The sequence below is a fragment of the Actinokineospora fastidiosa genome (assembly GCF_014648415.1).
GTDB classification, from domain to species: Bacteria; Actinomycetota; Actinomycetes; order Mycobacteriales; family Pseudonocardiaceae; genus Actinokineospora; species Actinokineospora fastidiosa.
On the sequence record NZ_BMRB01000007.1, the window covers coordinates 1 to 115,343 of the forward strand.

Consider the following 115,343-nt stretch of genomic DNA (forward strand, 5'->3'; position numbering starts at 1 on the left):
TCCTTGAGGTGGCGGGCGGAGGTGGCCGCCTGCTTCGGGTCGCCGGACCCGGACGCCAGCCGGGCGCCGAGCAGTTCGACCTCGGTGCGGATGTCGTCGAAGCGGCGGGCGAAGTGGGCCAGGCCCTCGGCGGGCTCGCCCGCCTGCCACGAGCCGACCACGCGCTCGCCCTCGGCGGTGCGCACGTAGACGGTGCCCTCGTCGTCGACCCGACCCCACTTGCCCGGGTCGTCGGACGCGACGGCCACGGGCGGGACAGGGACGGGTACGTCCTCGTGCTTGGTCACGTGCTCAACGAGTTCAGGCACCACAGTTGGGTCACGTTCGACTCCGTGGGAAGGGGCCGATCGGGCGTCGCGATGTTCCGCGGCGAACAGGTAGGCGTCGACGTCGGCCACCAGGAGGTCGGTTCCGGCGAACCCATTCGCCAGCAACGCGGCCAGGACTCGAACGTCGGTCGAGGCGATTTCCACTACCTGCGAGGCCTGCACTGTGGCGTGTACCCAGGTGTGCGTCCACTGCTCGAAGGCATCGACCGCGCCACCGACCGGTAGAACCAGCAGTTGACCGCGCCCGAAGGGGAGCACGTCTCGGCCTTCGGTGGCGGCTTGTGCCGCTGCGGGATTGTCACAACCGAGTACGAGCGCGTCCGGCAGGTGCGCCACGGCGATCCCCCGGCTGGGGTGACCATCAGCGGCATCCCGAACCACCACGACTTCGTACGCTGCGCGCCAACTCTCAGCGCACTCCTCCACGAAGTCCGCCATACCGCGGCTGTAGACGGACGCCCAACTGCTGGGGTTGTCAGACAGCAGTGCCCAGTCACCAGGAGGAACAGTGTCGACCACGTGTCCTCCACTGAAGCGTCTAGGCACGACTACGTCATGTGGTGCGAGCCTAGCAGCGAGCAGACCGGCTAAACCGGCATCTACCGATGCATCGGAAAACGGATTCCAGTCGATGTAGAGAACCGCGTAGCCCCATTGCGCAAGAAGTGCGGCCACCGTAGACGGTGTTACGTCGAACGGACCACCCGGGCTCTGACCCGTGAAAGTGACGATCATGGCTGATACGTCGGGAGTACGGCCGGGGTCCTGACCGCAGTGTCGGGTATCCTGCATTCTGGCCAGTTGTCCTGCCACGGCGGAACTTTCGCAAGCTGATCGGAGAGTTCGGCAGCGATCTCGCGAACGACGTCGAAGAGTTCAGCCTGGCGATGCGAACCCTGGAACGACGGATATGGGTTCGACACAGCGTGTACGCTGCGGCTCTGCCGATTCTTCGCCTCTTCGGGGAAGTTCACTCCATCCGCGTACGTGATCGGATACACTAGTTTCACCAGCCCATCGAATGCCCTTTCCCTGGCGACCATGGTGTGCCACTCGGCAAGACACCAAGGCGACTGGAAGTAGGGCGGCGACCAAACGGCAACAAGCATCTTACTGCGCGCAAGTGCCTGCTGAAGCAACCTGGGCCAGTGTGAGCCGGTCTCGACGTTCACGTCCACGAAAACGGCGGAATCGCCCACCTCGTCCGCCAGGCAGTCCTCCAGCATGCGATGAAAATGGTTCTGCACCCACTGCGCGGCATTACCGGGACCGGATCGGCGATAACTGAGAAACACTTCGTACTGATAACCGTCGACCAGCGGCAGAAGCCCCGGTAGTTTGTCATGGTCCGACACGTATCGAGCATCGTCGGGCAACGGTCGCTTGTTAACACTGCAGGGGTTTCCAGTACATCCGGCGGCCAGGCGGCACCGTGGCCGTCGGGAGTCAAGGCAGGGTTGGAGGTCGAATGGAAGCTATACTGTACGTTTCGGGAACACATGAGCAACCTTGATCGCGAATCTGAGTATTCCGTGCGATGCGAGCAACCCGTGCGCAGCAAGTCTCCGCACCACGTGAGCACGCGCCGCCCTGACTGTAGCGACCCGGGAGGCGTTACTCACAATGCTCGGGCGGTCGCGTCTTTGTCCATGCTTGACGGTCGCCCTGCAATCCCTGCGAGATCGAGTGCGCTGTGCTGCTGGAGGCGGGGTACCGGTGTCCGGTGTCGGGGTGCAGGCCGATCTCTCATCGGTGCCTGCCCCAACGATCACCCGCGTCGGCGCAACGCGGGTATCCGTCCTGCTTGAGAACCTGCCTTGACGATCACGCCGCCGCCGTGTTCACGCATCATCTGGAATGCCTCAGGGGTGCGCACAAGCACCCCGCGCTCGCGCCACTGAAGTGCTTGCGCGCGGATCGTGTGCGATACTGAAGTTACGTCCTGACCGGCCGAGGCCATGGACACCTGCTTCAGGAGGCTTGCCGATGGTCCCGGACTCGCCCGCCGATGCTCTCGGCTCTGCCGCCCTTGGTCTGCGCGACCTGCTCGTCAAGATCGTGCGGGCGCGACACAGTCTCGCGGCCGAGGCGCACTTGGTTTCAGAATCCAGATACGCGATGGGGTTCGGCAGCCAGTGGCGGGACCTGCTGGACGACACCAGTCAAACCCTGAAGGACCGGGGTTTCCGGTCCAAGAAGCTGGCCCCCAGCGGACGCGAGATCCCAGTCGTCAACGACAGCTTGGTGTACGTCTGGCGCCTGGGGAACAACCCGAACGCGGTGAGCGAGTTCGCGTCGAGCCCGACTCGGAAGAACGCTTTCGTGACCGCTCCCCTCGACCCGACGCTGTGGGAGCCCAGCCTGTCCGGCGAGCCTGAGCCCGTTCAGCACGCCACGGAGAGGGGCGAGCTTGGCTCCGTGCTTCGGGCATTCGGCGACACGATGCCGCTGGTGCTGGTCATGGTCAAGTCGACCCCGCGGCAGCTTCAGTCGATCGAGTGGGCCGTCGCCGTACTCGACGGCGACGGCAAGGTCAAGCTGCGTGGGCAGGAGTGCATCTGGGAACCGGAACTGGTCGCCGATGACGCCGCATCCGACGTCGAGTCGTTCGACAGCGGTGCTCCGGTTACGCCGGTCGTGGAGCTCCAGAAGCAGGACTGGAAACCGACCGATGGCTGAGAACGGCCCAGGCTTGTTCCAAGTCGCGGCAGGCGGGAAGGGTCGGTTCGAGCCGGCACGGCTGACCCAGGCGCGGGTTCGCCTCGGTCTAAGTAAGACCGATTTGGCAGCGCAGGTCGGTGTCTCTGCCGCAGCAATTGGTCAGTACGAGGCTGGCGTGAACTCGCCGCGGCCAGAGGTGCTCGACCGGCTGGCGACCTCGTTGAAAGTCCCGCCGGGGTTCTTTGGCGTTGGCCGCCCGCTCGCGCGCATCGACACCTTGAATGCACACTTCCGCAGCCTGAGGTCAGCGCGGGTAAGCGACCGTCAGAAAGCGCTGGCCACTGCGGCACTGGTGTGGGAGCTGACGTTCGCGCTGGAGCGGTACGTCAAGCTGCCAGACGCGGATCTCCCGGTCCTCGACGCCGGGGTGACGCCGTCGGAGGCTGCCGCGGCGCTCCGGGCGCACTGGTGTTTGCCGGACGGCCCGGTGAAGCACCTGGTCGCCACGGCCGAGTCCCGCGGTATCGTCGTCGCCGTACGGCCGCTGCGCGAGATCGATGCTGTCGACGCGTTCTCGGCTGTCATCGTCGGCAGGCCGGTTATCATCACCACGCCCCGCCGCAGCGAGAATGTCTTCCGGCACAGGTTCTCGATCGCGCACGAGATCGGCCATCTGCTGCTGCATGGCGACCTCGGCCACCACAGCGTTGCGGTTGAGAAGGAGGCCGACGAGTTCGCAGCCGCATTCCTGACACCGGCGGCTGCCATGGACGCAGCGCTGCCGCAGCGGCTGGACCTGGCGGCTCTGGACCGGCTCGGGCGGAAATGGGGCGTTTCGCCGAAGTCGCTCGTCCGCCGGATGGTCGAGCGCGGGCGCACCACGGAGTCGTCGGCGCGGCGGGCCTACCAGCGCCTGGCTATGAGCGACGACCCGCAGGCCGACCCGACGAGCGCGTACCCGGGGGAGAACCCTTCGCTCCTGAAGAAGGCTGCGGACCTGGCGAGCGAGCACGGGGTGGGGGTTCCTGTCCTCGCGGAGGTGTTGAAGCTCAGTGTCGCGCAAGTCCGTGACCTGCTCGGCAATGTCGACCAGCGCCCGGTTCTTCGCTTGGTCGGCGGCGGGGGCTGACCTTCATGGCATCGGTAAGGCATCAGGTGCAGAGCGCCGACCAGGTGATCTGCCAGAACATCGCCAGGCACCAGGACGATCGCGGTTTGCTGTCGCAGAATCTCCTCTCCCAGCTCCGGAACATGGTTGAAGGGCTCGTCGTCTGGGCACATATCGACGATCCTTCGGCAGAGTTCCACTACGACCAGGTCGGTCCTGCGCTGGCCGAGGTCAAGGCGAGGGCCAAATTCCGCTTGCTTAGCAGGTTCCACAGTCTGCTCCAGGCCAGTGTCTCGCACTACACGCTGGACAGTGACCCGTCCGAGCGGCTGATGCTCAAGTACTACGAGTACCTGCTTCGCACCCGCGACCTCGCGATGCAGCAGTTCGGTATCAGCATTCTCGGTAATCTCGAGCTGTTCCCCGCAGACCTCGACCCGTCGCTCCGGGAGTACCACGAGAAGATCGCGGAGCGTATCGAGGCGGCCCGTGCGACGCGGGCCGAGCGCCGTCGCGAGCGCTACTACATCCATGGTTCGCGGCCCTTCTTCTCCAGCGGGCGGATCTACTACGAGGTCACGTTCTCGATGGCCCACAACTGGACCAGCAAGTTCGACCGCACGATCGCGTTCACCGACATCGATATGACCGACAGGTACGCGGCCTACCTCGACCTGTCGAGGGAATCGATCACGGTGCTGGGACAGACCATGCCGATCTTGGTCATCCGTTCGTGGGAGGTCTCGATACGCCCCTGCGAGTTTGACAACTACGCACGATTCTTCGGACTGTCGGAGGGGGTTCGGTCGAGTCATGCCGAGTACCGCAACCTCATGCACTACCTGACAAAGACCCGATCCAGCCTGCTCGACCTTGTCGACATGACCGACGCGAGGTACAACCGGATCCGCAGTTGGGCCTGCGGCGACTCGGGACAGACCGCGCTGATCTTCCCTATGCTCGACGAGGCACGGACGCTCATCCGCTCGAACCGGCCGGGTTCCCGCGTGCTGCGGTACCTGATGCACCAGATGCGCAATCAGTGGATCAAGGCCCAGTACGACCCCACGCCGAACAGGTGGCTGTCGGGGCTCCGGCTCACGTCGCGGAGCAGCCCCTTTGACACGATGCCATTCTGCAGCGCTCCCAGTAGTCATGTCCCGCGGTTCGCGGATCTTGCAGAGAGCCTCGATGCAACCGGCCGCACGCACGAACTGCTGGCGCGCCGCGTGAGGAACAATGTTGAACAGCGCGGCGTGATCTACACACCGGCCGCCGAGTGCGAGGACCTCGGCGACGTCGATGCGCTGATCAAGATCTACAACCGACTGCTCCCGCCAACTGCCCGACATGCGCCGCGGAAGCTCGCTCACGCCAAGGGGCACGTCTTCATCGTCGGGTACGAGGACGACACGGTGGCCATCATCGAGAAGCTACAGGCGATCGCGGGCGAGGGCATTGAAGGGTACGCCGACGGCGTCCAGGACTGGCTGGATGCGAACCCCGACGAGGTCGATGACAACCTTAAGGCCCAGGCTCTGAGAGCGCTCTTTGAGCACTCGAAGGTCGCCCTGCTCTACGGTGCGGCCGGGACCGGAAAGTCCACCATGGTGGACCACATCGCCAACTACTTCTCGGGCAAGCAGAAGCTCTTCCTCGCGCACACCAACCCAGCCATCGATAACCTGAAGCGGCGAGTGCAGGCACCGAACTCTCACTTCAGCACGATCACCGGTCATATCAACAGAAGCGACACATCAGGCTATGACATTGTCGTGATCGACGAGTGCAGCACTGTGGACAACGCGAACCTGCTCAAGGTAATCGACAGTACGGAATTCGACTTGCTCGTGCTCGTTGGTGACGTTTACCAGATCGAATCAATTCAGTTCGGCAACTGGTTCGACCTTGCCCGCTCCTACGTCCCCAAAGGGTCCGTATTTGAACTGACCAAACCCTGGCGAACGAAAGATCAATCCCTGCTTACCTTGTGGGACCGGGTGCGAAACTTGGATGATCGGATCGAGGAGTCGCTCTCCAAGAACGGCTACTCGAAGCCACTGGGCGATGCGCTCTTCCTGCGCGAGAGCGACGACGAGATCGTGCTGTGCTTGAACTACGACGGGCTCTATGGAATCAACAACGTCAACCGATTCCTGCAAGCGAGCAACCCGAGTCCCTCCGTGACCTGGGGCGAGGCAACCTACAAGGTCGGCGACCCAGTGCTGTTCAACGCAACCGAGCGCTTCCGGCCGGTCATTTACAACAACATGAAAGGCAGAATCACTGGCATCGACCGCGTGTCCGGTCGCCTCACCTTCGACGTCGACCTCGGACACGAGATCACCGAGGGCGATCTGTTCGGCACCGACCTTCGATGGGTCGAGGGCTCGATAGTCCAGTTCGACGTATTCGAGCGCCCGAACTCGGACGACGATGATGACGACGTCAACACGCTGGTGCCCTTCCAGATCGCCTACGCCGTGTCGATCCACAAGGCGCAGGGCCTGGAGTACGACTCGGTCAAGGTGGTCATCACAGACGCCAACGAGGAATGGATCTCACACAGCATCTTCTATACGGCGATCACGCGGGCCAGGCGTCGGCTCGGTGTCTTCTGGACACCGGAAACACAGCAACGGATCCTGAGCCGCTTGGCGGTGCGCGAGTGCACGAAGGATGAGCACCTGCTCAAGGCGCGCCGGGGTGTCGTTCCTGTTGACTCCCGGCCGAGAAGGCAGAAGGAACGCCCCCTGCCGTAGTGGATGCGTCGGGACCAGAGGTTGATCTTACGCAGCCTGGATGTTTCTAGCTGTCTAACGGCCGGAAGTGTTTAAGTTCGAGCGGAAGCTACTTATACAATAGAAGCCGTCGGACGGGTCGCTCCGGCGTAGTCGTCGCCGGTGTAGCGGTGGTTGTCGATTTGGACCGGTTGGCCGAAGTCGGGGGCGTTGATCATCTTGCCGTCGCCGAGGTAGAGGCCGACGTGGTGGATCTTGTCGGGTGTGCCGTAGAAGACGAGGTCGCCCGGCAGCAGCGGCTGCCCGGCCGGGACGCGCGGGCCCGCGTTGAACTGGGTTTGTGCGGTGCGGGGAAGAGACACTCCAGCAGAGGCGTAGGCGGCTGTGGTGAGTCCGGAGCAGTCGAAGCCCGCGTGGCCGCCGTCGGGGCCGTTGCCGCCCCACACGTAGGGCAGTCCTCGTTGGCCGCACGCGTAGTTGATCGCGGCGAGGGTGGTGGCGTTGGGGGCTTGGATGGTGTCGCAGTCGCCGGTGCCGATGCTGGTCGCGGCGGCCTCGGCGTATTCGGCGGCTTGGTCGAGGACCTTGTCGACGTACCAGTCGGCGTGGTTGTAGGCGAAGATCGCCGCCCGCAGGTCGCCGCGCCGGACGCCCTCGTCGCACAGTAGGAAGGTCGCGGCGTGGATGGCGTCGTGTGGGTTGTACCGCGAGGGCGGGTTGGCGCCGCCGGACGGGATTCGGTGGGCGCTGATGACGGCGTTGAAGGTCGGGGCGAGGAACTGCATCGGCCCGCCTGCGCCAGCGTAGTTCTCGCCCTCGGTCACGCCTGGTGCTTTCAGGCGGCCGTGGTCGGTCTCGACCTTGCCGATCGCGGCGAGCACGGTCCAGTCCAGGCCGGGGCAGTGCGGGGCGGCGGTGAGGTAGAGCAGGCAGTACTCGGGCGGGATGTCCGCGATCGGTTTCGTGCAGTCGATGGTGGTGTTGGAGGAGCTGCCGAACAGCGCGTCCACCACGGCACCGCCGCTGTGGCCGATCATGACGGGGATGAGCAGCAGGATGGCCGCGGCTCCGATGGCGACCTTGGGGAGCACGTTCTCACCCCCTTGCCTGTCGGGTCGCGTCGCGTGACGCCGGTGGGCTGGTCGGGGTGGGCGGCATCGGCGGGGGTGGTGGTGACATCGGCGGCGGCGAGTCCGTGCCCGTCGGGTTCTCCTCGGTGGGTGTGACCGGCGGCGGCACGTGTGGCCAGGCGTCGGGCAGTCCTGACAGCGGTCGCCGGGACGCCCCGGCGGGGGAGGCCAGTGGGAGCCACACTGCGTCGGCAGGGCTGGGGTGGGCGGCCTCGGGATTGAGCAGCTCGGCCGCCGCCGTGGCGATCGGCACCGAGTGCCGGTCGTCGAGTTCACGCCACGCCTTGGCGAGCAGTCGACGGGCGGCGGCTTCGCGCCTCGAGGTCGGCAGCCAGACCAGCAGCGGCGTGGTGATGCCTGTGGCCTGCGCGAGGGCGGCGTAGCCGGACAGTTTCCCGGCGAGCTTGCTCAGCGGTTCGGTGCCGAAGTCGTACTCGAGGAACCACTCGACCTGCCGGTCACCGTGCTGATCGCTGGACCTCCAGCGGCCGTAGCCGTCGGGCTTGACCAGGTCGCCGAAGTGACGGGCGCACCGGGTCTCCGACCACCACGCCGCCAGCTCGACCTGTTCGCCCGAGTGGGGGTGGCGGGCGCGGTCGACCAGGGCGGTGAACCACTCGTTGACCCCGACGGTGTGGGCCAGGCGCAGGCTGTGCGCGATGCCGAAGACCCGGTCGTGCCGGTAGCCGAGCTCTTTGACGTCCAGGCCGTCCTCGGCGGCGAGCACGGCCGCACCGGCGGGCGCCAGCACGTAGTGCATCGGCGCGGTGCCGACGGTCACGAAGGGCTGGAAGCGGTCGACGACACCCCACAGGTACAGCTCGCGCATCCGCATCCGCCCAGAGCGGAAGCTGGGGAAGGCGAGCGCGGTGATCTGGTGGGCGGTGAGCACGCGGTGTTCCCAGAGCATCCGGGCGATCCACTTGTCGCGCGGGGTCAGCCGCCACGCCAGCACGGCCTGGTGCTCGGCGGTGTTCGCCACACGTGAGGTGGGTCGGGTGGGCTTGTGGCCGCGCAGAGCGCGCTGGCGGGTGGGTTTGGTGATCATGCGGGCGCCTCCGGGTGGGCAGAGCGGAACCGTCGCCGGCGCGAAGCGCGCCAGGACGTGTTGGCGGGTGGGAGTGCGGGAGGGTGGGTCAGCTGTTGCGGCGGGGGTCGGCGCTACGCGGGCGCGTGACGGGCTCGTTCCGGGCCGCGGGTCGGGACGAACCCGACGATCCGCGAGGCGGCCGGGTGCCTGTGGTCGCGGGCCTGCCGTTGGCGGCCTCGGCAGCGCGAGTGCGCGCGGTGCGGCGCGTCACTGCACGGATCTCTCGTGCCCTGCCGGGGATGGCGGGCGGGAGTGGCTGGGTGAGCATGGTGAACGGCTGGGCTTCCTCGCCGTTGAGCACCAGGCGCGCGGCGGCGTGGTAGGCGCCGAGGTGGGCGAGGTCGTGGTCGGACAGCCGTGGCGCTGTGTGGCGGGACAGTTCTCGGGCGTCTTCGGGGCTGGCGTTGAAAAAGATCTTGCTGCGGGCGTTGGTGGACATGCCTTCGCGGAGTTCGCGGGGGAGTTGGCCGAGGTGCTGGTGGGCCAGGGTCATGGCGACCCGGAAGCCGCGGGCCTCGGCGAGCATGTCCTCGATGGGGTAGGGCAGGTTGAGGAAGTTGTGGCATTCGTCGATCACCAGTGAGGCGTCGCGGCGTCGGCGTTGCGGGGTGCGGGCACGCCCGGTGGTGGCCTGCCAGGTCCGCGCGACGACCAGTGAGCCGACCAGTCGGGTGGTCTCCTCGCCCAGTGAGCCTTTCGGGATGCGCACGAGGCAGATGCCGCCGTCGAGCACCTGAGCCATGTCTACTGTGGAGTGGCCGCCTGCGATCGCGTCGCGGACGAACGGCCGCAGTAGGAACGCGCGGAGTTTGTTCATGAGCGGGCTGATGACCTGGGAGCGGGACGAGTCGGTGAGTTCGGAGTACCAGGACCAGAATCCGCGCAGCACGGGGTCGGTGATCCCGGCGGTGACCCGGTTGCGGAACGCCTCGTCGGCCAGCAGCTTGGGCAGGTCGGCGAGGGTGGCGACGCCTTCCTGGGCGCGGAGGGTGAGGCAGGCGGCGCGCATGACGTCGTCGGTGCGCGGTCCCCAGAACGCCGAGTACACCCGGCGGAACACCGACACGAGGTTGTCCACGGTCAGGTCGGTCTCGCCGCCGTCCAAGGGGTTGAGGCAGGGCGGTCGGGATTTGCTGTCGGCGTCGAAGATCACGACTCGATCGGCTGCCGAGCGGGGCAGGCGGGACAGGACGTCGGTGACGAGGTCGCCCTTGGGGTCGATGAGCACGATGCCTCGGCCTGCCTCGGCGTCGGCCAGGATCATGTTGCCCAGCAGCGTGCTCTTGCCGGAGCCGGTCGCGCCGATGACGTGCAGGTGGTGGCGTGCGTCCGGCACGCGAAGGGCGACGGAGCGCCGGTGGCCGGTGTCGGTGATCCCGATCGGTTTGGCTTCCGGTCCGGGGGTGGCGATGCCTGGTGGGGGTGCGATGGCGCGGGCGCCGGCGCGTTGGATGCCGGGGATGGCCTCGTCGGTGGGCAGGTGCGCGATCGCGGCCAGTTCGGGTACCGACAGCAGGTCTCCTCGCTTCAGTCGACGGGAGTCGATCACGTGGCCGGGGTGGCGGAGGCGGTGGCGGGTGTAGTGGTTGTGCTCGGTGTAGGAGGCGAAGCTCGCGGCGAGGGCGTGGGCGCGGCCGCGGGCGACATCGCGGGTCCGGTGGACCTCGGTCTGGTCGGTGTCGGCGGGCAGGAGGGTGGCCACGGCGTAGCGGACGACGGTCTCGAACTGGCTGCCGCGTTGCTTGCCGACGATGGCCCGGTTCTGGGCGGCGTATTCCAGCGAGGTCTGTGGGTCGCTGTGCAGGGCACCGGTCCGCGCTGTCGCCGCGCGCCGCGTCCGGCTGGTGGTGCCGGGGGTGATGGTGTCGGTGACGATGTCGAGCAGCCTGCCGATCAGGCGCGGTGAGGTGCCGGTATGGACTCGGCGGGCGGCGCGCCGTGCGCGTTGCACGCGGCGACCGGTGACAGGGCGGGCCAGCACCTGTACGCAGGCGTGCTCGTCGCGGCCGAGCCCGATCGGCGCGCCGATCAGGGCGCGGATGGGGTCGGCGTCGAAGTCGCTGCGGATCGGCAGCGCCTCCGGGCGCGCCAGCCGCAGCTCGCCGCCGACCACCAGGCGCCGCTGCCCCTCGCCCGGTGCGGGCAGGGGTGGCTCGGCTGGGCCGACGCGGGTGTGCGCGCCGGGCCACGCGGCCTCCACGGCGCGTTCGACCAGGCCGGGCGGGATGAGGCCGGGCACCCACAGCCGGATGGCGACCCCGGCTTCGGAGAACACGTACTCGCATGCCACGTGCGGCTGGCCGGTGAACGCGCGGCGCCAGCCTGGCCGCAGGAGGCCGACGAGGTTGGACCACAACGCGGCTCCGCCTGCGGGATCCACCGTGGGTGGGGCGAGCACGGTGACCTGACGTGCGTCGGTCAGCAGCAGCTCGTGGCAGCGCCGCGCCCACCACCGCCTGCTGATCACGATCCCGGTGATGAGGACCGTGAGGACGGGGGCCGCGAGCGGGCCCCAGTGCAGGGCGAGGTCGCGTAGCCGGGCCAGCAGCGCGAGCAGTGCGCCGCCGGGATCGCGGAGGTAGTTCTCCAACCATCCGCTAGCGACAGGGGCGATCGAGTGGGTGGGCACGGTGGCCGGCAATGGAGTCGGCTGGTGGAGGGCGGACGCTATCCAGCTTCGTGTTCGCGGCAGCATGAACGACTCCCTTCACGGGAGGTGGGCGGACGGGGGTGTGGGCGGGTCAGGCGGCGTCGAGGTGAACCTCGTCGCCGGAGTCAGGGCCGAACTCGTCCTCGTCGGGGCCCAGGTCGACGAACGCGGCTTCTGTTTCGTCGCTGGGTTCGACGGCGTCGGCGTAGGCGGCGAGTTCGGCGGGGTTGCTGGTGACCAGGTAGTGCTCGGTGGGGGAGGCGATGCTCTGGAACGCCACCCGCTGCGTTCCGGCCGAGAGCAGGCCTTGGCCGCGGTCGGCGGAGAGCAGGAACGCGCGTTCCCCGGCGGAGAGGTCGAAGGCCCGGGTGATCTCGTCGATGGCCTGGGAAGCCTGGCGCAGCAGGATCTGGGTCGCGGCGTTGGCCACGACCGCCTTGCCGAGGTCGCTGCCGAGCAGGTCGGGGGTGTCCTGGGTCGCGACGGTCACTCCGGCCCAGTGCTTACGGGATGCCTTGGCCATGCGGAACAGGAACTCGGCCCCGGCCTTCTGTTGCATGAGCAGCCACGCCTCGTCCACCACGACCAGGCGTGGGCGGCGGATGGCCGGGTTGGACACCCGCCGCCACACCGCGTCCAGGGTGAGCAGGGTGCCGATGCCCTTGAGCTCGTCGGGCAGGTCGCGCAGGCTGAACACCACCAGGTGGCCTTCGGGGTTGACGCTGCTGGGACCGTCGAACAGCTGCTTGAACGCGCCCTCCACGAACGGGTGCAACCGAGCGGCGAGTGCGTCCGCAGCTCGGTCGCCAGCCTGCCCGGCACCTGCGAGTTGGTCCCGCAGGACCCGAAGGGTCGGGGAGGGCCGGGTCCAGGTGCGGGCGTCGGCGGTGATGCCGACGCTCTGGTAGGTCGCGGCGATCGCCCGGTCCAACGCCGCCCGCTCGGGTGCTTCCAGCTCGCCTCCGATGAGGACGGCGATGACGGTGTGCAGGAACAGCGACCGGCGGACGAGGGCGTCCTTGGGGGCGGTGCGTCGGCCATCCGGTCGGGTGTGGACGGGCAGGTCGAACGGGTTCAACCGGACCCCGTGCGCGCCGAGGTGGACGTAGGTGCCGCCGACCGCGGCGGCCAGGCGGGCGTACTCGTCCTCGGGGTCGACGACGGCGATCTCGATACCCCGGTACAGGCTGCGCAGCAGTTCCAGCTTCACCAGGTAGGACTTGCCCGCGCCGGAGCGGCCGAGGATCACACTGTTGTGATTGTGCATCCCGTCGCCGAAGCGGTCCCAGTGCACCAAACCCTGCGAGCCGACGTTGTAGCCGTAGAGCACACCCGACGGTGCCGCGACCGAGGTGGGGCCGGCGGCGGGCAGGTCGGGGCTGGTGAACGGGAACGCCGCCGCCAACGCCGAGGTGTCGAACGTGCGGCGCATCCCGATGAGGTCCAGGCCCATCGGCAGGGTCGACACCCAGCCCTGCAACGAGCGGTAGGTGGTGTGCTTCGCGTCCAGCAACAACGACGCGCACAGCGACCGCAACGCGGCCACCTCATCGGTGAGGGTCTTCTCCGAAGCGGCGTGGATGGTCAGATACAGGCCGACTCGGAACAGCTTTCCCTCCCCGCGGGCGACGCGGGAGGACAGGTCGTAGGCGTCCTCGGTAGCGGCCTCGACCTGCGGGTCGAACAGGCGGCCGTGCTCGGCGGTGTGCCTGCGCCCGGCCTCCAGCTTCGCGAGCTGCTTCTTGAGTCGGGAGGCTGCCGTGGCGGGGTCGATCGGCTCGATATGCACCGAGACGTCCAGACGACCGGGGTAGGTCAGCAGCGGAGACAGCCAACCGGGATGCACCTCGCGCGGGAAACCGACCACCGCGAAGGAAGCGACCCACTCGCCGCCCACTTCCAGGTGCCGGGCGGCCACCGACAGGGCGTCGGGGGTGAACGCGGCCGCCGACGGGGCCGCCGGGCCGGACGGGCCGTGGTTGCCGCGGGTCTTGCGTGTACGGGTGGCCATCAGAACTGCCCCCTCTCCTCGTCGTCGTAGTCGTCCTCGTAGTCCCAGTCGTCGTGGTCGTCGCGGCCCTCGCCCTGTCTGGTGGGCGCGAAGAAGGAACCGCCGTCGAAGTCATTCGCAAAGTGATCCGTGATGTCGTCCGTGGCGAGGTCCGAGCCGGACGTGGTGGTGATGACCTCGTCCGCCCCGGCCAGCCCGGCCGACGGGGGCAGCAGGCTGTCGGGGTTGCACGCCGAGGCCAGCACCGCCGTCGCCTGCCCCGCGTCCAGCGGGGTGACCACGATCCCGGCCGGGGACAACAGCTCGATCGCCTCGCCGAGACGGCGCACCAGGCGTGACTCCGCGGCTCGTCGGGTTCCTGCGACGACGTGTTCACCGCTCTGCCTGCGGCGTTTGCCTGCCATCGAGCCGAGCACCGCCAGCGGGCCTGGCCCGCCCAATCCATCGGTCGGGGGCGCCACGCCGAGCGGTTCGCGCAGCACGAGCAGGACTTGGCGGCGCAGCAGGTCGGTTTGGTGCCCGAGCCGGGCCAGGTAGTCGGCGTGCTCGACGGCTGCGGCCTCCAGGGCGGAGTGGGGTAGTCCGCCGGCGCGCTCGCGCAGTTCGGCGATCTGGGCGGAGAGGTCGAGGCGTTCGGTACGCACGAGCACCTGCACCGGGGCGGTCAGGGAGTGCAGGTAGCGGCCGAACGAGGTGACCAGGGCTTCCTGCTCGTTCGGGGTGCGCAGGGCGAAGTTGACCGTCGAGGCGATCGCGACCACCGCCAGGCCGTCGGCGCCGAGGTCGACCACCCCGGTCTCGGTGACGGCTTCGGCTGGCAGCCGCAACGCCGAGGGCGACACCTGTTCCGGCTGCCCGGTTCGGCCCTTGCGACGACCCACGGCCGGGCCTGTGGTCCGGTCGTTTTCGGGGGTGAGCCAGGCGGGCGCGGGGCGCACGCCCTCGGGCGCGGCGACGCGGTGGCGGGGTGCGAGGCGTTGGCGGATCGCGGCGACGAGCAGCTTGTCCATCGGCACGCCGTCGCGCCTGCCGAGGGCGAGCATCGCCGCGGCCGCGCCGACCGGGACGGCGAAGGCCAGGAACACCGGGACCGGCACCACGGCGCGGTTGGCCGCCCACAGCAGGTAGAGCACCGCACCGGCGCTGGCGAGGATGGCCAGTTGGCGGGCGGTCAGCGGTCCGAGCACGCGGTCGTGCATGTCGACGTCGGCCGGGATGCGGACTGGACTGGTCATGGGGTGCTACCTCCAGGCTCGGGAGGCCGCCGCGTCGCCGGCGGTGCCGGTGGTGGTGGGGGTGGACTGACGGCGGGTGTCGACGGCTTGGGTGGCTTCGGCAGGTCCAGCGGCAGTCGCAGCTGCCGCCCCGGGCGCGGCGCGGGTCGGGGTGGTGCCGCTGGCGGCGGTGCGGGTCGGGGTGCGGGCACGCGGCGGACGTCGTCGAAGGGCAGCGGGTACTGACCGCTGCGGGTGGCCCGGTTGCCCTGGTAGGGGTCGAACGGCAGCTGCGGCTGCACCACCCGGTGGCCCGCGGGCCGCACGGGCGGAGGCGGTGGTGGGCTCGGCGGGCGCGACACCCGACGGATGCCGTCCAGGGGCAGCGGGTACTGCCCGGAGCGGGTGGGACGGTTGCCGCGATAGGGGTCGAACGGGAGTGGGAGTTGTCCGCCGTCGCGGCCGAGGATCGGTCTGTTCTCCGGCCAGTCCTCGCCCAGCGGCAGCGCCAGCTGCCGTCCCTGCGCGACGGATGGTTTCGGTGCCGGGCTGGCCTTCGGGCTGGGTGTGCCCGCCGCCCGGGTACGGCGCACGCCGGGCAGCGGCAGGACGTACTGCCCGCCTGCGGCGGCGCGCGGGTTGGCGTAGGGGGTGGGCGAGCCGCGGTTGGTGCTTGCCCCGGCGCGGCCGCCACGGCCACCGCCGAGTGTGTGGGGTGTGCCGCCTTTCCCGCCGCCGCGGGTACCGAGTAGGCCGAAGGTCTTGTAGGCGAGGAAGCCTTTGACGAGTGAACCGACCAGCGACCGGCCGTTGCCGGTGCGGATGGAGGACAGCACCCAGAAGGGGATCTTGAACAGGATGTACATCAGCGCGAGCGCGACGAGGAGGTTGACCAGGCCGGTCATGGTGGGGCCGAAGAGGGTGAACCCGCCGGGGGCGAGGAAGACGTTCATCCCGACGATGAGGGTCATGCTCTGCCCGACCTGGATCGCGAGGCAGCCGCCGTAGGCTTTCCACCACCAGTAGGCGATGCCCTCGGTCTGCGGCAGCGCGTGAAACATCAACGCCAGCGGGGCGCCGGCGATGAGGATGATGGTGAGCGCGACGCGCACGACGTAGGTGACGAGCAGGGCGATGAGCATCCCGGCGAGGAAGATGCCGATGAAGATGATCCAGATGCCGCCGTTGAGGGAGCCGAGGACGAGGTTGCGCAGCGTCTCCCCGGCGGCGCCTGCGTCGACGCCTCCGCCCATGATGGCGGCGACGAGGCCGTTGGCGATCTGGATGCCCTTCGTCGCCACCCACAGCGACAGCGCCCCAGCGAGGAACCCGACCACGAGGCGCGGGGCGAGTTCCTTGATGGAGTGTCGGGTCTGGACGCTCTGGTAGCCCATCGCGATGACCCCGGCGATGAGCACGAGGAGTCCGTACGAGAGGAGCAGGATCTGCCAGGAGTTGTCCCACAGCTCGCCCACCCTCGGCAGCTCGCCGGGCATGGGGGTGGTCAGCAGGGTGCGGGACAGGAGATCGAGGAGCGGGTTGAGCGCTTCGGTGACGATGCCGCGGAAGAAGGCGTTGATGGCCTCGGTGATGCAGGCGCCGATGTCGGTGATGCCGCACTCGTCTTCCGGCTCCCCGCCCTGACCGGGTGGCCCCGTGCCGGGGTTGGTCGGGGGAGGGGTGGTGGCGTCGGGTTGGGGGATGCAGCCCTCGCCGGTGCACGGCGTCGACGGCGCTGTCGGGACCGTGGTGGGGTTGGGGGCGCAGGACTGCTGCGGCAGCGTGGGGTCGCACGGGTCCGGATCGACCGTTGGGAACGGTGCTGGCACCGGCTGCACGGCGACGGCTAGGGAGACCGCATCCGGCGCGCTGGCCGTGGCGGCGAGGGCACAGCCCGCTAGGACGACCAGGCTCACCGCCAACGCGCGGAGCGCTCGACCGCGGCCCGTGTGGATACGACGCGACCCCGCGCGGTTCTGGCGGTGGTGCGCGGCCGCAGGCGCGAGCATCGTCCGGCGGTCGGTGTGCGTCGACCGGGCCTCCCTGGTCCGTGCCGGGCCGGGCGGCGGGATGACGGTGGAGGCGACCGATGCGCGGCGCGGGCTGGGCGTGATCGACGGGCACATGGTCAGGCACCCACGATGCCTTTGAGGACGGTGACGACCAGCGGGGCGAGCGCGGCCAGTGCGTAGCCGATCCCGGCGGCCTTGAACGCCTCCTTGGACTTCTCCTGCTCGCCGGGGTCGCCGCCGCCGAACACCCGGCGCACGCCGCCGATGGTGAGGAAGACGGTCGCCAGTCCGGCGAGGATGCCCATCAGCCAGTTGCGGATGTTGGTCAGGACCTCGTCGACGCTGCCGGCGATCGCGAGCACGACGGTGTCGGCGTGCGCGGTGGTCCCGGGGAACAGCAGTGTCCCCGCGACGAGTCCGGCGACCAGCAGCATGTGGCGGCGCGCGTTCCGGCATCGACGACGGTGCGTCGCCGACGTCGAGGACGTGCCGGGGTGAACGGTCTCGCGGTGCGGGGCGGAACCCTCGGGCGGCTGGGGGAGCGAGGCGGTACCACGCGGGTCGGCGGCCCGTGCGCCGTCGGGCTGGTGGTCGTCCTCCGGGCGGTGGCGAGGGTGGACGGGGGGTTGGGTCAGGCGCATCGCGGCACTCCCGGGGTCGAGCCCGAGGGCCGTCGCTTCGGCTCGGGCGAGGAGGAGGTGGTGGGCGCGGGAGCGGCGTGCGTCCTCCCGCACCCCTGAACTCCGGGAAACCGGCTCCGCGGGGACACGCGCCCGCCCCCTGTCTTTCCGGCGCGTGCCGCCGGGTCGGTGGCGGTGCGTGATGGCGGGGTGGTGTGGGTGGCGTGCGCTGCGGCGTCGGTGATGGTCGCCGCGTCGGCCACCTGGGTCGCCAGATCGTGCTCGCGCGGCCCGGCGTGGAGGGTGTCGGAGGCGTCGTGGAGCAGGTAGGCGACGAGGCGGCGCTCGGCTCGTTGGCGTGCCTTCTTCGCCGCCTGGTAGGACAGGTTCCGTGCGGCCGCGGCGTCGGTGAGCGGGACACCTTCCAGGCGGGTGGCGCCGATGAGTTCGGCCTCGGCGGCGGTGATCGCCCGCTCGGCGATCGCGCGGGCGAGGACGAAGTCCGGGTGACCCGACGGCGGCGGTGGCTCGGTGGAGCGGAACCCGTGCCCGTAGGGCGTCGGCGCGTCCAGTGCCTCGCGCACCGCCGCGTGGCCGGCGCGATAGGCCGCCCACCGCAATCGGAGCATGACGCGCGGGCGGCGCAGGTCGATCGTGTCGAGCTCGGCGACGAACCCGGCCAGTACCGCGGCGTGGATGTCGTTCGGGTCACCGGCGAAGCGGGCCGAGAGGGTGGCGGCGATGGTGGTCAGCGCGGGCAACGCCACGCCCACGCATCCGACCGTCCAGGCGCCGCCGTCGGCGCGCGCCAACAGCACCAGGTGCGCCCACACCGCGTCGCGCAGCGCCTGCGGGCAGCCGCGGCGCAGCAGCCGGTCACGCATCTCGTTCAGCGGCACTCGCCGCCCCGGTAGACCGGGGAACAACCGGCCATCCACACCCAGGGGGTGCGGGCCGGTGATGAGCCACTCGAACGCCGACCGCGCGGCGTCCAACGGCATGTGATCGCGCTCGAAACCCGAACGCGGAATAGCGTCACGAGAACTCATGGATGACTCCCGAATCGAGTCGGAAACGACGACTCGCCCAGGACGCCACAACGGGTGGTACCGACCGATCACCGAACTGGTACCGCGCAGGTACCGGCGATCTCTGGCCACTTCGCGAAGACCGCTCGAAATCGGCACGAAGTGTCGTTATGGGTCGAACGCCACCGGCAGGCAGGATCGAGAGCGCCGCGTCGGCCGTGTGCATCCACCTGGTGATACGAGGTCGCGGTATTAGTCCGGTACCAGTTCGGTAAGAGCTGCGACCGGGCTTACGCCTCCGTCAACGGCCGGTCTGGCTGCGCCATCGGAGTCGAAGAAACCGGCTCCCACTGTTTCCTCGGCGTCGGATTGTCCATGTCTCGCGTGGACGTGTGCGTGGGCCGTCGCCGCTTTCCGACGGTCGTGAAGCAGTGGAAAGTCGGCGAACGAGTGTCCCCGAGGGGTCTGTATTTCGGAGTTCAGGGCTGTCAACAGCGCCACGCACCCACGGCGCACTCACCCCGGCGAAGGGGACGCTCGTGACCCAGCCCGACCACTCCGGCCGCCGCTCGCCCCGGCGACGCGCCGCCTCCACCCACCCGGCCTCGACCCGTGCAGGCGGGCGTCGGGCGGTGGAGCGCAGGCCCTGGCCGACCGCGCCGACCACCACCCGGGTCAGCCCCGGCAAACCCGTCGGCGAGACTCCTCGCTCACGGTCGCGAGGGTCGGCGACGACCCCGACTCCGGCGACCGTGTGGACCGCCGGCAGCGCCCCGGTCGACCTCGACGCGACGTGGCCCGCCGCGCTCATCGAACGGATCGTCACCTCGTTCAGTGAGCCCGCCGCGCGGGTCGTGCTGCTCGCCCGGCCGGCCCCGCACAACACCGGCCGCACGCTCGCCGCAGTAGGGGACGACGGCGTCATCGACCGCGCGCCCGGCACCGACTCGGACCCCGAGGTGGCCGACGCCGCGGCCGTCGTCGAACGCCTCGGCCGCACCGTGCGCGTCGAGCACCTGCCCGCCGACCCGACCTCGACCGGCCCTGCTTCCCGGCCCTTCTGGGCCGACCTCGTCACCGGCCCCACCCCGGCCCCCGCGCCCCTCCCGACGACCCCGGAACACTCCATCGAAGTCCCCACGCCGCACCCGGCGACGGGCATCGTCAGGGACGCGGACCTGATCGTGACGAGCCTGCCGCCAGCCCACTGCGGAGACCACCGCGCGGACCTCGTCGCCTTGTTCGCGGCTCACTCGCTGCGGGTCGGCGGCATCCTCGCCGTACTCACCCACTGTGACTGGACGAGCGGTGAGCTGACGGACCCGACAGGGGCGGTGGTGGCCGCCGGGCAGAACGCCGACCTGCTCTACCTGCAGCACATCGTCGCCCTGCACGCACCCGTCCGCGACGGCCGCTTCGACCTCCCCGACAGCCCCGCCGACGACCTCGACGAGGAGTTCCGCGCGCGGCACCGCGCCCTGGTGCGCGGACTGCCCGCGCCGCATCGGCGCATCCACTCCGACGTCCTCGTCTTCGCCCAACCGCACGACCACCAACCACCGCCCCCGCTGTCCGCGAACATCGCCGCGCAGGGCGGAGACCGCCGATGACCACGACGCCGAACACCGACCCCGTTCGCTCCGCCGACGGTGCGGCCGACAGCGACCACGGCGGCGAGTCGACCCAGCGCATCCCGGCGGCGGTCATCGCCGCGCTCGACACCCCGCCCACCGCTGTGGACAACCCTGTGGACAGCGCGGCGGGCGAGGAGGCCGGGGAACCGCCCGCGGTGTCGGTGTGGACGACCGCGCAGTCCTCACCCGCCGCGCAGCGCAAGAACTCCTACGTGCCGGAGTCGACCGCGCATCCGGCCAAGATGCTGCCCGAGGTCGTCCGCCACGCCGTCGCCCACTACACCAAGCCCGGCGATCTGGTGCTCGACCCGATGTGCGGGATCGGCACCACCCTCGTCGAGGCGGTGCGGCTGGGCCGACGCGCCCTTGGCGTGGAGTACGAGCCGCACTGGGTCGACGTCGCCTGGGCCAACCTCGACCTCGCCCGCGACCACGGCTTCGACCACGACGCCCGCGTGATCCAGGGCGACGCCCGCCAGCTCGTGACGCTGTTGGCGCCGGAGTACGTCGGCCAGGCCGCGCTCGTGGTGACGTCGCCGCCCTACGGGCCCTCCACGCACGGGCAGGTGTCGGTCGCCCCGGGCGCGGGGGTGCAGAAGTACCACCACCTCTACGGCAACACCCTCGACCGCGGCAACCTCGCCAACATCGGCCACCACCGCCTGCTGGCCGGGTTCACCCGCATCCTCGCCGCCCTGCGCACCTTCCTCAAACCCGGCGGGCACATCGTCATCACCATCCGCCCCTGGCGCGAACACGCCGAACTGATCGACCTGCCCTCCCAGATCCTCGCCTGCGGACGCGCCGCCGGACTCATCCCCGTGGAGCGCGACGTCGCCCTGCTCGCCCGCGCCGCCGCCACCGACCTCGTCGCCCGCGGCTCGTTCTTCCAGCGCGACTTCATCCGCAAACAGCGCGAGCGCGGGCTGCCGCTGCACCTGATCGCCCACGAGGACGTCCTCGTCTTCCGCACCGCCCTCCACAAGACCACCAGGGAGGCCGCCGCCGGTGCGTCGGGCGCGGACGTGGTCGACCTCGAGCAGTACCGCTCCACGCGGACCGTGACCCGGGGACGGGCGGCATGACCACCCGCCCACCCCGCGAGCGGACCAGGCATTCGCTCCCCCGGGACGATTCGGTCACCGAGGCCAGTCCGGTCCTGGGCTCGTTGTGCACCGGCTACGGCGGCCTGGACCTCGGCGTGCTGACCGCCCTCCGCGGCGGCCGCATCGCGTGGGTCGCCGACCCCGACCCGCACATCCGACTGATCCTCGACGCCCGCATGCCCGACATCCCGAACCTCGGCGACCTGCGACGCATCGACTGGGCCGCCGTCGAGCCGGTCGACGTGCTCGTCGCGGGGTTCCCCTGCCAGGACATCTCCGCCGCCGGGAAACGCGCGGGCATCGAGAAAGGAGCGCGCAGTGGGCTCTGGGCCGACATCGTGGCGGGCCTTCGCCTACTACGACCCGCGCTCGTCGTGCTGGAGAACGCCGCCGCGCTTCGCTGGAAGGCGGGAGGTCTCCACCGTGTACTCGGCGACCTGGCCGAAGCGGGGTATGACGCGCTCTGGCGTAGCGTCCGCGCCGCCGACCTCGGCGCCCCGCACCGCCGCGAACGCGTGTTCCTGCTCGCCTGGCGCCGCGACCACGACGGCGCCGCCGACCAACCCCCAGGACGGCGAGGACCCCGCGACCTGGTCGCGGCCACGCCGACGACACCGGACCGGTGTCGATGGCAACAGGATGGTGATGCCGCTGTCGATCGCGGTGCGGCTGCTGCCGACCCCGAGAGCCTCGGACACCGGGACGGCGGGCCGCAAAGCCGGAGCGGGGTTCCGGCCACCGCTGTCGCAACAGGTGCTCCCCCTGGTGGAACGCGAAGCGCTGCTGCCGACCCTGCGGGCGACGGACGGGACGAAGGGCTGCCCGGCACAACGGGGCTCCAAGGGCGACCTGATGCTGCCCTCGGCGGTCATCCGCCTGCTCACCCCACCGGCGCGCAACCGGGTCAACGGCAGCGGGACCGACACCACCTCGTAGCGGTCCGCGACGGCGAGGAGGGCGAGGCAAGCCAGCCGTCTGCCGTCGAGGCGACACCGGTGAACTGGGGCGTCTACGAGGCGGCGATCCGCGGCTGGGAAACGGCCCTCGGGCGGCCGATCCCGTATCCGATCCAGCCCGGCAACCACGGCCGGCCGGTGCTCGCGCCCGCCTTCGTCGAGCACCTCATGGGCCTCCCGAGCGGGTGGGTCACCGATCTCCCGTTGCCCCGCACCGCCCAGCTCCGGGCGCTGGGCAACGGCGTCGTCCCCGCACAAGCCGCACACGCCGTCGCGCTGCTGCTCGACGACCTCGCCACCGTTCTCCAGACCGAACACCGCCCGCCGGTCCGGCGGGAGGTGGCGGCATGACCACCACCGACCCGACGTCGCGTGATCCCGGGCCCGCGCTGCGGCTGCTGTCCCTGGGCGCCGGGGTGCAGAGCACCACCGTGCTGCTGCTCGCGTGCGAGGGCGAGATCCCGACCTTCGACGTCGCCCTGTTCGCCGACACCGGTTGGGAACCCCGCGCGGTCTACGCCAACCTCGACCGCCTGGCCGCCCACGCCACCAGACACGGCATTCCGGTGCGCAGGATCTCGGCAGGGAACATCCGCGCCGACGCCCTCGACCCGCGCCACCGCTTCGTCTCCATGCCCCTGCACACCCTCAACCCCGACGGCACCCGAGGCCTCGCCCGCAGGCAATGCACCTCCGAATACAAGATCATCCCTCTGAAGAAGGCGGCCCGGGAGCTGCTGGGGTATACGCATCCGCGGCGGGTGCCGCGCGGGGTGTACGCCGAGCAGGCCATCGGGATCAGCACGGATGAGTTCCACCGCGCCAAGGACTCCGGGCTGCGGTTCCTGCGCAACGTCTTCCCGCTGATCGAGCTCGGCTTCGACCGCGCCCGCTGCGTCGAGTTCCTCACCGAACGCGGCTTCGGGCAGACGGTGAAGTCCGCCTGTGTCGGGTGCCCGTTCCACGGCAACGCCGGGTGGCGCTGGGTCCGCGACAACGACCCCGACGGGTGGGCGGAGGCCGTCGAGTTCGACCGCGCCATCCGCCACGGCTACCCCCACGCCACCACACAAGGCCAGGAACTGCGCGGCCAGTACTTCCTGCACCGCTCCTGCCTTCCCCTGGACCAGGTCGATCTCGACACACCCTCCAAACCCCGCAGGCACCTGCGGCTGATCAGCACCGACACGGTCGTTGACGACGGTGACCCGGACGGCTGCTCGCCGTGGTCGTGCCGCTCCGGCGAACCAGCCACCGCCACCGACGACCCCGGTCGCCGCGAGCGTGCGGCATGAATCCCGCGATCGCTACGTCGCGGCACGGTTCGACGTCGCTCAAGCGGTGGGGTTGGCCGGTGGTCCCGCGGTCTGTGAGGCAGGCGGGGGTGGCGATGGTTGGGTGGATGCTGTCGGTTGTCGCGGCCAACGTCGCCTCGGTGCACTGTCCGCCGCTGGTGTTCGGCGGGCTGGTGGTCCCGGCGGGCACGCTGTTCGCCGGAGCAAGCCTGACGCTCCGTGACCTAGTCCACGACACGGCGGGTATCCGTGGTGTCACCGCGGGGATCCTCACGGGAGCGGGGCTGTCGGCCGTGGTGGCCGGCCCGCAGATCGCCGTGGCCAGCGTCCTCGCTTTCACCGCCTCAGAGGTTGTCGACGCGCGCATCTACGCGCGGCTGCGCCACCGCGGCCGGACGGCGGCTGTCGCGGCATCGAACGCGGCCGGGCTGGTGGTCGACAGCGTGCTGTTCGTGCCGTTGGCCTTCGGCGACCTCGCCGCCGTGCCCGGCCAACTCGTCGGCAAGACGCTCGCCACCGCCCTCACCCTCGCTGCACTCCACACCGCCCGCTGGGCGGTGAGCCGGTGAAGTTCTATCTGGGCACCCATCAACCGTCCTGGCTCGCCCGTGACCTCGGCGTGCCGTTGCTGGTCAGCCACCACCGACTGGCCGGCCGCCGCACCCTTCCCCGCGCCAGCGGCCCGTGGGCGCTGGACTCCGGCGGCTTCACCGAGCTGTCGCTGCACGGCCACTGGCGCACCGACACCGCCACCTACGTCCAGGCGGTCCGCCGCTACGCCACCGAGATCGGCCACCTCGACTGGGCCGCACCCCGCGACTGGATGACCGAACCCCACGTCCTAGCCCGCACCGGCCTCAGCCTGCGCACCCACCAACACCGCACCGTCACCGACTACCTCCGCCTCCGCGACCTCGCCCCCGAACTGCCGATCATCCCGGTCCTTCAAGGACAGACCATCACCGACTACCACCGCTGCGCCGACCTCTACGAACACCACGGCATCAACCTGGCCGCACTGCCGCTGGTCGGGATCGGCAGCATCTGCCGCCGCCAACACACTTACGAAGTCGAACAGATCATCCACGCCCTCGCCCACCGCGGATACCGGCTGCACGCCTTCGGCGCCAAGGTCCTCGGCCTGTCCCGCTACGCCACACACCTCGCCTCCAGCGACTCCGCAGCCTGGAGCTTCCGCGGCCGCCACCTCCCCGGCTGTGCCCCCGGGCACCGCAGCGAATCGAACTGCCTGCGCTTCGCCCTTGCCTGGCACCGCCACCTCACCGACCGCGTCCCCGAGATCACCCCACCCGTCGACACCGCCGCCGGTATACCCCCACGACCCGGCAACAGCTCTCAGCCACCCAACTCGGGTCCGGCGCGGACCCGCCCACGTCGTCCTCGATCGAACTGCACGCAAGGAGCCCGACATGGTCAACAACGGTCCACGTCGTCCCGCCCGCCTGGCCGGACCCCAACGACCGGCACCCGGCAACCGTCCCCAACCTCGCCGCGGCGATGATGCCCCGTCCACAGACCAGCGGTCGAGCCCGATCGCGGCGGTGGGGGAGGAGGGGCTGGTTCTGCTCACCGCCGAGCAGGCGGCGGCGCGCCTGCAGTTGCGGCCGTCCTGGTTGCGGCGCAAAGCAGCCGCCCGCGTGATCCCGTGCCGCTACGTCGGCAAGCACCTGCGCTTCACCCCGGAGGACCTCGCCGCCATCGCCGCCCAGTACGCCCACACACCAGCCGAACCCGGTCTACAACTTCGGCGGCGGGTCCCCTGATCGGGCGGCCTCCGGCAGCCCCGCTTGCCTGCTCGACCCCACCCACGCGTCCATACAGCCGTACCCCGTCGACCCGCGATGAGAAGAGGTGCCGCCCGTGGCCTACGTCGAGCCCTCCGGGCCGAACACCTGGCGGGTCCGCTTCCGCAAACCCGACGGATCACTCGGTTCGATCCCCGGCTTCACCAGCATCACCGACGCGCAGGACCGTGCCGACGAAATCAACGTCGACCAACGCCGGGGCCAGTTCATCGATCCCGACGCGGGGAAGACCCGCCTCGAGGCATGGGCCGACCTGTGGTTCGACGCGCTCGACGTCGGACCCAACACCGAACGCCAGTACCGCAGCCTCTGGCGCAACCACCTCCAACCCGACTGGGGCCACCAGGCCCTCGCCGGGATCACCAACCTGTCCGTGCACGCCTGGGCCAAGACCAAACGCGCCGAGGGCTACGCCCCGACCACCGTGACCACCATGGTCAAGCTCCTGTCGATGCTGCTCACCGACGCCGCCGACGAACGCCTCATCCACGCCAACCCCTACCGCCCCAAACGACGCGGACGCCGCCACGCCACCGCCCCACGCGAACGCGTCCACACCACACCCCACAACGCCCTCCGCGTCGCCCTGCACGCCTACCAACTCGCCGGAGCCTGGGCGGCCGTCCTCATCATCACCGGCGCCTGGACCGGAGCCCGCTGGGGCGAACTCCTCGGCCTGCAACGCCCCAACCTCCACCTCCCCGCCGACGGCGTCGGCCGCATGGTCATCCACCCCGACCACGGGTCCCTGCTGGAGATCGACGGCAAGTTCCAACTCGCCCCACCCAAGACCATCGAATCCGCCCGCACCATCACCCTCCCACCCTTCCTCACCCAACTATTGCGCCACTACCTCTCCACCCACACCCACCCCCACGTCTTCACCACCCTCGCGGGCGACCATCCCCGCCGCTCCAACTTCTCCCGCCGCGTCATGCGCCCCGCCGCCGACGGCACCACCGGCCACCCCGCCCACTGGCCGCGCCTGTCCCCGATCGAACCCGGCCTCACCTTCCACGGCCTACGCCACAGCCACAAGACCTGGCTCATCGCCGACCTCATCCCCGACATCGCCCAAGCCAAACGCCTCGGCCACCGCCTCGCCGACAAGATCGAACACATCTACAGCCACGTCGCCCCCGAAGTCGAAACCCGCCTTCTCGACGCCCTCCAACAACGCTGGTGTAACGCCGTGCAGAACATCATCGCAGCGGACCTACGCCCACTGCTCGAACTGACCCCGAGCCTTGCCGCCTGATCCAAACGGCGCGTTGCTGATCACGCCCTGATCCCAGCTACGTGCCCGTACCTGGCCGCTGTTTGGCGAAGCTAAACGGCCTAGTCGCTCGGAATGTCCGGCCCCTCCGGCGTGACAACGAGGGAGAACAACCCGACTACTCCGCTCAGCTCCAAGACCCGCAGTACGCGAGGGTGGCAGTGCGTGATCACGACCGTCTTTCCCTTGCGCTTGCAGTCGGCGTGTAACTGAGTCAGGAGACGCACACCGCTCGATCCGCAGAACGTGACCTCCGCTAAGTCCAGTTCCACCCGCGCCAGGCAAGGTGAGCACGGCCAGCAACTCCCCCAACACCGTAGGCGCGGTGGCCATGTCCAATTCACCGCTCACCGTGGCCATCGCCCCGGTGTCAGTCTGATCGACCCTGACCGCTGCGGACCTCTTGTTCACCTGTCGCTCCCCGGACACCGTGCTCGCCGCGCTCGCAGGCCCGGTGTTCCCCGCGCCAAACGTCGGGCCGCACACGCCACCGGTGAACTGTAGCTTTTATGTCCAGCCCGAAGCCATGCCAACCCGCCTGCATCGCCCGGAGGTGGGAGGACGGCATCGAGTGGCGCAACACTCGACACGGCCCTCCGTGTGGGGGCACGCTGCTGTTTACTGGTTTGTAACCTGGTTAGCAGCGTGTACCCCTGCGCGACCGGCGCGCCGACTACGGCCCAAAGGGCACCGGATATCCGGCGAATCGTCTGGTGACACTCAGAGTAGCAATTGTGCTGGTTTCCCACGAGAACGTCACCTCCTTTCCTAATACGTGGTGATCGTCGACCACGACAGGCCAGCATGGGCAGGAAGTGTAGTTTGTGCGCTGAACCACCCGATCGGTTGATCAAATCCTACGGTAGGAGAACGGACTTGGTCACGGGTAGGACACGGTGTCCTACCCGTGGCTAGAGGTGGCGGACCGTCGCCTGCGGAAACTAGACCGCCACTCCTCGATGACCAGCAATCAACTTCGCGTCAAGGTAGCGCGTCGCTTTCAGAGCGCGTCGCCGCGGAAAGCCGAGCGCGAAGACCGGGTGATTATCCGCTGCATCACTCAGTCTCTGTCGGTGCCTGTGGTCGATCACCTCTGGCACCTCTTTCGCGATGGTTGATCAGGGCTACCGTGACAGGGGGGTGCTGTCAACCCTGGTTGACCACAGCCGGTTCGTCAACTACCGTTGACACATGGATGTGGGAAAGCTGACCGAACTCGCGGGATCGACAGCCAACCATGACTCGTTGATGGGACCGGGACTGTGGCAGGGCTCCGCATCGAGTTGGGGCGCATCGAGGTGGCTGTGCTGCGCCACACGAGACGGTGGCGCCGGATGGCCGCAGATCGCGGCTGTCGTGGGTGTCGTGGGTGTCGTGACGCACTGGGTCCACAATGGCGCTCGTTGCCTGGTCGGCGGCCGGTCATGACCAGGAACCACGGTGACGAGCGGCTCGCGGCCAGGCTCGGCGAGCTGTTGGGGCCGCGCCATCCGGTCGCCGCGGTGGCTGTGGTCTCGCCCCAGGGCACGGCACTGGCCTGCCGCGGCGCCAACCTCGACGCCGACTTCGAGATCGGGTCGATCGCCAAAGGCGTCACGGGGCTGCTGTACGCCGAGGCGCTTGCGCGAGGTGAGGTCGGCGCTCACACCTCCCTCGGCGAGCTGCTGCCGCTGGGCGACGCCCCCGCCGCGCGGGTGACGTTGGAGTCGCTGAGCACGCACCGGTCCGGTCTGCCCAGCCTGCCTCGATCCGCCCGACCATGGCGGCGCACCATCGCGTTGTGGCGCCACGGCACGAACCCCTACGGCGAGGACCTCGGGCAGTTGCTCGTCCAGGCCCGGGGCGTTCCGCTCGGCAGACCGCGGCCCCGCTATTCCAACCTCGGGTTCGAATTGCTTGGCCACGCCCTCGCCCGCGCCGCCGGGACGACCTACGCCCAACTTCTGCACCGGCGTATCGCCGCCCCGTTGGAACTCGACCACTTCTACACTCCGGCGACCGCCGACCAACTCCGTCCTGGGGCGCTCACCGGCAGAAGCCGTCGAGGAGAACCGCGGCAGCCGTGGACCGGCGAGGCATTAGGACCGGCAGGCGGCATCCGCGCCTCCATTACCACCATGGCGCGCCTCACCGCGGCGCTGCTCGACGGAACCGCCCCGGGCGTCGCCGCGCTCGACCCGGTCGCATCCTTCGGCACAGGTGCCCACATCGGCGCAGCCTGGATCACCATCCAAAGGAAAGACCGATCGATCACCTGGCACAACGGAGGCACCGGCGGCTTCCGGTCCTGGCTCGGACTCGACCGCGGCGCAGGCACCGGCGTTGTCATCCTCTCGGCCACCGCCGCGGCGGTCGACCGCCACGGATTCACACTCCTCGCCGAGCACGACGGCAACGACAGCTAATGACAGCGAACCGACGCCTACACACACCTCACACTCGCAGAAACGTCCCTGACGAACCGTCGGGCAGCTGTCTCGTACCTGACGAGAATGGTCATGTGGTGGTGACGGCAGGCAGAAGCGGTCAAGTTCGCGTGGCAAACCACAGCGGCGTCGTTTCCGCATAGAGGTGACCACTAGGATGTCGTCGCGTGCGGTTTCCGCGCGTGTCCTTTCCGCTTTGAAGTGAACACCTTGGCGGCTTCCTTCTGCCGCTTCCGTGGTAGTTGACCACTGCTGGTGGTGCTTCTTTGGCGGCGTAGTTGATTGTTGGCCTTTCAGCTGGTCGGGTCGAAGTCGATCCGGCGTCCGCGGACGGCGGCCACGGCCCTGGCGACCTGTGCGTCGAAAGCGTCGAGCTGTTCGGCTTCGGCAGGGCTCGCGACGAAGGCCTTTCGGTCGCAGGCTGTGCCCGCGCGCCAGATTCGCTCGATGCTGCGGGTTGTGGTGATGTCCGTCAGCGGGTCACCGGACACCAGGACCAGGTCCGCGCGTTGCCCGGCGGCAACCCGTCCTCGGTCGGCGAGGCCGAACACGCGTGCCGGTTGGGTTGTGGCAGCGGTCAGGGCTTGGGCCGGGCTGATGCCGCACCGGACAAGGAGCTCCAGCTCCCGGTGCAGGCTTGCCCCGAACACGGTGCCCGGGTTCGGGGCGTCGGCGCCCGCCAGCAGTGTGACCCCCGCATCAGCCAGCCTCCGCACGTTGTCCTCGGCACGCGAGTAGGGCGACATGGCCCGGCCACGCGGTCCCGAAACACCCGAGGTCAATCGGCGCGCCCAGGCGTCCCCCAGCACCTCAGCCAGCCGCGGATCCCCTGCCACTGCCGCGCCACCCGCTTCACCGAGGGTGTTCTCGATGGTGGTCAGCGTCGGACAGATCACGATTCCGGCCTCGGCGATGCGGTCGACCAGGGCCTTGTGCAGCTCGGCATCCGCGGGGACGTGGGCCAGCACGTCGACACCGGCGGACACGACCTGCTCCACCCCGGCTGTCGAGCTCACGTGGGCGACGACGACCAGGCCACGGGCGTGCGCGGCAGTGACCAGTGCCGTGATGGTGTCGAGATTCAGCGACGGCCACAGACCCCCGGTGCCGGAGAAGATCTTCAAGTAGTCCGAGCCGTCCGCGATCCGTTCCGCGACGAACCGCTCGGCCTGGTCAGCGGCGGTCAACGTCGGGAACGGGGCATAAATGATCGATGGGTGCCCCCCGGGTGCGGTGGCGCCGACGCCCGAGGAACGCACATCGGCCACGTCCGGACGGGAGCTGGCCTGCTCCTTGGCCTTGGCCACCACGTCGGGCTTGCTGAACATGTCCAGAACGGTGGTCACGCCGAAGGTCAACGATTGCGCGAGAGCGCCGGGAACGAGGTGCACGTGCGCGTCGATCAGACCAGGAAGCACAGTCCCGCCCGCCGCGTCGATCACTTCGTCGCCTTCATGGGCGGCCGAGGCCGCCGAGCACTCGGTGACCAGCCCGTCGACGAACCTGACCGAAGTCCAGTCCCGGGACATAGTCCCGTCGAACACCTTCGCGTTCACAATAGTTGTTGCTGCGGCCACAACATCCTCCCGATCAACGAGTCCTGCACCACCGGCACAGTAGAGGAGCACCCGATGTCGTCCGGCGTACTCGCCGTCCTCTTTCTCGTCTTCAACGAGGGCCACCTGACCACCGGCCGTACACCGTCCCCTGACACGACCTGACCACGGAGGGGATCCGACTCATCGCCTGATCCATGCCTTTACACCGGGCGATGTGAGGTGGCCGGACTGCTGGCGTTGGTGCTCCTCACCGACGCCCGCCCCCGCCGCACATCAAGGTGGCTCCCGCCGGGCCGCATTCGCCCTGTACCTAGTAAAGAACCCCGTCTCGAGGCGAAGTTCTGTGCGGATGTCCACACCTGACTTTTCGAGCCGTTGCACGGCCACAAAACCACCCGCGACAGCGCCCGCCTTGGCAACCTAGCCGGTTTCCTGATGGCGGTTAGGACCGGGCGCGATTCTCGCTTCAAGGTCTTTAGTTGCTATCGGCCGGATGACCTTGGGCGCACATCGTCGTAGGACGGGGTGCCCGGACGCTGATCGGTCAACAGGTTGGGGGATGTACTTCCCGATGGCGGTTCCACCACGGCTGGAACACCGGACTGGCCTTGGCATGCACGGCGTAGGCGGCGGCTGCCTCTGTGTACACGGTGGCGGCTTGTTCCCAGGTGAGCCGTTGGCGCCGCCAGGCCATGACCAGCCGCATTCGCAGCGGTTCACCGACTAACGGCCGGATTACCAGGCCGGGCGCGCCCTTGGAGGTTGGTTCCACCAGCTGTACGGCGGTTCCGGACGTGATCAGCCCCCGGCCCGCTCCGCTGGGAACCTCGAATCGAATCTGTGGAGTGAACCCCGCTTCCCTTGCTGCGGCGCGCAGCGCGGCCAGCGATCCGTCCTCCGCGCCTGGCGGCCTGATCCAGGACTCGTGTGCTAGGTCGGCGAGGTTGACCGCAGGTTGGTCGGCGAGCGGATGGCTCGCCGATAATGCCACGAACACCGGCACCCACGGCAGCAGGATTCGCTGCGCGAGGTCGCGCTCCAACGGGATGTGCTGCTCCTCCGCCACTGCGAGCACGGCAGCATCGAGGTTGCCGCGGCCAAGCTGATGAGCCAGCACCGTGCTCGACGGTTCGACCGTCAACGACACCTTCGCGTCGGGGAAGGCATCGTCGAGCCGTTGGAACAAGGTGGCGACGCACTCCATGTGCACCGACCCGAACCGGATCGGTCCAGTGTTGTCGCGCGTCAGGTCTGCGCCGATCGTCTCTAGATCAGTGAGCAGCAGCTGTGCACGTTGCACCAACTGCGCGCCCAACTCCGTGGGTGTCACACCAGCGCGGCTGCGCTCGAACAGTTGCCCATTGACCAAGCGTTCCATGCGCTGCAACAGCCCGGTGAGCGATGGCTGTGAGATGCCGAGGCGTGACGCGGCTTGGGACAGGCTGCCGGCTTCGGCGATCGCGCACATCGCACGCAGATGTCGGATCTCCAAGTCCATAGGACGAGCCTATCCCCGGCAATGAATAGTGGGAAGTGATTCCCCGCCGTTAGCGGGTGACATCGCGAAGCTACTTTCCGGTAGCCTCGGAGCGGCCGGGCGCACGGACTGGCCTGTCCGCTGCTCTTGCGATCAGCAGCCTCTGGAAGGCCGTCTTCGCCGGTCAGGCACGTTTATAGGCCCGTCCTATCTGGGGCTGAGATAGCTGGGTGGCGCATCGGCGTGTGACGCTGTGCTCACGGTCAGGTTCCCTGCCACCCTGCCGAAGCGACGTCCGGCGTCGCTCCACTGGAAAGAGAAGTCATGAACCTTCAAGGGTTTCGACGACGCATGCCCGCAATCCTGCTCGCAGTCGCCGTGGCACTTGGCGCGACAAGCGTGGTCCCAGCGCGAGCGGATGTCGCGTCGCCAACCGAACGTGCTGTACCGACAGGAACAGATACTTCCTTCCCGCACTTCACGCGATCGGCCTTCCGGGCCGACCAGAGGCCGCCGCGTTCGGCGTCCTCCCACGAATTGCGCCGCACCTACGACAGCCCTCAGCAGGAATCGGCGGAGCCGCGTCCGTCGATGAACGGCGCGAAAACGGCCGCCACGTGCAACGTCTCTGACTTCACCAGTCGCACCGGATGGGCGTTGGTGGACCAGATCCGAGCATCGACCACTGAGTGTGTGAACACGCTGTTCAGCCTCACCGGTTCCGACGCGTACCACGCGTTCCGCGAGACCCAGATGACCAGCGTCGCCTACGGTCTTCGGGACAACGGCACCTCGTATCCGGGCAACAACTCGACCGGAACCGCTCAACTGGCGCTTTACCTGCGCGCTGGCTACTACGTCCAGTGGTACAACCCCACCGACGTGGGACAGTACGGACCGACGCTTCGCGCGGCAATCCAGTCCGGACTGGACGCGTTCTTCAACAACCCGAACGCGTTCGCCGTCAGCGATGCCAACGGTGAGACCCTGTCCGAAGCCGTCACGCTCATCGACAGCTCGGAGCAGAACGCCCGCTATCTGTACGTCGTCAAGCGCCTGTTGACCAGCTACAACTCCACCTACGACAGCTCATGGTGGATGCTCAACGCGGTCAATAACGTCTACACGGTCCTGTTCCGTGGCCACCAAGTGCCAGAGTTCGTCTCCACCGTCCGGGCTGACCCGAGCATCACGGACACGCTGTACAACTTCGCCTCCCGCCACCTGAACCTGCTCTCGGGGGAACGGAGCTATCTGACGTCCAACGCTGGCCGGGAACTGGGCCGCTTCCTGCAACACACCTCCCTGCACTCGAAGGTGCGGCCCTACGCCAAGGGCCTGCTGGACATGTCGTCGATCCGCGGTTCCACGGCGGCGTTGTGGGTTGGCGTGGCGGAGATGACCGACGCCTACGACAAGGCCAACTGCACCTATTACGGCACATGCGATCTCCAGAGGCGTCTGGCTGCCGAAGTGCTACCGATCAACCACTCGTGCAGCACCTCGTTACGTATCCGCGCGCAGCAGATGACCTCGACCGAGCTGTCGCAGACCTGCACGTCTCTGCTCGAGCAGGATGCCTACTTCCACCGCGTGGCCAACGATCCCGGGCCGGTCTCCGGTGACCGCAACACGAGCCTGGAAGTGGTCGTCTACGACTCCAGCACGGACTACCAGACCTATGCGGGAGTCATGTGGGGGATCGACACCAACAACGGTGGCATGTACCTGGAGGGTGATCCGTCGGCCTCCGGGAACCAGGCTCGGTTCATCGCCTACGAGGCGGAGTGGCTGCGGCCGACGTTCGCCATCTGGAACCTCAACCACGAGTACACCCATTACCTCGACGGCCGGTTCGACATGCACGGCGACTTCACGTCGAACGTGTCCACTCCGACCATCTGGTGGATCGAGGGCTTCGCCGAGTACATCTCCTACTCCTACCGCAACGTCACCTACGACGCGGCGATCACCGAGGCGGGCAAGCGCACCTACGCGCTCAGCACCTTGTTCGACACCACCTACAGCCACGACACCACTCGAATCTACCGGTGGGGCTACCTCGCGGTGCGCTACATGCTCCAGTCGCACCGCGCCGACATGGACGCTGTGCTGGGCTACTACCGCTCGGGAAACTGGAGCGCCGCGCGCACTTTCCTCAAGAACACCATCGGCAACAGGTATGACTCCGACTGGTACAACTGGCTGTCCGCCTGCGCTGCGGGCAGCTGCGGTGGCGGTGGAGGCGGCAACCAAGCGCCCGCAGCGGACTTCGCCACGTCGGTCAACGGACTCACCGTCTCGTTCACCGACCGATCCCGCGACCCCGACGGCACTATCGCCGCACGACGCTGGGACTTCGGCGACGGCACCATTTCCACAGCCACCAACCCGACCAAGTCGTTCGCCACGGCGGGCACCTACCAGGTGACCCTGGCAGTGACCGACAATCAGGGGGCCAGGGCCACAGCTACCCGGTCAATCACGGTCGGCAACAGCACCCTGCCCGAATGCACCATGACCGACACCCGCGCACTGGGCAAAGACTGCTCGCGCAGCAACCGCGGCACCTCGGCTGGTCAGTACGACTACCTCTACCTCTACGTCCCCGCTGGCGCGACCGATCTGCGCATCACCAGCACCGGAGGAACCGGCGACTGCGACCTCTATTACAACCCGACCGGCTGGGCGACCACCTCCGCTTACACGCAACGGTCCACCGGAACCGGCAACACCGAAACCGTGACCATCGCTACCCCGCCCACTGGCCACAACTACGTGAGCCTGCACGGCAAGACAGCCGGCTGCGCCGGGGTCACCGTCGCCGCCACCTTCGTAGCCGGGCAACGTGGCACGCCCGCCATCTGAGCACAACTCAGGTCCGTCAGGTATCCAGCACCCACGGGAAGGTCAGATGAGAAGCAGACGACTAACGGCGCTCACCCTAGCCGCGGGAGTACTGACCACGGCACTCGTCGGCACGCCCGCCATGGCCGCGCCGGATCCGCGCCCCGAAGCGGCACGAGCGGTCGACACCGCAGCGGCCCAACTCGCCCGCGACCACGGCGTGAGCACCGCCGAGGCCGCGCGGCGCATCGAGCGCCAGGACGCCCAGCTCGCGATGGCCGACGAGATGAAGGCCCGGCTCGGTCAACGGTTCGGCGGCGCGTGGATCGACCACGACCGGGGCGGGCGGCTCACCGTCGCGGTCGCCGGACCCGAGAAGGCGACAGCGGGCGCCCTCACGCGGACTGTCACCGACGCGGCCGCCAGCAAGGGGCTCACCGACACGCACACGGTGTTCGTCAAGCGCACCGAAGCGGACCTTGACCGCATCTCGGCCAGGCTCGCGGAGCGCATCGCGGGCGCGAACAGCGGCGCCGAGCACGGGCTCCAGTCCGCGATCGATGTGACCCGCAACCTGGTGCGCCTTGACCTGCCGAAGGACAAGGCGCTGACCAAAGCCCAGCAGGAAGTCGTCAACTGGGCCAGGAACACCTACGGCGACGCGATCGAGGTCGCCCACTACGCCAATCCGTCGGTCCCGCGCTACTGCGGCGGTCAGTACTCCTGCGACCCGCCGCTGCGCTCCGGGCTGGCCACCTACATGGGCGGAGGCCGGTGCACCACGGCGTTCATGACCTACGCGGGAAGCTATTACTACATGCTCACGGCCGGTCACTGCGCCGAGATGGGGTCGTACTTCTCCGTCCCCACCTACACCTATGGCACCCAGACCGTGGGTGTGACCGCGGGCTACGACTTCGGGTACTACGGTGACTCGGCGGTCGTCCGCGTCAGCGACGCCTCCTGGTGGCAGCCGCGCGGATGGGTGTACCCGCAGACGGCGATCCGCTCTTACGGTTACGACTACGTCGGGCAGTACGTCTGCAAGCAGGGTTCCACCACCGGTTACACCTGCGGACAGGTCACCGAGACCAACGCGACGGTCTACTACCCCGGCCGCACGCTCACGGGCATGACCTGGAGCACCGCGTGTGTTGCCGCAGGCGACAGCGGCAGCGGCGTCTACTACGGCTCCCGCGCGTACGGCATCCTGAGCGGTGGGCCCAACAGCGGATGCGGCATGATCCACGAGCCCATCACCCGCGCGCTCAGCCGTTGGGGGGTGACGCTCCTGGCAGGCTGACCACCTGAGTCGGTGGCCGTCGCACCCGGACGCGACGGCCACCGACGCATGCGCGCGGCTTCCTTAGTCACCCCAGGCCGAACTCAGGTCCGGTGACCATCTCGCTGTCCACGTCCCGGATCAGCGACCCTCTCGACGTGGCGGGATCGACAGCCTGGGCAGCCGCCATCGCGCGGTGCTATGCGATCCGCCGACGCGCAGCGACCCAGTCCGCGATGCCGTCCGGATCGATCGGCAGCGCCGCGGACAGGATCTCGGCGGCGGTGTCGGTCACCACCAGGTCGTCTTCGATCCGGACGCCGATGCCACGCAGCTCGGGCGGGACGGTGAGGTCATCAGGGTGGAAGTAGAGCCCAGGCTCCACAGTGAGCACCATCCCGGGTGCCAGTTCGGCGTCGTGGTAGGCCGCGGGTCGCGCGTCCGCGCAGTCGTGCACGTCCAGTCCGAGGTGGTGGCCGGTGCCGCAGACGATGTAGCGGCGGTGGTGCTGTCCGTTGCTCGCAAGTGCCTCGTCCACCGACACCGGAAGCAGTCCCCAGTCGCTGAGCCCTTGCGCGAGCACGGCCATCGCGGTGTGGTGGAAGTCGCTGAACACCCTGCCGGGGCGGACTTCGGCCAGCGCGGCGACGTGGGCGGCGTGCACCAGGTCGTACACCTGGCGCTCGGCGGGGGAGAACGACCCGGAGACCGGCATGGTGCGCGTGACGTCCGCGGTGTAGAGGGTGTCGGCCTCGACCCCGGCGTCGATGAGAATCAGGGCGTCCTCGGCCACCGGACTGTCGCACCTGGTCCAGTGCAGAATCGGCGAGTTGGCGCCGGACGCGACGATCGAGGCATAGCCGGGGCCGTTCCCGAGAGTGCGCGCCCGCCGGTCGAAGGTGCCTTGCAGCCAGCGTTCTCCCCCGGCGAGGACGGCCTTGCCGAACTCGGCCGCGACATCGGCGAATCCCACGATCGTCGCGTCCACCGCTGCCCGCAGCTGCGCGATCTCCCAATCGTCCTTGATCCGCCGCAGCTCCGCGAGCGTGAGGCGCAGTTCGGGGCTGTGCCCACCGACCAGCGCGCTGAGCCGGGGATCGTCCGCGGGCGCCGCGAGGATGCCGGGGTGCCTGCCGCGAAGCGCCCGGGAAAGGTCGTCCACGGGGCGGCACGGAATACCGAGGGCACGCGCCCAGTCACCGGGTTCGGCCTCCCTGCCGACCCAGAATCGGCTCCGGTCGGCGTCGGCGAAGAAGTCCGCGTCATCGACGGGCGCCGGGGCGGGGAGGAACAGGGTCGCCTCGTGCCCGCCGGCGACCGGCGTCATGACGAGGACCGCGCCGGGAACCTGGCAGCCGGTGAGCCAGACGAAGTCGGAGTTGGCCCGGAAGCCGTGGAACGTGTCGTTGGACCGGACCGATGGCAGCCCTGATGCCACCGCGATGCGCTGCCTCGGCAGCGCGGCGGACAGCCGGTCGCGGTGCGCCGCTGCGGCCGCGGCCGTCTCCGGGGCACACGGAGCGGGTGTCTCCCAGCGGTCCCAGTCGGTCTGGATGGCCGCTCGGAACCCTTCGGCGTCGACCAGTTGGGCCATGTCTCGGCGGGTCCGCCTGCTCATGCTCATGCACCTTTCGTCGGCTGTCGGTGTCACCCAGTCTCGCCGTCGAAGAGGGCGAAGCAGTAATGCGGAGTGGCATAACGATCACTGATAGCGGACCGGTCATAGCGCGCTCCTATCCGCCAATTCTATGAATCGGTCGGATCGGCAGAACCTACACTGCACGAATGGACCTGGACCTCCGCCACCTACGCACTGTCGCGGTGATAGCCGAGACCGGCAACCTGACGAAAGCGGCGGCGGTGCTGGGGCTGACCCAGCCCGCGCTCTCGAGTCGGCTCAAGCGGCTGGAGGGCTGGATCGGCGCGCCGCTGTTCATTCGGAGGCAGACCGGCATGGAGCTGACCGCGGTCGGCAGGTTCACGCTGCTGCGGACCCGTGCGATCCTCGCGTCGGTCGCGGAACTGCGGCGAGGGGCGCTCCAGTTCACCCACAATGTCGATCCGATGATCACCATCGGCGGTTCGGCCGACTCGGTCCTGCTGGGGCTGGCAGACCGCCTGGCGACTCATCTGCCGCTCATGGAAGCCCACATCCTCATGGAGTACTCGCCGGTGCTGCTGCGCGATCTCGTGTTGGCGGGCCGACTCGATGCGGCCACCACAGTGGAATACCCCGGTTTCCCCACCCTCGCCCACGAATCGCTGCACTCCGAGGTCATCGCCGAGGAGCCGGTCTTCATCGCGATCTCGGCCGCCGATCCGCTGGCCGAGCGCGGCGCGATCGATCTGGCCGACCTGGCCCGCCATCGGTGGGCGATCTCGCCACCAGACGGGGCCGGGTGGCCGGACTGCTTCCGCGTCGCCTGCGCCGAGCACGGCTTCGATCCGGACGTGCGGTACACCACGCCGAACGCGGGCTCCATCCACGCGCTTGTCACGGCGGGGCGGGTCGTGTCGCCGGTCCAGCCCTCCTACCCGGCCGACCACCTCGTCGCCGTCCGGCCACTGACCGGGAACCCGGTCGTCCAGCGGCATGTCCTGCTGTGTCCCCGCGACGGAGTGCTCACCTGTCAGCTCGGTCTCCTGACGGAGCTCGCCACCGAGGCGTACTGGTCGTACGTCCGAGACCACACCGATCATTTCGCACTTCTCCGGTGCGGTGGGTGACCGCCGGGAAGGCGGGCGCCCGGGCCCTGAGGCGCGGCCGAACCAGAGCCGGAGGCCACAGCCGGTTCCGGGAACCGGAGCGCGGGCGTACCTGAGCACCATGAACCCGGAAACGGACAATCCCCGAAAGGCAGTGTTCGTGCCATGGCTGCCACCAGACTGGAGTTGCGCCACCTGCGCACGCTGTGCGTGATCGCCGACGCGGGCAGTCTCGGCCAGGCGGCACTGGCTCTGGACCTGTCCCAGCCCGCGGTCAGCAAGCAGCTGAGCAGGTTGGAAGCGCTCATCGGAGGAAAACTGTTCACCCGGAGCAATCATGGCGTCCGCCTGACCCCCCTCGGTCAGGACGTGGTGGACGAGGCAAGGGACATCATCGCTCGCGTCGATGTGCTCGGCGTCCGACCGTCGAAGACTTCGGTGGCGGTCACCACGCTGCGGATCGCGGCGACGCACACCCCGGTGCTTCCCGGTCTGGTCGCCAGGATCAAGGCCGCCTACCCGGATATCGGCATCACGGTGCGCAGCGAGTACGCGATCGACGCGCTGGTGACGTTGCTGGAAACGCGCGAGGTTGACGCTGCCCTGGTGCTTGACTACCCCGGTCGGGAACTGCGCGAGTCCGCCACCATCGCTCGGCGCGTCTTCGCGAACGAATCGTCGTTCGTGGCCCTGCCGACCGGACATCCGCTGTCGCGTCGGGTCGAACTCGCTCTCGACGAGTTGTCGGGGGAGGCGTGGTTCGTCACCCCCAGCGACGGAGCGGGCTGGCCGGACGTGTTCTACCAGGCCTGTGCCCAAGCGGGCTTCACGCCCGCGAAGACCCACGAGTTCCTTGGTGACAAGGCGCTCCACGGCCTGATCGCTGAAGGTTTGGGCATCACCGCATGCCAACCCACCACCGCCGCCGTGCCCGGGGTCCTGGTCAAGCCCCTTCGCGGATCGCCGATCCGCTACCGCCAGCTCCTCGCATGGCATCGCCAAGGCCCCGCTCACCCGGTGTCGGCCGACCTGCACCGATTCGCCGCGGAGGCGTACCGGGAACTGGCCTCACGGGCGCCGCACCTGCAGGCGTGGCTTCGCCGCCGGGCGCTAGCCTGAGCCCCACTCCGCGCAGCGTGTGCAGGTAGCGGGGGTGGGTCGCGGTGTCGCCCAGCTTACGCCGCAGCAGGTGAAGGTGGACGTCGATCGCGCGGTTGACGTCGTGCGTCGCTCCCGGCCACACCTCGCGGACCAGGTCGCGTCGGGTCACCACCTCGCCAGCCCGGTTGGCCAGGCAGGCCAGCATGTCGAACTCGCGCCGGGAGAGGCTGAGCGGCTTGCCGCTCAGCCACGCCTCCCGGCTCGCCAGCTCGATCCGCAGATCGCCGATGGTCAGCGTGCCGCTGCGGTCGCTGTGGCCGCGGCGGAGCGCCACCCGGGCGCGAGCCAGCAACTGCGCCGCCGAGAACGGTCGAGAGAGGAAGTCGTCGATGCCCGCGGTGAGGAGCCCGGCCGGGTCCACCGGTCGGGGAGACTCGATCAGGACCAGTGCGGCCGCCGTGCGTCGTCGGATGATCAGGACCGACTCGGTGATCTCCGGGATCGACCCGTCGACCAGCACCAGGTCGATTCGCTCGCGGCCGATCGCCGCGCATGCCGCGGCAAGCCGGTGTACGACCTCGACCTGGTACCCGGTGTCGGCGAGGGCTCTGGCGACGCCAGCGCCCGATCCCGGGGGCGTAAGCAGGAGAATCGACGCAAGCATGGGAGAAGGGGACAGCATCCGACGTGCCGGGACAACCGGCTTCGCCGAATGTCATGGCCCCTCATAACCCGAGGGAATGGCCGGTTCGGGAAAGTGACACGCGACGACTCCCCGGCTGGTGCGGACCAGCTCGGGCCGCTCCACCCGACATAGGTCGGCGGCCTTCGGACACCGCGGTCGGAAGGCGCAGCCGGACGGCGGGTCGGCCGGGTTCGGCGGGTCGCCGGACAACACGATCCTGGTCCGCGTGCGTTCCACCAGCGGATCGGGCACCGGCACAGCCGACAGCAGGGCCTGCGTGTACGGATGAGCGGGCGCGGTGTAGAGCTGCTCGCGATCGGCGACCTCGACCACCCGGCCGAGGTACATGACCGCGATCCGGGTGCAGACCTGCCGCACGACCGCGAGATCGTGTGCGATGAACACATAGGACAGGCCAAGGTCGCGGCGAAGTTCCGCCAGCAGGTTGATGATCTGCGCCTGGATCGAGACGTCCAGCGCGGAGACCGGCTCGTCGGCGACGACCAGCCTCGGCTCGGTGATCAACGCGCGGGCTATCCCGATCCGCTGCGCCTGGCCGCCGGAGAACTGGTGGGGGTAGCGGTCGATGTGTTCGGCGGCCAGTCCGACCCGATCCAGCATCTGCCGCACGGCGGCGCGCTCATCGACCTCGGGCCGCAGGATGCGCAGCGGTGTCCCGATGATCTCACCGACCGTGTGCCTGGGGTTCAGCGACGAGAACGGGTCCTGGAAGATCATCTGGAGTTCTCTGCGCAGCGGGCGCATCCGGCGCTGGCCGAGATGGGTGATGTCCTGCCCCGCGAACGTTATCCGACCCGCGCTCGGATCGAGCAGTCGGACGAGCATGCGGCCGGTGGTCGACTTCCCGCATCCGGATTCGCCCACCAATCCGAGTGTCTCGCCCGCGTGCACGGTGAGATCGACGCCGTCCACCGCCTGGATCACGCGGCGGCGTCCTGCGGGGAACGTCTTGGCCAGCCCGGCAACTTCAAGCAGGGGCGCGGTCATCTCGTCTCCTCCAACAGGTGGCAGGCGGCGCGATGCGCCGGACCGGGCTGGGGCAGGAGCGGCCTGCTGACCGCGCACGGCAGCCGCTCCTGGCGCTCCGCGCAGCGGGGGTGGAAGCGGCAGCCGTCGGGCGGGCTCAGCAGCGATGGCGGGTTGCCGGGAATGGGGATGAGCGCGGCCTCGGCGTCACCGTCGAGACGGGGCAGGCAGTTCAGCAGGCCCCGGGTATAGGGGTGGCGCGGCTCGGCGAACACGGTCAACGCCGGCCCGTGCTCGACCGCGGCACCGGCGTACATGATCAGCACCTCGTCCGCGGCCCGTGCGACGACGCCGAGGTCGTGGGTGATCATGAGCACGGCCAGGCCGTGGTCCTGCTGGACGCGAGCGATCAGCTCCAGGATCTGCGCCTGCACGGTCACGTCCAGCGCCGTCGTGGGCTCGTCGGCGATGAGCAGCTCTGGCTCGCAGGCCAGCGCCATCGCGATCATCACCCGCTGGCGCATACCACCGGAGAACTGGTGCGGGTACTCGGCCAGCCGCCGCTTGGGGTCGGGAATGCCCACCTCGCCCAGCACCTCAGCGGCCCGCAGGCGGGCCGCCCTCCGCCCGGCGCCGAAATGCAGCCGGTAGGCCTCCGCGATCTGCTCGCCGACGGCATAGGCTGGGTGCAACGACGACAGCGGGTCCTGGAAGACCATCGCCATCCGCCGACCGCGCATCCGGCGGACCTGGTCAGCCGGGGCACCCACGACCTGGACGCCGTCCACTTCGATCGAACCCTCCACCGCGGCGTCGCGGTGCAGTCCCATGATCGCCAGGCTGGACACCGATTTGCCGGAGCCGGACTCGCCGACGATGCTCAGGGTCCGTCCCCGGTCGAGGGTGAAGGACAGACCGTCGACGGCGCGCAACGCGCCACGACCCGTGGTGAACGTGACCCGCAGATCCCTTACTTCCAGCAGGCTCATGAGACGCGCACCCTCGGGTCTACGACTGCGTAGAGGAGATCGACCAGCACCGTGAAGAGGGTGATGAAGAACGCGGCGAGCAGCGCCACGCCCATCACCACCGGCTGGTCCGACTTGTTGATGGCGTCGATGGTCAGCTGGCCGATACCGGGCAGCCCGAACACGCTCTCGGTGATGATCGCGCCGCCGAGCAGCGTGCCGAGGTCCATGCCGAACACCGTGACGATCGGCGTCAAGGCCGAACGCAGTCCGTGCTTGATCACGACGACCCGCTCGGGCAGTCCTTTGGCCCGTGCCGTCCTGATGTACGGCTCGGAGAGCGTCTCGATCATCGACGAGCGAGACAGCCGCGCGTACATCGCCGCGTAGAGCAAGGCCAGCACGATCCACGGCAGGATGAGGTTGCGCGCCCAGCCGAGCGGGTCGTCCCCGAAGTCCACGTAGGTCGGGAACGGTAGGAGCCCGGCGACCTGAACGACGAGGTAGAGGGCCATGAGGCCGGTGAAGAACACGGGCAGGGACGCGGCGGTCAGCGTCGCGGCCATGAGCGAGCGGTCGAGCCCGCTGCCCTTGCGCAGCGCCGAGCCGATGCCCACGGACAGGCCGATGACCAGCCACAGGACCGCGGCGCCCGCCGCGATGGACGCGGTCGTCGGCAGCCGGTCGACCATCAGGTCCCACACCGGGCGATCGGCCTGGTAGGAGAAGCCGAAGCAGGGGAAACCGCAGCGGACGGCCAAATCTCCGGTGCCGATGGTGCGACCGCCCACGATACCGCCCAGGTAGTCGGCGAACTGCTGCCACACAGGCTTGTCCAACCCCATCTGCCGGTGCAGCTCGGCGATGCGTTCTGTGGTGCAGCTCTTGCCGCACGCCTGGAGCGCGGGGTCGCTGGGCAGCAGGTAGAAGATCGCGAAGGTCGCCGCGCAGACGGTCAGCAGCACGAGCACCAAGCCCGCGACGCGGCGCAGCGCGAAACCCGCCATCAGGCGCCCTCCTTGGGATCGACGGCGTCGCGAAGGGCGTCGCCGAGCAGGGTGAAGGCGAGCACGGTCAGGAACAGGCAGGTGCCCGGGATGAGGAAGAACATCGGGTCGATCTGGTACCAGGCCATGGCCTTCTGCAACATCTGTCCCCAGGAGGGGGTGGGGGGTTGGACACCGATTCCGAGGAAGGACAGGGCGGCCTCGGTGCCGATATTGACCGGGATCGACAGCGCCGCGTACACCAGGATGGGGGCGAGCAGGTTCGGCAGGATCTCCCGGACCAGGATGCGCATCCGGTGCTGGCCGCCCGCGCGCGCGGCCTCGACGAACTCGCGCCGCCGCAGCGACAGGGTCTGCCCCCGCACGATCCGACCGACATACGGCCAGCCGAAGAAGCTGATCACCAGGACCAGCAGCAGCGTGCGGTCGCCGCCCGGCAGCACGGACACCAGCGCGATCATGAAGATGAGCTGCGGGAAAGACAGGACCAGGTCCATGGTCCGGCTGATGGCCGCGTCCACCCAGCCGCCGAAGTAGCCCGCGGCCATCCCGAGCACGGTGCCGATGACGACGGACACGCCGGTGGCCAGCAACGAGATCACCAATGAGACGCGGGCGCCGTAGGTGACGCGGGCGAGGACGTCGCGTCCGTTCACCGGTTCGACGCCGAGCCAGTGGTCCGCGCTGATCCCGCCCAGCACACCGATCGGCGGCCCGCCGAGGGACTTGTCGATCAGGTCTTCGTTGAACTCGTTCGGGCCGTTCCCGGTGAGCATGCTGATCAGTGGCGCGAAGACGGCCAGCAGCACGAACAGCGCCACGATGGCCAGGCCGACCCGGGCGGCGCGGTCGGCCCACACGCGTGCGGCGAGCGCTCGGAAGGGCGCGGCGGGGGCCGTCGGTTCGGCGGCCCCCGCGATCGTCGTCGTCATGCCACCGAGACCGTGGCGTAGTCGATCTCGCCCTGCCAGATCGGATGCCCGAAGGCCCCGCTGACCCGCGATCCCCGCAGCAGCGGCATCTTGTCCCAGACGAGCGGGACCGCGGGCATGAGCGCGACGATCCGGGCGTCGAGTTCGCCCCACGCCCGCTGGGCCGCGGCCGGGTCCGTCATCCCGGCGATCGCGTCGATCCGGGCGTTCACCTCCGCGTTGTTGAGCTGGCTGATGATCGTGTTCCCCTTGGGCTGGATGTTGCGCCCGTCGAACTTCTGCGGGATGAACGACGCCCCGTTGGGCCAGTCGGCGCACCAGCCGTCGAACACCATGTGGTCCTGACTGGCGGGTGTTCCGGTCGTGGAGTAGAAGACCGACGCGTCGACCGCGTTGATCCGCACGGTGACGCCGATCCTCGCCAACGAGGACTGAACCGCCTCCGCCGTGGCTCGCCCCTGGTCGCTGGACGTGGTGGTGAGTGTGACCTCGAAGCCCTCGGGCATGCCCGCTTCGGAGAGCAGGCCCCTGGCCCGCTCGACGTCGCCCTCCGGCGGCGCGGTGAACGCCTCGTTGACCGCGCCGCCGGTCAGCGCGGGCGGCATGTAGGACGAGGCGAAGTCGGCGATCGCCTCGCCGCCCTTGGCGGTCCGGTAGGATTCGCGGCTCAGACCGTATGCGACCGCTTCGCGCGCCTTCTGGTTGTCGAAGGGCGCCTTGGCGGTGTTGAACGCGAGCATGCGGGTGCAGATGCTCGACTCCGCGATGAAGCGCGCCCGGACATCGGGGTCGCCGAGCACCCTGGGCATGCTGGCCGCGGAGATGTCCTGCCAGGCGACGGCGGTCTGGTCCGGGCCCTGGTCGGCGATGAGGCGCTGGTCGATGGTGGCGGCCGAGAGCCCTTGCCGGACCTCGATGCGGTCGGGGTTCGCCTTGCGGATCGGGTCGGTCGACTGGTCCCAGTGCGGATTGCGGACCAGGATCAGCTCCTTGCCCCGGTCGTACTTCTCGACCATGTAGGGGCCGGAGGAGAACACCGCGTTGTCATAGTGGACGCCGGTGTCCTTCGCCTTGAGCACTGGCGCGGAGGTCGGCAGCGCCAGGATGTAGTCGAGGTCCGCAGTGGACCGGTTGAGGTGGAACACGATCGTCTGGTCGTCCGGAGTCTCGATGGAGGGCAGTCCCGCCGGGTCCTTGTACGGCCCCTCGTAGTCGTCCCCGCCGACGAGCATGTCCCGAAGGTAGCCGGGCCCCTCCTGGAGTTCGGCGTCGAAGATGCGCTCGATGCCGTACTTGACGTGCTCGCTGGTGACGGGCGTCCCGTCCTCGAACTTGACGCCGTCGCGCAGGCGATAGGTCCACGTCTTGTTGCCGTCGGACGGTGCGCCGAGCGCGGTAGCGAGGTCAGGGAGCACCTGGGTGCCCTCGGCCCCGGGAGCCGCCGCGTACGCGGTCAGCGTGCGGTACAGAGTGCGTCCTCCGAACAGGATGTCGCGCATGGTCCAGTTCTGAGCGGGGTCGAGATGGGCGAAATCGGCGGTCGCCAGGACGGTCAGGGTTCCTCCGCGACCCCCGGTGCTCTCGGCGGCCTGCCGGGGCGCCCCGCCGCAGGCGGTCAGTGCCACGACCAAGGCCGCGCCCACGGCGATGAGGGGTCGTCTCTTCATGCTGTGCTCCGGGAGGGTGCGGTGACAAAAGGCGATTCGCGGTCCCTGATCAGCGAGACGATGACCAGGGGACATGGCGGTGAACCGTAGCTAGCAGCGGTAACCGCGACCAGCCTCGTTAAGGCTGCGTTGAGGAAGTCGACTTGCGATAAATCCACGGAATGGCCTGCCTCGGCAGCTGTGCCTGCAGGACAGATTTATGGACTTTCTTATCGTTTGAGCGCGGATTATCGCCGATACGCTAACCCCGATAGTCGGTTCCAGTTGGAACGAGGCCACCCACCCTGCTCCTTGAAGTCGAAGCGACTTCACGAAAGGTGTCCCGTAATGAGAATCCGAACATCCCGTCACATCGCGGTCGCGCTCCTGGCCGCGGCCATCGCGCTGGGCGTGGCGAGCCCCGCGACCGCCCAGGACGCGGTCACGCAGGCCGCGCCCGCGCAGACCACGCCCGGCGACCCGCCACCCGCGGGCCACCCCGATGTCGACTCCGAAGCCGAGCACGTCGCGCGCACCGAGCTGCCGGTCTCCCGCCGAGCGCCGATGCCGTCCTCGGACGCCGAACTGCGCGCGGACTACGACGAGTCCGAAAGCCACACCGGCCAGGGCCGCGCAACATGCGGCTTTGTCGGGCTGAGTGGCGCCGCGCTCGCCGACTCGGTCGCCGCCGCCGACCCGAGCTGCGTCAGCGGGCTGTTCGCGCTCACCGGACAGGACGCGCGGCGAACACTCAGCGAGGCGAACATGGCGGCGGTGGCCGAGCGGCTCCGTACCGTCGCGGCAGCCTATCCGGGCGACGACTCCACCGGAGCGGGCAGGCTGGTGACGTTTCTGCGCGCCGGCTACCACGTCGCCTGGCACGAGACAGCCATCGGCGGCTACGGCGACGGCCTGACGGACTCCGTCCGCTCCACGCTGGACACGTTCTTCGCGGCCGAACGGGCCTTCGACGTCAGCGAGGGCAACGGCCGAGTGCTCAGCGAGGCCGTCCTGCTCGCGGACGGCGCTGGTCTCGGCGCCCGCTACCTGCCTGTGGTCAAGCGTCTGCTGAACGGCTACAACTCCGCGTACGACCGCCACCCCGGGATGGTGGACGCGGTCAACTCCGTCTACACGTTGCTGTTCCGCGGTCACACCCATCCTGAATTCGTCGCGGCGGTGGACAAGGACCGCGGGGTGCTCACCGCTCTGCGCGGCTTCGCCGTGCGGCACAAGGGCCTGCTCTCCGGAAGCAAACGCTTCCTGCCCGCCAACGCGGGCCGGGAGCTCGCGCGCTTCCTCCAGCACGACTCCCTGCGTCCGGCGGTGCGCCCGATGGTCCGCCAGCTTCTGGCCCAGTCCAGCAGGCGCGGCGGCACGGCCGCGCTCTGGGTCGGCCTCGCCGAGATGGCGGACAGCTACGACAAGGCGAACTGCGCCGCGTACGGCACCTGCGATCTACGAGCGACACTGTCGGCCGACGTGTTGCCGATCAACTACACCTGCGCCTCCACACTGCGTATCCGTGCCCAGGAGATGACCGCATCCCAGCTGAGCCAGACGTGTGCGAGCCTGCTCAACCAGGATGCCTACTTCCACAGTGTCGCCAGGGACCCCGGACCGGTCTCCGGTGACCGCAACACCAGCCTGGAAGTGGTCGTCTACAACTCCAGCACCGACTACCGCACCTACGCCGGTGCGCACTGGGGGATCGACACCAACAACGGTGGCATGTACCTGGAGGGCGACCCGTCGGCCTCCGGGAACCAGGCTCGGTTCATCGCCTACGAGGCCGAGTGGCTGCGGCCGACGTTCGCCATCTGGAACCTCAACCACGAGTACACCCACTACCTCGACGGCCGGTTCACCATGCACGGCGACTTCACGTCCAACATGCGCACGCCGACGGTCTGGTGGATCGAGGGCTTCGCCGAGTACATCTCCTACCACTACCGGGGAGTGACCTACTCATCCGCCATCACCGAGGCGGGCAGGCGCACCTACGCGTTGAGCACGCTGTTCGACACCACCTACAGCCACGACTCGACCCGGGTCTACCCCTGGGGCTACCTCGCGGTCCGCTACATGCTCCAGTCGCACCGCGGTGACCTGGACACCGTGCTGTCCTACTACCGCAGGGGCGACTGGAACGGCGCGCGGTCGTTCCTCCTCAACACCATCGGAACCCGCTACAACAGCGACTGGTACTCGTGGCTGTCCCGGTGTGCCAGCGGACAGTGCGACGGAGGGTCCGGCGGCAACCAGCCCCCCACCGCCGACTTCACCACCACCATCACCGGACGAACTGCCGCCTTCACCGACCGCTCCACCGACGCCGACGGCACCATCACCGCCCGCCGCTGGGACTTCGGCGACGGAACCACCTCCACCACCACCTCACCCACCCGCACCTACACCGCCGACGGCATCTACACCGTCACCCTCACCGTCACCGACAACAACGGGGCGACCGCGACGACCAGCAGGTCCGTCACCATCGGCTCCAGCTCGCTACCGGAGTGCACCGGCTCGGACACCAGGGCGCTCGGCAAGGACTGCCAACGCTCCAACCGGTCGGCGAGCAACAGCTACTACGACCACATGTACCTGCTGCTGCCCGCAGGCACAACGCAGCTGCAGATCACCGCTTCCGGCGGGTCCGGGAACTGCGACCTCTACTACAACGCGGGCACCTGGGCGACCTCGGACAACGCGACCCACCGCTCGACCAGCCCGGCCAACCAGGAATCCGTGACGGTGGCGAACCCGCCGTCCGGCTACGTCTACATCAGCCTCAAGGGCTCGACCGCGTGCACCGGAGTGGCGGTGAGCACCAGCTTCTGATCACCGGATGGTCCGTCCTCCGGCTCAGGCCGGGGGACGGACCTCCCAGTACACCCGCAACCCGTCATGCACCTGGGCGATGTGGCAGCGCGCCGTCGAAGTCTTCACCCGAGCATGGTGATGTTCCAGTCCGCATTGCAATCGCCACCGGCGGGACATGGGCGTTCTTGCCACGGAGAGTTGGCCGTGCAGACCACCTCTGAACTGCCCGGCCCGGGTTGCGCGGCGTCACGTCACAACCCGGGCCGAGCAGGTTCAGCTACACGTCATCACTTCGCGGTGCGACAGGTGTTGGGTCCTGCGTCATCGACACACACCCGGAAGACCAGGAACTTGATCGGGTGCTTCCATTTGATGTAGGAATCGAAGGTGGCGTACTTCGCCTTGCATCCCAGCTTGTTGTACCGGGCCGGGAGCCAGGTAGGGGACGTAAGACTCGTCTCATCCCAGACGCCCGCCTGGATGTAGACGGGGTGGTCGTCACACTTGTTGTCCCTGACCGACATCCTGACCGGCTTGTAGTACTGGTTGTTGACCTTCGTGAACGTCGCGCTGCCGCAGGCTCCGGCGAAACACGCATCCACCCGTCCGGTCGCCCCCGCGAGCTCCGATCCCCCGCCCTCGGCGGCCGAAGCCGCACCGACGCCCATCCCCAACAATGCCAAAACAGTGGCAATGATGGTGATTATCCTGCCTCCACGCATTTCATCTCCCCTCGTCGAGGTGGTGCTCTAGCAACGCCATCCTGACACGAATTGCAACCCGATGTGTCGAACTTCGAAGACGTGCAACCCACTTTTTCCTCACCCATCAAGCAATCATCTCGATTCGTCCGACTAAGTCCAACGGTGGCATATGTGCCGTCCTATGACGCATTCGGCGCCGTGCGAATTTTGAGCGTCGTGACGGACTTGCCGCGATCCCGGTTCCAGGACAACAGGGCACCGACCGGCGGCGCGGTCAGAGGCGCGGAGCGCCTAAACAAGCAGGAAATGGCGCGTCGACGCCGACGTAAGCAGTGCACGGCGCCAAGATGAGGGTCGAGTGATGGTCCCAGGCAGGCGGCGTGACCGGGCTCGGTCCAGATCGTGGCCCTGTAGCCCGGGCAGCACGTTGCGGAAGCGTGGCGTCGTCCACGCGCCCGATGATCCGTGCGTGCGGATGGAACGAACAGGACTTGGCCAGGCGTCGCTCGTGGCGGTGGGCCTGATCAACGTGTCAAGGGCAGGAGCGTGACGACAGCGGTCATCGTCTTCGCTGCGGTGTTGTTCTCGGCATGAGTTTCTACTTCGGCGTAGAGGCAACCACGGCCGCACCGCTGTTCGCCGTGGCATGATGCGGGACGGGCCCTCGCGGCGGTGCTGGTCAGGTCGGGTTCGCGCCGCTGGTGACGTGGTCAGGGCCGACCCGTCATCGCATCCCTTGGAGCCACGGACGATCAGGTGCAGGTCGTGCGGTAGGGCATTTCCGGCATCGCTTGTGTCCACTCGTCTGTTGTGCGGTCGCGGGCGAGGGTGTCGCAGATGTGGTTTGTCGTGTGTTGCGGGTCGGTGTTCCACAGGGTGACGGTCTTGTCAGCGCTGGCGGTGGCCAGGGTGTGGCCGTCCGGGCTGAAGGCGACGGCTCTGACCGGTTCGGTGTTGCCGCCGGTGAGGGTGGCCAGGCGTGTGTGGGTGGTTGCGTCCCACAGGACGACGGTGTGATCGGTGATGCCGGTGGCCAACGTGCGACCATCGGGGCTGAACGCCAGGGAGGTCACCGAGCCCGCATTGCTCGCGAGGACAGCCAGGCGGGTGTGGCGAGCCGCGTCCCACAGCACCACGGTTCGGTCTATGCCCGCAGTGGCGAGGACGCGTCCGTCGGGGCTGAACGCGACGTCCCTCAGCGCCCCGGTATGACCAACGAGGGTGGCGAGGCGGGTGTGGCGGGCCACGTCCCACAGCACCACGGTCCGGCATATGCCCGCGGTCGCGAGGACGCGTCCGTCGGGGCTGAACGCGAGCCCGTGAAGCCGGTCGGGGTGGGCAGGGTGACCAAGGAGGTTCGGTGCGCCACGTCCCAGAGGATCAGATTGCCGTCGGCGCCAGCGCTGGCCAGGACGCGGCCGTCCGGGCTGAACGCGATGTCGTGGACTTGGTCGGTGTGCCCGGTGAGGCGGACAGGTTCTGCGCGATCTTCGGTGTGCCACAGGGTGACGGTCTGGTCGAGAGTGCGGGGCGGGTGCTCGTCGGAACCCGTGGCCGCGGCCAGGGTGCGGCCGTCTGGGCTGAACGCCACGGCATTGACTTGGCCGCTGTCGCCGATGAGGGTGGCCACGGGGGTGCGGTATCCTGCGTCCCACAGCATCGCCGCGCCATCCATTCCAGCACTGGCGAGGGTGCGGCCGTCCGGGCTGAACGCGATGTCGTTGACCCAGTCGCGGTGGCCTGCGAGGGCAGCTTGGTCGGGTCCCACAGGATGACCGTCCCGGTCTCGCCTGCCGAGGCGAGCAGGGGTATCCGGGGGTTGAAGGCCAGCGTGTAGATGTTGTCGGGGTGGCCGGTGAGGCGGGCCAGGAGGTTATGGCTCGCGGTGTCCCACAGCAGAACCCGGTGGTCGTGTCCTGCGGTGGCCAGCATGCGGCCGTCGGAGCTGAACGCGACCGCCCTGGCGGCGCCGGTGTGGCCGGTGAGGGTGGTCAGGTGTGCGCGTTGTGCCACGTCCCTGGGAGGCGGCGTCGTATCCGGTCCGCTCTACGAGCGGTGAGGAGCGTGCCATGGCCGAGGACAAGTTCCGCAAGGGCGACAAGGTGGAGTGGAGCAGCCACGGGGGCAAGGCGGTCGGCGAGGTCGAGGAGGAGATCACCGAGGACACCGAGGCCGCGGGCCGAACCGTCCGCGCGTCCAAGGAGGACCCGCAGTACCGGGTCCGCAGCGACAAGAGCGGGAAGGACGCGGTGCACAAACCTGGAGCGCTGCGTCGCGCCGAGGATTGAGCGCGGGCACCCCTCGGTACCGCCCCGCCGGACACTCAAGGCTGCCGACCTCTGCGGTTATCCCGCTGGGGCGCCGTCCGATCCCGGGTCGATGACGATTCGGGCATTTCTCGTGAGCACCGTGCTCGCGGTCAGCCCGAACATGTCGTGGAAGGAGTCGCTGAAGTGGCTCGGCGAGGCGAACCCGGCCTCCGCCGACGCCCTGGTGAGGTCCGCGCCGCGCGCCGCGGCCGCCGCGACGCACAGCATCCGCGCCCACAGCCGGTAACGGCGGAAGCTGGTGCCGGTCTGCGCCGAGAACAGGTGCAGGAACCGCGACGTCGACAGCCCGACCTCACCGGCGACCCGCGGCGCGCTCAGGCACGGATGCGAGCGGAGCAGGCCCAGCGCGGTCCGGACGCGCTCGTCAGTGAGGTCCGGGTCCAGATAGAGGAACAGCATCTGGCCCTCGGACACGACCTGGTGCCGCGTCCTGGCCGGAATGAGCGCGCTGCGGACCGTCCGTTCATCGTCACCGACACGCAGCAGGAACGGCGCGTCGACGCCGACGGCGAAGCAGTGTACAGAGCCGAGATGCGGGTCGAGGTCGAGCGATGGCCCCAGGTAGGCGGCGTGACCGGACCCGATCCAGATCGTGGCCCGGTCACTCGGGCAGCACGTTTCCGGAAGCGCGGCGTCGTCCACGCCCCCGATGATTCCACGCGTGCGGATGAGACGAACGAGACTCGGCCAGGCGACGCTCCCGGCGATGGGCCTGATCAAGGTGTCAGGGGCGGGAGCGGTGCCGGCGCGCCGGTCCGGGGAGGGAGCGTGACGACAGCGGTCATCGTCCTCACCGCGGTGTTCTTCCTCGGCATGGGACTCTACGCTCTCGCCGCTCCAGCGGCCCTCGCCAAGCCGTTCGGCATCGCCGTCGACGCCCCGGAGAGCCGATCGGAGATCCGAGCCGTCTACGGCGGCTTCGGCCTGGCGATCGCCACCGTCCTCATCACCGCCCTGTTCCTCCACGACCTGCGCACCGGCGTGGTCGTCACGGTCGGGGCCGCCCTCGCAGGAATGGCCCTGGGCAGACTCGTCTCCCGGCTCACCGACACACCCACACGGTTCTACCCGGTCTGGTTCTACTTCGGAGTCGAGGCGATCACGGCCGCGCTGCTGTTCGCCGTGGCATGACGTGGGACCGGCCTCGCGGCAACGCTGGTGAGGTCGTGGATCACAGACGCTCCGCTTCTGCTTGCTAGTTGACGCGGACAGTTAGGCGTAGCCGTACCCTCGGATAGACGGCGAGCACCGTACGATCGGCGACCGCGCGTGGACAGCCCACGTCACCGGGGGGTGGCGGTGACGTGGGCCGGACCGTGTACGGCTCTCAGATAACCCGGACGACCTCGAGTTTTTCGATGTTGACCTCGGCGATCGTGAGGTCCTTGTTCAGCACCCATGCGACCTTGGAGTCGGTCCTGAACGTGATCGCCTGGCGCGGCTCGTCGAGTCCGATGACGGTGCCCAGCACCGTACGGTCGACGGGGTTGATGACAGTCAGCGTGTTGTCGGCGCTGTTGCCGGAGAGCAGAACCGTCCCGTCCGGGGACAGGGCGGCTCCGTAGGGCTTCGCGCCGACCGGCACCGTGTGCTCCGCGACGCCGGTCGCGGTGTTGATGACGACGATGGTGTTGGTGCTGCTGCTGGCGGCGTACACCCACTTGCCGTCGTTGCTGACGGACAGGCCGCGCACGTCGTCGACCTGGACCTTGTGCCGCAGTGCGAAATCGCCGGGGTCCAGGATGCTGATCGAGTCGTCCCGGAAGTCGGTGACGAACAGTTGGTCGCCGGTCCGGGAGAGCTTGATTCCCTGGCGAGGCTCCAGGAATCCGGTGTGGACGATCTCAGGCCTCCTCTCGTGCAGGTTGATCCTGGTGACGGTGCCCGACGCGTGGTTGTTGGCGTACAGCGTCTTGCCGTCACCGGTCTGCGCGGTGCCGAAGACGCCCACGCCGAGCGGCAGCCGCTCCACGACCGTGTAGGTCAGCAGCGAGATGCGGTCCAGCACTCCGAGCGTGCTGTCAGACACGGTGAAGCTCAAGCCGTCCGGCGCGAAGAGGATGTTGCGCGGAGTGGCGTACCCCGGGATCTCCCGCCTATCGCCGCTGGCCAGGTTGACCACGACCAGCTTGCGGACGTCGGACCGCGTCACCACGGCGATGGTCTGGGCGGGGTTGATCGCCATGGAGTTGTTGGTGATGTCGCCGAAGGGCCGGACGTCGCTGTAGGCGCCGAACCCGAACGGCACCGACTGCGCGCCGACGACCTCCGCAGGCGGCGTGTCGGCCGAAGCCATGGTGCCCATCAGGGAAAGCGCGGCCACGGCGGCTGCGGCCGTCATCAGGCCGCGCTTGACTCTGGTGTGTTTCATCTCGTTTGTCTCCAATGCAACAAATGCCCCCATGGCGAGAAACACTAGGGATCGAGCCGAGAGCCTTCGACCCAGAAGGCGCCCAACAGCGTGGTGGTGCAGGCGCTACTGTGCGCGCCGCGAGAAGTCGATCATCGCGGGTAGGGTGGTCGTATGGCGCAAGTCGTGCCTCGACCGCGGACCGGGGCGGGTCTCGTCCGCGCCGTCCCCGATGCGTTGGAACGGCTCGCGGACGGTTTGGCCACGGCCGTGCTGGCGGTGGTCGGGATGGCGGTGCTTTGCCTCACCGCCGTGCTGTGCCTCGTCGGCGTCGGGTTGCCGCTGGTGCCCGTAGCGCTCCGCCTGGTGCACGTCGTCGCGGACCGGGAACGAGCGCGGCTGAGCCGATCTGGCCCACCCGTGCTCAGCCCCGGACCCGCGCCGAGCCGCCTCGCCGACGCGGTGCGGAGTCGCGCGACACGCCGCGAGCTGGCCTGGCTGGCAGTCCACGCCGTCGGCGGACTGCTGCTGGGCGCCTCCGGACTGACGATCGTGCTGAACATCGTGCGAGACGGGACTTTCCCGCTGTGGTGGCGTCTTCTGCCGCCGGATGCCGCCACGCCGTCGCTGGGCCTGTGGGTCGTCCACGACATGGCGGACGCGCTCGTCGTCGGGTTGCTGGGATTCGGGTGGATGGCCATGGCGCTGTTCCTGCTACCGGTGTTGTCCAGGCTGCAGGGCATGCCTGGGCGCAAGTTGCTCGACGTGGGTACCGCCGCCGATCCGGCGCTGCGGATCGCCCACCTGACCGCCACCAGGGCCGCCGCGCTCGACGCGCACACCGCCGAGCTGCGCCGAATCGAACGGGCGCTGCACGACGGCACGCAGAACAGGGTCGTGGCGGCCATCGTGCTCCTGGGAGCGGCGCGCCGCGCACTGGCCCGCGGCGCCGAGGACACGGACGTGATCCTCGGCCGCGCGCAGGAGACCGCGGAGGAGGCGCTGGCCCAGTTGCGGGCCGTCGTCCGCGGCGTCTTCCCGCCCGTGCTGGCCGACCGGGGCCTGACCGACGCGCTCGCCGAACTGGTCGCGGATTGCCCGGTGCCGTGTGTGCTCGACGTCGATGTGGGCAGATGCGCGGCGTCGGTGGAGGCGACGATCTACTTCGCGATCGCCGAGGCGCTGACCAACATCACCAAGCACAGCGGCGCGCGCAGCGCGTACGTGACGATCCGCGGCGAAGGAGGCCGGGTGCGGGTGGAGGTGTTCGACGACGGGTGCGGCGGCGCGAACGTCGACCGCGGCTCCGGCCTCAACGGCATCCGACGGCGGATCGAGGCGCACGACGGCACCTTCACCCTGGCCAGCCCGCCGGGTGGGCCGACCGTGTTGGCCATGGGCCTGCCATGCGGCTTGTGATCGCCGACGACGACCCGCTTCTGCGGGAAGGGGTCGCCATGCTGCTGCAGGCCGAAGGGCTCGACGTGGTGGCGACCGCGGCCGACCCGCAGGAGTTCCTCGCCGCGGTGGACGCGCTCCGGCCCGACACGGCGATCGTCGACGTGCGGATGCCGCCGACGCACACCGATGAGGGCATCGGCGCCGCGGTGGCGGCCCGGCGGCGCAATCCGGATCTCGCGGTGCTCGTCCTCTCCGCCTACGTCGAACGGGCCTTCGCCGTCGAACTGATGGCGTCCGGCGCCGCCGGGCTCGGGTACCTGCTCAAGGAACGGGTCGGCCGGGTCACGGAGTTCCTCGACGCGCTGCGGCGGGTGGCGGCGGGCGGCACCGCCATCGACCCCGAGGTCGTCGCCCAGCTGTTGACCCGAACCCCCGCACGCGCCCAACTCGACCGCCTCAGCCCCCGCGAGCGCGACGTGCTCGCGCTGATGGCCGAGGGTCTGGGCAACAAGGCCATCGGCGAACAACTGGTCGTCAGCGACGGCACCGTGCATAAGCACATCCGCAGTATCTTCGCCAAACTCGACCTCCCACCGGACGACCGGGCGGACCGCAGGGTCACCGCAGTGCTTCGCTACCTCAGACTCCGGGACAGCTGAAAGGGCGGGATGGGGAGACACGGCGCATGGTCCATGAAGAAGGTTCTGGAGCGCCTTTGCGCCCGACCCGCCAGTCGCCCGGACGGGAGAACGCCCCGACGAGCGCCGCGAGGCTGATCCGCTTTCGCTGCGCGCACGTCTTCTGCCGTTCGCAGTGCCGCCGGTCACTGCCGACTCGGACCCCACCGCCGCACTACATGGCAGCGGACCGTGGGGAGAACGATCGCTGGTGGGCACCCGCTGGGCCCCGGTGTGGCTGGATGGGCTCTATGAGCTGCGGACGCCTGCGCGCGGACGACAGGTCTTGCCGGGCGCGTCCGTCGGTGGCGACGGCGGTTCGATGCTGAGCGGCTCGTGGAGAAGGCGGCTGAGCAGCTCGATTTGCGCCGGAGGAAATGCTTGTGAACATGGCTGTCCGCGAGTGGGACGGCGCAGTGGCAGGGGCCGACCTGCGTCGTCGCTGGCCCCTGCCCAAGGCCTCCCGTTGTGGAGAACCACCGGTCCTTCCGACCACCCACGCCAAGCTCCGGTTTGATGTTCTGCGCCTACGGTGTGCGTGGGCTGGGGAGACAAGGCACTGGCTCTCAACTGGTGCTCGGCAGAAAGACGGTCTTGAACCCCGTCGTCGCCCTGGTGATCGATAGCTCCGCCATTTCGTTGGCTGGCGGACGGCCCTCGCTGGGCGGGATAGACCGATGAAGTGCCAAGCTGTTGAAGTTGAGAAGAGCTCGCTTGCGGTATCCGTGCCTGGACGATCGTTGCGAAGGCTTGTACGCGCGTAACCCTGTGCCCGCTTTGAACGACGAGGGTTTGGCGAGTTTCTGCTGGCTTGGAGGAGCGGGTGTCAGAGGTCTTCGAGGTCGACCGGGTGGATCGCATCACGGACATCCTGTTCGGGGTTGCCGTGGCCGGGGGCACGATCGAGTACGGGCCTCTGGCTCGCCGGGTGGGAACTCGGCCGGACTTCCTGAGCCATCCGTTGGACCAGGTGTCGCGACGTGCCGCGCAGCGTGGAGAGCCGACGTGGAGCGCACTTGTCGTGTCGAAGGCGAGCGTCGACCGAACGAGGGCTTCTATGTCATGGCGCGTCGGATGCGTAGCGAGTACACCGATGTCGACGACGCGACGTTATGGGACCGGGAGCGTCAGCGGTGCTACGAAGCGGCCCGCAGGTGACCCCGATGACACGTTCTCACCTTGAGCCACCGCGCTTGCAAAGGCTTGTCGGACCGCCCGACGGTGGTGGGCGGTCCGATCGCGTGCTTTTTAAGCCTCGTTATGGCTAAACCTGAGCTCCGCCGGAATGCAAGTTATGGGGCGGGTTTCGAGATCGAACGCGGCTACACGTTGGAGTGGTTGCCTTAGTGCTGCCTGTTGGCATCGCCTAGCTAGGCTAGCAGGCCTTCATTCCCCTGACGCCCGCCCAGCCTGCGATGATCCGTGTGCTTGAAACGGTTCTTCCGGCTCCGATGGTGTGGCACACCCCGTCCGTGGTGCCAGCAAGGTCGAGCTTTCGCTTGACGGTGTAGGAGTGGCAGTTGCGGATCTTGTAGTAGACGATTTTCAGGGGGCCGCCGGGCACGTCCCCAATGGTGTAACTGAGGCCGCACGGCGCTGCCATTGCCTCTGAAGCACCCAGGATGGCCACGCCGGACACCAGGGTGCCGACCGTGGCCACGGAAACAGCCAAGCGTTTGATGAACATGTTCCGATTCCTTTCTTGTAAGCGTGCGGGCGGATGCTGTTACTGAAGCATTCCCAATGACGACCCTATCGACTCCGTCACGGGCACGCGTCCGGACCTGCCGCAATTCCTGATACAGATCATCCGCGCGCACCGTTGGGCAGCTTTCTCAGCGATCCATGGGTCGACTACCCACTCCTGCCGAGAGCGACACCCGCTGGAGCCAGCGGGAACTTGGAATGAGACAATTGGAGCGTGCACGCTTCGGATCTTCGGTCCTCGCTGTTGAGCGTGGCGATCGCGCGACTCCTCGGTCGTCATGCCGGGTTTCATGTATCACTTCTTGCACTGGCAGCGGCGGCCGTATCGGTTCTCTGTGCGTGGCCGCTTTGGATGAGGGCACCCGGCTTGGCTTTGATTCCGGCCTTCGTCGCGGTCTCATTCTGCGGATCATTACTCGTCCTGAACGACGAGCTGGGGCGCGGCCGCGGGGGTGCAACCTCGATTCTCCTGGTGGCCGCCGGATTCATCTGGCCGACCAACTACCTCTACGAATGGGGAAACCCTCTCGCCATTCACCTGTCAATGATCGGCAGCACACTTTTCTGGTGGCTCAGTGCATGTGCGTGCCTTATGTATCCTCAACAACGCCTACAAGGCGCGGAGCGCGGATACCTGATAGCGATGGCCGCAGGCCTCGGTGTGCCCGAAATATATTTGATTCTGACAGGTCGCACGTACGACGCGCTACCTTACTTCGACTACTGGATTTTGGCTATTGGCGTTGGATTCCTGGGCGTCATGTCGATGCGCTACCGGCGGTACAAGGGCGTGGCCCGGAGAACTCTTCTTCCAGTGCTGGTGTCGGGCGTCGGGCTTTCGCTGACCGGGGCGTTCTCGTGGTTCCTCTTGTTGTCGAGCGGGGTCTATACTCCATACGTCGATCAGAAACTCGTGGACGTCGTGTTGTGTGTGCAGGGAATTCTGCTCATAGGCGCTGCTCCGATCAGTCTGGCGATTGGCGGTCTTCGGCGCCGCTTCATTCAAGCATCTGTCGCCGACGCTCTTGCCCGCCTGCCTCCCGACGCCCCGCCCGAGGCCTTGCAGCAGGCTCTTCGCCTCGCGCTGCACGACGACAGATTGGAGATCCTCTACTGGTCTCCAAACCATGACGAGTATGTCGACTCCGACGGCCGCCCGGTGGGGCGGCCTGAAGAAGACGCCGACAAGGTGCTAATCCGGCTCTACGCGGGCGAGAATCGAGCAATGGCGGTACTCGTCGCCGATAGGCAACTCGCTAGTGAAGCGGCACTTTTCGGAGATGTAGTCTCAGCGCCGAGACAGCCCGTGCTCGCCGTATGGTTACAGGTTCACGACCGCGCCAACCAAGAGCAGCAGCGACTTCTGAATCGACGCCTCGAGGAAGAGCGCTGGAAGGAACGTCAACGGCTCGGCAGGGACCTGCACGATGGTGTCCAGCAGCACCTCTACACCCTGGGAGTAAGTTTAGCCCTGGCAAGCGACCAAGTGACGGATGGACAAGCGGCCGAAAGTATCGGTCGGGCAAAGAGGCAATTATCCGCCATCCTTCCGGCCTTTCGGGACTTGATTCACGAGCTCGCGCCGCCCGAGCTCGCGCGCAACGGGTTGGCGTGCGCCATCCATGCCCTCGTGGAGCGTCAACCCATATCTGTCGACCTACATCTCGACACGACACGACCTCCGTCCTCTGTCGAATACATCGCCTACCTAATCACCTGTGAGGCATTTACCAACATCCTCAAGCACGCGAACGCGAGTCAGGTGGTCATCACGACAAGAACGTGCGAGCACGACCTCGAACTCATGATCTCCGACAACGGCATCGGCGGGGCGGATATGAATCGAAGTAGAGGGCTGGCCGGGTTACGTGATCGAGTGCATTCGGTAGGGGGCCACCTGTCACTGGTGTCCCCATCGGGAGGCGGCACATTACTGGAGGTGCGGATTCCATGCGAGTAGCGGTCGCCGACGACATCCCCCTCTTTCGCGAGGGCCTGGTACTCCTGCTGGAGCGATTTGGGATCGAGGTCGTGGCGCAAGCTTCGGATGGTGACGAGATTCTACAGAAGGTTCGAGACCACCATCCCTCCACTGTAATCCTCGACGTAATGATGCCGCCGGGGGAGTACGGCGGCCTGACCGCTGCAGAGCGACTACATGCTGAGGATCCGGATATCGGTTTGCTCCTCCTGTCGGGATTCAACTCGACCCGCTTCGCACTTCACCTCTTGGCTTGCGACGGCAGAGGAGGTCGAGGTTACCTCATCAAAGATCGAGTCACGGACCCCGCAGTCCTCCGTGACGTGCTCAAAGCGGTCAATGACGGTGGTGTCAGCGTTGACTCTGAGATTGTCAAGCGCGTCATGAACCCCAAGTATCGACAAGGCATTCTGTCCGCGCTCACATCACGTGAGCTTGAGATTCTGAACCTTGTCGCCCAAGGGCTGTCGAACAAAGGAATCGCGAAGAGATTTGGCCTGAGTGGGAAGACCGTAGACCGTCATGTATCGAACATTTGCGACAAGCTGGGCATTTGTGACGATGAGCAGAGTACCAGGCGCTCAATCATCTTGCTTAAGTACTTTCAAGCTAATCATATTTGCGATGCTCGATGTTCCTCTCCGTGCACATTCGCGACGGCCATGGCCTGATCCGGTCAGTTCATTTGAACTTATTCACCGTGGCATTCCAGGTCACGCCGGTGCGTTGCGCGCGTGGACGTCGCCGTTGTACAGACAGTGCAGGACGCCGCTGTCGGCACACTCGGGTACCAGCCCGAATGCCGAACCGGGCAGCCCTGGCTGGACACCCTCAGTCCGACCCTCCGGGATAACGCGCCTGCCAGAATCTCGGCCTACATGGTCGCACGATGTCGTGGTACCGGATCTCTTCCAACCCTGACCTGAACTTGCGAGAACTCAAGGACCGCGGCGGTCGCCACGCCGCCGCAGGCCTCACGCGGGCCACCGTGCTGTTCCAGCTGGTCAACGACACTTCCTATGGTCGTGCCGGACTATTTCAAGGCAATCTGCCCGGAGGCGCCCGCCTATGTACTCTGAGCGGGATCTGTTCGGCATGGTCAACATGTCCCTGGCGCTGCTCCACGAACATGAGGAGACCGGTTGCGTCACGCGCTGGACGACACCCTGCTGGGTGTCTACTACGCCTTGCCGGAGAAGCAGCAGAACAGCAGGGCTCCTCCATTTCGACTGGAAGGAAGCACATCGTCTGATCAAGGACGAGGCGGGGCTAACGCGGGCTTCGAGTTTGTCGACCGTGGGTGTAGGGGGCGCGCAGGTAGGGCAGATGACGTCGACGACGGGCTGTCCATCAGCAGACTTCGTTGTGCAGCGGTGTCGAAGACTGCGCCACTGCGGGTACCGCTCGACTGAGTAACGGGACCGTGTGGGGCTCTCGCCTGGCGGACAGCTTGGCGCGTTTGGCCGTCTCGATCTCGCGGCACCGCCGCCAGGGCGGCGGCCGCGATCTCCGACAACGGATGCGATCATCGCCGATCGCCAACTGCGCGAGCGTCCGTGTCGGTTTGGTCGAGCGGTGCGTGGGTGCCCGGGTGAGCGCAAGCGGTCGTGTACGAATCGGTCGTCGTGCCGGGGACCGCCGCCAGATCATCACGTTGAGTTGTCCGATCTCAATGGTTCGTGTTGGTCGCTAGTCCGCTTCGGTAGCGCTCCAGCATCTTGAGCTAACGTGAGCTGGACGTAGTCAGGTAGACGTGCTCGTGTTGGCAGCTGCCTGCGGTTCTGTTGGCGGCAAGCTGGTGTCTGGAGCGGCCCGGGCGGGCCATGTGCGGCTACGGGTTGCCGGGGCCGACGGCGCCGTCCGCCACCTCGACGCCTTCGGCGGCAACCCGTCGGTGTCCTGACCCACGCCCGCTTCACCCCGCCAGAGTGTGACTGCGCCCGGGGGATACCCCGCTGGTCGACCTGCTCGAGGATGCCGTCGGTGCGCGCCTCGACGACGACATCGCCCTGCTCACCCTCGGTGTCCGATCAGCGAAACAGGCCCCACACCATGATCACACCTTCGCGCAGAGGTACCGCCAGCCTGGCGCTGTCGCACGTCAGCCCAGCCGCAGCCGATCCCGGGGGCTGCAGACCGAGCCGCGGGTGCCGCCGTGCCTGGGAGAAGGAGGAGCTCGACCACGGCGCGCATGGGGTCGCCTTCACTCCGCCACCTCGCCCATACGACTGACCCATACTATGTGCGGCATGGAACTGGAGTTCCGGCATCTGCGGGCCCTGATCGCGGTGGCGGACGAAGGCAGCATCACCCGGGCGGCCGCCGTGCTCGGGTTGTCGCAGCCTGCCCTGACCGCGCAGATCCAGCGCATCGAACGGGCGCTGGGGGCGCCGGTGTTCGAACGGGGGTACTCGGGTGTCGTTCCGACCGGGTTCGGGAGGACCGTGTTGACCAGGGCCCGGACCGTGGTCAACGAGATGGCGGGCTTGCAGGGCGTCGTCCCGCCCGGGTCCGTCGCGACCGGTGGGGTTGAGCTGCAGCTGGGTTGCTACCCGGGCGCCTTGGCCTCCGCTGTGGTCCCGCCGCTGGTGGCCGCGTACGAGGAGCCGTTGCGCATACACATGCATTGCGACCCGAGTGCCGCGGACCTGTTGGCCAGGGTGCGGACGGGGCGGCTGGACGCCGCGGTGGTGGTGGAGGTCATCGGGTTCGAGACCGGCCCCCAGGACGGGTTGCTGCGCGAGGTCGTCGTGCCCGTCGAGCCCATGTTCGTCGCGTTGTCGGAGAACCACCCGCAGGCGTCCCAGGACGAGGTCGACCTCATCGAGCTGGTGGACGAGAACTGGATAGTCGACCCCCAGGTCGACGCGGGTGTCACCGCCGCGTTGCGCTGGGCGTGCGGCGAGGCGGGGTTCGAGCCGCGAATCACCCACGAGATCAGCGACGCCAGCGCCGCACGGGAGTTCATCGTCAGCGGCCAATGCGTCAGCATGGCCCAGGCGACCTCGGCGGAGGGGCGCGGCCTGGTCGTGCGACCGATGCGCGGTGACCCGATCATCCGCCGGATCGACCTGGCAACGCGGCGTCCCTGTCCTGTCGAACCCGCGTTGCTGCGCAGGATCGTCGCCGAGGCGTACCTGGGCCTCACCGGCCGCAACCCGAGCTATGCCCGCTGGTGGGCGCAGAATGCGGTCATGACCAACTAGCGAGCAACAGCACGATCTCCCGCGCGGTCATCGTGCTCAAGGTCAGCGTCCGGTCACCTGCCCGATGTCTACCGTGGTCGCGAGCAGGAGTCGGGCCAGGCGGACTGCAGGCCCTGTTCATCGGCGTCACGGGCGCTCCGATCCATCGACGTGGAACGGGGCCGGCTGCATCCCACTGGCACGAGTTCCCGTTCCAGGTCGCGTCGGCGGGCGATTCCCGCAGCCCGCAGACCTCGGAGGTGAACCGCATGCGCACGCGCTCGGGTCGGGCGTGGTCCATCCGCCGTCGCAGGCTGCCGCCTTGTCCTGGTTCCTGCCCGCCTCGTCGACAGTGTGCCTGTGTGGTCTGTCGGGCGACCTCCGTGTCAAACTTGCTAAGGTTAGCAACTGGTGAATCATCGAATCGATGTCTCTGCCGTCCTGGCGACCGTGAACCGCGAGAATCGATGGCATGACGACGGGTGGCGAGTGGACGGGAGGGGGCGATGAGCAGGCCCTTGTACCAGCTCAAGGCGGAGTTCTTCAAGACCTTGGGGCATCCGGCGCGCATCCGGGTGTTGGAATTGTTGAGTCAGCGGGAGCACGCGGTGGCGGAGATGCTGCCGGAGGTGGGGATCGAGGCGGCGAACCTGTCGCAGCAGTTGGCGGTGTTGCGGCGTGCGGGTCTGGTGGCCACGCGCAAGGAGGGGTCCACCGTCTACTACTCGTTGACCAGTCCCTATGTGGCGGAACTGCTGGCGGTGGCCCGTCGGATCCTGACGGGCGTGCTGTCGGGGCAGGTGGAACTGCTGGACGACCTGCGCGCTCCGACCGCTTCGGCGGGCGGATCAGCTCGCGGTCGTCGGGTGTCCCGGTCCGCCGCCAGGGGACGATGACATAGCAGCGGGCAGGACGTGGGCCACGTCGCGCGCCATACAGTTGCAAGATTTCGCAAGTGTGCAGATAATGGATTCTGACGGTCGGGCTCCGCGCTCGATGGGAATGAGGGGCGATGAGCGAGTTCGCGACGGTCCTGCGCGACCAGGTCGACGAACGGTTGAAGACGCTGGTCGTGGCCCGCCGCGCCGGTCTCGACCACGAGATCCACCTGCACGGCGCGCGCATCCGGGACCTGCTGGACCTGGCCGCGCGGCACGGGGTCGACACCGGTGACTGGGTCGACCCTGCGGTGCTGGACCTCGCATCGCCCGACGAGTCGATCAGCTGACGCGGCTCGGCGTGGTGTCCGAACAGGGACGGGATGACCGCCGCGTGCTGGTCGCGACGGTGGTGGCCGGGGATGAGGCCGACGACGCCCTCCCGGCGGTCCGGTGCGCGGCCGTGATCGAGCGGCTCGGCGGCCTGGCTGCCCGCGTTGTGGACCTCGACCTTCGCAGCCCGTTCCGCGGTGACCCCGCACCGTGGGCCCGCTTGGCGGAGTCCGACGCGGTCTTCCTGCCCGGCGGGCGGCCTGGGGACGCCGAGCGGATTCGGGACCTGCTGGGCGTGCCCGTCCTCAGTTGGCGCGACACCGCCGCCACCGTCCTCGTCGCCCAGGTCCTCACCACCCTGACGCGGCTCGGCCACCCACCTCGGGTCGCCCGCGTGGTGATCGCGGGAGCCGAGACGATGCCTGTCGTCGAGCCGCTGCTGCTCGCCGCCGGAGTCCGTGACCTCACGGTGTGGAACCTCGCTGACGCCGCGGCGTTCCCCCTGCGCGACATCGCCGCGGACGCGCACATCGTGCTCGACCTGGACGCTCTCTGGCCCTGGACGGGCCCAGCCGATCTGGACCCGGTCGTCATCACCGCGCGGGGCGATCACGACCCGCTGATCACGTTGCCCGGCCTGCTCCGCGCGCTGGCGGGGACACCCGGCGCACAGCCGCACATCACCGTGTTGCACGCCTGTGTGCTCGCGTTGGTCATGGCCACCGGAGCTGATCACCACCTGCCCAGAATCCCGGCGGATGAACTGGCCGACCGGACCGCGGACGCCGCCACGGGGGCTCTGCGCGCGCGCTCGCGCAGATTCGACGGTTGACGACGGTCACGACCTTCTGTGCCGGGGGGACGGCGGGCGGCGACCTCCGCCGCCACCCGCCTGTGGCCTACCTTCCGGTCAGGGCGCGCCGCCTTCCAGGTCAGCGGCGACGCGGTGGTGGGCCTGCCAGATCTCCTGGGGCAGACCTTCGAACCGGGCCAGGTGCCTCTCGCGGAAATCGATCTCCTGACGCCAGCGCTCAAGTCGATGGTGAGCAGTCTGTCCAGGTCAGCCTCATCGATCCGCAGACCGTCGAGGAGCAGTTCGGACTTCGCGGGCAGGACGCCGACCGGCGAGGGCACGCCGCGCACCTCGCCGTCGCGCAGCCGCATCAGCCACAGCAGCGCCCGCAGGTTGTCGCGATAGCCCGGCCACAGGAAGCGCCCGTCCTCGGGGTCCCGCTGGAACCAGTTGACGTGCGCGAAGATCGGCTTCTCGGTGACCTGTCCGATGATCCGCAACCAGTGCTCGGCGTAGCGCCCCTCCGGGTAGGACATGAAGGGACGCATCGACATCGGGTCGTAGCGCAGCATGCCGTCCACGCCCTCGGCCGCGAAGGTCGCCTCGGCGCCGAGCGTCAGCCCGTCGTACACCCCTTCGGCGACGTCGGTGATGGCCCGGATCAGCGGTTCGCGGTCGCGGGTGCGGCCACCGAAGATGATCGCGTCGATGGGCACGCCCGACGGGGCGGCGTAGTCGGCGGCGAGGTTCGGGACGTTCGACAGCGTCGTGGTGAACCGGCTGTTCGGGTGTGCCCACGGATCGCCCCGCCGTTCCGGGGAGCGCTCGGCGACGGGCTCGCCCGTCCAGTCCAGCCAGCCATCCAGGTCCGCGGGCGGCTGCTCGGTCTTGCCCTCCCACCAGACCTCGCTGGTCTTGGTGTTGTAGGCGACGTTGGTGAACAGGGTCTCCGTGCCGGGGCCGATCGCGGCCAGCGCGGTCGGGTTGGTGGCGGCGTTGGTGTCCTTCGCGACGCCGAACACCCCGAACTCCGGGTTCATCCCGTACAGCCTGCCGTCGTCGCCCACCCACAACCAGGTGATGTCGTCACCGTAGAACTCCACGTGGTAACGGTCGCCCAACGCGTCCGGGGCGAGCGTCATCGCCAGGTTGGTCTTGCCGGACGCGCTGGGGAAACCGCCGCAGATGTGGTGCTTGCGCCCGGTCTGCCTGTCGGTGATGCCCAGCAGCATGAACTGCTCGGCGAGGAACGCACCCGACGCCCATCCGTCGTAGGACGCCTGGCGCAGACCGTGCGCGATCTTGCCCAGCAACGCGTTGCCACCGTAAGACGAGCCGTAGTGCAGGATGGTCCGCTCGTCGGCCACGGTGACGAAGTGGCGCCTGTCGTGCGCGGTGCCCTGACCCAGGTTTTCCAGATCGCCCGTGACGTGCACGGCGCGGACGAATCCGGCGGGCTCGCCGAGACCGTCGATGTGCTCGATGCCGACCCGGGCCATCCTGATCATGTGCAGGGCGACGGTGCGGTGGTCGGTGAGTTCCACGCCCACGGCGTAGCGCGCCAAGGGAGAGCCGGGCGGGGCCATCAGGTACGGCACCACGTACATCGTCTTGCCCACGGACGCGCCGCGCATCAACCCGGTGACCGTGGCAGTCATCTCCGCCGCGGGGCGCCAGTTGTTGTAGACACCCTTGTCGGCCGGATCGCTCGTGGCGACCACGGTGCGCTCCTCGGAGCGCGCGGTGTCCTTGCGGTGGCTGCGTGCGTAGTACCCACCATCGCTGGTCGGCAGGATCTCGCCCGCGGCCAGACTCTCCCGGATCAGCCGGGCGTCATCGGCCGCGCTGACCACCTCGATCCGATCGGGACGCGTGACATGTGCCCAATGCCGGACGTACTCGCGCACATGCGCGTTCCTCACGCCCGCCTCGTCGAGAACCGCGTCCACATCCACGGGTGCCAACCCTTCAATAGTTGTAGAAATTTGCAATTCCGCAGGTCTTCAGCACCATACGGCGGCCCTCGGGGCCGCGGCTCGCTGCATCGGTCCAGTGCGAGGCGGTTCACACCGTCACGCGTTCACGATCGGGTTGCCCAGCTGCGGTGGATCGCTAATCGCGATGACGAACCATGCAATTGCGAATATATGCAATCGCGCTGGTAGCCTCTGTGGCAGGCCCTCGGGTGCTGCCTGCGGCAGGCCCCCTCAGAAGGGCGGGTGCTGATCGCGGGGAGTGTCGTGCCAGTCTCGCTGTACCAGATCGGGTTCCTCCGCATGCCTGCGCTGTCACAGCAGCTCGCGGTCGTGCGACGAACACTGACCGGGCAGAGCGATCTGCTCGACCGGCCGCGCTACACCGACTCGGCCGCGCGGTGAGGGCCGTCTGCTCCGCGGCGTGGTCTCGGCTGCGTCCGCTGCTGCCCGCTCGTGCGGACGCGGTCGCCGCGCGAAGGCACTTCCGCCGTGACCTGCTCGCCGGATCGACCGTGGCCATCGTGGCGCTGCCGCTGGCCTTGGGCTTCGGGGTGTCCTCGGGGCTGGGCGCCCAGGCCGGGCTGGCGACGGCCGTGGTCGCCGGTGCGCTCGCGGCCGTGTTCGGCGGGTCGAACCTGCAGGTGTCCGGTCCCACCGGCGCCATGACCGTCGTCCTCGTGCCCATCGTCGCCGCACACGGCGCCGGGGGCGTCCTGGCAGTCGGTCTGATCGCGGGAGTGGTGCTGGTCGGGCTGGCGCTCGCGCGGGCGGGCCGCGTCATGCGCTACGTGCCTGCGCCCGTCGTGGAGGGCTTCACCCTGGGCATCGCCTGCGTCATCGGTCTGCAGCAGATCCCGGCAGCCCTCGGGGTCACCGCGACGCAGGGCGAGCGCGTTCTGGAGACGGGCTGGCACGCGGCGCGCGCCTTCGTCCTGTCCCCGAACTGGGCCGCGCTGGGGCTCGCGGCGGGGGTCGCCGCGATCATGCTGGTCGGCGCCCGGTGGCGGCCCGTCGTCCCGTTCTCGATCGTCGCGGTGGTCGCGGCCACGGTCGCAGCCGAGGTGTTCTCCCTGGACTCGGCTACTCCCATCGGCGACCTGCCCGCCGGGCTACCCGCACCGTCCCTCGCCTTCCTCGACTTCGCCGTGTTCCCGTCGCTGCTGGTGCCCGCCGCGGCCGTCGCCATGCTCGCGGCACTGGAGTCGCTGTTGTCGGCGTCGGTGGCCGACGGGATGACCATCGGGCAACGGCACGATCCCGACCGTGAGCTGTTCGGGCAGGGCTTGGCGAACATCGCCGCGCCCCTGTTCGGCGGTGTCCCGGCCACCGGCGCGATCGCGCGCACCGCGGTCAACGTCCGCGCGGGGGCGTCCTCCCGGCTGGCCGCGCTCATCCACGCCGCCGTGCTCGCCTGCATCGTCTACGCCGCCGCCCCGCTGGTCTCCCGCATCCCCCTGGCCGCGCTCGCCGGTGTCCTCATCGCCACCGCGATCCGCATGGTGGAGGTCGGCAGCCTGCGGACGATGGCCCGCGCCACCCGCGCCGACGCCGCCGTCCTCATCCTCACCGCGCTGTCCACGGTCGCCCTCGACCTGGTCTACGCGATCGTCATCGGCCTGCTGGTCGCCGGGGCGCTCGCGCTGCGCGCGGTCGCTGGTCAGGCCCGAATCGACCAGGTCGGCATCGCGGGCGACCTGCCCGGTGCCACCAGCGATGAGGAACACGCCCTGCTCGCCGAGCACATCGTCGCCTACCGGATCGACGGGCCGCTGTTCTTCGCTGCCGCCCACCGGTTCCTGCTCGAACTGCCCGACATCGCCGACGTGTCCGCTGTCATCCTGCGCATGTCACGGGTGACCGCGATCGACGCCAGCGGCGTGCTGGTCCTCAAGGACACCATCGACAGGCTGGAACGGCGGGGAATCGCCGTGTACGTCTCCGGTGTCCGCGACGGCCACCACCGGCCGCTGGAGGCACTCGGCGTCATCGGTCGCCTCGACGCCGACGGTCGGATGTTCGCCACGACCCCCGAGGCGATCTCCGCCGCCCGCGACCTTCTGCGCCGCGCTGGCGTACTGCCGACGTCCGGCCGCCACACCACTGCGGCCGACTGACCACCCGACGCTGGTCCTGGGGTCTCGCGATCACTCAGCCTTCCCGCCGAGTGCGGTCCTGGAACGCCAAGTGCCGAGCGCGCCGAAGAGCAGGAGACCGGCTCCCGCGACCAGCACGCTCGCCGCGGCGCCCACGGTGCCGTCGGTCACCCCTTGGCGGGGCTGGTGATGGCCACCCGCAGCGGCGACGTCGATCCCGGCCTGCTGCTGTGGCTGCTGCACGGCGAACGGCTCACCCTCGACGACCTGGCCGACGGGCTGGAGCAAACTTCCGGTCGCACGTCGCCAGAGTGCGCTTCTCATACCGCAAGTGCCCACGCGGTGCGGAAGCACCTACATCGTGGGGCGGTTGGATGCGGTCCTGTCCAGGTTTGACGAGTCCTGTACGAGTGGTCACTCATCGTGGATTGGCCTTCTGGACTACAACCACACTAAGTGATAGTCCTGGCTGATGTTTGCCGCTTTTTTGCGGTCCTCGTTTCGTCCGTTGCCTGTCGTTCGAGGTGCTGGGACCGTCGTCCAACGCACCGGGTTCCCTGTGCCCGGTCATATCTGGAGCAAGGGCGGCCACATGCGAAGGCTGAGTTCGGTCTGCGCCGCTTTGGCGGTGATGGCGACGTCGGTGGTGGGGGTGAAGGCCGCGGGAGCCGCCGAGGAGGTCGTGGACGGCGCGGTGGCGTACGTGCGGCAGGTGGCGGTTGACCGAGGTGACGAGGAGTTCGTCGCGGTCGGTGTGTCCTCCGGGCCGCGCGGGTTGTCGTTCCACGCCTATGAGCGGAAGTATCGCGGCTTACGTGTCGTCGGTGGTGATTTCGTCGTTGTCGCGGATGCGTCCGGGGCTGTGCTGGGGTCGCCGCTGGCGGGTCAGGGCGCTATCTCTGTCGGCACTGTTCCGGTGGTGTCGGCGGAGCGGGCGGCTCGGGTCGCGAGGGCGGAGCTGGCCGGGGTTGACGCGGTCGGCGCGCCGGAACTGGTGGTGTTCTCGCCGGAGGGCGAGCAGACCCTGGCATACGAGGTCGTGGTGCGTGGGCGGTCGGTCAAGGGGACGCCGAGCATGCTGCACGTGATCGTCGACGCCCGCTTCGGTGCGGTGTTGGCGGAGTGGGATGAGGTGCTGGCGGGGATCGGCCACGGCCACTACTACGACGACGTCACGATCGACACGACGCGGACCTCGTCGGGCTATTCGATGTCCGACCGGACACGGTCCGGGATGTTCTGCGGTGTCCAGGGCAACGGCGCGGTGTCCGGCCCGGATGACGTCTGGGGCAACCGAAGCGGAACCGATCTGGAGACCGCGTGCTCGGACGCGTACTACGCGGCCCAACAGGAGTGGAACATGCTGCGGGACTGGCTGGGCCGCGACGGCTTCGACGGCAACGGCCGCGCGTTCCCGATCTTCGTCGGGCTCAACCAGGTCAACGCCTATTGGAACGGGCACACGGTCAACATCGGCCACTCGAAGGACAATCAGCGGCAACTGTCGGTGCTCGACATCGTCGCGCACGAGCACGGCCACGCGGTCTTCCAGTTCACTCCCGGCGGCTTTGACGGCTACGTCGAGACCTACGCGCTCAACGAGGCCAGCGGGGACATCTTCGGCGCACTGACCGAGCACTACGCCAACCATCCCGACGATCCGCCGGACTACGTCTACGCCGAGGAGGCCGACGCGCTGGGCCGTGGACCGGAGCGGGTCATGTACGACCCGTCGGCGGGGCCGAGGGACGAACCGAACTGCTGGTCGACGGCGATCCCCAGCACCGAGGTCCATGACGCGGCCGGGCCTGCCAACCACTGGTTCTACCTAATTGCCGAGGGCTCCCATCCCGGCGGCGGCAAGCCGGACAGCCCGATCTGCGCTGGCGGCCCCGCGTCGGTCGACGGTATGGGCATCCGGAACGCGGGCCGTGTCTGGATGACGGCGCTGATGCAGAAGACCTCGTTCTGGGAGTACGCCGACGCCCGCGTCGCCACGATGAACGCCGTCACCCAGCTGTTCCCCGGCGACTGCGCCAAGTTCGACACGGTCAAGGGCGCCTGGGACGCGGTCTCGGTGCCGCGGCAGTCCAGCGAGCCCGGCCGTCCGGACTGCGGCGACCCTATTGACGACTTCGCCGTCGCGGTGACCCCGACCTCTGCCGAAGTCGACGCCGGAGCCGCCGTGAGCGCGCAGATCTCCACCACCATCGTCACCGGCGATCCTCAGACGATCGCCCTCGCGGCGTCCGGCCTGCCCACGGGGGTCACGGCGTCCTTCACCCCGGCGTCGGTGACCTCCGGCGAAACGTCCACGATGGACATCGCGACCACGGCGTCCACCCCGGCCGGGACCTATCGGATCACCATCACCGGAACCGGCACTGCGGGCAGTCGTACCGCCGTGTTCACCCTGACGGTGCGCGACGAACAGCCTGACGGCTGCACCGGTTTCGAGACGACCAGGACCGGCACCCTCGGCTCCGGCGGCAGCGTCTACCAGCCCGACGGCCGCTACTTCCACACCACCGTGCCGGGCGCGCACCGGGCTTGCCTGGACGGCCCCGACAGTGCCAACTTCGACCTCTACCTCCAGAGATGGAGCGGCTCGAGCTGGGCGACCGTCGCGCGGGGCGTCACGTCCGCCGCGGACGAGGAACTGAGCTACTCCGGCACCGCGGGCTACTACCGCTACCGGATCCACGCCTACAGCGGCTCCGGCGACTACACCCTCGGCTACGACAGCCCCTGACCCGTCTTGGGGCGCAGAGCGACTCACCCCGGTGGCCCCCACTCGATCAGGAAGGCACCATGACACGCGTGTCACCGTGACGAGCACCATCACGCTTGTGGTCTGGGCAGCGGTGACGGGCGCGATGCCGCCGCATCAACGGCCACCCAACCGGTATGGCGGGTGGCACCGCTGACCGTCAATGCGATCGGCGAAGGGAGTCAGGTGGTCACGGTGCCTGTCCGCCACGCCCACGCCGCGATCTCCACCCGGTTGCGGGCGCGGAGTTTGCGCTGGATGTTGGCCAGGTGGGTCTTGACCGTCGCCAGCGTGACGAACAGATGACCCGCGATCTCCTCGTTGGTGTGGCCGCGGGCGACGAGGCGGGCGACGGCGAGTTCCCGGTCCGTGAGCGGGTCGACGGGGCCGGGGTCCTCGGGTTCGGGCCTGTGCAGGGGGGCGAGGTGGGCGAGGAGCCGGACTGTGATGGCGGGAGAGATGAGGGCCGTGCCGGACGCGGCGGCGCGGACCGCCTCGACCAGCAGGGCGGGGGAGGAGTCCTTCAGGAGGAAGCCGCACGCGCCGTTGCGGAGCGCCTGGTAGACGTACTCGTCGAGGTCGAAGGTCGTGGCGATGACGACGTTGAGCGGGTCGCGGACGTCGGGTCCGGCGAGCAGCCGGGTGGCGGTGAGCCCGTCGAGGCGCGGCATGCGGATGTCGAGGAGGCAGACGTCGGGGCGCAGGCGGCGGGCCTGCTCGACCGCGGACTCGCCGTCGGCCGCGGTGGCGACGACGGCCATGTCCGGCTGCGCGCCGAGGATCATCCCGAACGCCGAGCGGACCATCGCCTGGTCGTCGGCGATCAGCACGCGGATCATGCGCCCGATGATGGCAGTGTCGCCACGACCCGCCAGCCGCCGGTCGGCGCCGGGCCCGCGTCGAGCACGCCGCCTGCGGCTGTGACGCGCTCGGCGAGGCCGACGAGGCCGAAGCCGGGGCTTGTCCCGGGCTTGCCGGGACCGTCGTCGTGGACGGTGACCGCGACGCCAGCCGCGTCCTGCCGGGCGCTGATCTCCACGGCGGAGGCGTCCTCCGCGTGCCGGAGCACGTTGGTCAGCGACTCCTGGACGACGTGCCGCACGGTCTCCACCACGGTGTCCGGCAGAACCCGGGCGGCGAGCCCGTCGTCGAGCGACGTGGTCACCACGGCGGGCCCGGGGAAGCGGTCGGCGGCGGCGCGCACCACCTCGCCTAGGGTGCTGGGCCGGGGCGGCTCCGCGTCGCCGCGCAGGACGGTGATCATGCCGCGCATCGAGGTCAGCGCCTCCGAGCCCGCCGTCTCGATGGCGGCGAGCATCCCGTCGAGGTCCTCGGGGGACGGCGGGCTCCCGGCCGCCGTGGTGTACCGGACGGCCTTGGTCTGCGCGACGATCGCCGTCACGTGGTGGGCGACGAAGTCGTGCAGGTCGCGGGCGTACTCCAGGCGCTGCTCCTGGCGGGCCATCGCGAACCCGTCGGCCCTGCGGCGCTCGTGCAGCCGCAGGTACAGGCCGAGCAGCACCAGGAACGGCACCCCCAGCGCGAGAGCGCCCCCGATCAGCGCGACAGCTTCGGTCGGCGCCAGCCGCAGCGGCAGCAGCAGGATCGCCGCGCCCAGCGCCAGCGCCGACCCCACGGCCCGCCGCGGGGTCCGCGCCATCACGACGTGCACCACCAGCCACGACAGCGCGCTCAGCTCTACCAGCCCGAACGTGTTGTCCAGCCGCACCGGCAGCGCGAGGGACGCCAGCGAGAACCCGGCCGACAGGAGGGCTGACGGCAGCACCAGCCGGGGGATGAACAGCGCGGTGACGGCGAGGACCCCGCAGACGGCGACCCCGGCCGCGGTGACCACCGATTCGGCGGAGAACACCTCGACGACCAGCACCGCCGCCGCTGTCGCGCAGAGGACGGCGATGGTCACCCGCTGTGCCCATGACAGCGACACGAACGCGGAAGGCATGACCGGGACGCTATAGCAGCACACGAGCCCTCGCCTCATCCTTTCGGCTGATCAGGCCGGTGCGGCTCGGCCGAGCGGATGATCCGGACACCGCCGTGCGTGTCCACGATGGTCACGTGGAGCGACAAGTGGTGGCCGAGGCGGTCGCGCTCGGCAAGGTGTACGGGGACGGGGAGAACGCGGTCGTCGCGCTCTCCGGTGTGTCGGCGGTCTTCCGCCGCGGCGAGTTCACCGCGGTGATGGGACCGTCCGGCTCGGGCAAGTCGACGCTCATGCACTGCCTCGCCGGGCTGGACGCGCCCACGTCGGGCACCGCCCGCCTCGGCGGCACGGATCTGGGCGCGCTGTCGGACGACGCGCTGACCGCGCTGCGGCGGGAGCGGGTCGGCTTCGTCTTCCAGTCCTTCAACCTGCTGCCGACGTTGACCGCGTGGGAGAACATCACCCTCCCGCTGGCACTGGCGGGCAGGCGGCCGGACAGCGCGTGGACCGAACAGGTCATCGCCGCCGTCGGGCTGGGCGACCGGCTCGACCACCGGCCCGCCCAGCTGTCCGGCGGCCAGCAGCAGCGGGGCGCCTGCGCCCGCGCCCTCGTCACCCGGCCGGAGATCGTCGTGGCCGACGAGCCCACCGGCAACCTGGACTCCCGCTCCGGCGCCCGCATCCTCGAGTTGCTGCGCCGCTGCGCACGGGAGTGGGAGCAGACCGTGCTGATGGTCACCCACGACCCGATCGCCGCGGGCTACGCCGACCGCGTGCTGTTCCTGGCCGACGGCGCGCTCGTCGACGAGATGCCCGAGCCGACGCCGGAGCGGGTGCTCGACCGCATGCGCCGCTTCGACTCCCCGGCGGTGGGCCGGTGATCCGCATGGCGGTGCGCGCCGTCGTCGCCCAGTGGTCGCGCTTCGTGCTGCCGCTGGTCGGGGTGGTGCTCGGCGTGGCGTTCGTGTCCGGCGCGCTGCTCTACGGCGCCTCGGTGCGCGCCGCGCTCGACCGTGCCCAGCCCAGCGGCATCGTCATCGAGGGCGCGGCCATGACCCCCGCCCTCGCGGCCCGGATCGCCGAGGCGCCGGGGGTGCAGTCCGCCCGCCTGCGCTCGACCGGCCGCGCGTTCCTGGTCGGCCCGGACGGCGGCGTGGTCGGACCGCCGGAATGGGCGGTCGGCGCGGACCACGTGGGCGACACCGTGCGCGGTCACGCGCCCGGTGGTCCCGGTGAGGTCGTGATCGACGACCAGACCGCCCGGCGCACCGGCTATGACGTCGGCGACGTCGTCCGCGTCATCGTCGGCGGCGTCGCCCGAGACGCACGGGTGTCAGGCGTCGTCGCCGCTGACCCCATGGGCGGCACGTTCATGGCCTTCGACCCGGCGACCGCCCACAGGCTGTTCGGCCACACCGCGATCGAGGTGTCGGGTGCGCCCGACACCACCGCGCTGGTCCCGCTGCTGCCCGAGGACGCCTACATCGCCTCGAACGCGGCGGCGGGCGACGGCGAGAAGCTGACCGCCATCCTGCTGGGCTTCGCGGCGGTCGCGGTGTTCGTCGCGGTCTTCACCGTCGCCAACACCTTCACCATGCTCGCCGCGGCCCGCGCCCGCGAGCACGCCCTGCTCCGCGCGGTCGGCGCGGCCCGCCGCCAGGTCATGCGCGGCGTGCTGGCCGAGGCCGCCCTGCTCGGCGCGGTCGCCACCGTCCTCGGGCACCCGCTGGGCATCGCCGCGGCATGGGCGCTCAACGGGCTGTTCGGCGTGGGTGACGGGCCGCCGGTGCCGCTGCGGCCGTTCACCCCTGTGCCCGTGGTCGCCGCCGTCGCCGTCGGGCTCGGCGTCACCGTGGCCGCCGCCTACCTGCCCGCGCGCCGGGCCGCGGCCGTCCCACCGATCGCCGCGCTGCGCACCGGCCTGCCCCCGACCACCGCGTCATCGCGGACACGGACCGTTGGAGGGGCGGCCGCCACTGTCCTCGGGTCGGCGCTGCTGTTCTCCGGTTCCCAGGACCTCGTCTACCTGGGAGCGCCGCTGCTGTTCCTCGGTCTCGTCGCCATGGTCCCGCTGCTGGCCACCGCGCTGACCGCGCTCGTGCGCGGGCCGCTGACCCGGATCGCGGGCGTCCGGGGGACGCTGGCGGCGGAAAACACCCGCCGGAATCCCCGCCGCACGGCGGCCACCGCGAGCGCGCTGATGACCGGCCTGGCCATTTGCGCCGCCGTCACCGTCCCCATCGCCTCGGTGGCGGCCAAGGCGCAGCGGGACGCCGAGACCGGCGACGCCGCCGACGTGCGGATCACGCCTATGGACTTCGCCACCGCGGCCGCCGACCTGCCCGCCCGGGTCGCCGGACTGCCCGGCGCACGCGCCGTCACCCCCATCGTCCCGGCCGTGCTCGACCTCGGCGACGACCGCGTCGGCGTCACGGGCGTCGACCCGACGACCATCGCGCGGCTGGTCCCGATTCGGGTCACCGACGGCACGCTCGACCTCCGGCGCGGCATGGCCGTCTCGACCGAGACGGCGGCCGACACGGGGTGGCGGGTCGGGTCGGTGGCCTCCGGTGATGTGGCAGGGGCCGTCGTGTCCCTGCCGGTGGTGGCCGTCTACGACGCTCCCGACGGCTTCCACCACGACGCCCTCGTCGACGCCGCCGTCCTGCCCGAGGACCGGACGCCGACCACCGTGCTCGTCCAGGCCGAACCGGGCCAGGCCGACGCGCTGAAGCGGGAGATCACCGCCGCGCTCGACAACCCCACGATGCTGGTGCGCACCCGCGCCGAGCACCGGGACGCCGAGGGCGCGCGCTTCGACCCCTTCCTGAACATCCTCTACGCCCTACTCAGCATCTCCGTGCTGATCGGCGCGCTCGGCGTCGTGAACACCATGACCATGTCCACGATCGAGCGCACCCGGGAGATCGGGCTTCTCCGCGCCATCGGCCTCGGCCGTCGCGATGTGGTCACCGTGCTGCGCCTGGAATCGGTCCTCATCGCCCTGCTCGGCACCCTCACCGGTCTCGTCGCGGGCGGCGTGGTCGGCGTCGCGGTGGTCCTGACCCAGGGCGGCCTGCCGGTGGTGATCCCATGGGGCAGGCTCGCCGGGTTCGTCGCCGTGACCACGGTGATCGGCTTGCTCGCCGCGCAATGGCCCGCCCGCCGCGCAGCCCGAACCCACGTCCTCACCGCGATAGGCGCCAGTGAATGACTTGCGGCGGCAGATCTCGCGATGTCCGAACTACGTCGCAATCAGACGGTGAATGACCTCGACGTGGAACGCGGTGGACATAATCGGCTTGTGGCGGAGGTTTTGCTGATCGAGGACGACCCGTCGATCTGCCGTGGTCTGGAGTTGGCGCTGGGCAGGCACGGGCACCGGGTGCGGATCGCGCGCACGGGCGAGGAGGGGCTGTGCCGCTCCCGGAGCGTTCCCCCGGACGTCGTGGTGCTGGACCTGATGCTGCCGGGGGTGGACGGGTTCGAGGTGTGTCGGCGGCTGCGGGCCGAGGGCGACGTGCCGGTCATCATGCTCACCGCCCGCGGGAACGATTTCGACATCGTGGGCGGGCTGGAGGCAGGCGCGGACGACTACGTGGTCAAACCGGTGATGCCGAGGGTGCTCGACGCCCGCATCCGGGCGGTCCTGCGCCGCGGCCGGACCGGAGCGGGCGCGGCGCGGGTCGACCGACACGGCACGCTCACCATTGACCGGGCCTCCCTGACGGTGGCCCGCAGGGGGGTGGAGGTGTCGTTGACGCCGACCGAGCTCCGCCTGTTGCTCGTGCTGTCCGCCTCGCCAGGACAGGTGTTCAGCCGTGTCCAACTGCTGGAGGCCGTCTGGGAGCACGACTACCTCGGCGATTCCCGGCTGGTCGACAACTGCGTGCAGCGGCTGCGGGCCAAGATCGAGGACGATTCGGCGCGCCCGGTGTTCGTGCAGACGGTGCGCGGCTTCGGCTATCGCTTCGGGCCGACGTGAGAACGCGGTCCTGGCTGCGGTTCACGGGGCTGCGCCCGCGCATGGTCGCAGGCTTCGTCTTTGTCGCCGTGCTCGGGGCGGCCGCAGCGGCGGGAGCCGGGTTCACCTCCTCCCGCGCCGCCTTGGTGGCCGAGGTGCAGGACGGGGCGGCCGAGGATCTGCGGCGCCGAGTCGCGGAGGTCGCCGTGACCGTGGACTATCCTCCCGACCAGCAGGCTCTCGACCAGATGCGGGTGGCTCTGGGGACCTCGACGATGGTCGTCTACGGCGAGCTGGTGTCAGCCGTGGGCCCGAACCTGGACGCCGTCACCCGGGAGTTGCGCGACGCGGTGGGCGCAGGGCAGGAGATGGTGCTGCAGCGCGTATCCGCAGTCGACGGGCCCCGCCTGGTGCTCGGCACACCTGTGCTCGAAACCCTGATGGACGGCACCCGACGGGACTCGGGCATCGAGGTCTACGCCGTCCGCGACCTGTCGGCCACCGAGACGCGGATCGCGGACTCCGCGCGTGCCGCGGTGCTGACCACCGTCCTCGCCCTGCCGCTGGCGCTGTTGATTGCGCTGGTGGTGGCCGGGCGGGTGCTGCGCCCGGTCCGCGAACTGCGCGCCGCTGCCGACCGCATGGCGGGCGGCGACCTCGCCGTCCGGCCGCCGGTGCGGGGGTCGGACGAACTGGGGGACCTGGCCCGCGCGTTCGTCCGGATGGCGGAGCGGCTGCAGGGCACCGTCGCCGAGCTGCGCGGCATGGAGGCCGACGCCCGCCGCTTCGTCGCGGACGTCTCCCACGAACTGCGCACGCCGCTGACGACACTGGTCGCGGTCGCGGAGGTCTTGGAGGCCGACGCCGACCTGCTGCCCGCCGACGCCCGCACGTCGGTCCTGCTGGCGGCCGAGGAGATCCGCGGACTGGCCCGGCTGGTGGAGGACTTGGTGGAGATCTCCCGGTTCGACGCTGGCCGCGCGTCGCTGCTCCTGGACGATGTGGACGTGCCGCGCACCGTGCACGCGTGCTTGTCGTCGCGGGGCTGGAGCGGCGAGGTGCAGCTGGAGGCGCCGGAGAGCCTGCGGGCCCGCCTCGACCCGCGCCGCCTTGACGTGATCGTGGCCAACCTCGTGGGCAACGCGCTGCGGCACGGCCGCCCGCCCGTGCGGGTGTCGCTCCGCGCTGACGGGGGCGATGTGGAGCTGGAGGTCGTCGACCACGGACCGGGCTTGTCCGAGGAGGTGAGGACCCGCGTGTTCGAGCGGTTCTACAAGGCCGACGCGGCGCGCACCCGTTCCGAGGGCAGCGGTCTGGGGCTGTCGATCGCCCTGGCGAACGCCCGCCTGCACGGCGGTGTGATCGAGGCGGGCGACGCGCCGGGCGCGGGCGCGCGGTTCGTGCTGCGGCTGCCGGGAGCGGCGCGGTGATCCGCAGGGCGGTCGCCGCCTCGGTCCTGGTGCTCCTGGCCGGATGCGGCGTGGCGCCGTCGGAGGTGATGGGCGGCGGCCGTGCGCCGACCGGCGTCGCGCCGGGCGTCGTCCTCTACTACCTCGACGCCCGCGGGGACCTCGTGCCCCATCTCGTCCCGACCGGCAGGCTCGGCGGCATCACCGCGGCGCTGGAACTGCTGTTGCGCGGCGGCGGAGCGCCGCAAGACGGCCTGCGGTCGGACCTGCGACCGGTCGAGTCGCTGGGGCCCCAGGTGACGGTCTCGGGAACGGTCACGAGCGTGGCGGTTCCGCTGGCCCGCCACGAGGTGGGGGAGCGCGGGATCGAGCAGATCGTGTGCACCGCCCTCGGCGTGAACCGGCAGAGCGGCGGGCCCGCGGACATGACGGTCGCGCTGACCTTCACCGACGGCAGCGGAACCGGACCCCTCGGCTGCCCGCTGCCCGCCTGACGTGCCAAGTCGGCTGCGACAGAACCGCGACACGGCTCGGACCCGTCCTGTGCATCGTCTGTCGATCGTGGACGGCATGACACAACTGCACCAGGTGTCTCGGACACCTGCCACCCTCAGCCCCGGTGCGCGCATCCCGGCTCTGGACGGTCTGCGCGGCCTGGCCGTCGCCGCGGTCCTGCTGTTCCACGCGGGCGGGATCAGCGGCGGTTTCCTCGGCGTCGACCTGTTCTTCGCCCTGTCCGGCTACCTCATCACCGACCTCCTGCTGCGGGAGGCCGCCGCCACCGGAACGGTGTCGCTCACCGCGTTCTGCCAGCGTCGGATCAGGCGCCTGGCCCCGGCGCTCGTCGTCGTGCTCGTCATCGCGACCGTGGTCGTCTGGGCGGCGGGAATGACCGATCTGTGGTCCTCAGCGCTGTCGGACGGACCGTGGGTGCAGCTGAACCTGGTCAACTGGCACCTGATCGGCGAGTCGGCGGGCTACTGGGACCGCTTCGGGGCGGACCGGCTGTTCGGCCACCTCTGGAGCATCGCCGTGGAGGAGCAGTTCTACCTGCTCTGGCCGGTCGCCGTACTGCTGCTCGTCCGGCGGACGGCTCGGGTATCGCGCACGGTCGCCCTTCTCGCCGTTATCGTCTCCCTTGCCTCCCTGGCCCTGATGGTCCTGCTGGTCGGGGACGGGGACACCACCCGCGTCTACACCGGAACCGACACCCGCGCCTTCTCCCTCATGCTCGGCGCGCTCGCGGCCACCGAACCCGCCAGGAACCTGCTGCGCCGGATCACCGGCAGGCTGGCCGGAGCGGTCTGCGCTGTCCTGCTGGCCGGGATCGCGATGTCCTGGCTGCTGGTCGACGGCGAGACGTCCCGAGGGCTGTTCCATGGCGGACTGTTCGCTCACTCGCTGGCCGCCGCGGCACTGGTGGCGCTGTGCGCGCAGGCTCCGGAGAACACCGTCGCGAGCATGTTGGGCACGCCGTCGCTGCGCTGGTTGGGACTGATCTCCTACAGCCTCTACCTGTGGCACTGGCCGGTGTTTCTCGTCCTCACCCCCGAGCGGCTCGGCGTGAGCGGCTGGCTGTGGGCCACACTGGTGTGCGCCGTGTCGATCTGTCTGGCCGCGCTGTCCCGCCGGTTCGTCGAAGACCCGGTCCGGTTCCGGGCGGGGTGGGCACGAGGGCGGACCGGGATCGCCGTCTTCGCCGCGGTGATGGCGGCCCTGGCCCTGTTGTGGGTCGTCGTGCCGCGCCCCGCGGCCCAGACCGTCGACCCGGGCGCGCTCGCCTCCCCCGGCACGGTCTCGACCAGCGGTCCACGCATGTCGAAGGTCCTGTTCATGGGAGACTCCATCGCTGCTGGCCAAGCCCTGCCGCTGGCGGCGGCCATGAAGGCCGCGGGAGTGGGCTTCACGTCCATCGCCGCCGACGGTGGCGGAGGGGTGGTCGGACCGCTGGCCGAGACCACCTGGCAGACGCTGCCCGCGACCCTGGAGACCGTCCGCCCGGACGTGGTGATCTACCAGGTCACCACCTACGACTGGGGAACAGAGACCGAGCAACGCACCGGCTACCAGCGCCTCGCGGACGCCGCCACGGGCATCGGAGCCACCACCGTGTTCGTCACCATGCCGCCCATCGTCCCCGACGAGTTCTACTCCCCGCACATGCCCGACCTGGGGAGAACCGCCTCGGTGGCGCAGAAGATCGCCGAAGAGTCCGCCGGTCGGGTCATCGTGCTCGACAGCGCCGAGGTGTGGGGCCCCGACTTCCAACGCGAGAGGGACGGCAAGGCGGACCGCAGCTCAGACGGCATCCACACCTGCCCCCACGGCGCCGCCCGATTCACCACCTGGCTGATGACCCAACTCACCGCCCGCTTCTCCGGAGTCGGCCAAGCCGACCCCGCGACCTGGGCCAACACCGGCTGGGCGGCTGACGATAGGTTCAAGGGCTGCTGACGGAAGTTGCAGCCATCGGGAAGCAGCCGGGTCAGCCGGAGAACGCCGCGGTCACTGGCTTGCGGCCACGCTTTGGCTTGTCGTCGCTGCTAGCAGACGTCGGGCTGGAGGCGTGCTCGGCAGCTTGGTAGGCCTCGATCACGTTGGCGGGAATGCGTCCGCGGCCGGCCACTTCGTAGCCGTTGGCTTGCGCCCAGTCGCGGATGGCCTTGGTTTCGTACTTGGACCGGCCCGCGCCCTGGGCGGTCGACCGAGGTGCTGGGCCGCGCTTCACCCGGCCGCCGGTGCGGCGCCCGGCCGTGACGAACTCCTCGAGGCTCTTCCGGAGCCTTTCGGCGTTCACCTCGGCAAGGTCGATCTCGTAGTCCACCCCGTCAAGGCTGAAGGTAATAGTGGCGATGTCCTCGCCAGGGGTGCCGTCGAGGTCATCGATGAGCTGGACGATGGTCATGCGGGCCATGTGATGTCCGTTCAGGGGTACGTGATGAGCAGAGGCAGCGGTAGCAGGCCGACTCTACGGTGCAGGCGGAGCGATGGTCGAACACGGCCTGGTCGTGTCGTCGAATACGTGCGACTTCTGGCCAATCGGACACCCGCAACCGGGCTGGTCGACATTGCGCGGCTGGCTACCGTGACCCATGAACGCCGTGGGGTCTTGGTTACGTAAGTCCTTCATCTGCCTGGATGAGATATCGGCGTGCACTGGGCCAGGGAAGACAGTCGTCAGCTACGTCTGGCTTTCCGCGATCACCATTCGGATGAACAATAGTCCAGTGACACGGCTTATTGAGCTGTTTCTGGAGGCCACGATTCGGGTGCCGGTGAACAACGTGTCGGCGATCTGTTTGTCGTTTCGACAAGAGGCGAGCAGGATGGACACCAGGAGTTCCGGCCCGTGTTCGGCGGCTGCGGTCAACGTCGCCTCCAGGGCGGTGAGCCAGGTCGCCTGGTGCCGCCTCAGAAGGACTCGCCATGCCTCGGCAGTCAGGTCTGCCGCTGCGGACAGGGTGGATGTTGTGAGCTGGGCCAGGTTGCGCGGATCGATCACTGCCGTGAACAGGGTGACGTCGGTCGGCTTCACCGGGTCTGCGGCAAGGTCCTTGCACAGTTGGCTCAGCAACCTGGTCAGGAACGCGGGGTCGTCCTTCGCCAGGAGGATCAGAGCCTCACGTGCCGTCGATGCGACTTCGCTGTCATAGTTTCGGGTGAGGTGCCGTAACCGCACCAGCGCCTGTTCGGGCCTGGTCGGGGCAATGGACTCGGAGCAGACCCGGACCAAGGCCAACGCGACGTAGCGGTGCAGGTTGCGATGTGTCACCCAGGTGTACACCTGTCGCCGGAACACCGAACCAGCGTCGCTCTCTAGCCCGTCGGCCAGGATCTGGATGCCGATCCACTGCAGGTTCCTTTGCTGACACCATTGAAAGACGGCGGTGAAGAGGTCGTCGGTGTGCCCGGTGCGCAAGGATTGCGCCGCGAAGCGGCGGGCGACGCGCAGTCGATCGCCGTCATCGAGCTCTCGGAGGCCGAGAACGCTGTTGATCTCAGCGGTCAATTGAGTGCGCAGCCACGGCAACCGGTCCCAGAAATAGGTGAGCACGGCGTGGCCGTGTGCGGCTTTGGTGAACCGCACTCGCCGCCTCTTGTCGACTCTTGCTTCGATGTCGTGCAGCCGGTGGTCGAGGTCCACCCACTCCAAGGGGTGGATCGGGTCTTCGGGGTATCGGACAGAGCGGAGGAAGCTCTCGCTGGCTGTGAAGACCGCCTCGGCGCGGGCCTGCTCCAGCAGCGCTGTCATCACCGTCAGGGCGCGTACCCGCCCATTGGAGGGAATCTGGACGTGATCCACCGGTTCGGTGTACGCAGCTAGTCCCTCGGCGATCCAGGCGGCTGGGTCGGTGTCGTTGTCAGCTGTTTCCTTCGCCTGCCCGATCAAAGCGGCCAACCGCGCCAAGTCACGCATGGGGTCGGCTAGGGCGTGCCTGGTCAGGTCCGCGTGCCAGGTCGTAACCCCCAGAGCGGCCAAGTGTTTGGTGAGCACCGCCGCTCCCTGTGGTCGTCCGAGGCGGCAGACCTGCTGGATAAGCTCGTCGGGCAGCAGGTGTTGAGCGCGACTACTGCATACGACGACGAGGTAGGCCTGTGCTTGTCGAACAGCGGAGTGGTGATTGACCAGCCACTTCGACCGCCGTTGAACGGATTCGCCGTTGTCGTCCGGCATGACCAGCAAGATCCGCTCACCCGACTGCACAGTGAACGAGTCCACGTCGTCGTCACTGCCGTCTACATCGACTTCCCGGAACCGGGACGTTCCGGCGCCGGACCTGTGCAGGAGCATGAGAGCGGCGGTACGTCTGCCCGTGCCGGGATCGCCAGTGAGCACCACGGTGCCCGGCTGTTGCAGTCGCTGCTCGGCTGTGATGAAACCCGGGCCCTCCACGAAACGGGCGCTCAGATCGCCGAGAAGGTCGGCGGTGTGTTCACGTGGACTGCGGCGCGGTGACGTCGGTGCCGAGGCGGGAGCGAGGAAGTAGTTGATCGAGCCGGAGCCTTGGTGGACTGCGCCTTCGACCTGGCCCACCGCGGCCACCTCATCGCCCCTGACATGGTCGATCCCCGTCTCGGCTGGCACGAAACCGGTTGCCATGGCCGCAGTGGAATCAAACCCCATCGCCGAGCTATCGGGTGCGGTGTCAGTCATCAGGGAGCGGTTCCGCCGGGAAGCTGGAAGATGCTGCCGGAGCCGAAATGCACTGGACCGGCGTTATTTCCCACAATCTGAGCCTTACCGGCGACGATGGATCTGATGCCGACGCGGGAATCCGGTGTCTCGGCAGCGGTGTTCTGCGCGGATTCGGGTAGACCCAGCACGGTGCGCAGCCTTTCGATCGCGTGCTCAGGGGCTCTGTGGTCGAACAGGATGCCGTGGACAAGGCCCACCCTCGCCAGGTCCGAAGGCAGGTCGGCGTCTTTCAAGGGCTGCCTGCCGCCGACGTAGAAGGGGATGACCGTGACGCCGTGTTCGAACGCCTCCACCAGCTCGGTCCGAACCCAGTCGATCTCGTCGCGGCCGCCCCGATCGGCCAGGATGCGCAACCAGTTGACGCCAATCACCGCGACCAGCGCGTCACACCGTCGGACGGTGGACAGGAGGGAGTGCGCGAACAGTGCTCCGGGGTCGACGGACTTGCTGGAACGGAAGACGTTCCCAGCGCCCAGCTCGGGCGACAACTCGCGGTCGAGCATCGCGGCGAAGTCCTCGCCGTCGCCGTTGCGGTAGTTGAGAAAGACCCGCACAGGACCTCCTGGAGCCGGTGGCGAAGGCGACGATCAGACCGGTCGGGCACTCCCGAATACGGCGCAGTCCTGGACGATACCAGTTCAGAGACGCCAACTCGACGATCGGAGTGAAGAGGAAACCATCCCCCCTGTGTCCAGGCGTCGGTATTAGTACCGATGACGCGCTTTGTCATGTTTCCCGCCAGTCTGGCAGTTCGGTACCGCCCTCGCCTGCGCAGTAATTATTGTGAGCGCACGTGACCATTCGCGAGATGGTTCACCCGCCACCGGGGCTGCGCCCGAGACTACGAACGACACCCCACCTGCTACACCGCATCCGTCCACTGAACCATGGTGCGCATCCTCACCCAATGAGCTCAGGGACAGGCTTTCGGCGACGCGGGGCCTATTGCGCGGCCCTCGCATGCCCGAGTACGGCACGCTCTTTCATCCCCGCCGCTTCCTCGTGGTCGGCGTCCGAGACGTGCTCCGATCTCCGTCGCTGGCCTGTAGGGACACGACCCGAACCAGACCCGCGTCGAACCCGGACATTCTTTCGCACCTGTCCATCCTGACTTGCTGATCAGGTGCGGGAACGGCGTCCGCCGCGCAGGTCGGCTAGTTGATCCTTGGCTGACGTCCGGGGTGCGTGAAGATCAGGTGCAACACCTGCCCCTATAGCGGCGATGGTCCCTCTGACCAGAGGCCAGCGTGGTGGGAGGATGTTCGATGGGGGAGATGCTGGGAGCTGACCCGGACCAGCTCGACCGCCTCGGGGTTGCCCTGGCCGGGCTGGCCGACCAGGTCGACGGCATTCGTTGCGAGGTCAACTCACTGCTAGGCCGGACCGTTTGGCTCGGGCGGGATGGGGACACCTTCCGGGCCGACTGGCAGGGCCGGTGGAGTCATCTGCTCGTCGCCGTCGCCGCCGCTGGGCGGGAGGGCGCGGGCGCGCTGCGGAACAACGCGGTACAGCAGCGGGTCGCCAGCGGGGGCGACGGGGGTGGCAGTGGGTGGAGCGGCAGCTCGTGGAGCGCGGGCGGACTCGAACGGTCTGCCAGCCCGTTCGAGTCCGCTGGCAAGGCTTTCGTGGATGGCGTGTTCTGGGGTATCGGGGCCGTCGACTTGCTCATCGACGCCAAAGCGTTCAAAGGCGTTGACCCCAAGACGCTCGCGGTGCTCGGCAAGCGGCTGAGCATCGTTGGGATCGTCGAGGACGCGGTGAGTCTGGGGTACGGGCTTGCCACTGATCCGGGTTCGAACGACACCGCGAACGCCGGGGTCGGGCTGGTGCTCGGCACGGCGGCGATCGTCGCGGGCGCGATCTGCCCGCCCGCGGGGATCGCGATTGGGGCCGTCGGACTGCTTTACGGCATCGCCACCCAGTTGGATCCGACGTTGGGCCGCGATCTGGTCGACGGCTTCGTCAACGGAGCGACCACGGTGTGGGAAGGGGTCTCGGCGGTGGCGGACGGGGCGTGGGACCTCGCCGAGGGCGTCGGGGCGGGCGCGAACGCGGCAGCCGAAGCCGCGGCGGGTGCGATCAGCGGTGGCGTCGACTTTCTGAAGGGTTGGCTGGGACAGTGACGACGGATCAGGTGGACACGGGCGTGGACCGGGTGGTGCTGACGTTCGCGGAGATGGCGTTCCTCCTGTCGGTCAGGCAAGCGCCCGTGGTCCGCACTCAGGTGCTGGCGGGTTATCCCGAGGGTGTTGAGGCGGCGGGGGAGTCGTCGCTGCTGGCGAGGGGGCTGTGCGAGATGCGGGAGCGTGCGGTCGTCCCGGGCCAGGAAGTCCTCACCGTCCTCGCCGGGCTCACCACGGCCACCACGCGCGTCCGAGCGGTCGCCTGGACGGAGTCCGGGATGCGGTTCGCGCACCTGTTCTTCGGCCCGCACGTTGCTCTGGCGGTGCTGCCCTTCGCGGGCATGCGGTTCGACGTTCGGGTGCTCGGCGCGCCATTGGGGGAGCAGGTCATCGGCTTCGTTGACGCGCATTTGGCACCCACTGGCCCGGTCGCGATTCTGGTCGAGGCGACAACCGGCGAGAGCACGACCAGCATGTCCGTCACCGTGGACGAGAGCGGAGACGTGACCGTCTCGGACTCCCAGCACTCGCCGGATCGGGGGGCGCCGGTGCCGAGAGCCGCAGCGCTGGACCGCATGGCCCAGGTCTTCGGGATGCTTCCGTGACCGCGATGCGCGCTGGAGTCGCCACGGACATCGGCGCGGTCCGAGGCACCAATCAGGACAGCCACCTCGTCCAGGGGCGGGTGTTCGCCGTCGCGGATGGGATGGGCGGGCACTCGGCAGGGGAGGTGGCCAGCGGTATCGCCGTCACCGCGCTGGCCGGGCTCGCCGAACTCGAATCGGTCGGGGTGGACGAGGTGAAGCAGCACGTCGCCAAGGCCAACGCCGACATCCTGGCGACCGCCAGCCGGGAACCCGACAAGGCCGGGATGGGCACGACGCTCACCGGACTGTGCCTGATCGAGGTTGGCGGAACCCCGCACTGGGCCGTGTTCAACCTCGGCGACTCCCGGGTCTACCGGTTCCACGACGGCGCCGTCGAGCAGTTGACCGCCGACCACTCCGAGGTCGCCGACCTCGTCCGCGCCGGGCGGATCACCGAACCGCAGGCCCGAGCGCACCCAGCCCGCATGGTGCTGACCAAGGCGCTGGGGACCGCCGATGCCGAACCGGAGATCCGGGTGCTCCCGGTCGTGGCGGGCGAACGGTTCCTGCTCTGCTCCGACGGCCTGACCGGCGAACTCTCCGACGCCGAGATCGCCGAACGGCTCGGCGCCGAAGACGATCCCCAAACCCTCGCCGACGCGCTGGTCGGTGCCGCCGTGGCCGCAGGCGGACGCGACAACGTAACCGTCGTCGTGGTCGACAACGCCGTGAGCATGGCCGGTCCTGCCGCGCGGACCGCCCCGCGGAAGGAACCGGGGACGTGACGAGCTACCTGCCCGGCCCGTGGCTGGCTTTCGTCGGTCCATCCCTGTCGGTGGTCGCCGATGTGCAATGGGCAAGTCCGGCCGCCGACGCGTGCTGGTCTCTGGTCAGCCGCGCAGGCGACCACAGCGAACTCCTCGAACTGCTCGAAGTGGTCGCCGCGCTGCCGGGATTCGCCATCGTGGGGCCGGACCGGCTGCGGCTGGCGGGCTCCATCACGGCTCTGGTCGGAGAATCCGCTCTGTCCGGCAAGGACGCGCGCACCTGGGCGACGCACACTCTGCCTCCCGACGCGGACGTGCGGCTCGTGGTAGACGGGCCCGAAGAGGACATCCCGTACTCGCCGCTGCCGCTGCTCAGCGGTGTGGTGAGTGTTCGGGAACTGTGGCTGACGACGTCCCCAGCCGAAGTCGCGGTGCACCTGGGTGAGCCCGAGCCTCCCGCCACCCCTGTGGATCCGGAACCCGTCGGTGCAGCATCTGAGGTCGTGCATATGCCAGCCCGCGCCATCGCGGCGGAGCGGGTTTCGTCTGTCCCAGCACCGACGGCAACGGAACCGGAAGGCGCTTCCGATCCTGCACCCCCGGCCGGCTCGACGCAGGCCAGGTCCGAAGCGAAGCTCGATCGCATGTTCAACCCGGCCAAGCCCGCGCCGCCGGGCCCGGAACCGTCGTCGGCGACCGAGCACGTCGTTCCCGCTCCGGAAGAGCGGCCGACCTCGGTGCTGCCGCCCACCCCGCACGTCCACTCCAGCCCGCGATACTCGATTCCGACCTACGCCAGGGCCCAGCCCGCCCCGGTCGTCGTGCAGCCGATGATGGACGACATCCTCGGTTCGGTGTCCGTCGAGAGCACGCCCGCCGGGCCGAGATCGCGGACCGCGCCGTTGCCCCTGGTGCTGGTGTTCCCCACCGGCAAGCCGTGTCCGCTCGACCGGGCTGTGCTGCTCGGCCGTGAGCCGGGCGTGCGGGGCAATCCGGCGGGGATGACGCTGATCAAAGTCCTCCCGCAGCACACCGATGTCTCCCGGCTGCACCTGGAGATCCATCCGAAGCACCGCGGCGTCGTGGTGATCAACCGCTCCGAGCACGGCACCCTGGTGCGCGCGCCGGACGGGCAGGCGCGCAGGCTGGGGCTCGGTGAGAGCGCGGTGGTCGACGCGGGCGCGGTTCTCGAGCTGTCGCCGGGCTACCGCCTGACCGTCGAGGCGGGTCGGTGAACCCGCCGCCCGAGATCGACGGCATGGAGTTCATCAGGGAGCTTGGCCGGGGCGGCTTCGCCGCCGTGTACCTCTACCGCGAGAAGGAGCCGTACCGCGAGGTCGCCGTCAAGGTGTTCTTCGACGCCGGGATGCGAGCGGAGGTCCTCCACGAGGCGAACACGATGGCGGCGTTGGAGAAGAACGACAACATCGCGCACATCAACAAGGTGACCTACGCCAAGGACGGCAGCGTCTGCCTGGTGATGAAGTACTTCGACCGCGGCAACTACGCCACCAGGGTGGCCAACCACCCGCTGTCGGTGCGCGAGGTCGCCGATGTCGGGGTGGCCATGGCCGACGCAGTCGCCTTCGCCCATCGCAACGAGTTCCTGCACTGCGACATCAAGCCCGCGAACATCCTCATCAGCGACGCTGGCAAACCGAAGCTCGCCGACTTCGGCATCGCCCGACCTGCGTGGCAGGCGACCACCACGGCCACCACGGCCACGTTGGCCTACTCCCCGCCCTGGGCTGCTCCCGAGGTGATCGAGCGCGGCGAGTTCTCCCCGTTGAGCGACGTCTTCGCGCTAGCCGCGACGCTGTGGCACCTCCTGGTCGGTCATTCGCCCTTCGAGCTCCGCGGCGAGGAGTACGACCCCGAGAAGGTCAGCGGACGCGTGCTGGCGGGCCATGCCCCGCCGACCGGACGCGCGGACGTGCCGTCCGCGCTGGAGAACCTGCTGGCCCGCGCGCTGCACCCGGACCCGGCACGCAGGCCGCCGAGCGCCGCCGAGTTCGGCAGACAACTCGCCTCGATTCACGTCGGACCTGTTCCGGCTCCGCCGACTTATGCGCCTGCCAGATCGCCGCGCTCTTCCGTAGGCGCACCGGACACGAGTCCGCGACCGCTGCCCGGCCTGGCACCGCCGACGAGTCGACCGCACTGGCAACCGGAGACCCGGCAACCGCCCCGGCCCGCTCACACCGCGCTCCGGCCGGTTTCGCCTCTGCCGGAGCCAAAACCCGAGCCGCCTGCACCGCCTCCACGCCGGGCCGCGCTCGTGGTCGGCGGCGCGGGACTCCTAGCCGCCATCGTGATCGGCGCGGTGGTGCTCTTGCCCGGCGATGAGGATCCGGCCCCGCCCACCACGACGCAGGGTCCGCGCGACCCGGACGCGGGCCTCGCGGTTCCGCCGGGAAAGCCCACCGTCAAGGCCATCCGGACCGGGGACAAGGTGCGGTTCACGTGGACCTACTCCGCCGCCGCGGCGACGGACACCTTCGCGTGGCGGACCTCCGAGCCCGAACGCGGCGGTGTGGTGGACAATCCGGAACTCAGTCTCGCCGCAACAGGTGAACTCTGCCTGCAGGTGAAGGTGCAGCGCGTCGACGGCTCCAATGCCATCGTGGACTGGTCCGAACCGGCCTGTGCTTGAGGACCGTTTCCTGGACATTCAGGTGACATCCCCAGATTCGTGCAACACCTGCGGGTGGCGCGGCGATACGCCACCCGAGAGATCAAGTATGACACCGCGCCCGCTGCGCCTGCGGGCTCGGTTTCCTTTCACGTCAGGGGAATCGTGAACTTCATCCGTCGTCACCGCACTGCGGTCGCGTCGGCGACCGCCACCGCGATCGTGGCCGGGGCGCTGGTGGCCGTCGCGATCAACTCCGACGGGTTCCAGGCGCTGCAGGTCGACCTCGACGACGGCGGGATCTGGGTGACCAGCGCCGCCGATGGCATGTTCGGCAGGCTGAACAAGCCCGCGGGCGCGCTCGACGCCGGACTGACGACCCCAGGCCCTCGCCGCGAGACGCCGATCGAGGTGGACGTCGCCCAGGACGGCGCGGCCGTGATCGCCCGCGACGTGGCGGCGGGCGTGGCGAACCCGGTCGACGTGCTCGCCGCGAAGATCCCGGAGAACAACTCGGTCCCGATGCCCGCAGGTCTGGTTCTGGACATGCGTGGTGGGACGGCAGCGGTACTCGACCCGACGTCCGGCAAGGTGTGGGCGATGCGGGTCGACCGCCGCGCGGGCGTCACCGCGCTCGGCGGTCTCGACCCGGCCCAGCCGCCGGTGGCGCAGGTGGACGCCGATGCCGCGCTCGCGGTCGGCGTGGACGGCACGGTGTGGGCGGTCTCCGCGTCCGGCAAGAGCGTGTCCGTCTCGGCGGACGGGACGGGCTTCGGCGCACCTGTGTACGGCGCGGTCCAGCCGTCGACCGTGTCGCCCAAGCTCACCGTCGTCGGCGCCACCCCGATCGTCCTCGATCCGGCGACCGGCAGGCTCGACCTTTCCGACGGCCGCGCCGCCGCACTGTCCGGTGCGGACGATTCGGCCGAGTTGCAGCAACCGGGCGTGGCCTCCGATGCTGTCGGGATCGCGACCGGCACCGCGCTGCTGTCGGTTGCCCTCGACGACGGCGCGGTCACCACCCTGTGGGACAAGGCAGGCGGCAAGCCTGCCACCCCGGTCCGGCACGGCGATTGCCTGCACGCCGCGTGGGCGGCCACGGACCCCGGTTACGTTCGCTCGTGCGCAGGCAACCAGGCGACCCCCGTTACGCTGCGATCGGCCAAGGTGCTGTCCCGTCCACGCTTCCGGGTCAATCGGGGATCCATAGTTCTCAACGATCTCGCCGACGGCGCGGTCTGGGATCTCGACACCCAGCAGAAGGTCGACAACTGGCAGAGCCTGATCCCGCCGCCCGCGCGCGACGACGAGCGTGACCCGAACGCCGACCCGGACTCCGGCGCGGCCCAGAACAAGCCGCCCAAGGCCAACGACGACCGCCTCGGTGCCCGACCGGGGCGCACCACCGTGCTGCACCTGCTCGACAATGACTCCGACCCGGCCAGCAACATTCTCGCCATCGCCTCGCTCACCGACCCTGCGGTGCCGGGCGTGTCGGTCAGCGTTGCCCCGGACGGCCAGACTGCCCAAGTGAGCCTGCCCGAGGGCGAGGTCCCGGACTTCGGCTTCCGGTACACCGTGGACGACGGCAAGGGGCTCACCGCCACGGCCGCCGTCTCGATCGAGGTGCGCGTAGAGCGGGACAACGAGGCGCCCCGCACCCGAGAGGGCTACACCGCCACCCCATGGAACGTGGTCGCGGGTGGCAGGCTGTCGATTCCTGCGCTCGCCGAGTGGCGCGACTACGACGGTGACCCGATCGCCCTGACCGACGCCGTCGCCGAGACGGGGTCGGCTAGCACCACGCCCACCGGTTTCGTGGAGTTCACCGCGCCCGCCGAGCCGGCGACGGTACCGGTCACCTTCCACGCGACAGACGGCCGCGACGAGCCCGTCGAGGGGACCGAGAGGATCGAGGTCCAGGACGCGGCGGGCACCACCCCTGCCGCCCCGGTCGCCGAACCGGACGTCGTCAGAGGACAGGTCAACCAGCCGATCATGACTCGACCGCTGGACAACGACCGCCCCGGTGCCGACCCCGCGTCACCCGCCGCCGAACTCCAGCTAGCAGGCGTCCTCAACCCAGTACCCGGGATCGACGTCAAGACCGACCTGAACACCGGGGTGGTCACAGTGACCGCTACGGCACCGGGAACCTACTTCCTGGAGTACTCCGCCGCGTTCGGCAACGCGCCGTTCAACACTGCGACGATCAGGGTCGACGCCGCGCCCGCGCCGCGAGACCCGCTGCCCCCGGTGGCCGTTCCGGACAACGGAGTGCTGCGTGGTCAGCAGCCCGCCACGGTCGACGTGCTGGCCAACGACTTCGACCCGTCCGGCGCGCTGCTCGCGGTGCAGCACGCCGCGCCTGCCGAGGACGCCGGGCAGGTCCAGGTCGCGGTGATCGCGGGCCGCTGGCTGCGGATCAGCGCGGTCGTCGCGGAACTGAGCCCCAATCCGCAGGTCATCCGATACACCGTCACCAACGGCGTGACCGGGCCGGTGACCGGCGAGGTCACTGTCACCCAACTCGCCCCGCCCGCCGATGACACCCCGGTCCCCAAGGACGACCGAGCCGTCGTCCGGGCAGGCGACTCGGTGGCCATCCCGGTGCTCGACAACGACACCACGCCGGGGGGCTCGCCGATGACACTCCAATCCAATGTGGATGGCGCACCGGGTCCGGGCATGCTTTCCGCGTCAGGGGTGGCCGATCCCGACATCCAAGTAGGCCGCGCGTACGTCACCGGGTCGGTGGTGCGGTACGTCCCACCGGAGACCGTGCAGGCCCCGCAGCAGGTGCTGATCTCCTACGTCGTGCAGAACCCCAATGGCGACCAAGCGGTCGGCCGCGCGCACGTCACCGTCAATCCGGCGCCGACCCCGCAGTCACCGAACCAGAAGCCCGCGCCCAGCTCCATCGAGGGCAGGGTGGTGGCAGGCGACATCGCCGAGTTGGCCATCCCGACCAGCGGAGTGGATCCGGACGGCGACTCGGTGACCGTCGTCGGCGTCGGGTCCGCAGCGGCCCTGGGCAGGGTCGTCGCCATCGGCGCCACGTCGGTCACCTACGAGGCGTACCCGACCAGCGCGGGCACCGACTCTGTCAGCTACCTGGTCACCGACCGCTTCGGCGCGACGGAGCTGGCCACGATCCGGCTCGCCGTGGTGCCGCCAGGCGACTCGCAGCCGCTGGTCGCGGTGGATGACATCGTCACGGCCGCGCCGGGCGCGCGGGTCACCGTCGACCTGGCCGCGAACGACCTCCGCTCGCCCGGCGACCACGTAACGGTCGAGGACCTCGCGCCGCGCAACCCCGAACTGCCGGAGGGAACCGAGCTGACCGGAACCGTTGCCCGGGTGACAGCGCCGGAGGTCACTGGAAAGCCGCTGGTGGTCGTCTACGCCGCGTCCGGCGGTAGCGGAACCCCTTCCACCGCGGCGCTGACCGTGCGCAGCCGCGAGGACTACAACAATCCGCCGCAGGTGCAGGCGTCATACGCCCGTCCGGAGCCCGGCGACCAGTCGGTGACGGTCGACGTGCTGGAGAAGGCGTTCGACCCGGACGGCCCACCCGACGCGCTGACCATCTCGGGGGGCGGCGAGCCCGGCGCCGCTGTCTCCGGCGGCGAGGTCACGCTGCCGGTTGGCGACCACCCGCGCACCGTCGCCTTCGAGGTCCGCGACGCGGGTGGGGCTACCACGATCGCCATGGTGCACGTGCTGGCCACCAACACCGGCGCGCCGTACGTGAAGCCGGACGCGCTGATCGAGGTGGGCGCCGACGCCTCGGTGTCGGTCCCGCTGGCCGAGCACGTGGTCGATCCCGCGGGCAAGCCGGTGCGGCTGACGCTGGCCACCAAGGTCGCCGCCTCGCCCGCGACCGGGCTCACCGCAAAGGCTGACGGCGACGCCAAACTGACCCTGACCGGGACCAACGGGTACAACGGCCCCGGCGCGGTGACCTTCGAGGTCACCAACGGCGACATTCGGCAGCCGGGCTCGGGGCAGACAGTCGTGTTGACCATCCCGGTCCAGGTCGGCGCCAAGGTCCCGGTCCTGCGCTGTCCGACCACACCGGTCGAGCTTGTCGCGGGAGGTGCGACCGTCCCGCTCGATATCACGTCCGTATGCCACGTCTGGACCGCCGACCGCGATGCCGACGCGTTGGACTACTTCGCGTCCTGGACCACCGAGATCCCCGCCGTCGATGTCGATGTCGACGGGCGGACGCTGAGCCTGACCGCGGGCGGCGCGGCCACCCCCGACTCGAGCGGGGCGCTGGAGATCGGCTCCGGCGAGGCGAAACCGGCCACGTTGGCGGTCGCGGTCATCGCCGCGCCCAGGCCGTCGGTCGCCCCGGTGGCCGTCGACGGGATCAAAGCGGGCGACAGCACCACCATCGACATGACCCGCTACGTGCGCTCGGCGCTGCGCGACCCGGTGATCGGCGTGGTCTCGGCGCGCCAGTCCTCGGGCATGGCGGCTGAGGTCTCGCCCGCGGGCGCCACCGTGCGGATCTCACCCGGCGCGGACACGCACGGCACGATGACCTTCGACGTCACCGTGACCGACGTCGCCGACACCGCCCGCGCCGATCGGCACGTCACCGGGCGGATCACCCTGCGCGTGCTCGGGGTTCCCGACGCGCCGGGTGTCCCGCGGCCGGGTCGCGCGGTCCTCAGCAAGGTCGTCGAGCTGTCCTGGTCGACACCACCGAACAACGGCGCGCCGATCGACGTCTACGAGATCGAATACGACGGCGGCAGCCAGACCTGCCCAGCGTCGCCGTGCGCGATCACCGGGTTGACCAACGGCACGCGGTACACGTTCACCGTCCGCGCTCGCAACCTCGTCGGTTGGAGCGAGCCCAGCGGCCGTTCGGCCCCGGCCCAGCCCAACACCGTGCCCGGAGCCGTGGGTGGGCTCGCCGCCGACCAGCCCCGCGACGGCACCCTGCGGCTGACTTGGACCGCGGCGCCCAACGAGGGCAGCCCGGTGCTCCGGCACGACATCAGCTGGACCGGTGGCGGCCGGATGAGCGTGCCCGGCGGCGCGACCACGGCCAACCCGCCCGGCCTGGACAACGACGCGGTCTACACGTTCACGGTCATCCCGGTGAACGCGCAGGGGCCCGGCCCCGCTGTCACCGCCCGGGGGCAGTCCGCTGGCGTCCCGGACACGCCCGGCGCTCCGCGCGGCGAGACCGCCCAAGCCGCCGACCGCGGCACCCAGGCGGTGACGCTGAGCTGGGAGGCGGTCGGGCCGAACGGCCGGGGACCGACCACCTACACCGTGAACCGCACCGGCGGTGGAGCGGGCAAGGTCGTGTGCGCTGATGTCACCGCCCTGTCCTGTGTGGATGCTGGTCTGGCCAACGACGGCACGATCTACACCTACACCGTCACCGCGGCCAATTACGCCGCCCAGGCCGAACCCGACGGGCACACCTCACCGCCGAGCCCGGGCACGCAGATGGAGGCGTCCAACACCCCGGACGAGTTCACCGGCGTCGCGGCCGCGCCCACGGGCCAGGAACAGCAGGCCGTCCTGCGGTTCGACGCCCCGGCGTCCCGCGGCCGGTCGAACACGGTCACCTGCTCGGCCAACGGCGGCGCGTGGGGCGGGTGCGGGACTTGGACGTTCCCGACCGACGGCGCCGCAGGCCAGGAACGGGTCATCAACGGCCTCGTCAACGGTTCGTCGAACACGCTCCGGTTGCGCAGCTGCAACGGCAGCACCCTCAACGGTGACCAGTGCACAGAGTCGCCGACGGTCACCGTGGTTCCGTTCGGTCCGGTCAAGGACCTGGCGATCGACCTGTCGACCAACGGCCCGAACGTCAGCTGGTCGGCGCGGGTCAACCCGAACGGCAAGCCCGCCACCGTGCAGGTCACCTCGACAGCGTGGGGCGGCACCCGGACCTACACCACCGGTGCGGGACCGTGGAGTGTCGGGGACACGCACAACATCGGCTATAGCACCGACTTCCGCATCACGGTGGTTGTCACCGACCCGGGGCGTGCCGAGGCCCGCCGCGACGCCTCGACCCGTACCGGGCCGCCGCCCCCGCCGCCGAGCGTGACCGTCTCCAAGGGCTCGGCGTGCAGCAACCCGCCGTCCGGTGGCAACCCGCCGTGCGGCAGCGGGACTTACAGCTGCGTCAACTGCAACTACATCGTCGTGCAGACGGCCAACTTCAGCGGTCCGGTGACCTGCCGGTTCACCACCAGCGACCTGGGCGGCGGCGGGTTCGTCAACGAGAACTTCGGGCCGAACGAACGACGCCAGACCCGCAACTTCTACGGCGGCCGCGGCAGAGCCATCGTCAACTGCGACGGAGTCGAAGGGTCGGTGCAGTGGTAGCCCGCGGAATTCATCAGGCACAGGAGGACAGGCGCGCATGACCGCCACTTTGGACCAGCAGGCGACCGTGTTCGCCCAGAGCTTCCAGCGGTTGCTGGAGAACGTCGCCACCGCGATCGTCGGCAAGGAGCACTCGATCCGGCTGGCGCTGACCTGTCTGATCTCCGGCGGGCACCTGCTGCTGGAGGACAACCCCGGCACCGGCAAGACCGCGTTGGCCAAGGCGATCGCCGCGTCGATGGAAGGCGAGCACAAGCGCATCCAGTTCACCCCGGACCTGCTGCCCTCCGACGTCACCGGCATGCGGGTCTACAACCCGCGCACGCAGCAGTTCGAGTTCCACCAGGGCCCGGTGTTCGGGACCGTCGTGCTGGCCGACGAGATCAACCGGGCCTCGCCCAAGACCCAGTCCGCGCTGCTCGAGGCGATGGAGGAGGGGCGGGTGAGCATCGACGGCGAGACCCACGCGCTCGGCACGCCCTTCATGGTGATCGCCACTCAGAACCCGATCGAGCAGGCCGGAACGTACCGGTTGCCGGAAGCGCAGCTCGACCGGTTCCTGATGAGGACCATGCTGGGCTACCCCGACCACAACGCGGCCATGCGGCTGCTCGCCGAGGCGGGCACCCGCGACCGGTCGGCCGCCGTGCAGCCGGTGATCACCCGGCGCGGCATCGCGCAGCTGAACCAGCTGGCCGACAGCGTGCACGTCGACCCGGCGATCCTGTCCTACATCCTGCGCATAGCCGAGGCATCACGCGTGCATCCCGCGGTCCGGCTGGGGGTCTCGGTCCGCGGTTGTCTCGCCTACGTGCGGTGCGTGCGGACCTGGGCGATGTCCAAGGGGCGTTCGTTCGTCCGCCCCGACGACGTCATGGAACTGGCGCTGCCGGTGCTCGGCCACCGGATGCTCCTCGACGCGCAGGCCAAGTACGTCGGCACGACCGAGGCCGACGTCATCCAGCAGCTCCTGCAGCAGACCCCGCCGCCACAGCACGGGGGCGCCGGATGATCCGGGACCGTCTTGGCCCGCTGCTGGCCGCTGTCACGCCGCTGGGCAGGTTGGTCGTGGCCGCGGGGCCGGTGCTGTGGGTGGTGGGCGCGGTGCTCGGCTGGGACGAGCTGGTGGTCCTGGGAGCCGCGGTCTGTCTGCTCGCCGCAGTCTGCCTGGTGTGGCTCATCGGGCGGACCGAGGCCCAGGCGCAGGTGGTGCTCCGCGGCGACCACGTGGTCGCGGGCAGCGTCGGGGCGGGCGGCGCGCTGCGGGTCACCGCCCCGCGCGGCTCACGTCTGGCGGTGCGACTGGAGCTGGCCCTGGGCGGGGGGACCCGGAGCTGGCGGATCGGCGCGCTGTCATCCGGCCAGGTCGTCGACCTGGACTTCGACATCGCGACCGATCGTCGCGGGGTGATCGCGATCGGCCCGGCGGTCGTGGTGCGCGACGACCCGTTCGGGCTGTTCCGGCGGGCCAAGTCATGGGAGCAGGTGCGCGAGCTGTTCGTCCACCCGGTGACGGCGCCCCTCGGCCCGCTCGGCGCGGGCATGATCCGCGACCTGGAGGGCTACGAGACCCCGAACCTGTCCCCCAGCGACCTGGCCTTCCACACGCTGCGCGAGTACGTCCCCGGCGACGACTACCGGCACGTGCATTGGGGCGCGTCGGCCAAGCTCGCGGCCACGGCGGCCCCCGGTGAGCAGGCGCGCTTCCTCGTCCGGCAGTACTTGGACACCCGCCGAGCCCGGTTGGTCGTCTGCCTGGACGCCGACCCAGCGGCCTACCGGTCCGAAGTGGACTTCGAGACCGCGGTCTCGGTGGCGGGATCGCTGGCCAAGCGGGCCGTCGCCGACGAGGTGTCGCTGACCGTGGTGACCCCGACCCACGTCGCGCATGACGCGAGCGAGCGGCAGGCGATGGACACCCTGTCCAGGGCGGTTCCCGTAGCGGCTGCGCTGGTGGAGCTGACCGCGCGGGCCGCGGCGGTCGCACCCGACGCAACCGCTGTGCTGCTGCTGACTGGGTACGCCCGGAACTACCGGCACCTGGTCGAGGCCGTCGGTCAGTTCCCGGCGACGGTCCGGCGGGTCGCACTCGCCGTCGACTCGGAGGGCGCCATGAGCTACCGCGCCACCGAGGACCTCGGCCTGGGCTGCGTGCGCGCGCTCGCCGACCTGCACCCGTTGTTCGAGGGGAGGCCCCTGCAGTGAGCCTAACCCGAGCTCGCATCGCACTGATCCCCGGCAAGGCCGACCTCGTCGACGCCGGGATGCTCAGCGCCCTGTTCCTGACCGGCCTCGTGGGTCTGGCCACCACGTACACCGGCTGGGGCTTCCTGGCGGTGGGAGCCGCGGGTCTGGTGGTCGGGCTCGTTGTCGGGCACGCGGCGAACGTGCTCGGTCAGCCGATGATCGTGGTCGGCCTGCTCACCGTCGCGGGGTTCTTCCTGCTCGGCGGCGCGCTGGTGCTGCGCGAACAGGCCGTGGCCGGGTTCCTGCCTGATCTGGACACCGTGCACGGGCTGGCCGAGGCCGCCGTCGGCTCCTGGAAAGAGTTGCTGACCACGCTGCCGCCGGTCGACGGGGTCGGACCGCTGCTGGTCATCCCCTACATCCTCGGCCTGTGCTGCGGATCGGGCGGGTTGGCGATGGCCCGTCGGTCGTGCTGGACCGCCGCCCCACTGCTGGCGCCGTTGCTGGTGCTGGTCGCCGTCGTGCTGCTGGGCACGGCGCGGGCACCGCTGGCCACCGTCGTCGGCGGGGTGTTCGCGGTCCTGGCCCTGCTGTGGTGTGCGATCCGCGCCGCGCGTCGCACGGACAGCGCCGCCGGGGGCGCTAGCCGGGTGGCGAGCGCCAGCGGACTGGTGCTGATCGTCAGCGCGCTCGCCGCCGTCGCCGCTCCGCTGCTGCCGGGCACCGGCGGGCCGCGCACCGTGCTGCGCGACTTCGTGGAACCGCCGCTCGATGTGCGGGAACTGGCCAGTCCCCTGGTCGGCTTCCGCAAGTACTCCAAGGACGCCAACCACCTCTGGGACCAGGAACTCCTCCGCGCCGACGGGCTACCCCCGGGGGCCGCGGTCCGCATAGCGACGCTCGACGACTACAACGGGTCGGTCTGGACCGCGAGCGCGGTCACCGCCGCCACCGCTCCCGGACAGCCCCGGCAGGGGTTCCAGCGCATCGGGCGCCGTATCCCGACGACGTCGGCCGGAGCGCCCGTGACCGTGCGGATCACCGTCGGCGCGGCGTACGCGGCCACCAGCGACCTCAACGCCTGGTTGCCGACCGCGGGCGAGCCGTCCGCGATCGCCTTCACCGGGGAGCGAACCGGTGGCCGCGGTCGGGATCTGCGCTACAACCTCGCCACCCGATCAGCGATCGTCGTTGACCACCGGCTCGGTCGCGGCGAGACCTACACCGTCGACACCCTCTTCGACACCCGCCCGCTGCCCGAGGACCCGGTGCCGTTCGGACCCGCGCCTGCGTTGCCGATGACCCAGGACCTGGTGTCCGGCAAGACCGCGCAGTGGGCGGGTGACGCCGTCACCATCGGACAGAAGGTGCGCGCCGTGGCCGCGTACCTGCGCGACAACGGCGCCTACAGCGACGGCGGCCCCGGCGAGGTCAGCTTCCTTCCCGGGCACAGCCTTGCCCGGCTGGACGGCTTCTTCCGCGGCGACCAACCGGTTGGCGACGACGAGCAGTACGCCGCCGCGTTCGCCTTGGCCGCCAACAGCCTGGGGATGCCCGCTCGGGTGGTGTTCGGCGCCGTTCCCGGCGCCGACGGGGTGGTGCGCGGGGAGCACGTGCACGCCTGGGTCGAGCTACACCTGGCGGACGGAACGTGGGCGACGGTGCCGACCGCCGACTTCACCCCGGACAAGTCGAAGAAGCCCAATCAGAGACCGCCCACTCCCAAGGAGAACACCGAGGCCGCGGTGGTGCCGCCGCCGAATGTCGTGCGCCAGCCCAGTAGCCTTTCGGCCGCGGACCTGGGGGTTCCGGTCACCCCGCCGCCACCTCCACCGCCGCCACCCCCGACGCTGCCCGAGTGGCTGGTCTTTCTGCTGACCTACGTCCTGCCGCCCCTCGCCGCGATCGCAGGCGTCCACCGGCTGGTCTTGGCCGCGAAGGCGGTACGCGCTCGCAACCGCCGCACCCGGGGCTCCCCGGCGCAGCGGCTGGAGTACGGCTGGCGCGAACTGCTCGATCGCGCCCGCGACCTCGGCGCCGTGCTCCCGGGCGGACTCACCCGCACCCAGCAGGCCGCGGGGCTCACCGCCTGGGCGGGCGGCGATCAGCGCACCACCGTCGCGCTGACCTGGCTGGCCGACACCGCCGACCGCGGCGCTTTCGGCCCAGCCGCCCCACCTCCGGACGTGATCGCCCAGTTCTGGGCGGCGACTGACACGCTGGTGCGTGGACTTCGATCCCGCCGCTCCGTCTGGCGACGGCTGCGCGCGGACGTGTGGCTGGGGACGTTCCTGCCCCACCTGCGGTTCAGGGCGCCCCGCGTCACCCCGCCCACCCGCGTCGAGGTGGCCGGATGAAGGTCAAGTTCACGCTGGCCGACGGATCCGCCCCGGACGTCGACCTCCAGGTGACCGTGGACGCGGCGACCACGGTCGGCGACCTCGCGGCTCACCTGGTACGGGTCGACCCGCGGATGCGGCGGCCGGTCGCGCCCGGTCCGCTGACCCTGGCGACCGTGCCCGGCCACCTCGCTATCGACCCGCACCTACCCGTGGGCGACAGCGGGGTGCGCTCCGGCGCGACCGTGACCGTGGTGCCCTTCGGGACCGCTTACCGCGACCGGCCCACGGCGAGTCGGGCCGTCCTGCACGTGATCGCCGGGCCGGACGCGGGCGCGGAGTTCGCACTGAGCACGGAAAGCAGCGTGATCGGCCGCGACCCCGCGGTCGATGTGGTGCTGACCGACCCGCTCGTGTCCTGGCACCACGCCCGCGTACATATCGCCGAGTTCGCCGAGGTGTTCGACCTGGGCTCCACCAACGGCATCGAAGTCGACGGCACCTCGTTGCCCAAGGCCGTGCTGCGCACCGACGACACGATCACGCTCGGCGACACGGTGCTGCGTGTGCGGCTGCTGCGTCCGGCGGGACCGGCGGGGGACACCGCCGTGGAGTTCGTCCGCTCGCCCCGCGTCGAACCCCGCCACACCGGCGTCGAACTGACCGCGCCGGAACCGCCGCAGCGACCCCGGGCGCAGCGGATGCCGATCATCCCGCTGCTGGCCCCGCTCCTGCTGGGCGGAGCGCTGTTCCTGGTCACACCGTCGCTGATGTCCGTGCTGTTCATGGCGATGAGCCCGCTGATGATGATCGGCTATGCGGTCGAGTCGGCACTCGCGGTCAAAGCCGAGTTCCGCAAGGCGGTCGCTGAGTTCCGCGTCAACCTCGCGGAGTTGGTCGAGCAGGCCGAGCACGCCGCCACCGTGGAGCGCGCGGCCCGCCAGGTAGAGCATCCAGGGCCGGACGCCTGGTTCGACGCCGTTCGCGGCGCGGGAACCCTGCTGTGGTCGCGGCGCCCGGACGACCGCGGTTTCCTGGAAGTGCGATTGGGAACCGGAACCCGCCCCTCGCGCACCACGATCGAACTGCCTGCCCTGGCCCGCGCCCCGCGGGACCTCGCCGCCGAGCTGCGCGAGGCCGTGGCCCCGTTCGCCACCGTCGCCGCCGTTCCGGTGGTCGCAACACTGCGCGACAACGCGGTCGGCGTGGCAGGCCCGCGTCCGGCCGCGCTCGCCGCCGCCCGGGCCGCGCTGATCCAACTCGCCGTGCTGCACTCACCCGCCCAGGTCGTCCTGTGCGGGATCGTCGCCCGCGCGCACGTCGCCGACTGGGACTGGATCAAATGGCTGCCCCACACCACGTCCCCGCACAGCCCGCTGGGTGCCCGCCACCTTGCCGCCACCACCGGCGATGCCGTGCGGCTGCTCGACGAAGTCGACGAACTGGTCGACCAGCGCGCAGACAGCGGCGTCCAGCTACCCGCCGTGGTGGTGCTCGTCGAGGACACGGCCCCGGTGGAGCGCAGCAGGCTGGTCGAACTCGCCGAACGGGGCAGCCCGCACGGCGTGCACGTGCTCTGGGTCGCCGCCGAGGTGCCCCGGCTCCCGGCGGCCTGCCGCGAGTTCGTCGCCGTCGAGCCGACCGGCGCGTTCGCGGGCTTCGCGCACTCGGGGGACCAAGCCGACCCGCTGGCGGTCGACCAGGTGGACGCGGGCGTGGCCCACGAACTCGCGCGCAGGCTGGCGCCGCTGGTCGACACCGGTGCGGGCGTCGACGACGACAGCGACCTGCCCGCCTCGGTGGCGCTGCTCGCGGTGTCCCAGGACCCGGTGCGCCCCACCGCCGCAGCGATCCTGAACCGGTGGGGGGAGGCGCGCTCCGGCGGTGGGCTGCGCGCGGTCATCGGCGTCTCGGCCAGCGGACCGCACTCCATCGATCTGCGCGCCGACGGCCCGCACGCGCTCGTCGGCGGCACCACTGGGTCCGGCAAGAGCGAGCTGCTGCAGACGTGGCTGCTCGCCATGGCCGCGACCCACAGCCCGCAGCGGCTGACCTTCCTGCTCATCGACTACAAGGGCGGCTCGGCGTTCCAGGAGTTCGAGCACCTGCCGCACACCGTCGGCCTGGTGACCGACCTGAACCCCAACGAGGTGCGCCGCGCCCGGGTTTCCCTGGACGCCGAACTCAAGCATCGGGAGGAGCTGTTCAACCAGCACCGGGTCAAGGACCTCGCCGAACTGGAGCGCATCGCGCCCGCCCACGCCCCGCCCAGCCTGGTGATCGTGGTCGACGAGTTCGCCGCGCTGGTCGCCGAGCTGCCCGCGTTCGTCGACGACATGGTCAACGTCGCCCAGCGCGGCCGGTCCCTCGGCGTGCACCTGATCCTGGCGACCCAGCGTCCGACCGGCGTGATCAGGGAGAACCTGCAGGCCAACATGAACCTGCGGCTGGCCCTGCGCACCGCGGACGAGACGAACAGCATCGACATCCTGGGCTCGCCGATCGCCGCCTTCTTCGACCAGGCCCGGCCAGGACGCGCGGTGTCCAAGACCGGGCCGGGACGGCTGGTGCCGTTCCAGGCGGGCTACGTCGGCGGCTGGACGCCGGACGAACCACCGCCGCCGGAGATCGGCGTGGTCGAGCTGCGGTTCGGTTCTGGTCCGGAGTGGACCGTCAAGCAGTCGAAGCGCGCCGTCGAGCCGGGGCCGTCCGACATCACCCGGGTGGTGGCCGCCATCGGCGCCGCCGCAGCTCAAGCCGCGCTGCCGCCGCCGCGCAAGCCGTGGCAGCCCGTCCTCGCCTCCCTCTACGACTTGCGCGACCCCGAGGTCGGCCTCACCCACACCGACCAGCACCTGACCTTCGGCATCCGTGACCTGCCGCACCGCCAGGCCCAGCGGCCCATCGCGTTCCACCCGGACTCCGACGGCAACTTCGCCGTCTACGGGACCGGCGGCTCCGGCAAGAGCACGCTGCTGCGCACCATCGCCGCCGCCGCGGGCATGACCGGCGGTGGCGGTCCGTGCCACGTGCACGCGCTCGACTTCGGCGCCCGCGGTTTGGCCGTGCTGGAGGTCCTCCCGCACGTGGGCAACGTCGTGCCCGGCGGTGACGCCGCGCGGGTGCGCAGGCTCATCGAGTGGCTGCGGGCCGAAGTCGACGAGCGCGCCGCCCGATACTCGCGGGTCAACGCGGGAACGGTCGTGGAGTACCGCGAGCGCGCCGACGCGCCCGCCGAACCGCGCATCCTGCTGCTGCTTGACGGTGTGGGCGCCTTCCGCGCCGAGTACCACGGGACCGCCGACAACAAGTGGTTCGACCTGCTCGTCAGCATCGCCAACGAAGGCCGACCGGTCGGTGTGCACGTCGTCCTGGCCGCGGAGAACGCCGCCGCCCTGTCCACGCTGGCGTCGGCGGTGCAGACCCGCGTGGTGCTGCGCATGGCCGCGGCCGATGACTACGCCATCCTGGGCGCTCCGCCTGATGTGCTCACCCCGTCCTCGCCGCCGGGGCGCGGGGTGCTGCGCGGCGAGGAGATCCAGGTCGCTCTGTTCGGTGACCGGCTCGACACCGGCAGCCAGGCGCTCGAACTGCGCCGCTACGCCACTCGCCTGCGCGAGCAGGGCGTCGGCCCGGCCCCGCACGTCGTGCGTACCCTCGGCGGCGCGATCCCGCTCGCAGATCTCCCGGTCGCCGTCGACGACCGCCCGGTCGTTGGCCTGCACGCCTCACTGGAGCCGTTCGCGCTGCGCCCGGAAGGCGGCCTGCTGGTGTGCGGTCCGCCCGGCTCCGGCCGCACGACCGCGCTGCGCACGCTCGCCACCGCCGTGCGCAGACACGATTCGGGCGTCGAGATCCACCTGGTGACCGGCGGGAGACGGTCCGCCGTCGCGGGCCTGCCCGCGCTGACGTCTACGGTCATCGGCGATCCGGCGGTCGCTGAGTGGTCACCGAAGTTCGCCGCAGAGGTCACCGCCGATTCCCGGCGGGTGGTCCTGGTGCTGGAGAACCCGGCCGCCTTCGGGCCCGCCGTCGACGGCCCGCTGTTCGCCCCGACCGATTCACCCCTGCTCCAGGTGGTCAAGGCATGTCTGGACGAGGGCGGTCTCGTCATCGCGGACGTCGATCTCGCCACCTGGAATCGAGAACTGACCACGGAACTGCGCACCGCGCTCACCGCCCAGCGCACCTGGTTGGTACTCGCACCCACTGCCGCAGACCTCGGCCACGTCGGGCTCGACGCACTGCCCAAGGTCAACCGGGCCGACTTCCCGCCGGGGCGGGGCCTCTACGTCCACGGCGGCAGAACCTCGGTCGTGCAGATGGCGACGACCGCGAACCAGGAAGGAACACCGACATGACCGGTTTCATCGGTATGGACCCGCAGGCGGTCCGCACCTTGGCCACCCAGCTCACCGCCAACGCCGACCAGATCGACAGCCTCGCCAACGCCCTCAACGCGCAGTTGCAGGGCACCCAGTGGGTCGGGCAGGACGCGTCCAGCTTCCGCTCCGACTGGGAGTCGCGGCACCGACCGCAGCTGGCCGCTGTCGCCTCGGCACTGCGCGACGCCGCGACCCGCGCGACCGTCAACGCCCAGCAGCAGGAGCAGACGTCCTCTGCATGATCGCAGTCGACGGGGCCGAGCGGTGGTCCCATGACGACCGCTCGGCTTCTGGCTCGGATCAGGTACCTACGGTCGTTCCTGAGTCTGAACAGCTGGGCAGTGGGAGCGGCACGGCCAGGGCAAGGTGGTTCGACCGGAAGATCCCAGCACCTCCACCACGGTCGCCCCGGCGCATGCCTCATCCGATTATGAACCACGAGTACGACACCTGATGGGCTCGCGACGGGCCGACGTCGGGATTCGTCGCGCTTTGTCGTGCCTTTGTCGCCTCAATGACATGTTGCGCCGCCGAGCCGGGGCCCCTTGATGTCACGATCGCCTGAGTCGCCGGTCGTTGATGTCGGCGACGATGGTGGCAAATAGCGTTGATCGCTGGGGATGACGCCCAAGCCGGCGACGAGGTGCGGTCGGTTGCCGCGAGGGCAGTTGGGCGAGATACCTCGCCAACGGACACGCAGTAGTTCACCGATCGGCGCGAGAACGGAGTGAAACTGGAGACGCGAGGATGCGCGTGCCACCGGCTAGAGACTTGAACTGACACCCGGCGGGTCCAAACCAAAGCGCGATGGTGATGTTCTCGCAGGTCAGGGCGTGATTGCGGCGGCGCTGGGGGTCAAGGGGTCGCAGGTTCAAATCCTGTCAGCCCGACGGTCTGAAGAACGCCCGCTGATTCGGTGGAAACACCAGGTCAGCGGGCGTTTTGATCTTCCCGGAACGATCTCTAGTCGATCGTCGTTTGTGGACGGAAAGATCGTTGTACTGGCGGGTAAGGAGCGAAACAGGAGAAGTACGCTCCAAAACCCCTGTTGATCTCGTTATGGGGTCGTCGTTGATCTTCCCGATCGGGTGAACTTCGCCAACTGCTGTCAATGGGTTGCATCTGCCCTGGTCAGACCCATAGTGAATCCGGTTTGGGTCAGTTGATGCGCGGTGAGGATGCTTCGTCGCGGGCGGCGATGGTTGCTGCCGGATGCCCTACGCTTCCCCCGGTTTCGTGTTGGTTCGCGTCGTCGCTACCAGCCCCGGTGCCGTGGCCATCGGCAGCGGACCATTCGTCTTTGACCCTCACACTGCCAGTTCGGACCGCCTAGCGCCCTGACCAGGGAAAACAGAGAACACGCACGTCGCAGGAAACCATCCGAGACCGTTGGCTGCGGTACACCGCTGTTGAACTCCGTTCAGCACGCACTCGTGCTCCAGATTTGCTCCACCCACCCCAGTGTGAACCGGACAATGCGTCATGTCACCTGATTCTGGCTGTGAGACTACTGGTGGCCGTCTTGACGAATCGGCGGACGGCTTCAGCGCTCACGCCGAGGCCGACCACCTCTTCGCTGATCCACCGCTGCGCCCCACCTCACGCCCTCGCGTGCACGGCGAAGCTGACGCCAACACCATCCCCGCCCAAAGCCTGGGCGACAAGTACGGGGATTGTCTTCGTCCCCCGAGGCCGAGCACGTCCTCGTGTGAGGGTCACCCCTTGCGTCGTAACCCGACCCACACCAGGGCGGCGGAGGCGATTCCCAGGCCGAAGCCCACGACGGTCGAGCGCAACACGGACGCGGGAGCAGGAGCGATCCGAGAAACCTGTCTGACGATGGGCCGTGGTGGGTCGGGCGCGGCAGTGGTCTCGGTCTGACGGCGGATAACCAGCACCCAGATAAGGGTGGCGAACGCGACCAGACACGCCTCCACGGTCGCGATGAAGGCAACGTACATGTGCCAGCCGAAGATTTCCTCCGCCTTTCTGGGCAAGGCCGGAAGGCCCATGATCTCGCCAAAGCAGAGCACGGACACCGCGAGGATGGCGATGAGCCGTGGGTTGGGGTCGGTCACCGCCGACCGGAAGTGCCCGACCTCAATGCCCAGCGCGACCAGCAGCAGCGCGATCACCTGGCTCATCTGGGCAGGAACTCCTGATCGATGCGTTCCGAGTAGCCGAGGTGGTACGACCACCAGGTCGAGGCGAAGTAGGCGCCGAGCGTGCCCACCAGCAGCGGCACCGCGGGCCCGCTCCTCCGGATACGGGTCGCGGCGGCGTCGACTTAGGAGGATCACCGGGTTCGCGTCGAGGGTGGCGGCCAGGACCATCGCGAGAGCGGTGACACAGATCGGCGTCACCGCCAGGTCGAACCACAGCAAGGCAGGATCGAACCTGCGCGCGGCCGCAAGACGACGCTGGCCACCACATCCAACCCCAGCGTGAGAAACGCCCCCGCCGTCCACCACCAGAGAATCCTCCGCCTCCGGACACCTCGCACCCGCCGTCGGAACCGGGCCTTGACGACTTAAGAGGACCAGGAAGATCACCGCGTCGACGGGGCCGAGGAGCCAGTCCCACCGGTGGTCGAGCCTGGTCGACGTCATCCACGCCGGGAGACCTGGGCGACGAGGATCGTGACCGCCGCGATACCCAGTCCCACCCCCACCGCCCAGACCTGGTACCGGCAGATCATGGCGAACACGGACACGACCGCTCCGGTGACGCAGCCGAACACCCAGTAACCGCCGCCCCAGGTGTCCGCGATCGCGTACGCCGTGACGGCCAGCGCCGCTGCGAACACGACACCCATACCGACGTCGACCGGCCGGTTCGCGATCTTCACGCTGTTCATGCGGATCAGGCTAGGAACCGTCGTCCACGCGCCGAATCGGTCAAAATTACGGTCGCGGGGGGCCTGAACCGTACTTCGATCCGATGTGGGCACCGCGAGCGGCCGCACAGGATGAGCTCCATGCCATTTTCAAGTCCTGCGTCGCGGTCTGGCCGCCGTGACCGCACTGCTCGCCGTCAGGGTCGCCGCCCCAAGCGGGTCCGCGGCCGAGGTCGCCACTCCGTATCTGCCAAGCCCGACCGGTCCGCACCCGGTCGGCACCACATCCCTGCACCTGAAGGACGTTTCCCGCCCGGACCCCTGGGTTCCGTGGGCGACCGCGCGGGAGCTCATGGTCTCCCTCTGGTACCCGGCGAAGTCACCGGGATCGCGGCGGGCGCGGTACATGACACCGAAGGAGTCGGAGCTGCTCCTGACGAGCTCGGAGATCACCAGCGTGCCGCCGGACCTCCTGAGCAGGACCCGGACCAACGCGTACACCGCCGTGGAACCGGCGGGCGGCAAGCGGCCGCTCGTGGTGCTCTCGCCCGGCTTCCCCTGGCCGCGCAGCTCGCTCACCGCCCTGGCCGAGGAGCTCGCGAGCCACGGTTATCTGGTGGTCGCGATCGACCACACCTACGAGAACTACGTCATGACCTTCCCCGACGGGCGGGTCGTCACCTGCGCCGCGTGCGGTCGGCCCGATGTCGGCGACTTCGAGAAGGCGATCGTGGAGGGCCGGGCACGTGACGTCCCCTTCGTGCTCGACGAACTGATCAGGAAGTACCCGAAGCGGATCGATCGGTCTCGGATCGCGATGGCGGGTATGTCCATGGGCGGCGTGAGTGTCGGTGAGACCATGCTGGCCGACCCGAGGGTGCGGGCCGGGATCAATCTCGACGGCAGGATGTTCAAGGACCTTCCAGAACGTGGGCTGTCGCGCCCGTTCCTGATCTTCGGCCACGAGGGTCCCGAAGACTCGTGGGACCTCAACTGGCCACGCCTGACCGGGTGGAAGCGGTGGCTCACGGTGGCCGGGTCGATACACCCGTCCTTCACCGACTACGACCTGTTGACCCAACAGATCGGCGTCGAGTTCGGCGGGAAGCTCGTGGGAACCCGCTCCGTGGAGATCACCCGCCGCTACGTCCGCGCCTTCTTCGACCTACACCTGCGTGTCGAGCCGCAGTCCCTGCTGGACCGGCCGTCGCCGCAGTACCCCGAAGTCAAGTTCTGCGCACCGGAAACCTGCTGATGAGAAAGGAGGATCCCATGACTCCGGTGCTGAAAGCCGAAAACCTGACCAAGCGGTACGGCAAACGCACGGCCCTGACCGACTGCACGCTGAACGTTCCACGGGGCCGGGTCATCGGTCTGGTCGGACCCAACGGGGCCGGCAAGTCCACCCTGCTCCAGTTGTCCCTGCGGGTTGATCACCCCGACTGCGGGCACGCTCAGCGTGCTCGGGGTTCGGCCCGCCGCGACCGCGACCCACCCGGCCAAGGTCGGCTTCGTCGCCCAGGACACACCCGTCTACGCCACGCTGACCGTCGCCGACCACCTCCGCATGGGCGCCCGGCTCAACCCGTCCTGGGACGCTGGCCTGGCGAAACGGCGGATCGCGGAGGTCGGCCTCGATCCCGCCCAGAAGGCCGGCCTGCTCTCCGGCGGACAGCGCGCCCAACTCGCCATGACCGTCGCCGCCGCGAAACGACCCGAACTACTCATCGTCGACGAACCGGCGGCCGCACTCGACCCGTTGGCACGCAGGGCCTTCCTGCCGACCTCATGGCGTTCGTCACCGAGCTCGGCGCCAGCGCCGTGCTCTCCTCCCACCTCCTCGCCGACGTCGAACGAGTCTGCGACTACCTCGTCGTGCTGTGCGCGTCCCGCATCCAGCTCGCCGGCGACGTCAACGACCTGCTCGCCACCCACCACCGCCTGGCCACACACGGCGGGCTACCACCAGGAGTCGAGGTCATCACCACCGAACACAACACCGCGATCGTCCAGGCCAACGGTTGACCTGACCATTGCTGGTGTTCACACCTATTATGTGCTTGCGGGCGACGCGCCAGTGCTCGTGCACAACAAGAATGTAGGCGCGTGCCCGGTGACTGGCCTAGAGCACGGGAAGTTGGGTGAATCTGCGACCAAGCAATGGTTGGAAGCCGAGGGATACAGTAAAATCACTTCGGAAGTTTCGCTTCGTGACTGGTGATGGAATCAAATTTAGGGCAGATTTTGTCGCCCGCGATCCAGGCGGTAACTGGACCGCGATTGAGACGAAGACGGGAAGCGGCGCCGAACTGACGCCGGGGCAGACTGAGGGTTATCCTCAATTGCGCACAGTCGGAGCGTTCGTCGACACCAGGAAGCTGGCCGCGTATGGTATCGCGATAGGAGCGAACGTCAGGATGCCGGTGGAAGTCGATCTATGGAGTTGTCCAAAGTGTGCGAACTAGCCGAGAAGCTAGTAGAGGAGCTGGTCGAGGAGTTCCGCTCACAGGGGTGGGAGTTGGATGTGATCGAGGACGACGAGTATGTCGCCTTCAAGCGGCCGCACACGCAAGGGATATTCGTTAAAGTAGGCGTTACCATTGTTCAATATGACTCAGCGTTATCATTGAGTACATCTCTTTCTGTTGGCCACCCGCTGGTTTCGGAGCTCACGGCAAGGTTTTTTGGCTTCGAAAGTGGGGCAGATCAGGTAGGTGCTTCATTGTCTGACCTGATTCGTTCTGCGGGAGTCGCTGGAGGAGGTGATCTGGTCATATCGTCAAACGATGAGATTGGTCCGGCAATCGCGAGACTGTTGACGGAAATTGAGCTGCGCGGCGTGCCATTTTGGGCGGGGTATACCTCGATCGAAGACCTTGTGGCTGAGATGAAGTTGAACGCCAAGACGAATCTAGAACTCGCTACTCTCGCGGTGGCTCACGGGATAACGGACGAGTTGGTCGAGGCTAGTTCGGTACTGGCGCGTCTTGATCGGATGGTGGAAACCGAGCCTGAGGGGGTGGCAGCTCAGACGAGATCGTTTGTAGATGGCTTCCGGGTGTATTTTGCCAAGGCTGCGGGTCGGGAATCGTAGCGTTCAAGGAAATGGACGTGGGGCTCTCGTCGTGGTTTGTCATGATTGGTGATTCGTCGACTGACCGCCGGTCCGTCCTGACGCGGTTGTCGACTCCGAACTGGACCTTGTATGGGGCCACTTCCCGCTGGCCCATGGACCGTCGAGTCCGTCCAGCTCGAGGAACTGGTTCTCGGCTACCTAACCCGGGCGGCCGCGCGATGATCTGGATGAGCTGGCGGCAGTTCCGTGCCCAGGCACTCGTCGCCGCGGCCCATCGCCGTCTCGCCTAGATGATCGATTCCGGGAAGATCATGTGAAGCGGAGCGGAGCGGAGTGTGGACATAGGAGGAGGGCGTCCGAGATCAATGCGAGTAATGATCTGGACACCCTCCTAATGACCGCACCCTACGTGCCGATCGATGACCATGTAGTACCCCATGTCCACATGTTCGTAGATGCCTGTTGTCCGCACCCTCGGTGTGACCGAGGACAGCCTGAACATCACGGGGATGGACTCCCAGGGTCTTCTGCATCGTGGCGTTGCTATGCCGCAGGTCGTGCAACGTGATGGTTGTGGTGACGTAGGCGGCGCCTTCCTAGCGGCCGTCCTTACGGAGGTGGATGGTGCATTCGCCGGTGGCGTTGCGGCCGACCGTCAGGCGGTGGTCTCCGCGGCCACGCGGCCGATGACGGCCTTAATGGCTGATTCGGGGACCAGCCGCCGACGGCCGATGTGGCCAGCTTCCGCACGGCGTCGGCGCCTGCGGCGTCGATGAGGTCGGAGACGGCGTTCGGGCCGCTGAACACCTTGGTGTCGGTGCCGAGCACGCCACCGCCGGCTCGTGGATGAGGCGGAGACCATCCAGGTGCTGAACGGAGGCGGCCAGCTGCCTCCTTGATGGTGGGCAGGTTCTGCTGTGTTGGTGTGCCGCTGCTGCTGGCACTGGCGTGTAAGTGAGGTTCGATCATAAAACACCTTTTGGTGATGATTCTCGTTACTATTACTGATGGATGCGCGCTACTTTGTGAAGCTGGCAAGCGTGCTCGCCTTGTTGGGGCAGAGATGCGAGGCACTCGTGGCGTGACTGAATCTGGTGGCAAGCAGGTGCGGACCTACTGGCGAACGGTTGCCGTGGAAGCGGCGCCGCCTGGTTGGCGGTTGCTCAGCATCTATGGAGAGCGTCGCGAGGTCATGCCCATCGCCGCGTGGCTCCTCCAGCACGAACACCGCTACGTCGAACAGGACGGTGACGAGGTCCTTGCCCCACCGCAGTCGGATCGCGAGGCGAAGATCGGGCCTGAGACGCGGGTGGTCCCGGGTGTCTGTGTAGAGGGTTGGGGTTGGGAGGTCGGTGCGGTCGACCTCGAGGGCGGCAGCGAGATTTGGAAAGTGCTCGGCCCAGACGAGGTGGGTCCTACCGATGCAGAGTGGGACGCGGAGATAGCGCGGCGCCGACCTAAGCTCTGACCATCACCTCGCCCTGCTGGACCGGGCTGGCATACATGCTCCATGTGGCGGACTCAGCGAAGCACGTTCCCGAAAGCGCGGAGCAGGCTGCCATCATGCCCATGAAATGGGTGTCGCCGATCTTTCAGTGGTATAGCAGCGGTTCGCCGTTCGTCATGCACGCGTCCGGAGCAGGTAAAACGTACAACTTCATAACAGCGCTGCGCGACATCGACAAGGTGTCAGGCAGTTTTGTCGACCTGCTCGACCACTTCGGGCGGGACTACCTGACGTCTCTGATACGAGAACATCTTCTCGACGGACCTTGCGAGAGCCGTCGACGGACCTTAAGCAGGTTTAGATGGGTGGACGACGAAGATCGCCCGGAAACTAAACGTGGTTTCGCGACTGGACGCGTCGATCTTTGTGAAATCCAACAGGCTCATGTCGTTCGACCTGACTCTGACGGTGGAATTAAGCCTTGGCTCTCTCATGTCGCCGACCAAACTCCGGTAGAGCGTCAACTTCCCGTCGCTAACGCGTCAATGTGGGCACCGCTGCCCTTGAAGCTAATGGGCGTCTGAACTTCCGTGATCTTGTGCGCGGTTTTCTGGCTGAGTTCGCACGGTTGCAACGTAGCGCTGGCCTCATCTTTTGCGCTTTAAGAGTTGCGAGTTTGGCTGGCAGTCGGGTATGGGGAAGCGTTGGGCAAGCACGGTCGCCTGGACGCCTGAGAACTGGAGTTGTCCTCCACTACCTCTGGTGAGTGCGGCTCATGAACAGAAGCAGCCTCGCGCAGCCCGCCAGCGTTGCACTCAGCTGGCCTAGTCGGTTCACCCCCAGAGCCCTAGCCCTAGAGCCCAGACGTCTGGTGGGCTCGGCCAAACGTGAGCAGCCGAACGGAGGGTTGATGCCTCCATCAGAGGTTCCGAACTTTCCCACCATCGCAGGCTTCTATTCGCAGCTCGCTGGCGTGCTGGCGGGTTTCGCGTTCGCGGGCCTGATCGCTCTGATCGCAGCGCAGCTAACCCGGGACAGTGTCGCCTCACGCACCCTGTATGGCTACCTTCCGTTGATCGCGGCGTTCGCGGGTTTGATCGCCACGAGCTTGAATTACGCAATCATCGCTGGCGAGGCACCAGCCACGAATCGGCTGACCATCCTGGAGATCGTCGCTGGCGTGGGCTTCGCCATGGCCTTCCTGATGTTGCTGCACGCAATCCTCCTGCTTCTCGGCGGCCTTCGGAAGGACAGCCCGCGTCAGGGTCAAGTACTAGCTCGAACCGTGAACGTTCTCAGGATCTATTTGCTCTATGGCGTCTGTCCAATAGTTGGCCTACTCATATACGGTGCAATCAAGGACTTCATCACCATCAAGTACGGCACTGGCACCACTCTCCGCGGTCTTGACTACGCGGTATTCGTGTTGATTGCTGTGTACGTCGGCTGGACCATCGTCATCAGGCGTGCGTTTGCGCCGCGAGAGATCGCACTTGGGAGGTCGGCGACAGTACTGTCCGTCTGCGCGATTGCAATCGCGCTACTGACTCTGGCGGCCTCTACCGTTGTCCTCAGCTTTACTTCGCGGCTCACGGCGTACCCGGACGTGTGGCCGCTGCTATCTTTCGGCGTCTACATCGCGTTCGCCATGACGTTCGCCTACTCGATCGGGCGGATGAACACCCACTCTGCGGCAGCGGAGATCTCGGTAGACGCCCAAGATCTTCCGCTCGTCGATCTGCCCGAACCAGTCGAGGCTAGTCCGGACT

86 protein-coding genes and 6 pseudogenes (1 of these 92 running past the window's edge) are annotated in these 115,343 nt (G+C 69.0%); 56 read left to right on the forward strand and 36 right to left on the reverse strand.

The window, feature by feature from the left end; all coding sequences use genetic code 11:
* A pseudogene (locus IEY98_RS27680) lies at positions 1-287 on the reverse strand (DUF349 domain-containing protein); the annotation flags it as partial.
* Here IEY98_RS27680 and IEY98_RS27685 point away from each other — a divergent pair.
* Entirely contained in the window at positions 288-554 is a 267-nt protein-coding gene (locus IEY98_RS27685; protein WP_189213617.1) for a hypothetical protein, read from the forward strand.
* Positions 555-1,060: 506 nt separating this feature from the next.
* Here IEY98_RS27685 and IEY98_RS27690 read toward each other — a convergent pair.
* Positions 1,061-1,684, reverse strand: a complete 624-nt coding sequence (locus IEY98_RS27690; protein WP_189213618.1) for a TIR domain-containing protein — start codon at positions 1,682-1,684, stop codon at positions 1,061-1,063.
* A gap of 631 nt (positions 1,685-2,315) precedes the next feature.
* On the opposite strand from IEY98_RS27690, the gene IEY98_RS27695 reads away from it, so the two are divergent.
* From IEY98_RS27695 to IEY98_RS27705, 3 genes are read left to right on the forward strand one after another with little or no spacing between them, the layout of a single operon-like run.
* Positions 2,316-3,008, forward strand: a complete 693-nt coding sequence (locus IEY98_RS27695; protein WP_189213619.1) for a hypothetical protein — start codon at positions 2,316-2,318, stop codon at positions 3,006-3,008.
* Positions 3,001-4,119 (forward strand): helix-turn-helix domain-containing protein, encoded by a 1,119-nt coding sequence (locus tag IEY98_RS27700; protein WP_189213620.1) that lies wholly within the window; start codon positions 3,001-3,003, stop codon positions 4,117-4,119. Before IEY98_RS27695 ends, IEY98_RS27700 begins: the two co-directional genes overlap by 8 nt.
* Positions 4,120-4,124: 5 nt before the next feature.
* A complete protein-coding gene (locus IEY98_RS27705; RefSeq protein ID WP_189213621.1) occupies positions 4,125-6,860 on the forward strand; it encodes an ATP-dependent DNA helicase in 2,736 nt (911 codons plus the stop codon).
* A gap of 92 nt (positions 6,861-6,952) precedes the next feature.
* Here IEY98_RS27705 and IEY98_RS27710 read toward each other — a convergent pair whose 3' ends face one another.
* From IEY98_RS27710 to IEY98_RS27745, 8 genes are all read right to left on the reverse strand, one after another.
* The gene (locus IEY98_RS27710) at positions 6,953-7,930 is read right to left on the reverse strand and encodes a C40 family peptidase (RefSeq protein ID WP_229787587.1); all 978 of its coding nucleotides are present in this window, start codon (positions 7,928-7,930) and stop codon (positions 6,953-6,955) included.
* A gap of 4 nt (positions 7,931-7,934) precedes the next feature.
* Positions 7,935-9,017 (reverse strand): replication-relaxation family protein, encoded by a 1,083-nt coding sequence (locus IEY98_RS27715; protein WP_189213622.1) that lies wholly within the window; start codon positions 9,015-9,017, stop codon positions 7,935-7,937.
* 88 nt (positions 9,018-9,105) lie between these two features.
* A complete protein-coding gene (locus IEY98_RS27720) occupies positions 9,106-11,754 on the reverse strand; it encodes a type IV secretory system conjugative DNA transfer family protein (RefSeq protein WP_189213623.1) in 2,649 nt (882 codons plus the stop codon).
* Between the two features lie 46 nt (positions 11,755-11,800).
* Positions 11,801-13,720: a VirB4 family type IV secretion system protein gene (locus IEY98_RS27725; RefSeq protein ID WP_189213624.1), complete on the reverse strand. Its 1,920-nt coding sequence runs from the start codon at positions 13,718-13,720 to the stop codon at positions 11,801-11,803.
* Positions 13,720-14,955, reverse strand: coding sequence for a PrgI family protein (locus IEY98_RS27730; RefSeq protein WP_189213625.1), 1,236 nt, complete (start codon positions 14,953-14,955; stop codon positions 13,720-13,722). Before IEY98_RS27730 ends, IEY98_RS27725 begins: the two co-directional genes overlap by 1 nt.
* Positions 14,952-17,060 (reverse strand): TrbL/VirB6 family protein, encoded by a 2,109-nt coding sequence (locus IEY98_RS27735; RefSeq protein WP_229787589.1) that lies wholly within the window; start codon positions 17,058-17,060, stop codon positions 14,952-14,954. Before IEY98_RS27735 ends, IEY98_RS27730 begins: the two co-directional genes overlap by 4 nt.
* Positions 17,061-17,062: 2 nt before the next feature.
* The gene (locus tag IEY98_RS27740) at positions 17,063-17,380 is read right to left on the reverse strand and encodes a pilin (protein ID WP_189213626.1); all 318 of its coding nucleotides are present in this window, start codon (positions 17,378-17,380) and stop codon (positions 17,063-17,065) included.
* Positions 17,381-17,577: 197 nt separating this feature from the next.
* A complete protein-coding gene (locus IEY98_RS27745) occupies positions 17,578-18,615 on the reverse strand; it encodes a hypothetical protein (protein ID WP_189213627.1) in 1,038 nt (345 codons plus the stop codon).
* A gap of 731 nt (positions 18,616-19,346) precedes the next feature.
* Here IEY98_RS27745 and IEY98_RS27750 point away from each other — a divergent pair.
* The 8 genes from IEY98_RS27750 (at position 19,347) to IEY98_RS27785 (ending at position 26,669) form a co-directional block, all read left to right on the forward strand.
* Positions 19,347-20,204 carry a hypothetical protein gene (locus tag IEY98_RS27750; protein ID WP_189213628.1) on the forward strand — a complete coding sequence of 286 codons (858 nt, stop codon included), beginning with the start codon at positions 19,347-19,349 and terminating at the stop codon, positions 20,202-20,204.
* Complete coding sequence (locus IEY98_RS27755) at positions 20,201-21,313, forward strand: TRM11 family SAM-dependent methyltransferase (protein ID WP_189213629.1); 1,113 nt, start codon at positions 20,201-20,203, stop codon at positions 21,311-21,313. The genes IEY98_RS27750 and IEY98_RS27755 overlap by 4 nt, the downstream gene beginning before the upstream one ends.
* 116 nt (positions 21,314-21,429) lie before the next feature.
* Positions 21,430-22,641 carry a DNA cytosine methyltransferase gene (locus tag IEY98_RS27760; protein WP_229787592.1) on the forward strand — a complete coding sequence of 404 codons (1,212 nt, stop codon included), beginning with the start codon at positions 21,430-21,432 and terminating at the stop codon, positions 22,639-22,641.
* Positions 22,638-23,585 carry a hypothetical protein gene (locus IEY98_RS27765; RefSeq protein ID WP_189213631.1) on the forward strand — a complete coding sequence of 316 codons (948 nt, stop codon included), beginning with the start codon at positions 22,638-22,640 and terminating at the stop codon, positions 23,583-23,585. The genes IEY98_RS27760 and IEY98_RS27765 overlap by 4 nt, the downstream gene beginning before the upstream one ends.
* 107 nt (positions 23,586-23,692) lie before the next feature.
* Positions 23,693-24,154: a VUT family protein gene (locus IEY98_RS27770; RefSeq protein ID WP_229787594.1), complete on the forward strand. Its 462-nt coding sequence runs from the start codon at positions 23,693-23,695 to the stop codon at positions 24,152-24,154.
* The gene (locus IEY98_RS27775) at positions 24,151-25,107 is read left to right on the forward strand and encodes a deazapurine DNA modification protein DpdA family protein (RefSeq protein WP_189213632.1); all 957 of its coding nucleotides are present in this window, start codon (positions 24,151-24,153) and stop codon (positions 25,105-25,107) included. The genes IEY98_RS27770 and IEY98_RS27775 overlap by 4 nt, the downstream gene beginning before the upstream one ends.
* A 40-nt stretch (positions 25,108-25,147) precedes the next feature.
* The gene (locus IEY98_RS27780; RefSeq protein ID WP_189213633.1) at positions 25,148-25,369 is read left to right on the forward strand and encodes a helix-turn-helix domain-containing protein; all 222 of its coding nucleotides are present in this window, start codon (positions 25,148-25,150) and stop codon (positions 25,367-25,369) included.
* Positions 25,370-25,466: 97 nt separating this feature from the next.
* Positions 25,467-26,669 carry a tyrosine-type recombinase/integrase gene (locus tag IEY98_RS27785; RefSeq protein WP_189213634.1) on the forward strand — a complete coding sequence of 401 codons (1,203 nt, stop codon included), beginning with the start codon at positions 25,467-25,469 and terminating at the stop codon, positions 26,667-26,669.
* Between the two features lie 80 nt (positions 26,670-26,749).
* On the opposite strand, the gene IEY98_RS33465 is transcribed toward IEY98_RS27785, so the two are convergent.
* Complete coding sequence (locus IEY98_RS33465; RefSeq protein WP_373292478.1) at positions 26,750-27,031, reverse strand: STAS domain-containing protein; 282 nt, start codon at positions 27,029-27,031, stop codon at positions 26,750-26,752.
* 1,158 nt (positions 27,032-28,189) lie between these two features.
* Here IEY98_RS33465 and IEY98_RS27795 point away from each other — a divergent pair.
* A complete protein-coding gene (locus tag IEY98_RS27795) occupies positions 28,190-29,092 on the forward strand; it encodes a serine hydrolase domain-containing protein (protein ID WP_229787595.1) in 903 nt (300 codons plus the stop codon).
* A gap of 314 nt (positions 29,093-29,406) precedes the next feature.
* Here the strand turns inward: IEY98_RS27795 and IEY98_RS27800 are convergent, their stop codons facing one another.
* Together IEY98_RS27800 and IEY98_RS27805 are read right to left on the reverse strand one after the other, a co-directional pair.
* Positions 29,407-30,795: an amidohydrolase family protein gene (locus tag IEY98_RS27800; RefSeq protein WP_189213636.1), complete on the reverse strand. Its 1,389-nt coding sequence runs from the start codon at positions 30,793-30,795 to the stop codon at positions 29,407-29,409.
* A 421-nt stretch (positions 30,796-31,216) separates the two neighbouring features.
* Positions 31,217-32,170 (reverse strand): LysR family transcriptional regulator, encoded by a 954-nt coding sequence (locus tag IEY98_RS27805; protein ID WP_189213637.1) that lies wholly within the window; start codon positions 32,168-32,170, stop codon positions 31,217-31,219.
* 330 nt (positions 32,171-32,500) lie between these two features.
* On the opposite strand from IEY98_RS27805, the gene IEY98_RS27810 reads away from it, so the two are divergent.
* Together IEY98_RS27810 and IEY98_RS27815 are read left to right on the forward strand one after the other, a co-directional pair.
* Complete coding sequence (locus IEY98_RS27810) at positions 32,501-35,017, forward strand: collagenase (protein ID WP_189213638.1); 2,517 nt, start codon at positions 32,501-32,503, stop codon at positions 35,015-35,017.
* 121 nt (positions 35,018-35,138) lie between these two features.
* Positions 35,139-36,299 (forward strand): S1 family peptidase, encoded by a 1,161-nt coding sequence (locus IEY98_RS27815; protein WP_308425933.1) that lies wholly within the window; start codon positions 35,139-35,141, stop codon positions 36,297-36,299.
* 178 nt (positions 36,300-36,477) lie between these two features.
* Here IEY98_RS27815 and IEY98_RS27820 read toward each other — a convergent pair whose 3' ends face one another.
* The gene (locus IEY98_RS27820) at positions 36,478-37,896 is read right to left on the reverse strand and encodes an aminopeptidase P family protein (RefSeq protein ID WP_189213640.1); all 1,419 of its coding nucleotides are present in this window, start codon (positions 37,894-37,896) and stop codon (positions 36,478-36,480) included.
* 167 nt (positions 37,897-38,063) lie between these two features.
* Here IEY98_RS27820 and IEY98_RS27825 point away from each other — a divergent pair, with 167 nt between their 5' ends.
* Entirely contained in the window at positions 38,064-39,005 is a 942-nt protein-coding gene (locus IEY98_RS27825) for a LysR family transcriptional regulator (RefSeq protein ID WP_189213641.1), read from the forward strand.
* A 144-nt stretch (positions 39,006-39,149) separates the two neighbouring features.
* Positions 39,150-40,103: a LysR family transcriptional regulator gene (locus IEY98_RS27830; RefSeq protein ID WP_189213642.1), complete on the forward strand. Its 954-nt coding sequence runs from the start codon at positions 39,150-39,152 to the stop codon at positions 40,101-40,103.
* 55 nt (positions 40,104-40,158) lie between these two features.
* Here IEY98_RS27830 and IEY98_RS33325 read toward each other — a convergent pair.
* The 6 genes and pseudogenes from IEY98_RS33325 to IEY98_RS27855 all read right to left on the reverse strand — a co-directional run.
* Positions 40,159-40,767: pseudogene (locus IEY98_RS33325) on the reverse strand (response regulator transcription factor); the annotation flags it as partial.
* Positions 40,768-40,800: 33 nt separating this feature from the next.
* Complete coding sequence (locus IEY98_RS27835) at positions 40,801-41,778, reverse strand: ABC transporter ATP-binding protein (RefSeq protein WP_189213643.1); 978 nt, start codon at positions 41,776-41,778, stop codon at positions 40,801-40,803.
* Entirely contained in the window at positions 41,775-42,746 is a 972-nt protein-coding gene (locus tag IEY98_RS27840) for an ABC transporter ATP-binding protein (protein ID WP_189213644.1), read from the reverse strand. The genes IEY98_RS27835 and IEY98_RS27840 overlap by 4 nt, the downstream gene beginning before the upstream one ends.
* Entirely contained in the window at positions 42,743-43,732 is a 990-nt protein-coding gene (locus tag IEY98_RS27845) for an ABC transporter permease (protein WP_189213645.1), read from the reverse strand. The genes IEY98_RS27840 and IEY98_RS27845 overlap by 4 nt, the downstream gene beginning before the upstream one ends.
* Positions 43,732-44,664: an ABC transporter permease gene (locus tag IEY98_RS27850; protein WP_189213646.1), complete on the reverse strand. Its 933-nt coding sequence runs from the start codon at positions 44,662-44,664 to the stop codon at positions 43,732-43,734. Before IEY98_RS27850 ends, IEY98_RS27845 begins: the two co-directional genes overlap by 1 nt.
* Positions 44,661-46,331, reverse strand: a complete 1,671-nt coding sequence (locus tag IEY98_RS27855) for an ABC transporter substrate-binding protein (protein WP_189213647.1) — start codon at positions 46,329-46,331, stop codon at positions 44,661-44,663. Before IEY98_RS27855 ends, IEY98_RS27850 begins: the two co-directional genes overlap by 4 nt.
* 327 nt (positions 46,332-46,658) lie before the next feature.
* Here IEY98_RS27855 and IEY98_RS27860 point away from each other — a divergent pair, with 327 nt between their 5' ends.
* Entirely contained in the window at positions 46,659-49,154 is a 2,496-nt protein-coding gene (locus tag IEY98_RS27860) for a collagenase (RefSeq protein ID WP_189213648.1), read from the forward strand.
* 269 nt (positions 49,155-49,423) lie between these two features.
* Here IEY98_RS27860 and IEY98_RS27865 read toward each other — a convergent pair whose 3' ends face one another.
* From IEY98_RS27865 to IEY98_RS33480, 5 genes and pseudogenes are all read right to left on the reverse strand, one after another.
* Positions 49,424-49,858 (reverse strand): hypothetical protein, encoded by a 435-nt coding sequence (locus IEY98_RS27865; protein WP_189213649.1) that lies wholly within the window; start codon positions 49,856-49,858, stop codon positions 49,424-49,426.
* Positions 49,859-50,592: 734 nt separating this feature from the next.
* A complete protein-coding gene (locus IEY98_RS27870) occupies positions 50,593-51,099 on the reverse strand; it encodes a WD40 repeat domain-containing protein (protein ID WP_229787596.1) in 507 nt (168 codons plus the stop codon).
* Positions 51,100-51,216, reverse strand: a pseudogene (locus IEY98_RS33470) (hypothetical protein); the annotation flags it as partial.
* Between the two features lie 5 nt (positions 51,217-51,221).
* Positions 51,222-51,608 (reverse strand): annotated as a pseudogene (locus IEY98_RS33475) (WD40 repeat domain-containing protein); the annotation flags it as partial.
* 5 nt (positions 51,609-51,613) lie between these two features.
* Positions 51,614-51,853: pseudogene (locus IEY98_RS33480) on the reverse strand (WD40 repeat domain-containing protein); the annotation flags it as partial.
* 56 nt (positions 51,854-51,909) lie between these two features.
* Between IEY98_RS33480 and IEY98_RS27890 the strand changes: the two are divergent.
* On the forward strand, positions 51,910-52,128 hold the full coding sequence (locus tag IEY98_RS27890) for a hypervirulence associated TUDOR domain-containing protein (RefSeq protein ID WP_189213651.1): 219 nt from the start codon (positions 51,910-51,912) through the stop codon (positions 52,126-52,128).
* Between the two features lie 57 nt (positions 52,129-52,185).
* Here IEY98_RS27890 and IEY98_RS27895 read toward each other — a convergent pair whose 3' ends face one another.
* A complete protein-coding gene (locus IEY98_RS27895; RefSeq protein WP_189213652.1) occupies positions 52,186-52,812 on the reverse strand; it encodes an AraC family transcriptional regulator in 627 nt (208 codons plus the stop codon).
* Between the two features lie 126 nt (positions 52,813-52,938).
* On the opposite strand from IEY98_RS27895, the gene IEY98_RS27900 reads away from it, so the two are divergent.
* Positions 52,939-53,301 carry a DUF4345 family protein gene (locus tag IEY98_RS27900; RefSeq protein ID WP_189213653.1) on the forward strand — a complete coding sequence of 121 codons (363 nt, stop codon included), beginning with the start codon at positions 52,939-52,941 and terminating at the stop codon, positions 53,299-53,301.
* A gap of 196 nt (positions 53,302-53,497) precedes the next feature.
* Here IEY98_RS27900 and IEY98_RS27905 read toward each other — a convergent pair whose 3' ends face one another.
* Entirely contained in the window at positions 53,498-54,586 is a 1,089-nt protein-coding gene (locus IEY98_RS27905) for a YncE family protein (RefSeq protein WP_189213654.1), read from the reverse strand.
* Between the two features lie 120 nt (positions 54,587-54,706).
* Between IEY98_RS27905 and IEY98_RS27910 the strand changes: the two genes are divergently transcribed.
* Together IEY98_RS27910 and IEY98_RS27915 are read left to right on the forward strand one after the other, a co-directional pair.
* Positions 54,707-55,939, forward strand: coding sequence for a sensor histidine kinase (locus IEY98_RS27910; protein ID WP_229787597.1), 1,233 nt, complete (start codon positions 54,707-54,709; stop codon positions 55,937-55,939).
* Positions 55,927-56,580 carry a response regulator transcription factor gene (locus IEY98_RS27915; protein ID WP_189213656.1) on the forward strand — a complete coding sequence of 218 codons (654 nt, stop codon included), beginning with the start codon at positions 55,927-55,929 and terminating at the stop codon, positions 56,578-56,580. Before IEY98_RS27910 ends, IEY98_RS27915 begins: the two co-directional genes overlap by 13 nt.
* Before the next feature lie 1,393 nt (positions 56,581-57,973).
* Here IEY98_RS27915 and IEY98_RS27920 read toward each other — a convergent pair.
* A complete protein-coding gene (locus IEY98_RS27920; RefSeq protein ID WP_189213657.1) occupies positions 57,974-58,285 on the reverse strand; it encodes a hypothetical protein in 312 nt (103 codons plus the stop codon).
* A 270-nt stretch (positions 58,286-58,555) separates the two neighbouring features.
* On the opposite strand from IEY98_RS27920, the gene IEY98_RS27925 reads away from it, so the two are divergent.
* The 6 genes from IEY98_RS27925 to IEY98_RS27950 all read left to right on the forward strand — a co-directional run bounded on the left by IEY98_RS27925 (position 58,556) and on the right by IEY98_RS27950 (position 65,514).
* A complete protein-coding gene (locus IEY98_RS27925) occupies positions 58,556-60,265 on the forward strand; it encodes a sensor histidine kinase (RefSeq protein WP_189213658.1) in 1,710 nt (569 codons plus the stop codon).
* On the forward strand, positions 60,256-60,957 hold the full coding sequence (locus IEY98_RS27930) for a response regulator transcription factor (RefSeq protein ID WP_189213659.1): 702 nt from the start codon (positions 60,256-60,258) through the stop codon (positions 60,955-60,957). The genes IEY98_RS27925 and IEY98_RS27930 overlap by 10 nt, the downstream gene beginning before the upstream one ends.
* A gap of 1,578 nt (positions 60,958-62,535) precedes the next feature.
* On the forward strand, positions 62,536-63,492 hold the full coding sequence (locus IEY98_RS27935) for a LysR family transcriptional regulator (RefSeq protein ID WP_189213660.1): 957 nt from the start codon (positions 62,536-62,538) through the stop codon (positions 63,490-63,492).
* Positions 63,493-63,977: 485 nt separating this feature from the next.
* On the forward strand, positions 63,978-64,367 hold the full coding sequence (locus tag IEY98_RS27940; protein WP_189213661.1) for an ArsR/SmtB family transcription factor: 390 nt from the start codon (positions 63,978-63,980) through the stop codon (positions 64,365-64,367).
* A gap of 116 nt (positions 64,368-64,483) precedes the next feature.
* The gene (locus IEY98_RS27945; protein WP_189213662.1) at positions 64,484-64,699 is read left to right on the forward strand and encodes a hypothetical protein; all 216 of its coding nucleotides are present in this window, start codon (positions 64,484-64,486) and stop codon (positions 64,697-64,699) included.
* 44 nt (positions 64,700-64,743) lie between these two features.
* Positions 64,744-65,514 (forward strand): hypothetical protein, encoded by a 771-nt coding sequence (locus IEY98_RS27950; RefSeq protein ID WP_189213663.1) that lies wholly within the window; start codon positions 64,744-64,746, stop codon positions 65,512-65,514.
* Here the strand turns inward: IEY98_RS27950 and IEY98_RS27955 are convergent.
* Positions 65,415-67,430 (reverse strand): phosphoenolpyruvate carboxykinase (GTP), encoded by a 2,016-nt coding sequence (locus tag IEY98_RS27955; protein ID WP_444541832.1) that lies wholly within the window; start codon positions 67,428-67,430, stop codon positions 65,415-65,417. The genes IEY98_RS27950 and IEY98_RS27955 overlap by 100 nt on opposite strands.
* A gap of 285 nt (positions 67,431-67,715) precedes the next feature.
* On the opposite strand from IEY98_RS27955, the gene IEY98_RS32900 reads away from it, so the two are divergent.
* The 4 genes from IEY98_RS32900 (at position 67,716) to IEY98_RS27970 (ending at position 72,296) form a co-directional block, all read left to right on the forward strand.
* Positions 67,716-67,853: a hypothetical protein gene (locus IEY98_RS32900; protein WP_229787600.1), complete on the forward strand. Its 138-nt coding sequence runs from the start codon at positions 67,716-67,718 to the stop codon at positions 67,851-67,853.
* On the forward strand, positions 67,850-69,565 hold the full coding sequence (locus tag IEY98_RS27960; protein ID WP_229787602.1) for a SulP family inorganic anion transporter: 1,716 nt from the start codon (positions 67,850-67,852) through the stop codon (positions 69,563-69,565). The genes IEY98_RS32900 and IEY98_RS27960 overlap by 4 nt, the downstream gene beginning before the upstream one ends.
* Positions 69,566-69,733: 168 nt before the next feature.
* Positions 69,734-69,940 (forward strand): hypothetical protein, encoded by a 207-nt coding sequence (locus IEY98_RS32905; RefSeq protein ID WP_229787604.1) that lies wholly within the window; start codon positions 69,734-69,736, stop codon positions 69,938-69,940.
* A gap of 196 nt (positions 69,941-70,136) precedes the next feature.
* A complete protein-coding gene (locus tag IEY98_RS27970; RefSeq protein ID WP_189213665.1) occupies positions 70,137-72,296 on the forward strand; it encodes a M4 family metallopeptidase in 2,160 nt (719 codons plus the stop codon).
* Between the two features lie 200 nt (positions 72,297-72,496).
* Here IEY98_RS27970 and IEY98_RS27975 read toward each other — a convergent pair whose 3' ends face one another.
* Together IEY98_RS27975 and IEY98_RS27980 are read right to left on the reverse strand one after the other, a co-directional pair.
* Entirely contained in the window at positions 72,497-73,153 is a 657-nt protein-coding gene (locus tag IEY98_RS27975; RefSeq protein ID WP_189213666.1) for a response regulator, read from the reverse strand.
* On the reverse strand, positions 73,150-74,277 hold the full coding sequence (locus IEY98_RS27980) for a sensor histidine kinase (protein ID WP_189213667.1): 1,128 nt from the start codon (positions 74,275-74,277) through the stop codon (positions 73,150-73,152). The genes IEY98_RS27975 and IEY98_RS27980 overlap by 4 nt, the downstream gene beginning before the upstream one ends.
* A gap of 116 nt (positions 74,278-74,393) precedes the next feature.
* Here IEY98_RS27980 and IEY98_RS27985 point away from each other — a divergent pair, with 116 nt between their 5' ends.
* From IEY98_RS27985 to IEY98_RS32910, 6 genes are all read left to right on the forward strand, one after another.
* The gene (locus IEY98_RS27985) at positions 74,394-75,140 is read left to right on the forward strand and encodes an ABC transporter ATP-binding protein (protein ID WP_189213668.1); all 747 of its coding nucleotides are present in this window, start codon (positions 74,394-74,396) and stop codon (positions 75,138-75,140) included.
* A 5-nt stretch (positions 75,141-75,145) separates the two neighbouring features.
* Positions 75,146-77,473 carry an ABC transporter permease gene (locus IEY98_RS27990; RefSeq protein ID WP_229787648.1) on the forward strand — a complete coding sequence of 776 codons (2,328 nt, stop codon included), beginning with the start codon at positions 75,146-75,148 and terminating at the stop codon, positions 77,471-77,473.
* Positions 77,474-77,563: 90 nt separating this feature from the next.
* On the forward strand, positions 77,564-78,244 hold the full coding sequence (locus IEY98_RS27995) for a response regulator (RefSeq protein WP_189213670.1): 681 nt from the start codon (positions 77,564-77,566) through the stop codon (positions 78,242-78,244).
* Positions 78,241-79,653, forward strand: a complete 1,413-nt coding sequence (locus tag IEY98_RS28000) for an ATP-binding protein (protein ID WP_308425934.1) — start codon at positions 78,241-78,243, stop codon at positions 79,651-79,653. Before IEY98_RS27995 ends, IEY98_RS28000 begins: the two co-directional genes overlap by 4 nt.
* Complete coding sequence (locus IEY98_RS28005; RefSeq protein WP_189213671.1) at positions 79,650-80,126, forward strand: hypothetical protein; 477 nt, start codon at positions 79,650-79,652, stop codon at positions 80,124-80,126. Before IEY98_RS28000 ends, IEY98_RS28005 begins: the two co-directional genes overlap by 4 nt.
* 76 nt (positions 80,127-80,202) lie before the next feature.
* A complete protein-coding gene (locus IEY98_RS32910; RefSeq protein WP_229787606.1) occupies positions 80,203-82,086 on the forward strand; it encodes an SGNH/GDSL hydrolase family protein in 1,884 nt (627 codons plus the stop codon).
* A gap of 31 nt (positions 82,087-82,117) precedes the next feature.
* Here IEY98_RS32910 and IEY98_RS28015 read toward each other — a convergent pair whose 3' ends face one another.
* From IEY98_RS28015 to IEY98_RS28025, 3 genes are all read right to left on the reverse strand, one after another.
* On the reverse strand, positions 82,118-82,537 hold the full coding sequence (locus tag IEY98_RS28015; protein ID WP_308425935.1) for a histone-like nucleoid-structuring protein Lsr2: 420 nt from the start codon (positions 82,535-82,537) through the stop codon (positions 82,118-82,120).
* 276 nt (positions 82,538-82,813) lie between these two features.
* Positions 82,814-84,787 carry a hypothetical protein gene (locus IEY98_RS28020; protein ID WP_189213673.1) on the reverse strand — a complete coding sequence of 658 codons (1,974 nt, stop codon included), beginning with the start codon at positions 84,785-84,787 and terminating at the stop codon, positions 82,814-82,816.
* Positions 84,787-85,383, reverse strand: coding sequence for a TIR domain-containing protein (locus IEY98_RS28025; RefSeq protein ID WP_189213674.1), 597 nt, complete (start codon positions 85,381-85,383; stop codon positions 84,787-84,789). The genes IEY98_RS28020 and IEY98_RS28025 overlap by 1 nt, the downstream gene beginning before the upstream one ends.
* A gap of 711 nt (positions 85,384-86,094) precedes the next feature.
* On the opposite strand from IEY98_RS28025, the gene IEY98_RS28030 reads away from it, so the two are divergent.
* From IEY98_RS28030 to IEY98_RS28080, 11 genes are all read left to right on the forward strand, one after another.
* Positions 86,095-86,952 (forward strand): hypothetical protein, encoded by an 858-nt coding sequence (locus IEY98_RS28030; RefSeq protein WP_189213675.1) that lies wholly within the window; start codon positions 86,095-86,097, stop codon positions 86,950-86,952.
* 23 nt (positions 86,953-86,975) lie between these two features.
* The gene (locus IEY98_RS28035; RefSeq protein ID WP_189213676.1) at positions 86,976-87,557 is read left to right on the forward strand and encodes a hypothetical protein; all 582 of its coding nucleotides are present in this window, start codon (positions 86,976-86,978) and stop codon (positions 87,555-87,557) included.
* Between the two features lie 5 nt (positions 87,558-87,562).
* Entirely contained in the window at positions 87,563-88,324 is a 762-nt protein-coding gene (locus IEY98_RS28040) for a PP2C family protein-serine/threonine phosphatase (RefSeq protein ID WP_189213677.1), read from the forward strand.
* Positions 88,321-89,541, forward strand: coding sequence for a hypothetical protein (locus tag IEY98_RS28045; protein WP_189213678.1), 1,221 nt, complete (start codon positions 88,321-88,323; stop codon positions 89,539-89,541). Before IEY98_RS28040 ends, IEY98_RS28045 begins: the two co-directional genes overlap by 4 nt.
* Positions 89,538-90,959, forward strand: coding sequence for a serine/threonine-protein kinase (locus tag IEY98_RS28050; RefSeq protein WP_189213679.1), 1,422 nt, complete (start codon positions 89,538-89,540; stop codon positions 90,957-90,959). The genes IEY98_RS28045 and IEY98_RS28050 overlap by 4 nt, the downstream gene beginning before the upstream one ends.
* A 144-nt stretch (positions 90,960-91,103) precedes the next feature.
* On the forward strand, positions 91,104-97,304 hold the full coding sequence (locus IEY98_RS28055; RefSeq protein WP_189213680.1) for an Ig-like domain-containing protein: 6,201 nt from the start codon (positions 91,104-91,106) through the stop codon (positions 97,302-97,304).
* Positions 97,305-97,341: 37 nt separating this feature from the next.
* Positions 97,342-98,316: an AAA family ATPase gene (locus tag IEY98_RS28060; protein WP_189213681.1), complete on the forward strand. Its 975-nt coding sequence runs from the start codon at positions 97,342-97,344 to the stop codon at positions 98,314-98,316.
* Complete coding sequence (locus IEY98_RS28065; protein WP_189213682.1) at positions 98,313-99,509, forward strand: DUF58 domain-containing protein; 1,197 nt, start codon at positions 98,313-98,315, stop codon at positions 99,507-99,509. Before IEY98_RS28060 ends, IEY98_RS28065 begins: the two co-directional genes overlap by 4 nt.
* On the forward strand, positions 99,506-101,848 hold the full coding sequence (locus IEY98_RS28070) for a transglutaminase-like domain-containing protein (RefSeq protein WP_189213683.1): 2,343 nt from the start codon (positions 99,506-99,508) through the stop codon (positions 101,846-101,848). Before IEY98_RS28065 ends, IEY98_RS28070 begins: the two co-directional genes overlap by 4 nt.
* On the forward strand, positions 101,845-106,191 hold the full coding sequence (locus tag IEY98_RS28075) for a type VII secretion EssC family protein (protein ID WP_189213684.1): 4,347 nt from the start codon (positions 101,845-101,847) through the stop codon (positions 106,189-106,191). Before IEY98_RS28070 ends, IEY98_RS28075 begins: the two co-directional genes overlap by 4 nt.
* A complete protein-coding gene (locus IEY98_RS28080) occupies positions 106,188-106,457 on the forward strand; it encodes a WXG100 family type VII secretion target (protein WP_189213685.1) in 270 nt (89 codons plus the stop codon). The genes IEY98_RS28075 and IEY98_RS28080 overlap by 4 nt, the downstream gene beginning before the upstream one ends.
* Positions 106,458-107,930: 1,473 nt before the next feature.
* On the opposite strand, the gene IEY98_RS28085 is transcribed toward IEY98_RS28080, so the two are convergent.
* A complete protein-coding gene (locus tag IEY98_RS28085) occupies positions 107,931-108,359 on the reverse strand; it encodes a hypothetical protein (protein WP_189213686.1) in 429 nt (142 codons plus the stop codon).
* A gap of 461 nt (positions 108,360-108,820) precedes the next feature.
* Positions 108,821-109,072, reverse strand: coding sequence for a hypothetical protein (locus IEY98_RS28090; RefSeq protein WP_189213687.1), 252 nt, complete (start codon positions 109,070-109,072; stop codon positions 108,821-108,823).
* Positions 109,073-109,229: 157 nt separating this feature from the next.
* Here IEY98_RS28090 and IEY98_RS28095 point away from each other — a divergent pair, with 157 nt between their 5' ends.
* From IEY98_RS28095 to IEY98_RS28120, 7 genes and pseudogenes are all read left to right on the forward strand, one after another.
* Positions 109,230-110,306, forward strand: a complete 1,077-nt coding sequence (locus IEY98_RS28095; protein ID WP_229787608.1) for an alpha/beta hydrolase family protein — start codon at positions 109,230-109,232, stop codon at positions 110,304-110,306.
* Between the two features lie 17 nt (positions 110,307-110,323).
* A pseudogene (locus IEY98_RS33200) lies at positions 110,324-110,461 on the forward strand (ATP-binding cassette domain-containing protein); the annotation flags it as partial.
* A gap of 49 nt (positions 110,462-110,510) precedes the next feature.
* The gene (locus IEY98_RS33540; protein ID WP_505606725.1) at positions 110,511-111,272 is read left to right on the forward strand and encodes an ATP-binding cassette domain-containing protein; all 762 of its coding nucleotides are present in this window, start codon (positions 110,511-110,513) and stop codon (positions 111,270-111,272) included.
* Positions 111,273-111,488: 216 nt separating this feature from the next.
* Entirely contained in the window at positions 111,489-112,145 is a 657-nt protein-coding gene (locus tag IEY98_RS28105) for a hypothetical protein (protein WP_189213688.1), read from the forward strand.
* 1,087 nt (positions 112,146-113,232) lie between these two features.
* Positions 113,233-113,595 carry a hypothetical protein gene (locus tag IEY98_RS28110; protein WP_189213689.1) on the forward strand — a complete coding sequence of 121 codons (363 nt, stop codon included), beginning with the start codon at positions 113,233-113,235 and terminating at the stop codon, positions 113,593-113,595.
* Positions 113,596-113,630: 35 nt separating this feature from the next.
* Entirely contained in the window at positions 113,631-114,158 is a 528-nt protein-coding gene (locus IEY98_RS28115; protein ID WP_189213690.1) for a hypothetical protein, read from the forward strand.
* 326 nt (positions 114,159-114,484) lie between these two features.
* Positions 114,485-115,343 carry the 5' portion of a hypothetical protein gene (locus IEY98_RS28120; protein ID WP_189213691.1) on the forward strand. It continues 41 nt past the right edge of the window, so only the first 859 of its 900 coding nucleotides appear in the window; its start codon is at positions 114,485-114,487; its stop codon lies off the right edge, out of view.

Bases quoted from the DNA above. Each gene is read 5' to 3' on its own strand.
- IEY98_RS27970 (WP_189213665.1), top strand. From the start codon at position 70,137: ATGCGAAGGCTGAGTTCGGTCTGCGCCGCTTTGGCGGTGATGGCGACG.
- IEY98_RS28015 (WP_308425935.1), bottom strand. From the start codon at position 82,537: ATGACCATCGTCCAGCTCATCGATGACCTCGACGGCACCCCTGGCGAG.
- IEY98_RS27980 (WP_189213667.1), bottom strand. From the start codon at position 74,277: ATGCCTTCCGCGTTCGTGTCGCTGTCATGGGCACAGCGGGTGACCATC.
- IEY98_RS27940 (WP_189213661.1), top strand. From the start codon at position 63,978: ATGAGCAGGCCCTTGTACCAGCTCAAGGCGGAGTTCTTCAAGACCTTG.
- IEY98_RS28115 (WP_189213690.1), top strand. From the start codon at position 113,631: ATGCTCCATGTGGCGGACTCAGCGAAGCACGTTCCCGAAAGCGCGGAG.
- IEY98_RS27810 (WP_189213638.1), top strand. From the start codon at position 32,501: ATGCCCGCAATCCTGCTCGCAGTCGCCGTGGCACTTGGCGCGACAAGC.
- IEY98_RS27860 (WP_189213648.1), top strand. From the start codon at position 46,659: ATGAGAATCCGAACATCCCGTCACATCGCGGTCGCGCTCCTGGCCGCG.
- IEY98_RS28080 (WP_189213685.1), top strand. From the start codon at position 106,188: ATGACCGGTTTCATCGGTATGGACCCGCAGGCGGTCCGCACCTTGGCC.
- IEY98_RS27695 (WP_189213619.1), top strand. From the start codon at position 2,316: ATGGTCCCGGACTCGCCCGCCGATGCTCTCGGCTCTGCCGCCCTTGGT.
- IEY98_RS27730 (WP_189213625.1), bottom strand. From the start codon at position 14,955: ATGACCAGTCCAGTCCGCATCCCGGCCGACGTCGACATGCACGACCGC.
- IEY98_RS27830 (WP_189213642.1), top strand. From the start codon at position 39,150: ATGGCTGCCACCAGACTGGAGTTGCGCCACCTGCGCACGCTGTGCGTG.
- IEY98_RS27865 (WP_189213649.1), bottom strand. From the start codon at position 49,858: ATGCGTGGAGGCAGGATAATCACCATCATTGCCACTGTTTTGGCATTG.
- IEY98_RS28090 (WP_189213687.1), bottom strand. From the start codon at position 109,072: ATGAACAGCGTGAAGATCGCGAACCGGCCGGTCGACGTCGGTATGGGT.
- IEY98_RS27915 (WP_189213656.1), top strand. From the start codon at position 55,927: ATGCGGCTTGTGATCGCCGACGACGACCCGCTTCTGCGGGAAGGGGTC.
- IEY98_RS27740 (WP_189213626.1), bottom strand. From the start codon at position 17,380: ATGCTGCTGGTCGCCGGACTCGTCGCGGGGACACTGCTGTTCCCCGGG.
- IEY98_RS27805 (WP_189213637.1), bottom strand. From the start codon at position 32,170: ATGGACTTGGAGATCCGACATCTGCGTGCGATGTGCGCGATCGCCGAA.
- IEY98_RS27815 (WP_308425933.1), top strand. From the start codon at position 35,139: ATGGCCGCGCCGGATCCGCGCCCCGAAGCGGCACGAGCGGTCGACACC.
- IEY98_RS27735 (WP_229787589.1), bottom strand. From the start codon at position 17,060: ATGTGCCCGTCGATCACGCCCAGCCCGCGCCGCGCATCGGTCGCCTCC.
- IEY98_RS27930 (WP_189213659.1), top strand. From the start codon at position 60,256: ATGCGAGTAGCGGTCGCCGACGACATCCCCCTCTTTCGCGAGGGCCTG.
- IEY98_RS27890 (WP_189213651.1), top strand. From the start codon at position 51,910: ATGGCCGAGGACAAGTTCCGCAAGGGCGACAAGGTGGAGTGGAGCAGC.
- IEY98_RS27755 (WP_189213629.1), top strand. From the start codon at position 20,201: ATGACCACGACGCCGAACACCGACCCCGTTCGCTCCGCCGACGGTGCG.
- IEY98_RS28040 (WP_189213677.1), top strand. From the start codon at position 87,563: ATGCGCGCTGGAGTCGCCACGGACATCGGCGCGGTCCGAGGCACCAAT.
- IEY98_RS27820 (WP_189213640.1), bottom strand. From the start codon at position 37,896: ATGAGCAGGCGGACCCGCCGAGACATGGCCCAACTGGTCGACGCCGAA.
- IEY98_RS28075 (WP_189213684.1), top strand. From the start codon at position 101,845: ATGAAGGTCAAGTTCACGCTGGCCGACGGATCCGCCCCGGACGTCGAC.
- IEY98_RS27935 (WP_189213660.1), top strand. From the start codon at position 62,536: ATGGAACTGGAGTTCCGGCATCTGCGGGCCCTGATCGCGGTGGCGGAC.
- IEY98_RS27770 (WP_229787594.1), top strand. From the start codon at position 23,693: ATGCTGTCGGTTGTCGCGGCCAACGTCGCCTCGGTGCACTGTCCGCCG.
- IEY98_RS27845 (WP_189213645.1), bottom strand. From the start codon at position 43,732: ATGGCGGGTTTCGCGCTGCGCCGCGTCGCGGGCTTGGTGCTCGTGCTG.
- IEY98_RS32910 (WP_229787606.1), top strand. From the start codon at position 80,203: ATGACACAACTGCACCAGGTGTCTCGGACACCTGCCACCCTCAGCCCC.
- IEY98_RS27975 (WP_189213666.1), bottom strand. From the start codon at position 73,153: ATGATCCGCGTGCTGATCGCCGACGACCAGGCGATGGTCCGCTCGGCG.
- IEY98_RS28065 (WP_189213682.1), top strand. From the start codon at position 98,313: ATGATCCGGGACCGTCTTGGCCCGCTGCTGGCCGCTGTCACGCCGCTG.
- IEY98_RS32905 (WP_229787604.1), top strand. From the start codon at position 69,734: ATGGCCACCCGCAGCGGCGACGTCGATCCCGGCCTGCTGCTGTGGCTG.
- IEY98_RS27850 (WP_189213646.1), bottom strand. From the start codon at position 44,664: ATGACGACGACGATCGCGGGGGCCGCCGAACCGACGGCCCCCGCCGCG.
- IEY98_RS28030 (WP_189213675.1), top strand. From the start codon at position 86,095: ATGGGGGAGATGCTGGGAGCTGACCCGGACCAGCTCGACCGCCTCGGG.
- IEY98_RS27745 (WP_189213627.1), bottom strand. From the start codon at position 18,615: ATGAGTTCTCGTGACGCTATTCCGCGTTCGGGTTTCGAGCGCGATCAC.
- IEY98_RS28060 (WP_189213681.1), top strand. From the start codon at position 97,342: ATGACCGCCACTTTGGACCAGCAGGCGACCGTGTTCGCCCAGAGCTTC.
- IEY98_RS28020 (WP_189213673.1), bottom strand. From the start codon at position 84,787: ATGACTGACACCGCACCCGATAGCTCGGCGATGGGGTTTGATTCCACT.
- IEY98_RS27720 (WP_189213623.1), bottom strand. From the start codon at position 11,754: ATGCTGCCGCGAACACGAAGCTGGATAGCGTCCGCCCTCCACCAGCCG.
- IEY98_RS27825 (WP_189213641.1), top strand. From the start codon at position 38,064: ATGGACCTGGACCTCCGCCACCTACGCACTGTCGCGGTGATAGCCGAG.
- IEY98_RS27835 (WP_189213643.1), bottom strand. From the start codon at position 41,778: ATGACCGCGCCCCTGCTTGAAGTTGCCGGGCTGGCCAAGACGTTCCCC.
- IEY98_RS27990 (WP_229787648.1), top strand. From the start codon at position 75,146: ATGGCGGTGCGCGCCGTCGTCGCCCAGTGGTCGCGCTTCGTGCTGCCG.
- IEY98_RS27920 (WP_189213657.1), bottom strand. From the start codon at position 58,285: ATGTTCATCAAACGCTTGGCTGTTTCCGTGGCCACGGTCGGCACCCTG.
- IEY98_RS27945 (WP_189213662.1), top strand. From the start codon at position 64,484: ATGAGCGAGTTCGCGACGGTCCTGCGCGACCAGGTCGACGAACGGTTG.
- IEY98_RS28105 (WP_189213688.1), top strand. From the start codon at position 111,489: ATGGAGTTGTCCAAAGTGTGCGAACTAGCCGAGAAGCTAGTAGAGGAG.
- IEY98_RS27840 (WP_189213644.1), bottom strand. From the start codon at position 42,746: ATGAGCCTGCTGGAAGTAAGGGATCTGCGGGTCACGTTCACCACGGGT.
- IEY98_RS27725 (WP_189213624.1), bottom strand. From the start codon at position 13,720: ATGGCCACCCGTACACGCAAGACCCGCGGCAACCACGGCCCGTCCGGC.
- IEY98_RS27715 (WP_189213622.1), bottom strand. From the start codon at position 9,017: ATGATCACCAAACCCACCCGCCAGCGCGCTCTGCGCGGCCACAAGCCC.
- IEY98_RS27855 (WP_189213647.1), bottom strand. From the start codon at position 46,331: ATGAAGAGACGACCCCTCATCGCCGTGGGCGCGGCCTTGGTCGTGGCA.
- IEY98_RS27705 (WP_189213621.1), top strand. From the start codon at position 4,125: ATGGCATCGGTAAGGCATCAGGTGCAGAGCGCCGACCAGGTGATCTGC.
- IEY98_RS27765 (WP_189213631.1), top strand. From the start codon at position 22,638: ATGACCACCACCGACCCGACGTCGCGTGATCCCGGGCCCGCGCTGCGG.
- IEY98_RS27700 (WP_189213620.1), top strand. From the start codon at position 3,001: ATGGCTGAGAACGGCCCAGGCTTGTTCCAAGTCGCGGCAGGCGGGAAG.
- IEY98_RS28085 (WP_189213686.1), bottom strand. From the start codon at position 108,359: ATGAGCCAGGTGATCGCGCTGCTGCTGGTCGCGCTGGGCATTGAGGTC.